99 protein-coding genes and 2 pseudogenes (1 of these 101 running past the window's edge) are annotated in these 113681 nt (G+C 71.4%); 58 read left to right on the top strand and 43 right to left on the bottom strand.

Annotation, left to right across the window (positions count from 1 at the left end; all coding sequences use genetic code 11):
• A partial coding sequence (locus ACWDAG_RS12570; RefSeq protein WP_450695582.1) for a cytochrome c oxidase subunit I occupies positions 1 to 723 on the top strand: 723 nt, incomplete at its 5' end.
• On the top strand, positions 720 to 1055 hold the full coding sequence (locus tag ACWDAG_RS12575) for a hypothetical protein (protein ID WP_450695583.1): 336 nt from the start codon (positions 720 to 722) through the stop codon (positions 1053 to 1055). The genes ACWDAG_RS12570 and ACWDAG_RS12575, both read left to right, overlap by 4 nt.
• A 7-nt stretch (positions 1056 to 1062) precedes the next feature.
• Here ACWDAG_RS12575 and ACWDAG_RS12580 read toward each other — a convergent pair whose 3' ends face one another.
• Positions 1063 to 3030 carry an RICIN domain-containing protein gene (locus tag ACWDAG_RS12580; RefSeq protein ID WP_450695584.1) on the bottom strand — a complete coding sequence of 656 codons (1968 nt, stop codon included), beginning with the start codon at positions 3028 to 3030 and terminating at the stop codon, positions 1063 to 1065.
• A gap of 185 nt (positions 3031 to 3215) precedes the next feature.
• On the opposite strand from ACWDAG_RS12580, the gene ACWDAG_RS12585 reads away from it, so the two are divergent.
• The 9 genes from ACWDAG_RS12585 to hypE all read left to right on the top strand — a co-directional run bounded on the left by ACWDAG_RS12585 (position 3216) and on the right by hypE (position 12879).
• Positions 3216 to 4445 carry a glycosyltransferase gene (locus ACWDAG_RS12585; RefSeq protein WP_450695967.1) on the top strand — a complete coding sequence of 410 codons (1230 nt, stop codon included), beginning with the start codon at positions 3216 to 3218 and terminating at the stop codon, positions 4443 to 4445.
• A 46-nt stretch (positions 4446 to 4491) separates the two neighbouring features.
• Positions 4492 to 4860, top strand: coding sequence for a low affinity iron permease family protein (locus ACWDAG_RS12590; protein WP_450695585.1), 369 nt, complete (start codon positions 4492 to 4494; stop codon positions 4858 to 4860).
• Positions 4861 to 4925: 65 nt separating this feature from the next.
• Positions 4926 to 6644: an enoyl-CoA hydratase-related protein gene (locus ACWDAG_RS12595; RefSeq protein ID WP_450695586.1), complete on the top strand. Its 1719-nt coding sequence runs from the start codon at positions 4926 to 4928 to the stop codon at positions 6642 to 6644.
• Positions 6641 to 7237 (top strand): hydrogenase maturation protease, encoded by a 597-nt coding sequence (locus tag ACWDAG_RS12600; RefSeq protein WP_450695587.1) that lies wholly within the window; start codon positions 6641 to 6643, stop codon positions 7235 to 7237. Before ACWDAG_RS12595 ends, ACWDAG_RS12600 begins: the two co-directional genes overlap by 4 nt.
• A gap of 45 nt (positions 7238 to 7282) precedes the next feature.
• Positions 7283 to 8032 (top strand): hydrogenase nickel incorporation protein HypB, encoded by a 750-nt coding sequence (gene hypB, locus ACWDAG_RS12605; RefSeq protein WP_450695588.1) that lies wholly within the window; start codon positions 7283 to 7285, stop codon positions 8030 to 8032.
• Complete coding sequence (gene hypF / locus ACWDAG_RS12610) at positions 8029 to 10368, top strand: carbamoyltransferase HypF (RefSeq protein ID WP_450695589.1); 2340 nt, start codon at positions 8029 to 8031, stop codon at positions 10366 to 10368. Before hypB ends, hypF begins: the two co-directional genes overlap by 4 nt.
• Before the next feature lie 3 nt (positions 10369 to 10371).
• Entirely contained in the window at positions 10372 to 10689 is a 318-nt protein-coding gene (locus ACWDAG_RS12615; RefSeq protein ID WP_450695590.1) for a HypC/HybG/HupF family hydrogenase formation chaperone, read from the top strand.
• The gene (gene hypD, locus ACWDAG_RS12620) at positions 10686 to 11819 is read left to right on the top strand and encodes a hydrogenase formation protein HypD (protein ID WP_450695591.1); all 1134 of its coding nucleotides are present in this window, start codon (positions 10686 to 10688) and stop codon (positions 11817 to 11819) included. Before ACWDAG_RS12615 ends, hypD begins: the two co-directional genes overlap by 4 nt.
• Positions 11812 to 12879: a hydrogenase expression/formation protein HypE gene (hypE, locus tag ACWDAG_RS12625; protein ID WP_450695592.1), complete on the top strand. Its 1068-nt coding sequence runs from the start codon at positions 11812 to 11814 to the stop codon at positions 12877 to 12879. Before hypD ends, hypE begins: the two co-directional genes overlap by 8 nt.
• A 55-nt stretch (positions 12880 to 12934) precedes the next feature.
• On the opposite strand, the gene hypA is transcribed toward hypE, so the two are convergent.
• The 9 genes from hypA to ACWDAG_RS12670 form a co-directional block, all read right to left on the bottom strand.
• Positions 12935 to 13273: a hydrogenase maturation nickel metallochaperone HypA gene (gene hypA / locus ACWDAG_RS12630; RefSeq protein WP_450695593.1), complete on the bottom strand. Its 339-nt coding sequence runs from the start codon at positions 13271 to 13273 to the stop codon at positions 12935 to 12937.
• Positions 13274 to 13280: 7 nt separating this feature from the next.
• Positions 13281 to 13466: a hypothetical protein gene (locus ACWDAG_RS12635; protein WP_450695594.1), complete on the bottom strand. Its 186-nt coding sequence runs from the start codon at positions 13464 to 13466 to the stop codon at positions 13281 to 13283.
• A 19-nt stretch (positions 13467 to 13485) separates the two neighbouring features.
• Complete coding sequence (locus ACWDAG_RS12640; RefSeq protein WP_344401374.1) at positions 13486 to 13692, bottom strand: hypothetical protein; 207 nt, start codon at positions 13690 to 13692, stop codon at positions 13486 to 13488.
• 41 nt (positions 13693 to 13733) lie between these two features.
• Complete coding sequence (locus ACWDAG_RS12645; protein ID WP_450695595.1) at positions 13734 to 14330, bottom strand: DUF5947 family protein; 597 nt, start codon at positions 14328 to 14330, stop codon at positions 13734 to 13736.
• The gene (locus ACWDAG_RS12650) at positions 14327 to 14881 is read right to left on the bottom strand and encodes a NifU family protein (RefSeq protein ID WP_450695596.1); all 555 of its coding nucleotides are present in this window, start codon (positions 14879 to 14881) and stop codon (positions 14327 to 14329) included. Before ACWDAG_RS12650 ends, ACWDAG_RS12645 begins: the two co-directional genes overlap by 4 nt.
• On the bottom strand, positions 14874 to 16667 hold the full coding sequence (locus ACWDAG_RS12655) for a nickel-dependent hydrogenase large subunit (protein WP_450695597.1): 1794 nt from the start codon (positions 16665 to 16667) through the stop codon (positions 14874 to 14876). The genes ACWDAG_RS12650 and ACWDAG_RS12655 overlap by 8 nt, the downstream gene beginning before the upstream one ends.
• 68 nt (positions 16668 to 16735) lie before the next feature.
• Entirely contained in the window at positions 16736 to 17824 is a 1089-nt protein-coding gene (locus tag ACWDAG_RS12660) for an NADH-quinone oxidoreductase subunit B family protein (protein ID WP_450695598.1), read from the bottom strand.
• Between the two features lies 1 nt (position 17825).
• Positions 17826 to 19322 carry a hypothetical protein gene (locus ACWDAG_RS12665; RefSeq protein ID WP_450695599.1) on the bottom strand — a complete coding sequence of 499 codons (1497 nt, stop codon included), beginning with the start codon at positions 19320 to 19322 and terminating at the stop codon, positions 17826 to 17828.
• Positions 19323 to 19533: 211 nt separating this feature from the next.
• Entirely contained in the window at positions 19534 to 20196 is a 663-nt protein-coding gene (locus ACWDAG_RS12670) for a TetR/AcrR family transcriptional regulator (RefSeq protein WP_450695968.1), read from the bottom strand.
• A gap of 214 nt (positions 20197 to 20410) precedes the next feature.
• Here ACWDAG_RS12670 and ACWDAG_RS12675 point away from each other — a divergent pair, with 214 nt between their 5' ends.
• Complete coding sequence (locus ACWDAG_RS12675) at positions 20411 to 21670, top strand: YncE family protein (protein ID WP_450695600.1); 1260 nt, start codon at positions 20411 to 20413, stop codon at positions 21668 to 21670.
• 334 nt (positions 21671 to 22004) lie between these two features.
• Here ACWDAG_RS12675 and ACWDAG_RS12680 read toward each other — a convergent pair whose 3' ends face one another.
• Both ACWDAG_RS12680 and ACWDAG_RS12685 read right to left on the bottom strand, forming a co-directional pair.
• Positions 22005 to 23861, bottom strand: a complete 1857-nt coding sequence (locus ACWDAG_RS12680) for a cellulase family glycosylhydrolase (protein WP_450695601.1) — start codon at positions 23859 to 23861, stop codon at positions 22005 to 22007.
• Positions 23862 to 23954: 93 nt separating this feature from the next.
• A complete protein-coding gene (locus ACWDAG_RS12685) occupies positions 23955 to 25976 on the bottom strand; it encodes a GTP-binding protein (protein WP_450695602.1) in 2022 nt (673 codons plus the stop codon).
• 226 nt (positions 25977 to 26202) lie between these two features.
• Between ACWDAG_RS12685 and ACWDAG_RS12690 the strand changes: the two genes are divergently transcribed.
• From ACWDAG_RS12690 to ACWDAG_RS12720, 7 genes are all read left to right on the top strand, one after another.
• Entirely contained in the window at positions 26203 to 26673 is a 471-nt protein-coding gene (locus ACWDAG_RS12690; protein ID WP_450695603.1) for a (2Fe-2S)-binding protein, read from the top strand.
• A complete protein-coding gene (locus ACWDAG_RS12695; protein WP_450695604.1) occupies positions 26670 to 29069 on the top strand; it encodes a xanthine dehydrogenase family protein molybdopterin-binding subunit in 2400 nt (799 codons plus the stop codon). The genes ACWDAG_RS12690 and ACWDAG_RS12695 overlap by 4 nt, the downstream gene beginning before the upstream one ends.
• Positions 29066 to 29920, top strand: coding sequence for an FAD binding domain-containing protein (locus ACWDAG_RS12700; RefSeq protein WP_450695605.1), 855 nt, complete (start codon positions 29066 to 29068; stop codon positions 29918 to 29920). Before ACWDAG_RS12695 ends, ACWDAG_RS12700 begins: the two co-directional genes overlap by 4 nt.
• Before the next feature lie 54 nt (positions 29921 to 29974).
• Entirely contained in the window at positions 29975 to 30832 is an 858-nt protein-coding gene (locus tag ACWDAG_RS12705; RefSeq protein WP_450695606.1) for an AAA family ATPase, read from the top strand.
• A gap of 164 nt (positions 30833 to 30996) precedes the next feature.
• Entirely contained in the window at positions 30997 to 32178 is a 1182-nt protein-coding gene (locus tag ACWDAG_RS12710) for a vWA domain-containing protein (RefSeq protein WP_450695607.1), read from the top strand.
• On the top strand, positions 32171 to 33271 hold the full coding sequence (locus tag ACWDAG_RS12715; RefSeq protein ID WP_450695608.1) for an XdhC family protein: 1101 nt from the start codon (positions 32171 to 32173) through the stop codon (positions 33269 to 33271). Before ACWDAG_RS12710 ends, ACWDAG_RS12715 begins: the two co-directional genes overlap by 8 nt.
• An 18-nt stretch (positions 33272 to 33289) precedes the next feature.
• Complete coding sequence (locus ACWDAG_RS12720) at positions 33290 to 33898, top strand: SRPBCC family protein (protein ID WP_450695609.1); 609 nt, start codon at positions 33290 to 33292, stop codon at positions 33896 to 33898.
• A gap of 6 nt (positions 33899 to 33904) precedes the next feature.
• Here ACWDAG_RS12720 and ACWDAG_RS12725 read toward each other — a convergent pair whose 3' ends face one another.
• Both ACWDAG_RS12725 and ACWDAG_RS12730 read right to left on the bottom strand, forming a co-directional pair.
• Positions 33905 to 34684, bottom strand: coding sequence for a phosphotransferase (locus ACWDAG_RS12725; protein WP_450695610.1), 780 nt, complete (start codon positions 34682 to 34684; stop codon positions 33905 to 33907).
• Between the two features lie 100 nt (positions 34685 to 34784).
• Positions 34785 to 35285, bottom strand: a complete 501-nt coding sequence (locus ACWDAG_RS12730; RefSeq protein WP_450695611.1) for a metallophosphoesterase family protein — start codon at positions 35283 to 35285, stop codon at positions 34785 to 34787.
• Positions 35286 to 35665: 380 nt separating this feature from the next.
• On the opposite strand from ACWDAG_RS12730, the gene ACWDAG_RS12735 reads away from it, so the two are divergent.
• From ACWDAG_RS12735 to ACWDAG_RS12750, 4 genes are all read left to right on the top strand, one after another.
• Entirely contained in the window at positions 35666 to 36127 is a 462-nt protein-coding gene (locus ACWDAG_RS12735) for a MarR family winged helix-turn-helix transcriptional regulator (protein WP_450695612.1), read from the top strand.
• Positions 36124 to 37533: an MFS transporter gene (locus tag ACWDAG_RS12740; protein ID WP_450695613.1), complete on the top strand. Its 1410-nt coding sequence runs from the start codon at positions 36124 to 36126 to the stop codon at positions 37531 to 37533. Before ACWDAG_RS12735 ends, ACWDAG_RS12740 begins: the two co-directional genes overlap by 4 nt.
• Positions 37534 to 37536: 3 nt before the next feature.
• A complete protein-coding gene (locus ACWDAG_RS12745; RefSeq protein WP_450695614.1) occupies positions 37537 to 38121 on the top strand; it encodes a hydrolase in 585 nt (194 codons plus the stop codon).
• A gap of 121 nt (positions 38122 to 38242) precedes the next feature.
• Positions 38243 to 40177 (top strand): glycosyltransferase family 2 protein, encoded by a 1935-nt coding sequence (locus ACWDAG_RS12750; protein WP_450695615.1) that lies wholly within the window; start codon positions 38243 to 38245, stop codon positions 40175 to 40177.
• Between the two features lie 268 nt (positions 40178 to 40445).
• On the opposite strand, the gene ACWDAG_RS12755 is transcribed toward ACWDAG_RS12750, so the two are convergent.
• The 5 genes and pseudogenes from ACWDAG_RS12755 to ACWDAG_RS12775 all read right to left on the bottom strand — a co-directional run bounded on the left by ACWDAG_RS12755 (position 40446) and on the right by ACWDAG_RS12775 (position 43551).
• Complete coding sequence (locus tag ACWDAG_RS12755) at positions 40446 to 41249, bottom strand: class I SAM-dependent methyltransferase (RefSeq protein WP_450695616.1); 804 nt, start codon at positions 41247 to 41249, stop codon at positions 40446 to 40448.
• The gene (locus ACWDAG_RS12760; protein ID WP_450695617.1) at positions 41246 to 41767 is read right to left on the bottom strand and encodes an SDR family oxidoreductase; all 522 of its coding nucleotides are present in this window, start codon (positions 41765 to 41767) and stop codon (positions 41246 to 41248) included. The genes ACWDAG_RS12755 and ACWDAG_RS12760 overlap by 4 nt, the downstream gene beginning before the upstream one ends.
• A gap of 212 nt (positions 41768 to 41979) precedes the next feature.
• Positions 41980 to 42210: pseudogene (locus ACWDAG_RS12765) on the bottom strand (glucose-1-phosphate thymidylyltransferase); the annotation flags it as partial.
• Between the two features lie 71 nt (positions 42211 to 42281).
• The gene (locus ACWDAG_RS12770; protein ID WP_450695618.1) at positions 42282 to 42449 is read right to left on the bottom strand and encodes a hypothetical protein; all 168 of its coding nucleotides are present in this window, start codon (positions 42447 to 42449) and stop codon (positions 42282 to 42284) included.
• Positions 42450 to 42582: 133 nt separating this feature from the next.
• Positions 42583 to 43551 (bottom strand): alpha/beta hydrolase, encoded by a 969-nt coding sequence (locus tag ACWDAG_RS12775; RefSeq protein ID WP_450695619.1) that lies wholly within the window; start codon positions 43549 to 43551, stop codon positions 42583 to 42585.
• 174 nt (positions 43552 to 43725) lie between these two features.
• On the opposite strand from ACWDAG_RS12775, the gene ACWDAG_RS12780 reads away from it, so the two are divergent.
• Positions 43726 to 44178: a MarR family winged helix-turn-helix transcriptional regulator gene (locus tag ACWDAG_RS12780; RefSeq protein ID WP_450695620.1), complete on the top strand. Its 453-nt coding sequence runs from the start codon at positions 43726 to 43728 to the stop codon at positions 44176 to 44178.
• Here the strand turns inward: ACWDAG_RS12780 and ACWDAG_RS12785 are convergent.
• On the bottom strand, positions 44168 to 46645 hold the full coding sequence (locus ACWDAG_RS12785; protein ID WP_450695621.1) for a SpoIIE family protein phosphatase: 2478 nt from the start codon (positions 46643 to 46645) through the stop codon (positions 44168 to 44170). The genes ACWDAG_RS12780 and ACWDAG_RS12785 overlap by 11 nt on opposite strands.
• Before the next feature lie 166 nt (positions 46646 to 46811).
• Between ACWDAG_RS12785 and lanKC the strand changes: the two genes are divergently transcribed.
• From lanKC to ACWDAG_RS12805, 4 genes are all read left to right on the top strand, one after another.
• Positions 46812 to 49379 carry a class III lanthionine synthetase LanKC gene (gene lanKC / locus ACWDAG_RS12790; RefSeq protein WP_450695622.1) on the top strand — a complete coding sequence of 856 codons (2568 nt, stop codon included), beginning with the start codon at positions 46812 to 46814 and terminating at the stop codon, positions 49377 to 49379.
• 74 nt (positions 49380 to 49453) lie between these two features.
• Positions 49454 to 49570, top strand: coding sequence for a SapB/AmfS family lanthipeptide (locus ACWDAG_RS12795; RefSeq protein ID WP_030937754.1), 117 nt, complete (start codon positions 49454 to 49456; stop codon positions 49568 to 49570).
• A gap of 100 nt (positions 49571 to 49670) precedes the next feature.
• Positions 49671 to 51374, top strand: coding sequence for an ABC transporter ATP-binding protein (locus ACWDAG_RS12800; RefSeq protein WP_450695623.1), 1704 nt, complete (start codon positions 49671 to 49673; stop codon positions 51372 to 51374).
• 235 nt (positions 51375 to 51609) lie between these two features.
• Complete coding sequence (locus tag ACWDAG_RS12805) at positions 51610 to 53829, top strand: ATP-binding cassette domain-containing protein (RefSeq protein WP_450695624.1); 2220 nt, start codon at positions 51610 to 51612, stop codon at positions 53827 to 53829.
• On the opposite strand, the pseudogene ACWDAG_RS12810 reads toward ACWDAG_RS12805, so the two are convergent.
• Positions 53752 to 54276: pseudogene (locus tag ACWDAG_RS12810) on the bottom strand (response regulator transcription factor); the annotation flags it as partial. The gene ACWDAG_RS12805 and the pseudogene ACWDAG_RS12810 sit on opposite strands and share 78 nt — an antisense overlap.
• Before the next feature lie 325 nt (positions 54277 to 54601).
• Between ACWDAG_RS12810 and ACWDAG_RS12815 the strand changes: the two are divergent.
• Positions 54602 to 56746: a PP2C family protein-serine/threonine phosphatase gene (locus ACWDAG_RS12815; RefSeq protein WP_450695625.1), complete on the top strand. Its 2145-nt coding sequence runs from the start codon at positions 54602 to 54604 to the stop codon at positions 56744 to 56746.
• Between the two features lie 156 nt (positions 56747 to 56902).
• Here the strand turns inward: ACWDAG_RS12815 and ACWDAG_RS12820 are convergent, their stop codons facing one another.
• A complete protein-coding gene (locus ACWDAG_RS12820) occupies positions 56903 to 58333 on the bottom strand; it encodes a S1 family peptidase (RefSeq protein WP_450695626.1) in 1431 nt (476 codons plus the stop codon).
• A 191-nt stretch (positions 58334 to 58524) separates the two neighbouring features.
• Between ACWDAG_RS12820 and ACWDAG_RS12825 the strand changes: the two genes are divergently transcribed.
• The 5 genes from ACWDAG_RS12825 (at position 58525) to ACWDAG_RS12845 (ending at position 65616) form a co-directional block, all read left to right on the top strand.
• Positions 58525 to 58938 (top strand): PaaI family thioesterase, encoded by a 414-nt coding sequence (locus tag ACWDAG_RS12825; RefSeq protein ID WP_450695627.1) that lies wholly within the window; start codon positions 58525 to 58527, stop codon positions 58936 to 58938.
• A 471-nt stretch (positions 58939 to 59409) separates the two neighbouring features.
• A complete protein-coding gene (locus ACWDAG_RS12830; protein WP_450695628.1) occupies positions 59410 to 59625 on the top strand; it encodes a type A2 lantipeptide in 216 nt (71 codons plus the stop codon).
• Positions 59626 to 59766: 141 nt separating this feature from the next.
• Positions 59767 to 60573 (top strand): HlyD family efflux transporter periplasmic adaptor subunit, encoded by an 807-nt coding sequence (locus ACWDAG_RS12835; RefSeq protein WP_450695629.1) that lies wholly within the window; start codon positions 59767 to 59769, stop codon positions 60571 to 60573.
• On the top strand, positions 60570 to 62792 hold the full coding sequence (locus tag ACWDAG_RS12840) for an NHLP family bacteriocin export ABC transporter peptidase/permease/ATPase subunit (RefSeq protein ID WP_450695630.1): 2223 nt from the start codon (positions 60570 to 60572) through the stop codon (positions 62790 to 62792). The genes ACWDAG_RS12835 and ACWDAG_RS12840 overlap by 4 nt, the downstream gene beginning before the upstream one ends.
• Before the next feature lies 1 nt (position 62793).
• The gene (locus tag ACWDAG_RS12845; RefSeq protein WP_450695631.1) at positions 62794 to 65616 is read left to right on the top strand and encodes an NHLP bacteriocin export ABC transporter permease/ATPase subunit; all 2823 of its coding nucleotides are present in this window, start codon (positions 62794 to 62796) and stop codon (positions 65614 to 65616) included.
• A 4-nt stretch (positions 65617 to 65620) separates the two neighbouring features.
• On the opposite strand, the gene ACWDAG_RS12850 is transcribed toward ACWDAG_RS12845, so the two are convergent.
• Together ACWDAG_RS12850 and ACWDAG_RS12855 are read right to left on the bottom strand one after the other, a co-directional pair.
• Positions 65621 to 66148, bottom strand: a complete 528-nt coding sequence (locus tag ACWDAG_RS12850) for an SRPBCC family protein (protein WP_450695632.1) — start codon at positions 66146 to 66148, stop codon at positions 65621 to 65623.
• A gap of 6 nt (positions 66149 to 66154) precedes the next feature.
• Positions 66155 to 66499 (bottom strand): ArsR/SmtB family transcription factor, encoded by a 345-nt coding sequence (locus ACWDAG_RS12855; protein WP_450695633.1) that lies wholly within the window; start codon positions 66497 to 66499, stop codon positions 66155 to 66157.
• 162 nt (positions 66500 to 66661) lie between these two features.
• Here ACWDAG_RS12855 and ACWDAG_RS12860 point away from each other — a divergent pair, with 162 nt between their 5' ends.
• The 4 genes from ACWDAG_RS12860 (at position 66662) to ACWDAG_RS12875 (ending at position 70331) form a co-directional block, all read left to right on the top strand.
• A complete protein-coding gene (locus ACWDAG_RS12860) occupies positions 66662 to 68164 on the top strand; it encodes an MFS transporter (RefSeq protein WP_450695634.1) in 1503 nt (500 codons plus the stop codon).
• Positions 68165 to 68248: 84 nt separating this feature from the next.
• Positions 68249 to 68743 (top strand): methyltransferase family protein, encoded by a 495-nt coding sequence (locus ACWDAG_RS12865; protein WP_450695635.1) that lies wholly within the window; start codon positions 68249 to 68251, stop codon positions 68741 to 68743.
• Between the two features lie 39 nt (positions 68744 to 68782).
• Positions 68783 to 69790 carry a Ppx/GppA phosphatase family protein gene (locus tag ACWDAG_RS12870; protein ID WP_450695636.1) on the top strand — a complete coding sequence of 336 codons (1008 nt, stop codon included), beginning with the start codon at positions 68783 to 68785 and terminating at the stop codon, positions 69788 to 69790.
• 163 nt (positions 69791 to 69953) lie between these two features.
• Entirely contained in the window at positions 69954 to 70331 is a 378-nt protein-coding gene (locus ACWDAG_RS12875; protein ID WP_450695637.1) for an STAS domain-containing protein, read from the top strand.
• Between the two features lie 139 nt (positions 70332 to 70470).
• Here ACWDAG_RS12875 and ACWDAG_RS12880 read toward each other — a convergent pair whose 3' ends face one another.
• Positions 70471 to 70905, bottom strand: coding sequence for a protease inhibitor (locus ACWDAG_RS12880; protein WP_450695638.1), 435 nt, complete (start codon positions 70903 to 70905; stop codon positions 70471 to 70473).
• Between the two features lie 324 nt (positions 70906 to 71229).
• Between ACWDAG_RS12880 and ACWDAG_RS12885 the strand changes: the two genes are divergently transcribed.
• From ACWDAG_RS12885 to ACWDAG_RS12900, 4 genes are all read left to right on the top strand, one after another.
• Positions 71230 to 71805: a hypothetical protein gene (locus ACWDAG_RS12885; RefSeq protein ID WP_450695639.1), complete on the top strand. Its 576-nt coding sequence runs from the start codon at positions 71230 to 71232 to the stop codon at positions 71803 to 71805.
• A 193-nt stretch (positions 71806 to 71998) separates the two neighbouring features.
• Positions 71999 to 73594 carry a purine-cytosine permease family protein gene (locus ACWDAG_RS12890; RefSeq protein ID WP_450695640.1) on the top strand — a complete coding sequence of 532 codons (1596 nt, stop codon included), beginning with the start codon at positions 71999 to 72001 and terminating at the stop codon, positions 73592 to 73594.
• A 104-nt stretch (positions 73595 to 73698) separates the two neighbouring features.
• Positions 73699 to 74868 (top strand): lactate 2-monooxygenase, encoded by a 1170-nt coding sequence (locus ACWDAG_RS12895; RefSeq protein WP_450695641.1) that lies wholly within the window; start codon positions 73699 to 73701, stop codon positions 74866 to 74868.
• Positions 74865 to 75842: a 2-hydroxyacid dehydrogenase gene (locus ACWDAG_RS12900; protein ID WP_450695642.1), complete on the top strand. Its 978-nt coding sequence runs from the start codon at positions 74865 to 74867 to the stop codon at positions 75840 to 75842. The genes ACWDAG_RS12895 and ACWDAG_RS12900 overlap by 4 nt, the downstream gene beginning before the upstream one ends.
• Before the next feature lie 111 nt (positions 75843 to 75953).
• On the opposite strand, the gene ACWDAG_RS12905 is transcribed toward ACWDAG_RS12900, so the two are convergent.
• The 3 genes from ACWDAG_RS12905 to ACWDAG_RS12915 form a co-directional block, all read right to left on the bottom strand.
• Positions 75954 to 77552: an RICIN domain-containing protein gene (locus ACWDAG_RS12905; protein WP_450695643.1), complete on the bottom strand. Its 1599-nt coding sequence runs from the start codon at positions 77550 to 77552 to the stop codon at positions 75954 to 75956.
• A gap of 444 nt (positions 77553 to 77996) precedes the next feature.
• Positions 77997 to 78374, bottom strand: coding sequence for a toxin Doc (locus ACWDAG_RS12910; protein ID WP_450695644.1), 378 nt, complete (start codon positions 78372 to 78374; stop codon positions 77997 to 77999).
• 3 nt (positions 78375 to 78377) lie between these two features.
• Positions 78378 to 78623, bottom strand: coding sequence for a hypothetical protein (locus tag ACWDAG_RS12915; protein WP_030937710.1), 246 nt, complete (start codon positions 78621 to 78623; stop codon positions 78378 to 78380).
• A 146-nt stretch (positions 78624 to 78769) separates the two neighbouring features.
• On the opposite strand from ACWDAG_RS12915, the gene ACWDAG_RS12920 reads away from it, so the two are divergent.
• Positions 78770 to 79261: a methylated-DNA--[protein]-cysteine S-methyltransferase gene (locus ACWDAG_RS12920; protein ID WP_450695645.1), complete on the top strand. Its 492-nt coding sequence runs from the start codon at positions 78770 to 78772 to the stop codon at positions 79259 to 79261.
• A 14-nt stretch (positions 79262 to 79275) separates the two neighbouring features.
• The gene (locus ACWDAG_RS12925; RefSeq protein WP_450695646.1) at positions 79276 to 79995 is read left to right on the top strand and encodes a 2OG-Fe(II) oxygenase; all 720 of its coding nucleotides are present in this window, start codon (positions 79276 to 79278) and stop codon (positions 79993 to 79995) included.
• A gap of 118 nt (positions 79996 to 80113) precedes the next feature.
• Here ACWDAG_RS12925 and ACWDAG_RS12930 read toward each other — a convergent pair whose 3' ends face one another.
• Together ACWDAG_RS12930 and ACWDAG_RS12935 are read right to left on the bottom strand one after the other, a co-directional pair.
• Positions 80114 to 80725 carry a hemerythrin domain-containing protein gene (locus ACWDAG_RS12930; RefSeq protein WP_450695647.1) on the bottom strand — a complete coding sequence of 204 codons (612 nt, stop codon included), beginning with the start codon at positions 80723 to 80725 and terminating at the stop codon, positions 80114 to 80116.
• Positions 80722 to 82335 carry a DHA2 family efflux MFS transporter permease subunit gene (locus ACWDAG_RS12935; protein WP_450695648.1) on the bottom strand — a complete coding sequence of 538 codons (1614 nt, stop codon included), beginning with the start codon at positions 82333 to 82335 and terminating at the stop codon, positions 80722 to 80724. Before ACWDAG_RS12935 ends, ACWDAG_RS12930 begins: the two co-directional genes overlap by 4 nt.
• A 180-nt stretch (positions 82336 to 82515) precedes the next feature.
• Here ACWDAG_RS12935 and sigJ point away from each other — a divergent pair, with 180 nt between their 5' ends.
• Together sigJ and qcrB are read left to right on the top strand one after the other, a co-directional pair.
• Positions 82516 to 83439: an RNA polymerase sigma factor SigJ gene (sigJ, locus tag ACWDAG_RS12940; protein ID WP_450695649.1), complete on the top strand. Its 924-nt coding sequence runs from the start codon at positions 82516 to 82518 to the stop codon at positions 83437 to 83439.
• Positions 83436 to 84935: a cytochrome bc1 complex cytochrome b subunit gene (qcrB, locus tag ACWDAG_RS12945; RefSeq protein WP_450695650.1), complete on the top strand. Its 1500-nt coding sequence runs from the start codon at positions 83436 to 83438 to the stop codon at positions 84933 to 84935. The genes sigJ and qcrB overlap by 4 nt, the downstream gene beginning before the upstream one ends.
• Positions 84936 to 84941: 6 nt before the next feature.
• Here the strand turns inward: qcrB and ACWDAG_RS12950 are convergent, their stop codons facing one another.
• Together ACWDAG_RS12950 and ACWDAG_RS12955 are read right to left on the bottom strand one after the other, a co-directional pair.
• On the bottom strand, positions 84942 to 87185 hold the full coding sequence (locus ACWDAG_RS12950) for a glycoside hydrolase family 9 protein (RefSeq protein ID WP_450695651.1): 2244 nt from the start codon (positions 87183 to 87185) through the stop codon (positions 84942 to 84944).
• A 155-nt stretch (positions 87186 to 87340) separates the two neighbouring features.
• Entirely contained in the window at positions 87341 to 90436 is a 3096-nt protein-coding gene (locus tag ACWDAG_RS12955) for a glycoside hydrolase family 2 TIM barrel-domain containing protein (RefSeq protein WP_450695652.1), read from the bottom strand.
• A 255-nt stretch (positions 90437 to 90691) separates the two neighbouring features.
• Between ACWDAG_RS12955 and ACWDAG_RS12960 the strand changes: the two genes are divergently transcribed.
• The gene (locus ACWDAG_RS12960; protein WP_450695653.1) at positions 90692 to 93064 is read left to right on the top strand and encodes a SpoIIE family protein phosphatase; all 2373 of its coding nucleotides are present in this window, start codon (positions 90692 to 90694) and stop codon (positions 93062 to 93064) included.
• Between the two features lie 105 nt (positions 93065 to 93169).
• Here the strand turns inward: ACWDAG_RS12960 and ACWDAG_RS12965 are convergent, their stop codons facing one another.
• Positions 93170 to 93739, bottom strand: a complete 570-nt coding sequence (locus tag ACWDAG_RS12965; protein ID WP_450695654.1) for an RNA polymerase sigma factor — start codon at positions 93737 to 93739, stop codon at positions 93170 to 93172.
• A 19-nt stretch (positions 93740 to 93758) separates the two neighbouring features.
• On the opposite strand from ACWDAG_RS12965, the gene ACWDAG_RS12970 reads away from it, so the two are divergent.
• The 3 genes from ACWDAG_RS12970 (at position 93759) to ACWDAG_RS12980 (ending at position 97274) form a co-directional block, all read left to right on the top strand.
• Positions 93759 to 95120: a serine/threonine-protein kinase gene (locus ACWDAG_RS12970; RefSeq protein ID WP_450695655.1), complete on the top strand. Its 1362-nt coding sequence runs from the start codon at positions 93759 to 93761 to the stop codon at positions 95118 to 95120.
• Between the two features lie 128 nt (positions 95121 to 95248).
• Positions 95249 to 95938: a DUF4232 domain-containing protein gene (locus ACWDAG_RS12975; RefSeq protein ID WP_450695656.1), complete on the top strand. Its 690-nt coding sequence runs from the start codon at positions 95249 to 95251 to the stop codon at positions 95936 to 95938.
• 82 nt (positions 95939 to 96020) lie between these two features.
• Complete coding sequence (locus ACWDAG_RS12980) at positions 96021 to 97274, top strand: SLC13 family permease (RefSeq protein ID WP_450695969.1); 1254 nt, start codon at positions 96021 to 96023, stop codon at positions 97272 to 97274.
• 9 nt (positions 97275 to 97283) lie between these two features.
• On the opposite strand, the gene ACWDAG_RS12985 is transcribed toward ACWDAG_RS12980, so the two are convergent.
• Complete coding sequence (locus ACWDAG_RS12985; protein ID WP_450695657.1) at positions 97284 to 99134, bottom strand: ricin-type beta-trefoil lectin domain protein; 1851 nt, start codon at positions 99132 to 99134, stop codon at positions 97284 to 97286.
• 372 nt (positions 99135 to 99506) lie between these two features.
• Positions 99507 to 100424: a helix-turn-helix domain-containing protein gene (locus tag ACWDAG_RS12990; RefSeq protein ID WP_450695658.1), complete on the bottom strand. Its 918-nt coding sequence runs from the start codon at positions 100422 to 100424 to the stop codon at positions 99507 to 99509.
• Positions 100425 to 100488: 64 nt separating this feature from the next.
• Between ACWDAG_RS12990 and ACWDAG_RS12995 the strand changes: the two genes are divergently transcribed.
• The gene (locus tag ACWDAG_RS12995) at positions 100489 to 101307 is read left to right on the top strand and encodes a phytanoyl-CoA dioxygenase family protein (RefSeq protein ID WP_450695659.1); all 819 of its coding nucleotides are present in this window, start codon (positions 100489 to 100491) and stop codon (positions 101305 to 101307) included.
• A 33-nt stretch (positions 101308 to 101340) separates the two neighbouring features.
• Here ACWDAG_RS12995 and ACWDAG_RS13000 read toward each other — a convergent pair whose 3' ends face one another.
• The gene (locus tag ACWDAG_RS13000; RefSeq protein ID WP_450695660.1) at positions 101341 to 102312 is read right to left on the bottom strand and encodes an aldo/keto reductase; all 972 of its coding nucleotides are present in this window, start codon (positions 102310 to 102312) and stop codon (positions 101341 to 101343) included.
• A gap of 212 nt (positions 102313 to 102524) precedes the next feature.
• On the opposite strand from ACWDAG_RS13000, the gene ACWDAG_RS13005 reads away from it, so the two are divergent.
• The gene (locus ACWDAG_RS13005; RefSeq protein WP_450695661.1) at positions 102525 to 103379 is read left to right on the top strand and encodes a hypothetical protein; all 855 of its coding nucleotides are present in this window, start codon (positions 102525 to 102527) and stop codon (positions 103377 to 103379) included.
• Positions 103380 to 103383: 4 nt separating this feature from the next.
• Here ACWDAG_RS13005 and ACWDAG_RS13010 read toward each other — a convergent pair whose 3' ends face one another.
• The gene (locus ACWDAG_RS13010) at positions 103384 to 103917 is read right to left on the bottom strand and encodes a flavoprotein (RefSeq protein ID WP_450695662.1); all 534 of its coding nucleotides are present in this window, start codon (positions 103915 to 103917) and stop codon (positions 103384 to 103386) included.
• Positions 103918 to 103942: 25 nt separating this feature from the next.
• Complete coding sequence (locus ACWDAG_RS13015) at positions 103943 to 104404, bottom strand: nuclear transport factor 2 family protein (protein WP_450695663.1); 462 nt, start codon at positions 104402 to 104404, stop codon at positions 103943 to 103945.
• Between the two features lie 140 nt (positions 104405 to 104544).
• Between ACWDAG_RS13015 and ACWDAG_RS13020 the strand changes: the two genes are divergently transcribed.
• A complete protein-coding gene (locus ACWDAG_RS13020) occupies positions 104545 to 105096 on the top strand; it encodes a TetR/AcrR family transcriptional regulator (protein WP_450695970.1) in 552 nt (183 codons plus the stop codon).
• Positions 105097 to 105107: 11 nt separating this feature from the next.
• Here the strand turns inward: ACWDAG_RS13020 and ACWDAG_RS13025 are convergent, their stop codons facing one another.
• Together ACWDAG_RS13025 and ACWDAG_RS13030 are read right to left on the bottom strand one after the other, a co-directional pair.
• The gene (locus ACWDAG_RS13025; protein WP_123969574.1) at positions 105108 to 105314 is read right to left on the bottom strand and encodes a ferredoxin; all 207 of its coding nucleotides are present in this window, start codon (positions 105312 to 105314) and stop codon (positions 105108 to 105110) included.
• A gap of 13 nt (positions 105315 to 105327) precedes the next feature.
• Positions 105328 to 106527 (bottom strand): cytochrome P450, encoded by a 1200-nt coding sequence (locus ACWDAG_RS13030; RefSeq protein ID WP_450695664.1) that lies wholly within the window; start codon positions 106525 to 106527, stop codon positions 105328 to 105330.
• Between the two features lie 330 nt (positions 106528 to 106857).
• On the opposite strand from ACWDAG_RS13030, the gene ACWDAG_RS13035 reads away from it, so the two are divergent.
• The gene (locus tag ACWDAG_RS13035; protein ID WP_450695665.1) at positions 106858 to 107310 is read left to right on the top strand and encodes a nitroreductase family deazaflavin-dependent oxidoreductase; all 453 of its coding nucleotides are present in this window, start codon (positions 106858 to 106860) and stop codon (positions 107308 to 107310) included.
• Positions 107311 to 107435: 125 nt separating this feature from the next.
• Here ACWDAG_RS13035 and ACWDAG_RS13040 read toward each other — a convergent pair whose 3' ends face one another.
• On the bottom strand, positions 107436 to 108431 hold the full coding sequence (locus ACWDAG_RS13040) for a cation diffusion facilitator family transporter (protein WP_450695666.1): 996 nt from the start codon (positions 108429 to 108431) through the stop codon (positions 107436 to 107438).
• 155 nt (positions 108432 to 108586) lie between these two features.
• On the opposite strand from ACWDAG_RS13040, the gene ACWDAG_RS13045 reads away from it, so the two are divergent.
• A complete protein-coding gene (locus tag ACWDAG_RS13045; protein WP_450695667.1) occupies positions 108587 to 109600 on the top strand; it encodes a glutathione S-transferase family protein in 1014 nt (337 codons plus the stop codon).
• 81 nt (positions 109601 to 109681) lie between these two features.
• Positions 109682 to 109927, top strand: coding sequence for a DUF4235 domain-containing protein (locus ACWDAG_RS13050; protein WP_450695971.1), 246 nt, complete (start codon positions 109682 to 109684; stop codon positions 109925 to 109927).
• Positions 109928 to 110084: 157 nt separating this feature from the next.
• Here the strand turns inward: ACWDAG_RS13050 and ACWDAG_RS13055 are convergent, their stop codons facing one another.
• A complete protein-coding gene (locus ACWDAG_RS13055; protein ID WP_450695668.1) occupies positions 110085 to 110477 on the bottom strand; it encodes a VOC family protein in 393 nt (130 codons plus the stop codon).
• Between the two features lie 79 nt (positions 110478 to 110556).
• On the bottom strand, positions 110557 to 111300 hold the full coding sequence (locus ACWDAG_RS13060) for a TetR/AcrR family transcriptional regulator (RefSeq protein WP_450695669.1): 744 nt from the start codon (positions 111298 to 111300) through the stop codon (positions 110557 to 110559).
• 127 nt (positions 111301 to 111427) lie between these two features.
• Between ACWDAG_RS13060 and ACWDAG_RS13065 the strand changes: the two genes are divergently transcribed.
• Positions 111428 to 112930, top strand: coding sequence for an APC family permease (locus tag ACWDAG_RS13065; protein WP_450695670.1), 1503 nt, complete (start codon positions 111428 to 111430; stop codon positions 112928 to 112930).
• 19 nt (positions 112931 to 112949) lie between these two features.
• On the top strand, positions 112950 to 113681 hold the 5' portion of the coding sequence (locus tag ACWDAG_RS13070; RefSeq protein WP_450695671.1) for an amidohydrolase. The gene runs 903 nt beyond the window's last position; only the first 732 of its 1635 coding nucleotides appear in the window; it begins with the start codon at positions 112950 to 112952; its stop codon lies off the right edge, out of view.

Consider the following 113681-nt stretch of genomic DNA (forward strand, 5'->3'; position numbering starts at 1 on the left):
GTACTGCTCCCGTTCTTCTCCTTCATGACGTTCCTCATCGCCGTACCGACCGGCGTGAAGTTCTTCAACTGGATCGGAACGATGTGGAAGGGGTCATTGAGTTTCGAGACCCCGATGCTCTGGGCGACCGGCTTCCTGGTCACGTTCGTCTTCGGAGGTCTGACCGGCGTGATGCTCGCCTCGCCACCGCTGGACTTCCCGACCTCCGACACCTACTTCGTCGTCGCCCATTTCCATTACGTCATCTTCGGCACCGTCGTGTTCGCGATGTTCTCCGGATTCCATTTCTGGTGGCCCAAGTTCACCGGCAAGATGCTCGACGAGCGCCTCGGCAAGATCACCTTCTGGACGCTGTTCATCGGCTTCCATGGCACCTTCCTGGTCCAGCACTGGCTGGGAGTGAACGGAATGCAGCGGCGGATTCCCGACTATCTGGCGGTGGAGGGCCTGACAACGCTCAACACGGTGTCGACGATCTTCTCGTTCCTTCTCGGAATGTCGTTCCTGCCGTTCTTCTACAACGTCTGGAGGACCGCGCAGTACGGCGAGAAGGTGGAGGTCGACGACCCGTGGGGCTACGGGCGTTCCTTGGAGTGGGCGACGTCCTGCCCGCCGCCGCGGCACAACTTCACGTCCCTCCCCCGGATCCGCAGCGAATCTCCGGCGTTCGACCTGCACCACCTTCAGGATCCGGCACCCCAGAGGGAGTTGACCGCACCATGAGCAGCAAGGAGGCGCAGGTGCTCCTCAACGAGATCGAGGGGCACCTGCTGATCGCCGCCGCCCGCGAGGAGGGCCGTACGGCCGCCGCACGTTTCAGCGCCCCCTTCGACTGGCTGACACAGGCTCAGCGGGAGGAGGTGGAGCGCCGGTTCGAGGCGGAGTACCTCACCATCGCCCGCACCTCGTGGCAGCACACCGCAGAACGTGCCCACGCACTGCGGGAGGAGTACGAGGACGCCTACCGCGACCTGCGGCGACGCCTGCTGGCCGGCTGGCTGCTGGTGTGCGCCGCGGTCGTGGCAGTCGGCGTCCTGCTGCTGCCGCTCGCCTAGTCCGGGCCTACGACAGGGTCCACTTCTGGTTGTCGCCCGTTCCACAGGACCACAGGACGATGGAGGTGCCGTTGGCGGTGCCGTTGCTGTAGGCATCGAGGCAGAGGCCGGCGTCGACGTTGGTGAGGGTGCCGTCGCTGTTGACGTTCCACTTCTGGTTGTTCTGGCCGTTGCAGTCCCAGATGACGACCTTGGTGCCGTTGGTCGTGCCCTGGTTGTAGGCGTCGAGGCACTTGTTGCCGTACACCACGAGTTCCTTGCGGGCGGTGTACGTCCAGGCCTGGTTCTGGCCGCCGTTGCAGTCCCACAGCTCGGCCTGGGTGCCGTTGGTGATCGTGTTGTTGTAGATGTCCAGGCAGCGTCCGGACTGCTTGCCGACGACCTGGGAGCCGCCCGCTCCCGGCAGGGGTCTGACGGTGATCGAGTCGAGGGTCGGGGCGCCGGAGAAGGTGAGCGAGTTGGCGGAGCCCTTGGACAGACCTACCTCCACCGAGATGGTGCCCGGGCTGGAGCCCGTCGGCGGGAAGGAGACCGTGGTCGCGCCCTGACCGTTGACCTTGAGGGTGCCGGTGCGGGCCGTGGACGTGTTGTTGGTGTACGACACGTCGACGACGTTGATGCCGGTGTTCCCGGCGGCCACGCCCGAGAAGGCGGAGGTACCGGTGTACGTGTTGCCGGCCATCTCCGTCCCGCCCGTGACCGTCAGCATCACCGAGCCGCCCGCCGGAACACTCGTGGAGTAACTGGTGCCGTACGTACCGACATCGGCTCGCGCCCACAGGTCACGCACGGTCGCGGACGCGTTCGTCAGCCCCAGGTCGGACCAGCGGACGGTGATGTTCTGGGCGGAGGAGGTGCGGTTGAGGAGGACGACGGCACGGTTGCCGGTGCCGGCGAGGACCTTGCCGTACACCTGCAGTCCGGTCGTGTCCTCGGCGACCTTCACGCCCTGGAGGCCGCGCGGGTCCTGGTCGACGCCGATGACCTCGGAGTTCTTGAGGATGCCTGCGGTCTCCGACGTCATCGTGGCGAGGTTGTTGCCGGCGAGGAGCGGCGCGCCGGAGATGGCCCACAGGTTCATATGGGTGCGGTTCTGGGCGGCGGTGAAGCCGTCCATGCCGACCATCAGCATGTCCGGGTCGTTGTAGTAGCCGGTGTGCTGGGCCGTCGGGTGCAGGGTCTGGTCGAAGTTGGACAGCAGGTTCGTCATCGACGGCGAGTTGCCGTAGTAGATGATGTCCGTGCTGGTACGCCACATGGGGGCCTGTCCCGGCGCCCAGTTCCAGGGGTTCTGCTTGCCCCAGTTGCAGATCGAGAGGGTGAGCGGGCGGCCGGTGGTGGCCGTCGCCCTGGCGACCGCGTCGCTGATCGACCGGTACGCCGTCGCCGCGTCGAGTCCCTCGACGTCTCCGCCGCACCAGTCGACCTTGACGAAGTCGAAGCCCCACTTCGAGAACTGGAGCATGTCCTGGTCGTAGTGGCCCTCGCTGCCTGTGTTCGGGGCAGCGGGGCGGCCCGTCGGGTAGTAGTAGCCGCAGCCGTTCCTGCCGGCGTCGGTGTAGATGCCGGCCTTGAGGCCCTTGCTGTGGATGTAGTCGGCGATGGCGCTCATGCCGCCGGGCCACTCACTGGTGTCGACGGTGATGTTGCCGTCGCTGTCGCGGGTGCCCTGCCACCAGCCCTCGTCGATGTTTATGTACTTGTAGCCTGCCGCCGGCAGTCCCGCCGCCACGAATGCGTCGACCTGCTGCCTGATGACGTTGTAGTCGATCTTGGCGGCGAAGCTGTTCCAGGAGGCCCAGCCCATGGGGGCGGTGGGCACGGCTGTCTGACGGGTCGTCGCCGCCTGGGCGGGGCCGGGTGCCGCGAACAGGAGGGCGGCGGCCGCGGTGACGGCGAGGGCGAGGAGGCGTACGGCGCCGGCTCTGCAGCGGCCTGCGAGACCTCTGCGGGTCGAGCGCGGAGGGGGGTACATGCGGCTCCGTTCATTCGGCATATCGAACGAGGATCGGTGATCCGAACGCGTTGCGCGCCGAAAGTAGAGCCACCGCGAGCGTCAAGTCAACGGAAGCGACAAGCGTGAAGTCGCCTGTCTCGACGGGGCGTTCTCGCTGAAAGGCGTACGGCGGCGCCATACTGGCCGTCGTGCGCATCGCGATCATGACGGCGGGATCCCGGGGCGACGTCGCCCCGTACACGGGACTCGGACACGGGCTCTCCCGGGCGGGGCACGAGGTCACTCTGGTGACGCATGCCCGTTTCGAGCCGCTCGTGGCCGGGTCGAAGGTCCGTTTTCATCCGCTGCCGGTGGACCCGCGGGCGGAACTGGAGTCCTCGCGGGGGCGCGGGCTGCATCGCAGCGCGACCGGTGTGGGGAAGCTGGTGCGGGTGGTCGCGATGGCGCGGGCGCTGGTCGGGCGGATGACGGACGGCCTGGTGGCGGCCGCCCGGTCGAGCGACCTGCTGCTGCTGTCCGCTTCGGTGGGGCCGTTGGGGCACACCATCGCGGAGGGTCTGTCCCTGCCCTGCCTCGACGTACCCCTCCAGCCCCTGGCTCCCACACGGGAGTTCGGGCCGCCGATGCTGGGGGTCCGCTCGCTGGGGGCCGTGGGCAACCGGATCGCCGGGCATGGGGTGAGCCTGGCCGTGGAGCAGGTCTTCGCCGGGGCGCTGCCCGCCGTACGGGAGCGGCTGGGGCTGCCTCCGGTGAGTGCCGCCGCCGCACGGCGGGCGAGGGAGCGGCAGGACCGGCCGGTGCTGCACGGATTCAGCCCGCTGGTGGTGCCGCGGCCGTACGACTGGCGGCCGGGCCTGTCGGTGACCGGATACTGGTGGCCGTACGACGCAGAGCCCCAACTCCCCTCTTCCGTGCGGGACTTCCTCGATGCGGGGGCGGCACCCGTGTTCGTGGGCCTGGGCAGCGCGACCGTGCCCGACCCCGAGCGGCTCAGCACTTGCATCGTGCGCGCCCTGCGCCGGGCCGGGCTGCGCGGAGTGATCCAGCGCGGCTGGGCCGGCCTCGAGGTCTCCGGCGACGACATGCTGACCGTCGGCGAGCTCCCGCACTCCGCGCTCTTTCCCCGTATGGCCGCGGTGGTCCACCACGCGGGCGCGGGCACGACGGCGGCGGGTCTGCGCGCCGGGGTGCCGGCCGTGCCGGTACCGATCCAGTTCGACGAGGGCTTCTGGTCCGCACGCCTGGTCGCCCTGGGCGTCGCCCCCCGCACCCTGCCGCTGCGCCGGCTCACCCCCGACACACTGGCCACGGCCTTGATGCGGGCGACCGGCGACCCGGCGTTCGCGCGGCGCGCCGAGACGCTCGGGGCACGCATCCGCGGCGAGGACGGGGTGGCTCCGGTGCTGGCGGCGGTGGACCGGTGGGGTGGCTAGGAGGCCAGGAGCGCCGTCCGCGCGGACGGCGGGGTAAGCCTCGCTCATGACCTTCAAGAGTCCCGTTCAGCGCGGGGGCCCGCGGCGCGGCCGCTTCGATCAATTCGCCGAATACGCCTCCAATTTCACCAGCTCCCCGGTCTTCTTCCTGGTCTGTCTGGTCCTCATCGCGTTCTTCGTGGCCTCCCACCTGGCGCACCAGAGAATCGAGCTGCTCCTGCTGGCGAGCGGGTCCATGACCGCGGTGACTTTGCTGCTTCTGGCGCTGCTGAAGAACGCCGAGATGCGTGCCGAACACGCGGTCCAGCGCAAACTCGACGCGATCGCCGCCGCCCTGCTCGAAGGGCACCGCGGCAACCACAGCGAGGCGTTCGAGGACCTGAGGAATGCAATCCGGATGGAGGAAGAGACCTGACGGCGGACCACGAAACGCCGCCGTGGTCCTTCTCGCCCTCCCCCATACCGACGATCATCCGCGTCATGGACATCTTGCTCGTCGCCAGCGCGTTCAACAGCCTGTCCCAGCGTGTGTACGCGGAACTGTCCGACGAAGGGCACCGGGTGGACGTCGTGCTCGCCGCGCACGGCGCCGAGGCGATCCGGACCGCCGTTCACGAAACCCGCCCGGAACTGATCATCGCGCCGATGCTCAAGACGGCTCTGCCGGAGGACATCTGGCAGGAGCACACCTGCCTCATCGTGCACCCGGGGCCGCCCGGCGACCGCGGCCCGTCCGCCCTGGACTGGGCGATCGCCGAGGGGGCCGCGCAGTGGGGGGTGACGGTGCTGCAGGCCGAGGCCGCCATGGACGCGGGCGCCGTGTGGGCGGCCGAGCCCTTCCCGGTGCCGCCGGTCGGCAAGAGCAACCTGTACCGGGGCGAGGCCTCCGACGCCGCCTCGGCCGCCGTCCGGCTGGCGGTGCGGCGCTACGCCGACGGATCGTTCAAGCCGCAGCCGCAGAGCGATCCCGCGATCCGGGTGGTGTGGCGCGACTTCTTCCGCCGGGAGCAGCGAACGATCGACTGGGAGAACGACACGACGGAGACGGTCCTGCGCAAGCTCCGCGGGGCCGACTCCCAGCCCGGGGTCCTGGACGAACTCTGCGGCCGGGAGGTGTTCCTGCACGGCGGTCATCCGGAGGACCGGCTGCACGGACACCCCGGCGAACTGCTCGCGACGCGCGCCGGGGCGGTCTGCCGCGCCACCCGGGACGGAGCGGTGTGGATTCCGGAGCTGCGGCCCCGCAAGGCCTCCGGTGACCCCGCGCCCTTCCGCCGCCCGGCGGCCTCCGTGCTCGCCTCCTTCGCGGCCCCCTCGCTGCCGGAGGTCACGGCACCGCTCGAGTTGTCACCCGGCAGGACCACCTGGAGCGACATCCGGTACCGGCAGCACGGCGACATCGGATTCCTGAGCTTCTCCTTCCCCGGCGGGGCCATGAGTACCGGCCACTGCCGCAGGCTGCTGGCCGCCTACCGGTACGCGCTCACCCGCCCCACCTCGCTGCTGGTGCTCGGCGGAGCCCGCGACTTCTTCTCCAACGGCATCCATCTCAACGTCATCGAGGCGGCCGCCGACCCCGCGGGCGAGTCCTGGTCCAACCTCAACGCGATGGACGACCTGGTCGAGGCGGTGCTGCGTACGACCGACCGGATGGTGGTGGCGGCGCTCGGCGGCAACGCCGCGGCCGGCGGCGTCATGCTCGCCCTCGCCGCCGACCAGGTGTGGTGTCGCGCGGGCACGGTCCTCAACCCGCACTACCGGCGGATGGGCCTGTACGGGTCGGAGTTCTGGACGTACACGCTGCCGCGCCGCGTGGGAGCCGAGACAGCCCAGCGTCTGACGACCGATGCCTTGCCGGTGAGCGCCGCGCATGCCGCACGGATCGGTCTGGTGGACCGTCTGGTGGAGGCTCCGCCGCAGGGGTTCACCGCGGAGATCGAGCGATGGGCGGCCGAACTGGCCGCCGACCCCGACCTGGCACAGCGGGTCGCCGCGAAGGCCACGGCACGCCACGCGGACGAGGCACGGCAGCCGCTCGCGGAGTACCGGCGGGAGGAACTCGCCCGTATGCGTGCCGTCTTCTTCGATCCGCAGGCCCCGTACCACGCTCTGCGTTCCGCCTTCGTCCGCAAGCTGCCGAACGGCGGGGCGCGGCCCCTGGCCCCGGTCGGCGACCAGGTCGACGAGGGTGCCCGGTGACGCGGTCCGGTACCCGCCTGCTCGTGGCGGGCGTCGGCAACATCTTCCTCGCGGACGACGCCTTCGGCCCCGAGGTGATCCAAGCCCTGGCCCGCCGGCCGCTGCCTGACGAGGTCCGTGTGCGCGACTTCGGCATCCGCGGCATGGACCTCGCGTACGAACTGCTGGACGGCTACGACACGGCCGTCCTGGTCGACGCGGCCGCGCGAGGACACCGGCCGGGCACCCTGTCGCTGATCGAGCCGGAACCGCCCGACGGCACCACGGGCGCCGCCCCGCCCGAGGCCCATGGCATGGATCCGGCCAAGGTGCTGGCGCTGGCCGCCCACCTGGGCGACGAGCCGCTGCCGCGAGTGCTCGTCCTCGCCTGCGAGCCCGAGGTACGGCCGCGCGGCGACGAGGACATCGCCCCGGGCATCAGCGCACCGGTCCGCGACGCTGTCGACAGAGCCGTCGCGGCCCTGCACACCCTGGTTCCGGCACTGCTCGCCGACCCCGCGGCCACGTCTGCGTTGAGCCGCCCGGACGAATCCACGGACCCGTCCGCGGCCGAGGTCCCGCTCCCGGTGGCCGACGGCGTCGAGGATCGGTGACGCACCGACACCCACTCCCTCGAACAACCGCGAGGAGCAGCGCCCATGTGCGAGTCGATGGACGACGTCACGCAGGCCGTCCTGGCGAAGAACGACGGCCTGGCCGCGAGCCTGCGCGACGAACTGGCCCGGCGCGCGGTCGCCGTCGTCAACCTGCTGTCCAGCCCGGGCAGCGGCAAGACGGAACTGCTCGGGCAGGTGCTGGCCCTGGCGGTCAAGCGGCGCATCCCGGTGGCCGCGCTCACCGCCGACCTGGCGACCGAGAACGACGCCCACCGGCTCGCCCGTTCGGGAGCGCCGGTCAAACAGCTGCTGACCGACGGGCTGTGCCATCTGGAGGCCCGGCAGCTCAGCGGCCATGTGCGCAGCTGGCTGCCCGAGGACACCGCGGTGCTGTTCGTGGAGAACGTCGGCAACCTCGTCTGCCCGGCGGCCTACGACCTCGGCGAGTGCCTGCGGATCGTCCTCATGGCGGTGACGGAGGGCGAGGACAAGCCGCTGAAGTACCCCACGGCCTTCGGCTCCGCCCATCTGGTGGTGCTCACCAAGACCGATCTGGCCGAGCCCGCCGGCTTCGACGAGGCCGCCTTCGTCGCCCATGTGCAGAGGGTGAACCCGGGGGTGGAGGTCGTCCGGTCCTGCGCTCGTGACGGCTCCGGTGTCGCCACCGTGCTGGACCGGGTCCTCGCCGCGCGGGACGGGGACCCGGTGCACCGCCCTCCCCTCGCGCCGCACCCCCACAGCCACGAGCACGCGCAGAAGACCCCGGGCCTCGCGGCCGGCCGCGTCTCGTGAGCGCTCCGGCCGCGCAGGCGGTACGCCGCCGTGTCGTGGTGCTCGGCACGGTGCAGGGCGTGGGTTTCCGCCCCTTCGTGCACCGCTTGGCCACCGATCTCGCGTTGGCCGGGTTCGTGAGCAACACGGCGAGCGGCGTCCTCATCGAGGTGGAGGGCCCGCCCGACGGTGTCGCCCGTTTCTGCGGCCTTCTGGCCACGGAACCGCCGCCGCTTGCCGCCGTCACGGGCGTCGGTGTCGAGGACCTGCCCGCCACGGGTGCGGACGACGTCTTCACCATCCGTGCCACCGCACGGTCCGCGGGCCGCACGCTGCTCCCGCCCGACACGGCGACCTGCGACGAGTGTCTGCGGGAGCTGGCCGATCCGGCCGACCGCCGCCACCGGCACCCGTTCGTCACCTGCACCCACTGCGGCCCCCGCTTCACCATCGCCACGGACATGCCGTACGACCGGGCGGTCACCACGATGACCGGCTTCCCGATGTGTGCCGCATGCGCCCGGGAGTACGGCGACCCCGCCGACCGGCGCTTTCACGCCCAGCCGGTCGCCTGCCCAAAGTGCGGTCCCCGGCTGCGGCTGGTGCCCGCGGCCGGCAGCGGACTCCGACCTGCGCGGGATGCCGACGCCCTGGTGGCGGGCCGGGCGCTGCTGGCAGCCGGCCGCATCCTCGCCGTCAAGGGTCTCGGCGGCTATCACCTGGCGTGCGACGCCACCGACGCACGGGCCGTCGACACACTGCGCACCCGGAAGGAGCGCGGTGGCAAGCCGTTCGCCGTGATGTGCGCGGATGTCGACACCGTGCAGCGGATCGCCCTGGTCTCCCCGGCCGAGCGCGCCGCGCTGACCAGCCCCCGCCGTCCCATCGTCCTGCTGCGTCCGCGGACGTCGGCCGAACGCGTCCGCCTCGCTTCCGGCGTCTGCCCGGGCAGCCCGCAGCTCGGGGTGATGCTGCCCTACACCCCCGTACACACCCTGCTGTTGGGGCTGCCCGGCGATCCGCAGGGTCCTCGCGTGCTGGTCATGACCAGCGGCAACCGGTCGGGGGAGCCGATCGTCACGGACGACGAGGAGGCGCTGACCCGGCTGGCGGGGCTGGCCGACGCCTGGCTCACCCATGACCGGGCGATCGCCTCACCGTGCGACGACTCCCTGCTGCGGGTGCGCGCCGACGGCACCGAGCAGGTGCTGCGCCGGTCCCGGGGATACGTCCCGCGCCCGCTGCGGCTGCCGGTCGCGGTGCGGCCGGCGCTCGCGGTGGGCGGCGACCTCAAGAACGCGCTGTGCGTGGGCGAGGGGGACCACTCCTGGCTCGGCCCGCACATCGGCGACATGGGCGATCTCACCACGCTGGAGGCCGCCGAGCGGGCGGAGGGGCACATCCGGCGGCTGAGCGGCGTCACCCCCGAACTCGTCGCGGCGGACCGGCACCCCGGCTACCACTCGGCCCGCTGGGCCCGCCGCCGCGCGGCCGAACTCCCCAGGAACACACCGGTGTTCGTCCAGCACCACCACGCGCACATCGCCTCGGCGATGGCCGAGCACGGCCTCGACGGCACCACGCCCGTGATCGGCGTCGCCTTCGACGGCACCGGCTACGGCGACGACGGCACCGTCTGGGGCGGCGAGATCCTGCTCGCCGACTACAGGGGCTACCGGCGCTTCGCCCACCTCTCCCCCGCTCCACTGCCCGGCGGAGACGCGGGGGTCGCCAACCCGTCCCGTCTGGCTCTGGCCCGGCTGTGGGCCGCGGGCGTGCCCTGGGACGCGGACCTGCCTTGCGTCGCCGCCTGCTCGGCCACCGAACTCACCCTCCTGGAACAGCAGTTGACGCGTGGGGTGGCCTGCGTGGCGACCTCCAGCATGGGCCGGCTCTTCGACGCGGTGTCCTCCCTGCTGGGTGTGTGCCACCGCGCGGGGTACGAGGCCCAGGCCGCCCTGGAGCTGGAGGCCGCGGCCGCTTCGGCCCGGGACGCGGACGGCTCGGCGTACGCCTTCGGTATCGGCTCCGGCGTGTGCGACCCGGCGCCCGTGCTCCGCGCGCTGGTCGCCGATCTGCGGTGCGGCACCCCGGTTCCCGTGCTCGCCGCGCGCTTCCACCGCGGCGTCGCCCGGGCCGTCCTGGAGATCTGCCGGCGGGCACGCCGCGACACCGGCCTGGCCACGGTCGCCCTCAGCGGCGGGGTCTTCGCCAACGCGCTGCTGGAGGAGGAGTGCACACGGCTGCTGGCCGAGGACGGCTTCGCGGTGCTGCTCCACGGCGAAGTCCCCCCGAACGACGGCGGTTTGGCCCTTGGACAACTCGTGGTCGCGGCGCACGAACGACAAGAGGAGTGACCCATGTGTTTGGCAGTGCCCGGCAAGGTCGTGGCCATCGACGACAGTGCCGACCCGCTCACCGGGCTGATCGACTTCGGCGGTGTGCAGAAACAGGCGTGTCTGGAGTACGTGTCGGACGTGCGGGTGGGTGAGTACGTCATCGTGCACGTCGGTTTCGCGCTCCAGCGCCTGGACGAGGAGTCGGCCCTGGCCTCCCTGCGGCTCTTCGAGGAACTGGGGCTGCTGGAGGAGGAGTTCGGCGACGCCTGGGAGCAGGCGTCGCGGGACGCGGGAGTCGCCGCCGTGAGCGAGGAACCACGAGAGAGCGAGGCCCGGTGAAGTACATCGACGAGTTCAACGACCCCGATCTGGCCCGGCGGCTGCTGGACGAGATCCGTGCCACGGCCACCCGGCCGTGGGCCCTTATGGAGGTGTGCGGCGGGCAGACCCACTCCATCATCCGGCACGGCATCGACCAACTGCTGCCGGAGCAGGTCGAGTTGATCCACGGCCCCGGCTGCCCCGTGTGTGTCACCCCGCTGGAGGTCATCGACAAGGCACTGGAGATCGCGGCGCGCCCCGGGGTGATCTTCTGCTCCTTCGGCGACATGCTCCGGGTGCCGGGCACGGACCGGGACCTGTTCCGGGTCAAAGGCGAGGGCGGCGACGTACGCGTGGTGTACTCGCCGCTCGACGCCCTGGAGCTGGCCCGCCGCAACCCGGACCGGGAGGTGGTCTTCTTCGCCATCGGCTTCGAGACCACGGCCCCCGCCAACGCGATGGCCGTCCACCAGGCGCGCCGCCTCGGCCTGACCAACTTCAGCCTCCTGGTGTCCCATGTACGGGTTCCCCCGGCGATCGAGGCCATCATGACGGCCCCCGCCTGCCGGGTGCAGGGCTTCCTGGCCGCCGGGCATGTGTGCAGCGTGATGGGCACGGCCGAGTACCCCGAGCTCGCCGAGCGGTTCCGGGTGCCGCTCGTGGTGACCGGTTTCGAGCCTCTGGACATCCTCGAGGGCATCCGCCGGGCGGTGCGTCAGCTGGAGCGCGGTGAGCACCGGGTGGAGAACGCCTACCCGCGGGCCGTGCGCGAGGACGGCAACCCGGCCGCCGTACGCATGATCGAGGAGGTCTTCGAGGTCACCGACCGCAACTGGCGCGGCATCGGACCCATCCCCCTCAGTGGCTGGCGGCTGACCGAGGCGTTTCGCGCCTTCGACGCCGAGCACCGCTTCGACGTCACCGGGATCCGCACCGAGGAGCCCGCCGAATGCCGCGCCGGCGAGGTGCTCCAGGGGCTGATCAAGCCGACCGAGTGCGCCGCGTTCGGCACCAGCTGCACCCCGCGCACCCCGCTCGGAGCCACGATGGTCTCCAGCGAGGGCGCCTGCGCGGCCTACTACCTGTACCGCCGGATGAACACCGCGACGCCGAAGGCCGCGCGGGAGGAGATGAACCCCGTTGCCTGAACTCGCCGAAACCGTCGATCCGGCCGACTGGACCTGCCCCGCGCCTCTTCGCGACCAGCCCGTGGTGGTCATGGGGCACGGCGGAGGCGGTGCCCTGTCCGCGGAGCTGATGGAGCAGATCTTCGCCCCCGCCTACGGCAATGCCACCCTCGCCGCGCTCGCCGACTCCGCGGTCCTCGAACTGAGCGGCGCGCGGCTGGCGTTCTCCACCGACTCCTATGTGGTCAGGCCGCTGTTCTTTCCCGGCGGCTGCCTGGGCGACCTCGCGGTCAACGGCACCGTCAACGACCTCGCGATGAGCGGCGCCAGGCCCGCCTACCTGTCCGCCGCCTTCGTACTGGAAGAGGGCGTGGAACTGACCGTGGTCGAGCGGATCGCGCGCGCCATGGGCGCGGCGGCCGAGGCGGCCGGGGTCGTCGTGGCCACGGGTGACACCAAGGTGGTGGAGTCGGGGCACGGCGACGGCGTGTACGTCACCACCGCCGGGGTGGGGCTCGTCCCCGACGGGGTGGACATCCGTCCCCAGCGCGCGCGGCCCGGTGACGCCGTCATCGTCAGCGGTCCGATCGGCCTGCACGGGGTGGCGATCATGAGCATGCGTGACGGGCTGGAGTTCGGAGTCGAGCTCGCCAGCGACACCGCGCCGCTCGCGGACCTGGTGGCGGCCATGCTGACGGTCACGCCCGACCTCCACGTTCTGCGCGATCCCACGCGTGGCGGTCTGGGCGCGTCGCTCAACGAGATCGCCCGCGCCTCCGGGACCGGTGTCCGCCTCCAGGAGCGGGCCATTCCGGTGCCCGACGCCGTCGCCAACGCCTGCGGCTTTCTGGGCCTCGACCCGCTCTACGTCGCCAACGAGGGCCGACTCGTAGCGTTCGTGCCGCCGACCGCGGCGGAGGAGGTCCTGGCGGCGATGCGCGCCCACCCGCAGGGCGCCGGGGCCACGCTGATCGGCGAGTGTGTGGCCGAGCATCCCGGCATGGTCGTGGTGTCGACCGGTCTCGGGGGCACCCGCGTGGTGGACCTGCCGCTCGGCGAGCAGCTTCCGCGGATCTGCTGAGCCCGGCACACGGGGCCCCGTCGGAGCGTGCAGCTCCGGCGGGGCCCCGTCCGTGTCACTCGATGCCGGTGATCTCCAGTTCCCGGCCGCTGCGCAGGTCGGTGGAGGGCCGGTCGCAGTGCGGGCACCAGAAGAACGGGGGCATGCCCACCGTGAACTCCTGCGCGCACGCACCGCAGTAGGCCTGTGCGGGGACCGACTCGACCACGAGCCGGGCCGCGGCGAGGGCGGTGCCGTCGCGGGCCACCTCGAAGGCGAAACTCAGCGCGTCGGGTACGACCCCGGCCAGCTCGCCGACCCGCACGGTCACCGCCGAGACGGCGTCCGTCCCGTCCGCCCGGGCGAGCTCGTCGGCCCGCTCGATGATCGCGGTCGCGATCGACAACTCGTGCACGGTGGGCTCACGGATAGCGGCGGCCTGCGCGCAAGCCGCCGGCCATCCGGTAGATCCGCCACTCGCGCCTGATGCTCGGCAACTCATGGACGAACAGTGCCAGGGCGACGGCACCGGCCAGGGCGGCCTCCGCCAGCAGCAGCTGCCGTCCCGTGGAGGCGCTCTGCGCGCCGTCTGCTCGTTGGACCTTCATTCCGGCTCCCTGTCTTTCCTCATCCCGGCGGGATGTTCGGCATGACGTCGAGGAGGGCATCGTGCCGTTTCCAATGGATCCCGGTGGAGCGGCGCGCGTCGGCGGTGCCGTCCTCGTGGTGTCCGGTCTGGTGGCCGTAGGGCCCCGTGTTGCCCTGATGCATGCCGGGCACATGCCCGGTGGAGTCGGGCTTGGCCTGGGGTCGGCCGACTCTGATGTTGCCCATGGGGTGTTCTCCTTTCTCGCCTCCGCGCCGCGGAGTCGTGGTCATGGCCGCTCGGTGAGGTCGTCGAAGAACCGCTCGACGGCGGGCCAGATGCGGCCGCCGCCGGACAGGCCGCGCCATTCCCTGCGTACGACGGCGATCATCCGGTAGCAGTCGTCGACCGGCACGATCCAGTGGTGGTCGAGGCCGTGGACGGTGTTCACGAGCAGTGCCTCCACGTCGGGTTCCACGGACGCGAGCTGCGGACAGACCGTGGTCAGCCGCTGCCAGGCCGCGGCGTCGACCTCCCACCGCATGGCCCCGGCCGGGCTCGGGCCCTCGGCGGTGACCGTGCCGTCGGTCCGGGGCACGAAGAACACCAGGCCGACGGGCACGCCCAGAATCTCAGTGTCCACCCGGGGGAGCCGGATCCGCCTGCGGGGAACGAGCCGGTAGTGCCCGTCGCCCGCGCCGCCGTCGGCGAACAGCACCGAGCAGGGGCCGCAGGCGCAGCGCACCTCCTCGTCCGCGTTGTCGTACAGGTGGCGGTGCTCGTCGGGCACCGGGGCGGCGCACAGGTCGCACCGCTCCGTTTCCGCCTCCGCCCGGGGCTCGGCGGAGGAGCGGATGAGGCGGGCGAGCGCTCCCTCCGTGGTCACGGTGTGCCTCGGTGGGTGAGCGTGGCCAGCGGGACGAAGGCGGGGGCCGCGGTCTGCACCGGCTCCACCTCCGTCAGTTCCGGGGCTACGGCGAGCACCGCCTCCCGGACCGCGGCGGTGACGTCGGCCGTCCCGCCGCCGCAGCCGGAGCCGCAACCGCCGCCCGCCGTGAGCCGCACGCGGCCCGTCCCACCCTCCACACCGGCCCACTCCACGTCGCCGCCGCGTTCCTGTACGGCGGGCCGCAGCCGCTCGACCGCGCGGGCCGCACGGCGCTCGACGGGCTCCGGGTGGATGGCGTGCAGCACCAGCAGATGCCCCAACAGTTCGTCGTCGGCGAGGCGTTCGGCCAGTTGCGCGTCCGCGTGGTCCATGACCCGGGCGAGTGCCTCGCCGTAGACCTCGGTCAGCAGCCGTACCGTCTCGACCGCGGGGCGGGTCGCGGGTCCGGGCGTGGACTCCAGCGCTTCCAGCAGCTGGTCGAGCCGGGTCAGGCGGGCCTCGACGGCCGGGTCCGCGAGCCGCTCGGGCAGGGGCCCGGCCTCAGCCATGGTTCGCGCCGTACGTCGGCGAGTGCAGGGTGGTCAGGGTCTTGCCCTTGCCGACGTACATGTGCACTCCGCACGGCAGACAGGGGTCGAAGCTGCGGACGGTGCGCATGATGTCGACGCCCTTGAAGTCGTCCGGGCCGTTCTCCTCGAAGATCGGCTGCCCCTGGACCGCGTCCTCGTACGGGCCTGGCGTGCCGAACTTGTCGCGGGGACTGGCGTTCCACGGAGTGGGCGGATAGGGGTGGTAGTTGGCGATCTTCTTGTCCTTGATCACCAGGTGGTGGGAGAGGACACCGCGCACCGCCTCGTGGAAGCCGCAGCCGATGGCCTCGTCCGGCACCTCGAAGTTCTCGAAGACCTTGGTGTCGCCGTCCCGGACCAGGCCCATGGCCTCTTCCAGGAACTGCAGGGCCATGGCAGCGGCGTAGGCGACGAAGTACGGTCGGGCGCGGTCCCGTTCGATGGTGTTGCTCCACTTCGGGATGCGCCACTCCAGGGTCGTCTCGGGCAGCGACTCGCCCTTGGGCAGCGAGATACGCACGCTGTGTCCGGTGGACTTGATGTACGGGGTGTCGACCAGTCCGCTCAGCGCGGTCGACCACAGCCGGGCGAGCGGGCCGCCGCCGGTGTCCAGGGCGAGGTGGTCCCCGCTGCGCGCGTCGTACCAGCGCGGGCTCATCACCCAGCTGTACTTGTCGTCGAAGTCGCGCTTCTGCGGGACCGGCACGGTGGTCTGGTTCCACGGGTGGCGCATGTCGACCGGGTTGCCGAGGGGGTCGTGGGTGACGAAGGGCTGCTCGCCCACCCAGTCCTCGTAGTAGGAGCTGCCGAGCATGATCCGCAGGCCGAGGTTGATGTCGACGAGGTTGTTGGTGACCAGTTCGCCGTCGACGACGATGCCGGGGGTGACGTACATCGCCTTGCCCCAGGTGTTCATGTTCTCGTAGCGGTAGTCGACGACGTCGGGGTTCTGCCAGGCGCCCCAGCAGCCCAGCAGGATGCGGCGGTTGCCGACCTGCTCGTAGCCGGGCAGCGCCTCGTAGAAGAAGTCGAAGACGTCGTCGTTCATGGCGACGGCCTTCTTGACGAAGTCGATGACCCGCATGAGCCGGCTGAGGTAGTCGGTGAAGACGGTCGGCTGCGGCAGCGTGCCCACACCGCCGGGATACAGGGTGGACGGGTGGACGTGCCGCCCTTCCATGAGGCAGAACATCTCGCGGGTGACCCGGCTGACCTTCAGGGCCTCCTTGTAGACCTCGCCCTCGAAGGGGTTGAAGGCCTTCATGATCTCGCCGATCGTCCGGTAGCCGTGGATGTCACCGCGCGGGGCGTCGGTGCGTTCGGCGCGGGCCAGCACACCGGGGTTGGTGGCCTTGACCATGGCTTCGCAGAAGTCCACGAACACCAGGTTGTCCTGGAAGATCGTGTGGTCGAACATGTACTCGGCGGCTTCGCCGAGGTTGACGATGTGCTCGGCGAGCCGCGGCGGTTTGACCCCGTAGGCCATCTGCTGGGCGTAGTCGGAGCAGGTGGTGTGGTTGTCGCCGCAGATGCCGCAGATGCGGGAGGTGATGAAACCCGCGTCCCTGGGGTCCTTGCCCTTCATGAACACCGAGTAGCCGCGGAAGAGCGACGACGTGCTGTGGCACTCCACGACTTCCCGGTTGGCGAAGTCGATCTTCGTGTAGATGCCCAGGTTGCCGATGATGCGGGTGATCGGGTCCCAGGACATGTCCACGAGCTGCGGCGGCTTGCGTCCCGTGGGCCGGGCCTCGGTTGTGGTCATCGCTGTTACTGCCCCTCGCTGTCGCTGTTGCGTAGGTCGGTCCGTGGTGGGGTGTGTGGCAGGCGGTGTCAGGGACGCCAGTGCGGGTCGTAACCGCTGGTCAGCTTCTGCTTGTTGTGGCGCCACCTGGGTTCGTGGTTGACCAGCTCGTTCGTGAAGCCGCGCAGCCGGCGGATGACGGCCCCGTACGGCTTGACGATCATCGAGGAGAGCGTTCCGCCGGGCGGCTCGTCCATGAACGGCATGAACGCGTCGGGGAAGCCGGGCATCGTGCAGCCGATGCAGATGCCGCCGACGTTCGGGCAGCCGCCGATGCCCGCCATCCAGCCACGCTTGGGCACGTTGCAGTTGACGACCGGCCCCCAACAGCCCGTCTTCACCAGGCACTTGGGCGAGTTGTAGTCCTTGCCGAAGTTGCCCTGCTCGTAGTACGAGCCCCGGTCGCAGCCCTCGTGGACCGTCTTGCCGAACAGCCACTGCGGACGCAGCATGTGGTCCAGCGGGGGCGGCGGAGCGGATCCGGCGGCGTGGTAGAGGACCCAGATCAGGGTCTCCATGAAGTTCTCGGGCTGGATCGGACAGCCGGGGACGTTCACCACGGGCAGGCCGCCCTGGGACCTGAAGTCCCAGCCCAGGTAGTCCGCGAGGCCCATGCAGCCGGTCGGATTGCCGGCCATGGCGTGGATGCCGCCGAAGGTGGCGCAGGTGCCCGCGGCCACCACCGCCCAGGCCTTGGGGGCGAGTTGGTCGATCCACCAGTTGAGGGTCTGCGGTTGGCCGGTCTCCGGGTCGTTGCCGAAGGACGTCCAGTAGCCCTCGCCCTCGATGATGTTCTGGTTGGGGATCGAGCCCTCGATGACGAGGATGAACGGGGCCAGCTCGCCGCGTACCGCCGCCCGGTAGGGAGCGAGGAAGTCCTCGCCGCCCAGGCTCGGGGAGAGCACCTTGTTGACCAGGTTCACCTTCGGCAGGCCCGGGATCAGGCCGAGCACCAGGTCCTCGATGGAGGGCTGGTCGGCGGCCGTCAGGGAGACGGTGTCGCCGTCGCAGCTCATGCCCTCGGAGATCCAGAGGATGTGGATCTCGTCGAAGCCCTGCCGTTCCTCACCGCGGCCGGGTTCGGCGCTGACCTCGGTGGTGCTGCTGTGTGTCGTCATGTCAACGGCCTCCGGTGCGGGGGGTGTCGGAGTCGGTGGGCTGGATTGGTTCGAGTTCGTCGGGCCGGAAGTAGTGGAAACGGCCGTACCAGCTGTGCAGTTCGGCCGCGGGGTCGTCGTCGAGGGTGACGGCGAGGTGCACGCTGCCGTCCACGTCGTGGAGGACGGCGGCGACCTCGGCGGTCCGTCCGGCCAGGAACATGTCCTGGGCGTCGGCGCCCCGGCTCCGTGGCCGAAGCCTCACGCGGCTGCCGCCGCCCAGGGGCACTCCGTCGACGAGCACGGTGTCGGTGGACGGGGAGAGTCCGTCGTCGGCGCCCTCCTGCCACCAGGTGGGGCGTTCGGTGGGCGGGGGCGGCGGGCCGGCCGGGGCAAGGGAGCGGACGGCGCCGTGCAGTCGCGCGAAGACCTCGGGGGGCATGGTGTCGACCCGGTCGAGGATCGCGGCGGCCCGCGGGTCGGTGGCGCGCGCCTCGCGCTTCTCCTCGTCCGTCAGCAGCATGGTGCGCAGCGTGAGGATCTCGTCGATCTCCGCGGCGTCGTGCAGATCCCCGGGGCTCTCGGGAGCCACCTGCGGATGGTCGGGAAGGATGATCGGCGAGGAGAGCAGGACCTGGCCCGTGGTGCCCGCGCGGGAAGTGAGGGGCGGTTCCCCGCCGAGGACGGGGAAGGTGAATTCGTTCCGGCACGTACCTGCATGTGGACGGAGGTCCTCGGGCGGATCGATCAGTGAGACGAACTCGACGCCGTCACCGCCGACGAGGGTGTGGGCGGCGATGAGCGCGCCACGCAGCGCTTCCTCGCGCGTGGCCCGCGGATCCGGTTCAGGTCCCGTGTTGCTGGTGCGTACCCGCAGACGGCAGAGGTTCTGCCCCAACCGCTCGGCGCCGAGGGTGACTTCGGCCCGTACCTCCTCGCGACGACGCACCACCCTCCCGGCGCCCGAGGGCAGTGCCTCGATGGCCCTTCCGGCCGCCGCTCCCGCCGGAACAGTGCGTTCCTCCTGGAGGAGGTCGTCCAGCGGGACCATGATGTCCACCTCGCACGGCACGGCCTCGTCGAAGGTCAGATGCACCGTGCCGTCGTCGGTGCGCAGCGACTCGACCTCTCGGAGCCGGCCGGGGTAGCCGGTTTCCTCCACCTGTTTGCGCTGCAGCTGGAGGAACCGGAGCCGCACCCGCAGGGTCGCGCCGGGCTGTCGGACCACCAGCAGGCACTCGGTCTGCTGGTACCAGGAGTCGGCGGAGCCGGACACGCCCGGGACGACCGGACCGTCCTGCTCCACCCAGCCCCGCGGGAAGAGCACGCCGAACTGCCAGCGGACGCGGTTCTTGGCGGACGAGCGACGGTACGGATAGAGGAGGTAGCCCTCATACAGGACGGCGTCGGCCACGGCGCTCAACTGCTCGAAGCCGTCCCGGGGCCGGTCGGCCGGCAGATCCGGGGCATCCCTGGTGGCAGCGGACGCCATGCCGCCCTCGACCGAACCCTCCGACATCGTGCCTCCTCGTCACCGCGTGCACGCCCATGCCTTCCACCACGGTCACATCGCCCACGCACCCTCGCCTCCTCCGGCGCATCATCACTGAGCCGTTCGAGGGGTCACTCGGGGTGGTCAGGCGGTCGGCGGCGCGGGACATGGGAGGGTCGTCGGCCGATCGGCGCGAGAAGTCGTCACAGGTCCGGCCGGGCGAGGCGCGCCGCGCCGGTCAGTCGGCCGGCGTCGCCCACCCCGGCGGACGCAGGATCGCCAGCAGTTGCCGGACCAGTTCGTCCACCACTTCGTCGAGCGTCGCGTTCACCCAGCCGGCGCTCCAGTCGTGCAGCAGCCCGTTGACGCTGCCGATGAAGGCCGTCGCGGCGATGCGGTAGTCGCGGGGCGCGGCCTCTCCTTGGGCGGCGGCCGTGTCCGCCTCGGCGCAGATGAGGTCGACCCAGCGGGAGCGCCGGGCCAGGCGCTGTTCCTCCAGGCGGGCGCTGACGCCGATGATCTCGACGAAGGTGATCCTGATCCGGCGTGGATCGCCGGTGACGTTCCCGGCGTAGGCCCGGAAGATGGCGGTGACGCGCTCGGCGAGCGGCAGCCCCTGCGCCTCGGCGAACGCGGTCAGGACAGCCTCCTCGGCCCATTCGTTGACCTGGAGGTGCAGCGCGGCCAGAACGTCCTCCAGGGTGCGGAACTCCTCGTAGAACTGGCGGGTGGACAGGCCCGCGGCCTCGCTCAGTGCCGCGACGGTGGTCGCGCGGTAGCCGGGGTCGCCGCCGAAGAGTTCGAGCGCCGCGTCCAGGAATCTGCTGCGCCGCTCGGCCTGCCGTTCCGCGGCGGTCTTGCCGCCGTACCGTCCGGTCGGCGCCTTGAGCCTTCCCGCCACTGAACCTCCCATGTCGCCCGCCTCGCCAATTTTGTCGTGTACGCAGTCTTGTGGAGAAGGGCACCTCTTCCTTACTTTCCAGTAAGTAGGAATCTGAACGAGCTTGTTTTCAGAATCGACCGAGCCGCTTCTACTTGGCATGCCCTCGTCACGCATTGCCCTTCAACCCCTGCTTCCGGCACCGGATGCCCCGCACCCAGAGGAGAGAGCGCTCATGCCTGCCTTCAGAACCAGGCACCTTTGCTCCGTAGCCGCCGCCCTCGTCCTGACCGTCAGCGCTCCCGCGACCGCCGTCTCGGCCGCCACGGACTCCTCCACCGCAGCCGCCCTGCGCGAGGTGATGTTCGTCGGCAACAACTGGGACGGCACCGCCGACGTCATCAAGTCCACCGGCGACTTCGCGAAGGTCGGCCGTATCAATGTCATCCCGGACAAGGCTCAGCGGATGGCGGAGATCAACGCCAACCCGATCAAGTGGGCCTACTTCATGGCGATCCGCAACAGCGTCGGCGAGGGCCACGACCAGTTCGTCGACGACATGTACTCCACACCGGACGGCAGGTCCGTCGTCGTCTCCCGCCCGAGCTTCGCCGACGTCGTCTCCATCGACCTCGCCACCGGAGCCGTCAACTGGCGCTTCCCCGTGGCGGGTTACCGTGCCGACCACATGGCGGTCTCCCCCGACGGCACCCGGGTGGCCGTGTCCGCCTCCACCGCGAACACGGTGCATGTGCTGGACATCAACACGGGCAAGCAGCTCGGGTCGTTCGCCACGGGTGACAAGCCGCACGAGAACATCTTCACCAAGGACGGCAAGTACATCTGGAACATGGCCATCGGGGACGTCAACACCTCCCTCGACGACCCTGCCTGGGACTGGACGAAGGGCGACCGGCACATCACCGTCGTGGACGCCACGACATACAAGCAGGTCAAGATCATCGACATGCGGAACCGGCTGGACGCCATCGGGCTGAAGGACTTCTCGGACGCCGTCCGCCCTGCCGTCTTCTCGCCCGACGAGTCCAAGCTCTACTTCCAGGTGTCCTTCTTCAACGGCTTCCTGGAGTACGACGTCGCCGCCGACAGGATCACCCGGGTGAAGACGCTGCCGAAGAACCCGGCGACCAGCGAGGACCGCACCACCTGGGTCAACGACTCGCGCCACCACGGCATTTCGATGAACCCGGACGGCACCAAGCTGTGCGTCGCGGGCACGATGGACGACTACGCGACGGTCGTCGACCGCGCCACCCTCCAGGAAGGTCCGCTGGTCACCGCCTCCAAGCCCTACTGGGCGACGGTCAGCGGCGACGGCAAGGACTGCATCATCTCCGAGAGCGGCGCCGACCAGGTCACGGCGATCGACTTCGCGACCGGGCAGAAGGTCACGTCCGTGCCGGTCGGGGACCATCCACAGCGGGTGCGGCTCGCTCATGTGCAGGCCGACTGGACGGGTCCGTCCACCGGCTGAGCCCTCCGTCGACGGCGCCGGACCACATGGTCCGGCGCCGTTGCCGTGCGGTCCTGACCTCCTCGGCCCAGCCCCCTGCTGGTCGCGGTGCGGTACTGATCGGCTCGCCTGGGCGGGTTCCTCGTACGGCCGTGGGCGCGACGCGGGGCGCGCGGCCGTCCCGGGCCTCGGGCGGGCGCGACGGAGAAGATCCCCGGCTGGAGTCTGACCTGCAGATCAGGCGGGCTGCAAGGAACTGCGGCTTGTGGCCGCCCCGAGTTCTGGGCGCGCGTGCCAGGGCCCGCGACGCGGAAACGATCCGCCGGACAGGCCCTGAACCCGCGCGAACCCCGGGTCAGAAGTGCGCCGCCGCCCAGGTCGTCAGCTCGGTCTTCGCCGCGCTGAGCAGGCTCGCCGACGGTGACGTCGTCCCGTTGGTCACCAGCGCGTAGTGCAGGACGCCGGAGTCCGAGTCGGTGAGCAGGAGACGGCGGCTGCCCGTGCCGCCCGGTTCGGGAGCCGTCGCGACCGGTGTCGAGGTCGTGTACGCCGGCGGGCCGTACACCGTGCCGACGTCGGAGACGACCGTGGTCGTCGCGGTCGGGAACGAGGCGGGCAGGTGCAGTTCGGTGGGCGCCGTGCCGCTGCCCGACTTCCACACGAGCAGCCCGTACTGGCCGGAGCCGACCAGCTGGGACACGTTCGGCAGTGAACTCGGCACCGGGTTCCAGGTCAGGGTCGTGGAACCGTCGCGTGAGCGGTCCTCGTAGGTGAAGGCGAGCGTCGTACCGGCCGTCGCACTGGGGTAGACGCGGTCGAGGAGCCGGGTGTCCTGACGGAGTGTCACCGCGCCCGAGTCGTCGAGCTTTGCGGCGGACAGGTCCTCGTCGTTCCAGGCGTCACCCGACGTCTTGACCTTGTCGGGGTTGTCGTTCATCAGCTCGTGGTGGCGGCCGTTGTAGATGTCCCATTGCCACTGGTTGCCGGAGAGGACCGGGCCGGAAGAGGCCGGGTCGGACCACCAACTCGAGCCCGGCAGACGGGAGTCGAGGGCCTGGTACATCGCCTTGTCGACCGTGGGCGCCTTGCCCGCGACCGATCCGGACAGCGGATGGCCGAACTCGCTGACCACGGCGGCGGTCCCGGCCGCGGACGCCCGGTCGCGGATGGTGCCGAAGTCCTTCGCGTACTGCCCGTCGGACGCGTTGCCCCACATGAAGATGCCGGAGATGGCCTTCTGGTCGTAGAAGTGGGTGTTGAAGACGTAGCGCGGGCCGAGCGTGCCGGCGTCCAGCAGCCCGCCCTCCTGCTTCTGGGAGTCGATGTTGGCGTTCCAGAAGAGGTTCGGTTCGACGAAGGCGGGCTTGGCCTGCCAGCCTGCCGCGTCCATCCGGGCCCGGAACTTCTGGTAGAAGGGCCACAGCAGGTTCTGCTCCCAACTGCGGCTGGTCTGGCCCGAGTCGTAGCTGCCGGCGTGAGGCTCGTTGTAGGGGTCGAAGCCGACGATGCCTGCGAACTCGGCGTCGCTCAGGTGCTGTTCGACGTACGCCATGGTCTTCTGGGCGGTGTCGAGGAAGGCGTCCTGCAGGCCGTGGTTGTTGTGCCAGAAGTCGTACTGCGCCTTCGTCACGGCCTGGTTCTGGGTGATGTTCTGGCCCCAGAAGAGGCAGATCCCGCACGACTCCTGCGGGTAACCGCCCAGTACCACGGCCCACTTGGGGGCACCGTCGCCGGTGTACCAGCTGCCGGAGTTGAAGAGGTAGCGGGAGTAGAGGTCCTGGTGGAAGTCGGGGTACACGCGGATGCCGGCGTCGAGGAAGGCCTGCATCTGCGCGGTGACGGCGGCCAGGTAAGCCGTGTCGACCGTGCCTCGGGTGGGTTCGGCGTGCGCCCAGGACAGCAGGAAGCGGACCGAGTTGCCGCCACCGAGGGCGCGCAGCGCGGTCGCAGACTTCTTCGCGTCGGCGACCGAGGCGAAGGGCAGGCCGCTGTTCTCCTCCAGCTTGGTCTCGCCGGAGACGTTGTAGCCGCGCAGCACGACCTCGCGGCCGTTGCCGTCGACGAATCTGCCGTTCTGCACGGTCAGGGGCGATGCGTCGAACCAGAGGGAGTCGGGAAGGGTCGCGGCGGTGGCGGACGGCACGCCCGCCACCGTCAGTGATCCGAAGAGGACAACCAGCACAAGGAGCAGACGTGTCCGGATATTCGGCATGTCCACTACAGTCCGGTGATTTCCGTACACCGTCAATACTTCTGACTCTTGAGTAAGTTTCAGGATTTTCGGGCGTGTACTTTCTCAGCCACCTCAACTCCCCACGCGACGCGTCACGTTCAACAGGTACTCCTTGCGGTTGAGGGGGTTGTGGTCGGTGCGCGGACGTTCCGGAACCGTTCCGTAAGTGATCGGTGCGTAGTGGTCGAAGGCGCTCTCCAACTCCCCCTCGCCCCGCGTGAGTCCGGGCAGCCGCTGCTCCAGTTCGTGGACCCGGCCGGCCGGAACCGCCCCCTCCAGGACGCAGGCGGCGCCCTGCGTCTCGGTCGTCTGCGGCACGGCACGCAGGGCGGCCAGCACCGGCAGCAGGGCGCCGAGGGTGTCGGCCGGGGCTTCGAGACGGAAGCGGTGCATCGGCTCGTACACGCGGGTGCCCGCCCGGCGCAGCGCCTCGACGAGGACCAGCGGGGTCAGGCCGCGGAAGTCGTAGCCGGTGCTGGACATGCTCTTGTCGAAGCCCTGGTGGGCGTGGCTCTGCCGGGGCGAGTAGCCGGAGTGGGTCATGGTGACCGTGCAGTCGGTGACCTGCCAGCCGTGCAGGCCCTGGCCGAGGGTTTCGCGGACGGTGTCCTCGACGGCCTTGAAGAAGGCATACGGCATGGCGCCGAGCTCCACCTCCAGCCGGAACCGCACGCCCGACCCGACCGGTGCCGGGTCGACGCGCAGGCCGACGGTGGCCAGGAAGGGGTTCGGGTCCTTCTTGTTGAACTCGACTGCCGCTCCCGGCCCGGACGGCCGCTCGATGCAGATGACCGTGGTCTCCCGGAAGGTGACGTCGAGCCCGAACTCCTCGGCGAGGGTGGCCTGGACGACCTCCTTCTGGACCTCGCCGTAGAGGGACACGGAGGTCTCCTGGCGCACCTCGTCGTGGCGCAGGTCGATCAGCGGGTCCTGTTCGGCGAGCTGCGTGAGCGCGAGATGGAGCTTCCGGGTGTCCACGCCCGGCCCCGGCACGACCACCGTCTCCAGCGTGGGCGGGGCGAAGAAGTGCCCGTACGCCTTGCGCGGCTCGCCGAGCGCGTCGCCGATCCTGATGTCGGTCAAGCCCCACAGCCTGGCGATCCGTCCGGCGGGAACGGCGTCCGCCCGGATGTCCGTGCCCTGGTCGAAGACGCTGATCGCGGTGACTCTTCCCTCCGTGCGGGTCTCACCGAAGGGGATCCGGTCGCGGGTGCGCAGGGTGCCGGAGAACATGCGCGCGTACGCCACCTTCTCCCCGGCCGGGCCTCGCTCGACCTTGAAGACGGTGCCCGAGACCGGTCCCTCGGGGTCGCCGCCGGCCGGAGGCAGGAGCTCCTTGACGCCGGTGACCAGGGCGGTCACGCCTGCGCCGGTGATGGCCGAGCCGAAGTGGACGGGGTGCACGAGGGCCTGGCGGGTCTGGGCGGTGAGGGCGGCGCGGAGGGTGTCGGGTGACATACCACCGTGAGTGGCATGTGACATGGCACCTGAGGGCGTATGTGACATGTCACCGCCTTCCACATAGGCGGCGAGCAGCTCGTCGTCATGGTCCGTCAGGACATCGAGCGCCGTCGCAGCAAGCCCCGGTACGAAACGGGCATCGGGCGTGCCGAGTCCGCCGACCGTCCCCATGGGCACGATCGCCGGCGTGAGGCGCTCGGAGATCTCCCGCAGTACGCCGTCGTACCGCGCCCCACGGCGGTCGATCTTGTTGACGAAGAGGAGGGTCGGGATGCGCAGCCGCTGCAGCGTCCGCATCAGGACGCGGGTCTGCGCCTGGACGCCCTCGACGGCCGAGACGACGAGCACGGCGCCGTCGAGCACCCCGAGCACCCGCTCCACCTCGGCGATGAAGTCCGGGTGGCCGGGGGTGTCGATGAGGTTGACCGTCACGTCGTCGATCGCGAACGAGACGACGGCGGACTTGATGGTGATGCCGCGCTGCCGCTCCAGCGCGAGGGTGTCGGTACGGGTGTTCCCGTCGTCGACACGGCCGGGCTCGTCGATCACGCCGACCGAGTGCAGCAGCCGCTCGGTCAGGCTGGTCTTACCTGCGTCGATGTGCGCGAGGATGCCAAGGTTGAGCAAGTGCACGAAGCGTCATGTCCTTCGAAGAGTGGGTCATTCCTTCCTGGGCGGACATGAACGGTGCGCGCATTGCTTCTCCTGGACGGTGCGGTGACACGACACACGAAGTGCAGCAGTGCCGGCGCCACGACGGCAACGGATTAACGCTCAACCAATGGCTCCGCTGCCCTCGCCGCCTCCGAGAACCGGTCATAGAGTGACGTACATCACGCCCGTGATCCTGGGAGGGCTCATGACCCACATCTCGGTGAAGGTGGACGGCACGGCGTACGAGGACGACGTGGAACCCCGTCTCCTCCTGGTCCACTACCTGCGCGACCGCCTCGGTCTGACCGGCACCCCCATCGGCTGCGACACCTCGAACTGCGGAGCCTGCACGGTCGAGCTGGACGGCGTCAGCGTCAAGAGCTGCTCCGTGCTCGCCGTCCAGGCGGACGGAGGTGAGGTGACGACGGTCGAGGGGCTGGCCCAGGACGGGGAGCTGTCCGCCCTTCAGCGCGCCTTCCACGAGAAGCACGCCCTGCAGTGCGGGTACTGCACCCCCGGCATGCTGATGGCCGCACGCGATCTGCTGCGCGAACACCCGCACCCCACCTCGGACGAGATCCGGCACGCCCTCGAGGGCAACCTGTGCCGCTGCACCGGCTACCAGAACATCGTGCGGGCCGTACAGGCCGCCTCCGAAGAGGAGGTCCCGGCATGACCGACCAGGCCGTGGAAGGCGAGGTCGGGCGCGCCCGGCCCCGCAAGGAGGACGCCCGCCTGATCACCGGGCAGACCAACTGGACCGACAACATCAGCGTGAACGGCCAGCTGCACATGGCGATCCTGCGCAGCCCCATGGCCCACGCCCGCATCACCCGCGTCGACGTCTCCCCGGCTCGCCAACGCCCCGGCGTCATCGCCGCGTTCAGGGGCTCCGACCTCGCCGAGGGCCTGGGCTCGCTGCCCTGCGCCTGGCCGGTCACCGAGGACATCGTGCTGCCCGACCATCCGCCGATCGCCGTCGACGAGGTGCGCTACGTCGGCGACCCGGTGGCCATCGTGGTGGCCCGTGACCGGTACGCGGCCGCCGACGCGCTGGAGGCGATCGAGGTCGACTACGAGCCGCTGCCCCCGGTCCTGGACCTGGAGGCCGCGCTCACCGACGACTCCCCGCTGGTCCACTCCGACAAGGGCACCAACCGCAGCTACGTCTGGCCGCTGAAGACCGGCGAGGACTTCGACTCCGTACGCCGACGCGCCGAGGTGACCGTGAAGCGCCGCTACGTCCACCAGCGGCTGATCCCCAACGCGATGGAGCCGCGCGCGGTCGTCGTCACCCCGCTCGCCGCCTCCGGCGAGTACACCCTGTACTCGGCCACGCAGATCCCGCACATCCTGCGGGTCATGATGGCCGTGGTCACCGGCATCCCCGAGCACAAGATCCGCGTGGTCGCCCCCGACGTCGGCGGCGGCTTCGGCTCCAAGCTGCAGGTGTACGGCGAGGAGGCCCTGGCTCTCGCGGTCGCCCGCCGTCTCGGCCGACCGGTGAAGTGGACCGAGTCACGCTCCGAGGGCTACCTGGCCACCCACCACGGCCGCGGCATGATCCAGGACATCGAGATCGCCGCGAACCGGGACGGCAAGGTCCTCGGCCTCAAGGTCGACCTGCTGACCGACATGGGCGCCTACCTGATGCTGGTCACCCCAGGCATCCCGATCCTGGGCGCGTTCATGTACCCGGCGATCTACAAGATGGACTCCTACGACTTCACCTGCACCGGCGTCTTCACGACCAGGACACCCACGGACGCCTACCGCGGCGCCGGTCGCCCGGAGGCCACGTTCGCCATCGAACGGATCATGGACGAGCTGGCCGCCGAACTCGGCCTGGATCCGGTGGAGTTGCGGCGCCGCAACTGGATCAAGCACGAGGAGTTCCCGTACACCTCGATCGCGGGCCTGACCTACGACAGCGGAAACTACGAGGCGGCGACGGCGAAGGCGCTCGAGCTGTTCGACTACGACAAGCTCCGCGCGGAGCAGGCGGACCGCATCGACCACGGGGACACCGTACGGCTCGGCATCGGCGTGTCGACGTACACGGAGATGTGCGGGCTCGCACCCAGCCGGGTGCTGCGTGACCTCAGGTATGCGGCCGGCGGCTGGGAGGCGGCCACCATCCGGATGCTGCCGACCGGCAAGGTCGAGGTGGTCACCGGCACCAGTCCGCACGGACAAGGCCATGTGACCAGCTGGAGCCAGATCGCCGCCGATGTGCTGGGCGTGCCGTTCGAGGACGTCGAAGTCGTGCACGGCGACACCAAGGCAGCACCGCAGGGCATGGACACCTACGGCTCGCGCTCGCTCGTCGTGGGCGGGACGGCCGTGCACCACGCGGCGGTGAAGGTGGTCGAGAAGGCCCGGAAGATCGCGGCGCACCTGCTGGAGGCCAGCGAGCAGGACCTGGACTTCACGGGCGGGGTGTTCTCCGTGAAGGGCTCCCCGGAGGCCCGCAAGACCATCCAGGAGGTCGCCTTCGAGACGTTCACCTCGCACGACCTGCCGGACGGCCTGGAGCCCAGCATCAACGCCGAGCATCTGGTCGACCCGGACAACTTCTCCTACCCGCACGGCACCCACCTGTGCGCGGTGGAGGTCGACACCGAGACCGGCCAGGCGCGGATCCGCTCCTACGTCTGCGTCGACGACGTCGGCAAGGTCGTCAACCCGACGATCGTCGAGGGTCAGGTGCACGGTGGACTCGCGCAGGGCATCGCGCAGGCGATGTTCGAGGAGGCCGTGTACGACGACGAGGGCAACCTGGTCTCCGGCACGATGGCCGACTACCTCGTGCCCGCCGCACCCGACCTGCCCGACTTCACGACCGAGCGGACCGAGACGCCGGCCACCTCCAACCCCTTGGGGGTCAAGGGAGTCGGTGAGGCGGGCACGATCGCGTCCACGCCCGCCGTGGTCAACGCGATCGTGGACGCGCTGCGGCCGCTGGGGGTGCGAGACGTGCGGATGCCCTGTTCGCCCGAGCGGATCTGGCAGGCGATCCAGGCCGGTCGGTCGACTCAGTCCGGTCAGTCCGGGAAGGAGGCCTCGGCATGATTCCTCCGGCATTCGACTACGCCCGGCCGGCCGACGTCGACGAGGCGGTACGCACCCTCGCCGACGCCGGCGAGGACGCGAAGGTGCTGGCCGGCGGGCAGAGCCTGCTGCCGCTGCTGAGGCTGCGGCTGGCCTTCCCCGAGCTGGTCGTGGACGTCGGTCGCATCCCCGAACTGCGCGGGGTGCGCGAGGACGGCGACACACTGGTCATCGGCGCGATGACCACGCACCACGACGTCATCCACGATCCGCTGGTGCGCTGGCACGCGGGCCTTCTGGCGTCCGCCACGGCGACGGTCGCCGATCCGGCCGTACGCCATCGGGGCACCCTGGGCGGTTCGCTCGCGCACGGCGATCCGGCCGCTGACCTGCCCGCCGTGGTGCTGGCGATGAACGGCGAGCTGGTGGCGCAGGGACCGGGCGGACGGCGCACGATCGCGGCCCGTGACTTCTTCGTCGACTACCTGCAGTCCGCGCTCGCGCCCGACGAGCTCCTGGTGGAGGTCCGCGTACCCAAGACGGACGGCTGGGGCTTCCACTACGAGAAGTTCCACCGTTCCGCGCAGTCGTACGCGATCGTCGGCGTGGCGGCGCTGGTGCGGCGCGACGACGGGCACATCGCCGAGGCGCGGGTCGGCCTGACCAACATGGGCTCCACCCCGCTGCGGGCTTCGGCGGCCGAGGACGCCCTGACCGGCGCCGGGGACGCGGAGGCCGTCGCGCGGGCCGTGGAGTCGGCGGCCGAGGGCACCCGGCCGTCGCAGGACATGTCGGCCTCGCCGGAGTACCGCGCGCATCTGGCACGGGTGCTGACCCGGCGGGCGGTCCTGGCGGCGGCCGGAATGGGGTGAGAGACGATCACGCACGAGCACGCCCCGAGCGCGGACCTCAACGGCCCGGAGCAGGTGCGGGCCCGCCTGGAGGAGACGGGGTACCTCGTCGACGACGGGCTGGCGACCGCCTGCTTCCTGGCCCTGCGGCTGCACCGGCCGATCTTCTGCGAGGGCGACGCGGGCGTCGGCAAGACGGCGCTCGCGTCCGCGCTGGCCGAGGCGCTGGACGCGCCGCTGATCCGGTTGCAGTGCCACGAGGGCATCGATGCCTCGCAGGCGCTGTACGACTGGGACTTCCCGCGTCAGCTGCTGCATCTGCGGGCCGCCGAGGCGGCCGGTGTCAGGGACGCAGACCGCCTGGAGGGCGAGCTGTACGCCCGTCGCTTCCTGGTCGCCCGGCCGCTGCTCAAGGCGCTGGAGACGCAGCCGTCGGTGCTGCTGGTGGACGAGATCGACCGTGCCGACGACGAGTTCGAGGCGTTCCTGCTGGAGCTGCTGTCGGAGTTCTCGGTGACGATCCCGGAGCTGGGCACGCTGCGGGCGGAGGTGCCGCCCGTGGTGGTGCTGACCTCCAACCGCACCCGCGAGGTGCACGACGCGCTGAAGCGGCGCTGCCTGTACCACTGGTTCGACCACCCGGGCTTCGCCCGCGAACTGGCCATCGTACGGCGGCGGTTGCCCGGTGTCTCGGCTCGGCTGGCGGAGCAGGTGACCGCACTGGTGCAGGCACTGCGGTCGCAGGACCTGCTGAAGCCGCCGGGCGTCGCCGAGACGATCGACTGGGCCCAGGCCCTGGACGCCCTGGGGGCCAGCGAGGTGGACGCCGAGCTGGCCGTGGCGACCCTGGGCTCGGTCCTGAAGTACCGGGAGGACACGGAACGGGCACGCGGACTCGATCTGGCGGCGGTCCTCGCGGCTCGGGGGGCGTGAGCGCAGTGGGCAGCGGTGTGGGGTGGGCGGAGAGCGGGGGACGGGGACAGACCGACGGACACCGGCCACGGGATCAGCACGCAGGGAGGCGCACCCGCGGCGCTGAGGTGCGGGGCCCACACGCGGATACGCCGGGGCGGGAAGGCGGAAGTGCCCACGGGGGCGTGTCGCCCGGCGGCCCGGTTGATCCACTGGCATGGCCCGCCGCGGGCGCCCGTGCCGACGCCGCCCTCCTCGGCTTCGCCCGCGCCCTGCGCGCGGCCGGGGTCGACGCCAGTGCCGAGCGAGTGCACGCCTTTTTGCAGGCGGTGGACGAGCTGCAAGCCGGGATACGGGCGGACGTGTACTGGGCGGGGCGGCTGACGCTGTGCGGCGGGCGGGACGACCTGGAGCGCTACGAGCGCGTGTTCGCCGCCTACTTCGGCGGCGCCGCGCCCGCCGGGCGGACGGTGACCGTGCCTCCCCCGCCCCGGCTGCGGCTGGTCGCACAGGAGGCTCCGGTGCCCCGTACGGCCACTCGCCGCGAGGAGCAGCCGTCGCCGCCCGCAGCGGCGCTCGCCAGTTCCTCGGAGGTCCTGCGGCACCGCGACGTCGCCGGGCTGGACTCCGCCGAGCGTGAGCAACTGCGCCGGTTGCTGGCCGCGTTCGCGCTGCCCGGTGAGGTGCGGCGGACCGCGCGGCGGCGGCCGGCGCGGCGCGGTGAGGTCGATCCGCACCGGACGGTGCGGGAGTTGCTGCGGCGCGGCGGGGAACCGGCCCGGCTGCGGCGGCACACCCGGGCGGACCGGCCGCGGCGGGTGGTCCTGCTCGTGGACGTCAGCGGTTCGATGGCGCCGTACGCCGACGCGCTGCTGCGGTTCGCGCATGCGGCCGCCCGTGGGAGCCGGACGGAGGTGTTCACCATCGGCACCCGGCTGACCCGGGTCACCCGCGAACTGTCGCACCGCGACCCGGACCTGGCGATGGCCGCGCTCGCGGCGGCGGTGCCCGACTGGCGCGGCGGCACCCGGCTCGGGGAGTTGCTGCGCGAGTTCCTGGACCGCTGGGGGCAGCGGGGCATGGCGCGCGGGGCGGTCGTGGTGGTGCTGTCCGACGGGTGGGAGCGGGGCGATCCGGAGCTGCTCGGCGCCCAGATGCGCCGACTGCAGCGGCTGGCGCACCGGGTGATCTGGGCCAATCCGCGCAAGGCACGACCCGGCTACGCACCTCTGGCCGCGGGCATGGCGGCGGCGCTGCCGAGCGTGGACGCGTTCGTCGAGGGGCACAGCCTGGCCGCGCTGGAGCGCCTGGCGGCGGTGGTGCGCGGAGCCGAGGCGGCGCCCGTGGAAGGAGCGGATCGTGCGTGAGATTCTCCCGACGCTGAGCGAGTGGTACGCGGCCCGGGCCCCGTTCGGACTTGCGACCGTGGTCGCCGTGAGCCGCAGCGCACCCCGTGATCCCGGTGCGGCCATGGCGGTGGGGCCCGGCGACGAAGTCGTGGGAAGCGTGTCCGGGGGCTGCGTCGAGGGCGCCGTGTTCGAGCTCGCCCAGGAGGTCGTCGAGAACGGAGAGGCGCGCCTGGAGACCTTCGGCTACAGCGACGAGGACGCGTTCGCGGTCGGGCTCACCTGCGGCGGCGAGATCACGCTGCTGGTGCGGCCCGTCACGCAGGACACCGACCCGGGGTTCGCCGCGGTTGCGCAGTCCGTGGCCGAGGGACGCCCGGTGACCCTGGCGACGGTGACGGACGGGCCGGCGACGATCGGGGCCACCCTCGCCGTCTGGCCGGACGAGGTGTCCGGCACGCTGGGTGCGACCGGCCTGGACGTCGCCGTCACCGCCGACGCGCGCGGCGAACTCGCCCTGGGCGCCACCGGGTTGCGGCACTACGGCCCGCACGGCGAGCGCCGCGAGGACGCGGTGACCGTCTTCCTGCACTCCTTCGCCCCGCCGCCGCGCATGCTGGTCTTCGGCGCCATCGACTACGCGGCCGCCGTCGCCCGCATCGGCAGCTTCCTCGGCTACCGGGTGACCGTGTGCGACGCCCGCCCGGTCTTCGCCACGGCCAAGCGGTTCCCGGACGCCGTCGAGGTGATCGTCGACTGGCCGCACCGCTACCTGCGGGGCACCGACACCGACGAACGCACGGTGATCTGCGTCCTCACCCACGACCCGAAGTTCGACGTGCCGCTCCTGGAGGAGGCGCTGCGCCGGCCGGCCGCCTACATCGGGGCGATGGGCAGCCGCCGCACCCACGACGACCGCATGAAACGCCTGCTCGACGCCGGGCTCACCCAGAGCGAACTGTCCCGGCTGCGCTCCCCCGTCGGCCTCGACCTCGGCGCCCGCACGCCGGAGGAGGTCGCCGTGTCCGTCGCCGCCGAGATCGTCGCACTGCGCTGGCGCGGCAGCGGCGCCCCGCTGACGGCCACCGGAGGGGCCATCCATCCGTCGCCGTAACGCCCGTTGGAGGAAGTCATGGAGCTGCACCACGAGTTCACCGTGCCGGTCCCGGTCGACGACGCCTGGCAGACGCTCCTCGACATCGAACGGGTCGCCCCGTGCATGCCCGGGGCGACGGTCGAGGAGTACGACGGGAAGACCGTCACCGGCTCGGTGAAGGTCAGGGTGGGCCCGATCACCGTGACGTACAAGGGAACGGCCGTCTTCGAGGAGCAGGACGAGACGGCGCACCGCATGGTGCTGATCGCCGGCGGCCGGGAGACCCGCGGCCAGGGCACCGCCCGCGCCACGGTGACCGGCACTCTGACCGAGCGCGAGGGCGGTACGGCGGTGTCGGTGCGGACCGATCTGACGGTGACCGGGCGTCCGGCGCAGTTCGGGCGCGGTGTGATGGCGGAGGTGGGCGACCGGCTCGTCGGCCAGTTCGCCCAGTGCCTGTCGGAGCGGATCGTCGAGCCTGTCGCCGCGGTGGAGGAGGCGGAGGAACTGCCTGCGGAGACCGAGCCTCTTGACCTGCTCCGCACGGCCGGGGTGCCGGTGGCCAAACGCGCGGCGGTGGCGGTGGCGGCGGCCGTCCTGGTGGCGGTGGCGGCCGCGCGGTGGCGGCGCAGGCGTCGGGGCTGATCCGCCTCAGGCTCCGTTGCTCCGGTAGTCCGCGAGGATCGCCTCCTGGTGCTTCAGCGCTGCCGTGATCCGGGCCGGATGGTCCCGGAAGAAGGGGTCGTCGGGGACCGGGAGCGATCCCGCGAGGGCCCAGCCGCGCCCCCGCGCCCAGGTCGCGCCGTCGGCTCCGACCGCCTCGCGGACGACGTCCCGGGCCCGTGCGGGCAGGAACTTCCAGGCGGGCACCAGGTCCACGGCGGGGTCCGCCACGGCCGGCGTGCCGAAGTCGATGACGGCGCTCAGCCGCCCGCTTCGGGCCAGGAGGTTGCCCGTGTCCAGGTCGCCGTGGATCCACATCGGCGGCTTTTCCCAGGCCGGGGCTGCGAGAGCCGCCTCCCACACCTGCGTCACCGCGTCGACGTCGACGAGGCCCGCCTTCTTCAGCGCCTCGAGCTTGGGCCGGACGCGGGCCTCTGCGGCGATGGAGTCACGTGCGTCGCTCAGCGGTACACCGCGGAAGGCGTTGCTCTGCTCGGGACCGGGACCGCCGGTGGGGTCCACGGCCTGCAGGGCGGTGATGAATTCGGCGAGGTCGAGGGCGGCTCCGACCGGGTCGGCCAGGGCCTCGGCGGTCGCCGTCTCGCCGACCAGCCACCGGTGGACGGACCACGGCCAGGGGTAGCCCTCGCGGGCTCGCGTTTCGCCGGCGGCTCGGAGACGGCGAGCGGTAGGTACGGGGCCAGGCAGGGCAGCCAGCGGTGCTCGCGCTCCACCTGGCCGACCCAGTGGGCGTAGCGCGGCAGACACACGGACAGCTCACAGGAGGGGCTGACAACGCTGCCGTTGCCGGATGCGCAGGTGCGGCCGCCGCTGGCGGGTGCCCCGCCCACTGCCGCGAAACCGGTGGCTACCTCGGAGGCAGGCGGTGCAGCAGTACGTCCGTGAGGAGGCCGTCGGTCACGGAGGCGGTCATGTAGGTGCAGTGGGGCTGGCGGCGCCGGTCGGTCGGGGAGCCGGGGTTGAGCAGGCGCAGGCCGCCGGGGGCGGTCGTGTCCCAGGGGATGTGGCTGTGCCCGAAGACCAGCACGTCGAGGTCGGGGAACCGGGCGGCACAGCGCGCCTCCCGGCCCTGCGCCGGGCCCGTCTCGTGCACGACTGCGAAGCGCAGCCCGCCGATCTCGGCATACGCCACCTCGGGCAGCCGGGCACGCAGCGCCGGCCCGTCGTTGTTGCCGTACACGCCGACGAGCCTGCGGCAGCGGGCCTCCAGCAGGTCGAGGGTGGCCGTGTCGACCCAGTCCCCGGCATGGAACACGACGTCGGCGCGCGGGAGTTCGGCCAGGAGCGGCTCCGGCAGCTCCTTGGCGCGTTTGGGGAGGTGGGTGTCGGTCGTCAGCAGAAGGCGCACGCGGTCAGCGTAGACAGGGACGCCGGTGCCGCGCGGTGAGCGGTCCACCGCTCAGGGTTTGCGGCCGCCGCCGCACCACATGGGCAGGCCTGTGCCGGGCCGTCCCCCGGGCCGGGTGCCAGTCGGGGATTTCGACGACGCCCGGTGCGGGGTGTCGCGCCGGCGCCGTCGGCGGCCCGTTCGTTGTACACGCGCATCGACGCGGCGACCGCCCCGGCGCCGACGAGCAGCGCCCGGGCATGTGCCAGCACGGACCGGGTCCTTGTCGACGTACCACGCGAGCACCGAGGTCGAGGCGCTGGGCCGCCTCACACCGATCCACAGACAAAACTGTTCAGTTAAAACTGGACAGTTTCACCTTACGGTTTTATGGTCGGGGCATGGATGCACAGACCACCGGCCCTTCCGAGGGCATCGGCGACTCCGCCGCCCGTGCGGCGCGCGATCTGCGGGTGGTGTTCAGCCGGCTGCGGCGGCGTATCAGGGAGGTCGCGGAGGACGACGAGCTCACGCCGCCGCAGGTCTCCGCGCTCACTCTGGTGGCCAAGCACGGGGCCGCCACGGCCAGCGCCCTGGCCGTGGCGGAGGGTGTGCGGCCGCAGTCGATGGCGACCACGCTCGCCGCGCTGGACCGACAGGGGCTGATCCGGCGCAGTCCCGACCCCGACGACGGCCGCCGCCAGCTCGTCACCCTGACCGACGCGGGCCGTCTGCGGGTCGAGGGTGACCGGCAGGCGCGTGAGGAATGGCTGGCCCGAGCGCTGCAGGACCGTTACACCGAGGAGGAACGGCGGACGGTTCTCAAGGGGCTGGCGCTGCTGGAACGGCTCACGCAGCCGTGATACCCCGGCTGTCCGGCATCGGGGGCGGCGCGCGGACCGCCCGCCCGTCCCCCACCGAGTTCGACCGACGGCTGATCGCGCCGATGCTGTTCGGTTCGGTGCTCAACCCGATCAACTCCTCGATGATCGCGGTGGCGTTGGTGCCGATCGGCGTCGCCTTCGGTGCACCGCCGGCCGAGACGGTGTGGCTGGTCTCTGCGCTGTATCTGGCCACCGCGGTGGGGCAGCCGGTCGTCGGGCGGCTCGTGGACATGTACGGGCCGCGTCGCGTGTATCTGATCGGTACGGGTGTGGTGGGTATCGCCGGGCTCCTCGGCGCGCTCGCTCCGTCGCTCGGTGCGCTGATCGGCGCGCGTGTGCTGCTCGGTTTCGGGACGTCGGCGGCGTATCCGGCGGCCATGCAGCTGACGCGGAGCGAGGCCGAGCGCACGGGCCGGGACAGCCCTGCGGGCGTGCTGGCCGCGCTCGCCATGGCCAACCAGGTCGTGGCCGTGATCGGTCCCGCCCTCGGCGGACTGCTGATCGGTTTCGGCGGCTGGCGGGCCGTCTTCACCGTCAACGTGCCGCTGTCCGTGGTCTGTCTGCTCCTGGGAATGCGCCGTCTGCCGAGGACGGCCGCGCGGCCCACGGGCCGGGCAGGAGGCGTCGACCTGCCCGGCATGGCGTTGTTCGCGGTCATGCTGGTCTCGCTGATGGTCTTCCTGACGGGCCTGCGGCTCGACCGGTGGTATCTGCCGGCCCTGTCCGCCGTGGCCGCTGCGGGTTTCGCGGTGCGGGAGCTGCGGGTGCCCAACCCGTTCGTCGACCTGCGCGTCCTCGGCGGCAACGCCCCGCTGATCGTCACGTATGTACGCCAGTTGCTCGGCTACACGACCTCGTACGCCTTCATGTACGGCTTCACCCAGTGGCTGGAGGAGGGGCGCGGACTGCACGCCGCGACCGCGGGACTCGTGCTGCTGTCGCTGTCGGCCACCGCGCTCGCTGTCTCCGCCGTCACCGGTCGCCGCGAGGCCGTACGGACCAAGCTCGTCGTCGGCAGCCTCCTGCAGCTGGCCGGCTGCGCCACGCTGCTGCTGGTCGGCCCCGGCACCCCGATGTGGGCGCTGCTCCTCGTCGGAGCGGTGATGGGCGTGCCTCAGGGCCTCCTCGGACTCGCCATCCAGAACGCCCTGTACCGCCAGGCCGAGCCGGCGCGCACCGCCTCGGCAGCCGGGCTGCTGCGCACCTTCGGCTATCTCGGCGCGCTCGCCGCGTCCGCCGCCGACGCGGCGTTCTTCCCGCACCGCGCCGACACCTCCGGAATGCACGAGCTGGCCCTGTTCATGCTCGCCGGGTCGACTCTGCTCCTGACGTCCACGCTCCCCGACCGTTCACTCGACACCCTCGTACCACGACGAAAGGCCTGATCCATGACCCTCACCGCCCTCGACCCGCGCACCGCCCTGGTGGTGATCGACCTCCAGGCCGGCATCGTCGCCGCGCCCGTCCAGCCGCACACCGGCGCGGACGTCGTCACCCGTACGGTAGAACTCGCCGACGCCTTCCGCGCTCGCGGTCTGCCCGTGGTCCTGGTCCGGGTCTCCTTCGCAGCCGACGGGGCGGACACGGTTCCCGGCCGCACCGAGGCCTCCCGGCCGGGCGGCGCCTTCCCGGAGGGCTGGGACGTCGTGGTCGCCGAACTGGCCGGTCATCCCGGCGACATCACCGTCACCAAGCGCAACTGGGGTGCCTTCCACGGCACCGGTCTCGATGTCCAGCTGCGCCGCCGCGGTGTCACGCAGGTCGTACTGACGGGCATCGCCACCAGCATCGGCGTGGAGTCCACCGCCCGCGCGGCGTACGAGCACGGCTACCACGTCACCCTCGTCACCGACGCCATGAGCGACCTGGACCCCGAGGCCCACCGGGGCAGCGTCGAGCGGATCTTCCCGCGGCTGGGCGAGACGGGCACCACGGCCGACGTCCTGGAGCTGCTGACGAAGACGCACGGCTGATCCGGCCCGCGGAAACGATCTCAGGGCAGGCGCGGAGTGGGGCGCCGCTCCCGTCGGCGATAGCATCTGGCCACCCGTACCCACACTTTCGGCGAGCGACCCGAGGGGGCTCGGAAGCCCGATGCCGGTCAAGGTCAGCGTCATCGTCCCCGTCTACAACCCGGGACCCTACATCGAGGACTGCATCACCTCGTTGTTGAAGCAGTCACTGCCACCCGACGAGTACGAAGTGATCTTCGTCGACGACGGCTCCACCGACCAGACCCCGGCCCGGCTCGATGCGCTCGCCGCCGAGGAGCCCCGGGTCCGGGTGATCCACCAGGAGAACTCCGGCTGGTCGGGCAAGCCCCGAAACGTCGGCATCGCCGCCTCCCGGGGCGAGTACGTCATGTTCGTCGACAACGACGACCACCTCGGCGACGAGGCCCTGGAGCGGATGTACGGCTACGGCGTGGCCAACGGCGCCGACGTCGTCGTCGGCAAGATGGCCGGTCAGGGCCGCGGGGTGCCGGTGGAGCTGTTCCGCCGCAACCGGCCGCGGGCCAGTGTGCGGGATGCCCCGCTCATCGACAGCCTCACCCCGCACAAGATGTTCCGCCGGGCCTTCCTCGACGAGATCGGCCTGCGCTTCCCCGAGGGCAGACGGCGCCTGGAGGACCACGTCTTCGTGACGGAGGCGTATCTGCGCGCGGCCAATGTGTCGGTCATCGGCGACTACGTCTGCTACTACCACGTCCGGCGCGACGACTCCTCCAACGCGGGCTTCCAACAGTTCGACCCGGTCGGGTACTTCAAGAACCTGCGGGAGGCGCTGGACGTCGTCGAGCAGTACACCGAGCCGGGTGAGGTGCGCGACAGCCTGCACCGCCGCTGGCTGCGGGTGGAGATGGTGGAGCGGCTGCGCGGCAGGCGTTTCCTCACCCAGCCGGACGACTACCGGCGCAAGCAGTTCGAGGAGATCCGCCAGGTCGTCGCCGAGCGCTTCGGCCCCGGGGTCGCCGCCGGGATGCAGCCGACGCAGCAGGTCGTGGCCGCGCTCGTCGCCGCCGACCGGTACGACGACGTGGTGGCGTTCGCCGAGTGGGAGCGGGGGCTCGGCCTCGCTGCCCGGCCCGGGACCGTCGAGTGGCAGGGCGGCAGGCTGCGCTTCGACGTCATCGCCGAGCTCACGGCGGGCGGTACGCCGCTGACGTTCCCCGGCGGCGGGGTCCGCACCCCGCTGGACGGTCCGCCGAAGGACCTCGACGAGGCGGTCGCCTGGGTGGGTACCGACACCGTCGCGCGGTTCGGGCGGGCCACCGTGGACCTGCTGGTGCGCGAGCGCTCCAGCGCCGCCCAGTACTTCCAGCCGGTCGAGGTCACCCGGGAGATCGTGCCGGTCGAGGACAGCGGGCAGGTGCGACTGGTGCTGCGGGCGGCGGCCACCGTCGATCCGGCCGGCGCGGTGGACGGCGCGCCGCTGCGCGCGGGGCTGTGGGACACGTACGCCCGCGTCAGGCTGGGCGGCTGGAGCCAGACGTCCCGGGTGGGCCCGGGCCCGCGCAAGGCCCGTGCCGCCACGTCCGCTGCGGTCGTGGGCGGGCGGGTGGTCCTGCCGTACTGGACGGACCAGCACGGCAATTTCTCCCTGGACGTCGACCGTGCCAACCAGCGCCTCGGCCTCGGCCGGCTCGACCTCGACGCCGTGAGCGTCTCCGGGAACCGGTTGCGCGTGCCCCTGCCGCTGCACGTCCCGGCCGAGACGGCGGTACTGCTGCGGCTGACCTCACCCGAGAGGTCGGTGGACGTGCCCGGCACGCTGTCCCCGGCCGGGGACGGGGCCGTGCTGGAGGCCGCCCCGACCGTCGCCGACCTCAGCGGCGCGACCTGGCGGACCGCCCTGTGCGCGGCCCCCGACGCCGCCGAGCCGCGCTTCCTCCCGCTGCCGCTCGCCCTGCGCGCGGACCCGAACTCGATCACGGTGGTCCGGACTCCCAGGCCCTCGGCCGTGCGGCGGCTCGCCCGCAGGGCACGGCGTGCGCTCGCCGCGGTCCTCAGACGGCGCACGGCGGCATAGCGGGCGCTGAGGCGCTGGGCCGAAGATCTTCCCCGCCGAGCAGGGCAGCTTCCACGTACATCACCTGCTTACGTGGCGCGGTGGGCGGCGCGCCGCGGCAAGGACACCCGGACCCGGATCCGGGCATCGTCCGGCCCGAGGGCATCCCTTCGGTGCCGTCGCCGCAGGACGCGCAGGCGCCGTCGTCGTCGGAGGCCCGGCGGACCGGGGCTCCTGCCGTCGTACGACGCCTGCGCCACCCGTTACGAAACGTTGCACGGCCGCCCGTTCAGCGGCTGACCGCCAGGCTCTCCAGGGCCGAGCGCAGCGGTTCCCAGCCGCGGGAGCGGCTGAGACCGCGGTTGCGTGCGCGGGCCAGGGGGCGCCAGAAGTCGGCCTCCAGCAGGGTCTCGGGCGTGACCGCCTTCACCCGCTCCAGGACCGACTCGGGCACCTTCTGCGGGTCGGGCACCTGGAACTCGGCGATGATCTCGTCGTACTTGTCCTTCAGCACGGTGTTCTTGTGGTCGGCACCGAAGACGATCAGCTGGCCGGTGGGCTGGGTGTCGACGAGGACGGTCACGAGATCGGGCCGGTAGCGGTTCAGAATCTCGATGATCTTGTAGACGTCGCCGGTCCAGGCGTCGGTGTGCCGGTCGCGGGCCGCCTCGTCGATGCTGCGCGGCAGCATGTCGTCGAGGACGATCACGCTCGACCAGTCCGAGTGCTTCTCGACGTTGATGAAGTCCCGCAGCGCGTACTCGAACAGGTGCATGCCGTCAATGAACGAGAGGTCGAGCGTGGTGCGCCGCCAGTAGCCGATCGGGCTGCGGCCCCGGCGCAGGTTGCGCACGGGGTGGCGCCCGCCCTTGAGGTGACCGAGGGGGTTTTCGCGGGCGAAGAAGTCGTCACTGGTGGCCTTCACCAGGTGGACGTCGCACCGGATCTCCGTGACCACCTTGAACGCGGGGTCGACCGCGATGCTGGGGACGCGGGACAGCGTGAGACTGCGGCCGTCGTTGACTCCGATCTCCAGGTAGTTGCGGTTCGCGGTGGCCTTGTGCAGACCCCGCAGGAATTCATGGCGTTTCACGAAGAAGACTCCTTGCGGATCAGGGGAAATGCTTCGTGCAGGGCGGATCGCCGGTCGCGCAGCGACGGCAGACCCAGCTCCTGCCAACGACCGTGGGCGAGGGCACCGTACGCGGAGCGGGGCGCGGGACGCGGGAAGGCCCCGCAGCCCACGGGCCGCACTCGGTCGGGGTCCGCGCCGAGGCCGGCGAAGACCTCTCGGGCCGATTCACACCAGGAGGCCTCGCCGCAGCCGGCGGCATGGAAGACACCGCTCGCACCCCGGACCGGATGCGGGCCGAGGTCGACGAGGCGTGCGGCGACGTCCGCGCTCCACGTGGGCTGCCCGCGCTGGTCGTCGACGACGCCGAGGGTGTCATGGCGGGACTCCAGGTCGATCATCGTGCGGACGAAACTACGCCCGTAAACGCCGTGGAGCCAAGCGGTTCGCACGATTGCGCTCGATGTGGGAAGCTCCTCGGCCGCCGCACACCCCCGGCGACTTCGGTGCGGCCGTAGGCGGTGCGCGGACGCTGGCATGATCCTCGGGATGTGGGGTAGGAGCGTCGCCCGCGAAGACGCAGTCGGTGGACATGCGGATCAGACGGGCGCCGTTCCTCGCCGGTCTCGGCCTCGTCGACGGCTGTGCACGCGTCACAGTTGACGACCAGGGCGGGGCGCTGGTGTGCCGACTCCCCCTCGACGGCGGCCTGTCGGAGTTCGGCGTCACGAAATGCTGGGGGCCGGAGTCAGTCGCGCAGCACGATCGAGAACTCCAGCTTCGCTGTCGGCGATCCGGCAGTTCTCCGCGACGGAGGTGAAGGGACGCACCAAGGAGTCCTCGACGACGGGGCCGGCGCCGATCACGACGGGGCCGACGATGCGCGAGTTCACGACGCGCGCACCCCCTCCACGACCACGCGCCCGATCATCTCGGAGCCCTCGTCCGCCTCACCGTCGATGCGGCGGTCGAGGACCTCCACTGCTTCACCATGGTCGCGATCCCCCGGGAGGGGATCGCGACGATGAGCCGGTGCGGGTGGACGGCCGGTGGTCAGTCCTCGCCTCGCACGATGTTGCCCTCCGGGCCGGGTTCGTCCGTTCGGGTGGTGCCCTGTTCGAGCACCGCCGGAATGCAGGTGCGTACGACGCCCTTGCCCCGCAGCCGCCGGGCCCTCGCCCAACCGGTCTCCGGTCGACGGATCGCAAGCTTGTCAGTCATGTGCGGCGTCACGACGGTTCATCTTCCTTCTGCTTCAGTGCCCGCCGATCGGGTCCCCTTCAGCGGCCCGGTCAAACGCCGTACCCGGCCTGCGGGCGCCGGAACGCGCCGCGCGCCGCCCCCAGTTCGAGGCTCAGGCGGTGCCCAGCGCCGCGCGAAGGGTGCTGATCGCCTGGCTGATGGCGGCCCGAGCGGCGTGCGTCTCGCGCAGGGCGTCGAGCATCACGAAGTCGTGGATGATGCCCTGGTACCGGACCGCGGTGACCGCGACGCCCGCCTCGCGCAGCTTGTTCGCGTAGGCCTCGCCCTCGTCGCGCAGGACGTCGGCCTCACCGGTGATGACGAGGGCGGGCGGCAGCCCGGTGAGCTGTTCGGTGGAGGCCCGCAGCGGGGACGCGGTGATCTGGGCGCGCTCCGCCTCGTCCGTCGTGTACTGGTCCCAGAACCACTGCATGGCGTCCCGGCGCAGGAAGTACCCCTCGGCGAACTGGTGGTAGGACGGCGTGTCGAAGCTCGCGTCGGTCACGGGGTAGAACAGCACCTGGGCCGCCAGCGGAACGTCGCCGCGCTGCTTGGCCATCAGGGTGAGGGCAGCGGTCATGTTGCCGCCGACGGAGTCGCCGGCCACCGCGACGCGGGTGCCGTCCAGGCCCTTGGCGGCGCCCTGCTCGACGACCCATTTCGCCACCGCGTAGTTCTGCTCGACGGCGACCGGATAGCGGGCCTCGGGCGAGAGGTCGTACTCGGGGAAGACGACCGCGGCGCCGGTGCCGACGGCGAGTTCGCGCACCAGCCGGTCGTGGGTGTGGGCGTTGCCGAAGACCCAGCCCGCGCCGTGGATGTAGACGATCACCGGGAGGGCGCCGGTGACCCCGGCGGGGCGGACGATGCGGGCGCGGACCTGTCCGGTGGGGCCACCGGGCACGGCGATCCACTCCTCGTCGACCGCGGGCTTCTCGATGTCGCCGGACTGCACCTCGTCGACGGCCTTGCGGCCCTCGGCCGGGCCGAGGTCGAACAGGTAGGGCGGGTTGGCGGTGGCCTCGGCGAAGGTCTGGGCGGCGGGTTCGAGGACGGGGCGGGGTGCGGTGGTGCCGGTCATGGCGGCCTCCTCGGATCGGGTGCCGCGGAGTGCGGCACACCCATGGAGAGTAGCGCGCGATTAAGTCGTGCACAATCAATATGTGCAGTATTTATTTGTGATCGATGCAATCGAACGGACCCGAACGATAGGCTGGTGACGGTCGTGAACAGGACAGCAACCGGGAGCCACACCGTGAGCCCAGCCGCAGCGGAACCCAGCGAGGGGTCGCTACTCCTCGACGACCAGCTCTGCTTCGCCCTGTACGCCGCCTCCCGCGCCGTCACCGCGCGCTACCGCCCGCTGCTGGACGAACTCGGCCTGACCTACCCGCAGTACCTGGTCATGCTGGTGCTCTGGGAGCAGGATTCGATCTCCGTACGTGACCTGGGGGCCGCGCTCCAACTGGAGTCCAGCACGCTGTCCCCGCTGCTCAAGCGGCTGGAGGCGAACGGCCTGCTGCGCCGGGAACGCCGCGTCGAGGACGAGCGGTCGGTCGCCCTTCGCCTCACCGAGGCCGGCGTCCGGCTCCGGGAAAGGGCGGCCCGGGTGCCCCTCGCCATCGGCGACGCCATGGGCCTGACCCCCGAGCAGGACGCCCTGGCCAAACAGCTCCTCCGCCTGATCACGGCCAACGTCACGGACTGAGCACGAGCTCCGCCCACACCTGCTTGCCGCCGCTGACCGGCACGGTCCCCCAGGCCTCCGACATGGCCTCCACCAGGAGGATGCCGCGCCCGCCGGTGGCCTCCCAGCCGATACTGGTCGGCTTCACGGGGGTGCGCGGCGAGGCGTCGGCGACCGAGACACGCAGCCGGTCGTCGAGCAGGGTGAGGTCGAGGCGGACCTGGCCGTCGGTGTGCACCAGGGCGTTGGTGACGAGTTCGGAGACGATCAGGAGTACGGCATCCATGTCGTCGCGGGTCACGCCCCAGGCCCGGAGGGTGCGACGGGTGAAGCGACGGGTGTGGCCGACGGCCTCGGGCACGCGCCAGACCGTCCAGCTCTCGCGCAGCGGACGCAGCGCCATGCCGTCGTAGCGCAGCAGGAGCAGGGCGACGTCGTCGCTGCGCCGGGCGTTGCCGAGGAGGGCGTCGGCGACCAGGTCGAGGTGGCCGGGGTCGGTGCCGGACAGTTCCCGGGCCAGCCGCTCCATGCCGTCGTCGATGTCGGCCTCGGCGGACTCGACGAGGCCGTCCGTGGTGAGCGCGAGGACCGTGCCGGGTTGCAGCCGCAGCGCGCTCATGGGGAAGTCGGCCTGGGCGACGACGCCGAGCGGTGGCCCGCCGTCGGACTCGGGCACCTCGGTGCTGCCGTCCGGGTGGCGCAGCACCGGCGGCAGATGGCCCGCGCGGACGTACCAGGCGGAGCCCTCCTCCATGTCCACGTCGACGTAGCAGCAGGTCGCGAAGAGGTCGGTCTCCATGTCCGTCAGGAGCCGGTTGGCGTGGGAGACGACGACGTCCGGCGGGTGGCCCTCCACGGCGTAGGCGCGCAGCGCGGTGCGCATCTGGCCCATGAGGGTGGCGGCGCTCGCGTTGTGGCCCTGGACGTCGCCGATGACGAGGGCGACATGGTTGTCGGGCAGCGGGATCACGTCGTACCAGTCGCCGCCGACCTCCAGGCCCGCCGTGGTGGGCAGGTAGCGGGCGACGGCGACCGCGCCGGGCAGCTTGGGCAGGCGGCGCGGCAGCAGCTGGCGCTGGAGCATGCCGACGAGTTCGTGTTCGGCGTCGAAGGCATGGGCGCGCATCAGGGCCTGGCCCGCGAGGCCCGCGGAGGCGGTGAGCAGGGCGCGTTCGTCGGGGCCGAAGTCGTGCGGGGCGTCCCAGCCGATCAGACAGGCGCCGGCCATGCGGCCCGCGGCGGGCAGGGGCAGGACGGCGAGTCCGCCGGGGCCGACGTCGGCGAGGGCGGGTTCCAGGGCGGTGCCGGCGGGCCAGATGCGGGCGCGGCCCTCGCGCAGGGCGGCGGCGAGGGTGGGCATGGCGCGCACGGGCGCGTCGGGCCACTCGGTGCGCCACTCCCGGCGCCACAGCTCGGGCCAGGATTCCGGATCGGCCGGGTCGAGGACCGTGACGACGAGCCGGTCGCCCTCCAGCTCGGCGAGCGCGATCCGGTCGGCCTGCAGCGGCTTGCGCAGGGCGGAGACGACGGCCTGACTGACGTCGCGGACGGTACCGGCAGTGGCGAGCATGGCCGCCAGGCGCTGGACGCGGGCCACGTCGGTGACCTCGGAGCGCAACTTGGAGGCGTCGGCGACCGTGCCGACGAGGGTGGCGGGCCGGCCCTCGCCGCCGGGCAGGAGACGCCCGCGCAGCCGCAGCCACCTGGGCGGGCCGGAGGGCTGCAGCACGCGGAACTCCAACTCGCGGTCGCCGACGGACATGTGGTCGGCCTCGACCACGGACATCAGCGAGGGCAGGTCCTCCGGCACGGTCAGGCCCAGCAGGGTCTCGACCTTGCCGTCGAACGCGGCGCGGGTGACGGCGAACAGCCCCAGGATGTCGTCGCCGACCTCGACCCGGCCGCTGTCCAGGGCGAGGCTGAACGCGTTGGTCGGCAGCTCGCCGCCCTCGGCGGCGCGGGCGGGGGCCGGACAGCCCACGGCGTCGGCGATCAGCTCCAGGCACTTGCGGTCCTCGGTGTCGAAGCCGTCCGGCCGCTCGCTGACGGCCAGCAGACAGCCGCCGTCTCCGTTCCCGCGCGCGGGCAGCACCGCCAGGTGGAAGTCCCGCGGCGGCGTCCGCAGCGCCTCGGCGTTCTCCGCGAGTTCCTCGGGCCCGAGCCACACCGGGCTCCCGGAGCGGTGGCTGTCGGCCACCGGGGAGCTGCCGGAGCGCGGGTAGCTGTCGCGCAGCCCGAACAGCGTCCTCGGCACGCCCGCCGACTCGACCAGGCACAGCAGGTCGCCGTCCTCCTCCGGTGTGTACACACCGGCGAACGCCGCCCCGGCGAAGACCAGCGCCTGCTCCAGGACCCGACGCACCCGCTCGGGTGAGGACGGACCGGACGTGAGCGCTTTCAGGGCACCTTCGGCGCGCGGAGTTCTCGTTCTGCGTGCCTCGGCTCCCTCACTGACCACGTCCGCAATTACAGCGCGTACGGGACGCATGCGCAGCCCCTGTGAGCATTCCGTGGAGCTCATCGGGCGTGCGGACTCGAAACGCGCCGAACATGTCTTAACGCATGCGTATCGCACGGTGTTCTCGTGACAGGCGTGACTGTCCCGGGCCCTTTGACGGCTGGAAGTGTCGGTGCCGGGCCACGGAGGGGGATCCATGGACAAGCGGTACGAGGTGTACGCACTCGCCGACAGACACTTCTACGAGACGCCGGACCGGCTCGCAGCGTCCGGTCAGCAGGCGGCACCGCTCTTCGAGACCGCCCGTCGTGAGGTGCCGGAGGGCTGGGACGCGGCGCGGATCGGCGACTGGCTGACGCTGACGCCGCTCGGCGCGGACGGCAGCGCGCTGCCGGGCCCGGCGCAGGGCTGGAAGATCCATGCCTCGGCCACCCGGGCGAACGCGGAGCGGATCGCGGCGATCGTGTGGGACTACTGCGTGCCGCGCCGGATCCCGTTCAAGTTCGTGCCGGGACCGCATCTGCTGCACCTGCGCAACACCAAGTACGCGGCCCGCGACACCAGCGGCAAGTTCGTCACCGTCTACCCGGCCGACGAGGAGCAGCTCCACCAGGTGCTGCGCGAACTGGGCCGGTTGCTGGAGGGATTCGAGGGGCCGTACATCCTCACCGATCTGCGCTGGCACGACGGGCCGCTCTATGTCCGCTACGGCGCGTTCGCGCGCACCTTCGTGGTCGACGAGCGGGGCTCGCTCGTGCCGGCGGTGCGGGACGGCGCGGGGACGCTGGTGCCGGACCGGAGGGCGCCGTCCTTCCAGGTGCCCGAGTGGGTGACGCTGCCGGCGTTCCTGGAGCCGCATCTGGCGGCCCGCAACACCACGACGGTGGGCGAGTTGCCGTACCGCATCGAGAAGGCGCTGCACTTCTCCAACGGCGGCGGGGTGTACTCGGGCACCGACACGCGAGACGGGCGCAAGGTGGTCCTCAAGGAGGGGCGGCCGCACGCGGGGCTGGCCTCCGACGGCGCGGACGCGATCACCCGGCTGGAGCGCGAGAAGCAGGCGCTGGAGCAGGTGGCGGGCACCGGTGTCGTGCCCGAGGTGCGGGACTGGTTCACACTGGGCGACCACCGGTTCCTGGTGATGGACTTCCTGGAGGGCCGCCCGCTCAACTCCTTCTTCGCCGAACGGCATCCGCTGCTCACCGCGGACCCGGATCCGGAGGCCGTCGCGCGCTACACGGCGTGGGCGGTGCGCATCCACGGGGCGGTGGAGCGTGCGGTGGAGGCGGTGCACGCGCGCGGGATCGTCTTCAACGACCTGCATGTCTTCAACATCATGGTCGCGCCGGACGAGGAGTCGGTGTCCCTGCTCGACTTCGAGGCGGCGGCGCCGGTGACGGAGAACGGCCGCCAAGTCGTCGCCCACCCGGGCTTCTTCGCCCCGCCCGACCGGACGGGCGTCGACGTGGACCGCTATGCGCTGGCCTGCTTGCGGCTCGCCCTGTTCCTGCCCGTGACCACCCTGTTCGTGGTCGACCGGGGCAAGGCGGCGCACCTGGCCAAGGTGATAGCGGAGCAATTCCCGGACGTGCCACGGGAGTTCCTGGACGAAGCGGTTGCGGAGATCACGCGGGACGCCGGCGTGGGCGCCCCGGCGCTGGTACGGCCCGGCGACTGGCCGCACAGCCGTGACTCGATGGTCAAGGCGATCCTCGCCTCGGCCACCCCGGAGCGCGACGACCGGCTCTTCCCGGGCGACATCGCCCAGTTCTCCGACGGCGGCGGACTCGGGCTCGCCCACGGCGCGGCCGGGGTGCTGTACGCACTGGCCGAGACCGGCGCCGAGCGCTACGAGGAGGGCGAACGCTGGCTCCTCGACCGTACGGCCCCGCCACCGCCCGGCACACCGCTCGGCCTGTACGACGGACTCGCGGGCGTCGCGCACGTCCTGGACCGGCTCGGCCACCGGCAGCGGGCCCTCGATCTGGTCGAGGGCATCCTCGCCGAGAAGTGGCAGAACCTCTCCTCCACCCTGCACGGCGGCCTGGCCGGCCTCGGCCTCGTTCTCGGCCAACTGGCAAGCGCCACGGGCGAGTCGGAGCTGCGCGAGCGGGCCGCCGAGGCCGCGGAGATCGTCGTACGACGCCTTGCCGAGCCGCGCCCCGACAAGCCCCGGCAGCGGGCCGGGCTGTTGCGCGGGGCGAGCGGACCGGCGCTGTTCCTGCTACGGCAGTACGAGTGGACCGGTGACGCGGGGCTGCTGGAAGCGGCCGGAGTGGCGCTTCGCCGGGACCTGGACTGCTGTGTCGTCCAGAAGAGCGGCGGTGGCCTGGAGGTCGACGAGGGCTGGCGGACCCTGCCCTACCTCGGTGACGGCAGCGCGGGCCTCGGCATGGTCCTGGACGACTATCTCGCGCACGCCACCGACGCGGAGTTCGACAAGGCGCGCTCGGGCATCCTGACCGCCGCCACCTCCCGCTTCTACGCACAGCCCGGCCTCTTCCAGGGCCGCGCCGGGATGATCCTGCACCTCGGCCGCACCACTCAGCCTGGCGCGACGGACCGTCACCTGGCCGAGCAGATCGCCGCGCTCGGCTGGTACGCGATGGCGTACGAGGGCCAACTCGCCTTCCCCGGACACCAGATGATGCGGCTTTCCATGGACCTCGCCACCGGAACGGCAGGGTGTCTGCTCGCGCTCGCGGCGGCCACCGGTGACAGCGCCCACCTGCCGTTCCTCCCGCCGCTGCGGCGGCCCCTATGACGCGGCTCCGCGACCTGACGGAGTCGTGACCCAACCCCGTCCCCACGGGTGACACACAGATGGAAGGACACGAAATGGCACTGCTCGACCTGCAGACGATGGAATCCGACGAGCACACCGGCGGTGGCGGCGCCAGCACGGCGAGCCTGCTCTCCTGCATCAGCGCGGCGAGCGTTCTGCTCTGTCTCTGACAGCACGGTGCACCCACGGCTCCGGGCGGTCCGCTCCCGCGAGGGAGGGGCCGCCCGGGGTCCTGCGCTCCTTCGACCCCGGATGCGAGGCCGCAGCCGTATGACGACTCGTGCCGACGCCGCACCTCCCGCCACGTTGCTGAACTCCGCCACCCGGCACAGCGGCGCGCGCTGCATCGTCCTCTGCCTGATGAGCACGGCATCCACCGGCGCCGGACTCCTGCTGCCGGCCGCGCTCGGCCGCACCCTCGATCTCCTCCTCGCGCACTCCCCGGCAACCCGCTGGGTGCTGTGCTGCGCGGGGATCGTGCTGCTCCTGGCCCTGCTCGACGCCGGCGAGACCGTGCTGGGCGGCACCGTCGACGCCCGGACCACGGCGTGGCTGCGGCGGCGGCTGACGGGGCATGTACTGGCCGTCGGCCCGCGCGCCGCCCACCGCTTCGGACCCGGCGACCTGATCGCCCGCCTCGTCGGCAACGCGGCCCAGGCGGGGACGGCTCCGGCCGCCCGCGCCGCGCTGCTCGCCGCGCTGGCCGGTCCCGCCGGAGGCATGGTGGCGCTCGGCCTGATCGACCCGTGGCTGGCGGCCGTGTTCCTGGCCGGAGGGCCGCTCCTGATGCTCCTGCTGCGCGCCGTCGCCCGTGACACGACCCGCTGTGTGGCGGACTACCAGCAGGTGCAGGGGCGGATCGCGGGCGCGCTGGCGGAGGCGGTGGCCGGTCATCGCACCATCGTGGCGGCGGGTACGGCGGACAAGGAGGCGGCGCGGATCCTGCGGCCCCTGCCCGAACTGTCCCGCGCGGGCCACCGCATGTGGCGGGTGCAGGGGCGGGCCGCGGCGCAGGCGAGTGCCGTGGCGCCGCTGCTGCAGCTGGGCGTCGTCGCCGTGGCCGGACTTCTCCTCACCCGGCACCGGCTGTCGGTCGGCGAGGTGCTCGCAGCCTCCCGGTACGCGGTCCTGGCGACCGGCGTCGGCGTGCTGGTCGGCCAGTTCGCCAGTCTGGCCCGGGCCAGAGCGGCAGCTGGGCGCCTCGACGAGGTACTGGCGGAGCCGACCATGACCTATGGCCACCGTCAATTGCCGCCCGGTCCCGGCCACTTGGAGCTGCGGGGTGTGACGGCGCGGCGCGGCGACCGCACCGTCCTCGACGGCGTCGACCTCGTCGTCCCCGGCGGCACGACACTCGCCCTGGTCGGCCGTTCCGGCACGGGCAAGTCGCTGCTCGCCGCACTCGCGGGCCGCCTGGCCGAGCCGGACGCGGGAGAGGTACTGCTCGACGGTGTCCCCCTGCGCGAGCTGACCCACGACGCCCTGCGCCGATCCGTGGGCTACGCCTTCGAACGCCCCGCCCTCCTGGGCACCACCATCGAGGACGCGCTGGCACTCGGCCCGCGGCCCCCCTCCCCCGCACGCATCCGCGAGGCGGCCCGCCTGGCATGTGCCGACGACTTCGTCCACCGCCTGCCGAAGGGCTACGCCACTGCCTGCGCCGACGCACCCCGTTCCGGCGGCGAGTCCCAACGCCTGGGCCTGGCCCGGGCCTTCGCCCACGACGGCCGCCTGCTCATCCTCGACGACGCCCTCTCCAGCCTCGACACGGTGACGGAGGCACAGATCGCCGAGTCCCTGACCCGGGGCGCGACCGGGACCCGCCTCCTCATCGCCCATCGGGCGGCCACGGCGGCTCGGGCGGATGCGGTGGCGTGGCTGGACGGGGGACGGGTGCGGGCGCAGGGGACGCATGCGGAGCTGTGGCGGCTGGCCGGGTATCGGGCGGTGTTCGCGGACGGGGGGCAGGCGTGAACGGCGGGGGCCGCCGGCCTTGGCGGGGGCCTCGGCGGGGCAACGGGCCAGTGGTGGGGCCTCGGCGGAGCGCCGGATGCTCGGAAGGGCTCGGTGAGGAGGCGCGTCCCCGGCGCGACGGGATCGGGTGGCGCGGTCCGCGTTTGCTGCAGGGCGAAGCCCGAGCTGCGAGGGCTCACCTTGGGTACAGGCAGGGCGTCGACTTCCCGATGGTCGCCGGAGACGGAGCGCCATCATGAACGGCCGTGGCGGCACGTGGCGTGGCGCTGTCGTGGACGGCGGGATCCTTGCGCGTGGGCTTCGTTTCCTCAGGGACCGGTGGCGGGTCGTGGTGCGGCTCGGCGGGTGGTCCGTGCTGGAGACGGGGCAGACGTTTGTCACCGGGTACGCCCCGGCGCGGGCACTCGACGCGGGGTTCCTGGCCGGAAAGGCCGGGGTCGGGCTGGCCTGGCTCGGTGTGGCCGGACTCGGGGTGCTCGTGGGGGCGTACGGGACCGGACGGGTCTACACGGCCGTCGCCGCGCTGGTCGAGCCCCTGCGGGACCGGCTCGTCGAGGGGGTGGTCGGGCGCGGGGTGCGGGAGGCCGACGGCGGGGCGCTGTCGGGGCTCACCCAGCAGGTGGAGATCGCGCGGGACACCTTCGCCGGGCTCGTGATGGTGTCGCGCTCGTTCGTGTTCACGGCGGTGGGGGCGTTCGTCGGGCTGTTCTCGCTCGCCCCGCTGCTCCTGCTGGTCGTGGGGCCGCCGCTGGTGGCCGGAGTGGCCCTGTTCGCGGCGTCGCTGCGGCCGTTGGCCCGACGGCAGGAGGCGTTCCTCGTCGCCGACGAGGCCCTGGCCGACCGCCTGGGTGCCGTCTGCCCGGGGCTGCGGGACATCACGGCCACCGGAGCCGAGGAGCGGATCGCCACCGACACGGGGGAACTCGTCGACGCCGAACTGCGGGCCGCCCGCTCCCTCGCCCGCTGGGGTGTCCTGCGCATCGCGTCACTCACCGTCGGCGGCCAGCTCCCGATCGTGCTGCTGCTCGCCGCCACCCCGTGGCTCCTGTCCCGCGGCGTCACCACGGGCGCCCTGGTCGGCGCCCTCGCCTACGTCACCCAGTCCCTCCTCCCGGCCCTCCGCAACCTGGTCCACGGCCTCGGCACCAGCGGCTCCCGCCTGACGGTCGTCCTTCGCCGCCTGGCCCCGGCCCACGGGCTCGGCACGAACGGACCACAACCGGAACGCACCGCAGCACACAGCCGCGACGACCAACCCGCATCGCCCCTGCCCCGGCCGACACCCACCGACCGGCCCCACCCCTCAACGCCCCCCGAGGAGCAGCCCTCCAAGACGCTCCCAGCGGTCGACCGGCAAGTCGAACCACCGGTCCCTGCCCCACACCAAACGGCCCCCGCCCACCCGCCCGCAGCCGCAGCAGCCCCCGACAGCCAACCCCGCAGGACGCCGGCCCCACCCGGCGGGCAAGACGGGCGTCCCACCCCCGACGACCAGCCGCACCGCCCCCCAGCCGAACCGGCCCATCCGGGCAAGCACCTCACACAGCCCCCATGGCATCCGGCCCCCACCGACGCGCCGGCCACCCCCGCCCTCTCCCTCACCTCCGTCACCTTCGCCTACGGCCCCACCGCCATCCCGGTGATCGAAAACCTTGACCTCGTCCTTCCTCCCGGCTCCCATCTGGCCGTCGTCGGCCCCAGCGGGATCGGGAAGTCCACGCTCACCGCTCTGGTCGCGGGGCTGCTGGAGCCGCGTCGCGGGGCGATCCGGGTGGGTGGGGAGCCGGTGCCCTCGGCGGGTGCCGCTCGGGGGCGGGTGCTCATTCCACAGGAGGCGTACGTCTTCACCGGGACCGTCGCCGACAACCTCGGCCACTTCCGGCAGGACCCCGTGCCCGAGGCGGAGCTGCTCGCGGCAACCGACGCCGTCGGGCTCGGTCCGCTGGTCGACGCGCTCGGCGGACCCGGTGGCCAGGTCGACCCCGCGGCGCTCTCCGCGGGCGAACGACAGCTGATCGCGCTGGCCCGGGCCTATCTCTCGGACGCCCGGCTCGCCCTGCTCGACGAGGCGACCTGTCACCTGGATCCGCAGGCGGAGGAGCGCGCCGAGCGTGCGTTCGCCCAGCGGCCGGGCGGCACCCTCGTGGTGGTCGCCCACCGCATCAGCTCGGCGCGGCGGGCGGATCGTGTGCTGGTCATGGACGGACGGGGCACCGCGTGCGGAACCCACCACGAGCTGCTGGAGACCTCGCCGCTGTACCGGGAGCTCGTCGGCCGCTGGAACCCGGTGCCGTCACAGCCAGCCCTCCCCCTGCGAGATGCGGATCGCGTCGATGCGGTTGCGGGCCCCGGTCTTGCGGGTGATGGCCGCCATGTAGTTGCGCACGGTCCCGTGGGACAGGTGGAGGCTCCCGGCGATCTCCGCGACGGACGCACCTTCGGCGGCCAGGGATAACACGCTCAGCTCCCGCCGCGTCAGCGGCATCTCGGCGGCCTTGAGGAACCCGAAGCCCAACGAGTCGCTGATGAAACGTTCCCCCTGGGCGACCCGCCGGATCCCGTGCACAAGGTGTTCCGGCGAGGCCTCCTTGTCGACGTAGCCGAGCGCCCCCGCCTCGATCGCCCGTTTCAGCAGGCCGGGTCTGTTCGCACCGGCAAGCACGAGAAGCCTGGGCGGTGCCGCGCCCGGACCTCGGGAGCGCAGCTCGCCCAGCGGCGGGATGCCGTACGCGTCCGCGCACTCCAGATCCGCCGCACAGACATCGGGCCGCAGGGACCTCACCCGGCCGGGTGCGCTGCGCCACGCCGTGTCCTCCACTCCGAGGTCGGGTTCCCGGCGCAGCCAGTCCGCCAGCACCGATCGCACCAGACACTCGTCATGCACCAGAAGTACCCGGATCACTGCCGCCCCTCAGTTTTCCGTCTGCGGTCGCGTTGGTGTTGAACGCGTGCCCATTGTTCGCTCCCGCGACCGCTCGTGGGCGCGAAGAACCGGCCAACAGGGTGCGCGGGGGCGCACACACGGCGCCCGCACGCCGTCCCGCGCATCAACTGCGGGGGCATACACCCGGGGTAAGGGGGTACGCGGGGTTTCTTCAACGAGGCGCGGGCCGTCGTGTGCCCGTACACGGGCCGGGCGGCGCCGTCCCGGCCACCGCTCGCCGTGCGCGACCGGCCGCCAGGGGGCAGATTGATCCCTGGGACCCGTCGCCCGGCCGTGCGAGGAGGTGGTCGGCGTGTCCGACGGGCAGACGTCCGCACAGGCGCCGGCGGCCACAAGGACGCGGGTGGGCCGGCCGCTGCTCTCCCTGGCGCTGGCGTCGATGATGGACGAGGTCAACGCCCACTCCGGCGCGGTGTATCTGTTGTCGCCGGCCGAACCCGTGCTGGAGATGGCCGTGATGGCAGGCCTTCCCCGGGCCTTCGCCGCGCCCTGGGAGCGGGTGGGACTGAGCGCGCCGATCCCGGTCGCCGAGGCGGTGCGGGAGCGGCGGCTGGTGTGGGTGGGCGGCGAGGAGGAGATGGCGGCCCGTTATCCGCGCATCGCCGTGGTGCTGCCCTATCCCTTCGCGCTGGCCGCGGTACCGGTGGCCACCGGCTCTACGGCGTACGGCGCGGTCTTCGTGACCTGGCCCGGCTCGCATCCGCCCGACCTGTCCGACCGGGAGCGGGACCATCTGACGGCGGCCTGCGACCGGCTAGCGAAGCGGTTGGAGCGTGCCATCGAGGAGAGCCGGCAGCTGCTGCCCGAGCCCGATCTTCTCGGCGGAGCGCCGGTGGGCGGCGCGGCCGGCACCCTCGGCACGGTGGAGGCGGCGCGGATGGTGGCACGGCTGCCGTACGGGCTGTGCTCGCTGGATCTGCACGGCCGGGTCGCGTTCGCCAACGCGGCGGCGGCCGAACTGATCGGGCTCCCGGTCAGCAGTCTGCTGGGCACGCAGCTGTGGGCGTCGGTGCCCTGGCTCAACGACCCCGTGTACGAGGACCGCTACCGGGCCGCGCTGCTGAGCCAGCAGACCACCTCGTTCGTGGCGCTGCGCCCGCCCGGGGACTGGATGTCCTTCCGGATGTACCCCAGTACGACCGGGCTCAGTGTCCGCGTCACCCGGGCCCGGGCGGTGGCGGAGATGAACCGGGCGGGACCGCAGCCCGGTGACAGCCCTTCCCGGCTGGTCACCATCTCCCAGGTGCTGACGCTGGCCGGTGCGCTGACCGAGGCGGTGGGGGTGCAGGACGTGGTGCAGCTGGTCGCGGACGAGATCGCGCCGGCGGTCGGCAGCCAGGCGCTGGTGGTCCTCGGTTCCCGGGCGGGGCGGCTGCATGTGCTGGGGCACCGCGGATATCCCGACCCGCACCTCGTGGAGCGGTTCGACGGGCTGCCGCTGGCCGAGCCCACGCCGGGCACACACGCACTGAACACCGGCATGCCGGCGTTCTTCGACTCCCGGGAGGAGCTGGAGCGCCTGTATCCGTCGCGGCACGCCACCCCGGACGGCTTCGCGGCCTGGGCCTATCTGCCGTTGATCGCCTCGGGACGCCCGGTGGGCACCTGTGTGCTCGCCTACGCCGAACCGCATCCGTTCCCCGCGGACGAGCGGGCGGTGCTGACGAGCCTGGGCGGCCTGATCGCGCAGGCCCTGGAGCGGGCCCTGCTCTACGACGCCAAGCACCAGCTGGCCCACGGCCTGCAGGCGGCCCTGCTGCCGCACTCCCTGCCGCCACTGGCCGGCATCGACTCGGCCTCCCGCTATCTGCCCGCCACACACGGCATGGAGATCGGCGGCGACTTCTACGACCTGGTGCCGACACGGGGCGGGGCGGCCGCGGTGATCGGGGACGTGCAGGGGCACAACGTGACGGCGGCCGGGCTGATGGGGCAGATCCGCACCGCCGTGCGCGCCTACACGACCGTCGGGCAGGCACCCGAGGAGGTCATGGGCAGCACCAACCGGCTGCTGATCGACCTCGGCGCCGATCTGTTCGCCAGCTGTCTGTATCTACGGCTCGATCCCGCGCGCGGGCGGGCCGTGATGGCCCGGGCGGGGCATCCGCCGCCGCTGCTGCGCCGCCCCGACGGGCGGGTACGGGTGCTCGACCTCGCCGGCGGCCCGCTGCTGGGCATCGACGGTTCCGCCGGCTATCCGACGACGGAGGTCGACCTCGCTCCCGGCTCCGTACTCGCTCTCTATACGGACGGCTTGATCGAATCCCCCGGCGTCGACATCGAGGACGCCCTCGCCGGCCTCGGGGAGCGCCTCACCGAAGCGGGCGAACTGCCCCTGGACGAGCTCGCCGACCATCTCGTACGACACAGCACGGCCGCGCGCGAACGGCTCGACGACGTGGCGCTGTTGCTGCTGCGGGCCCGTTGAAGAGGTATGAACGGGCGCTGACACGACGCGGTCCGGCCCTCCCGCCGGAGGGCCGGACCGTCCACCGTCGACCGGAACCGCGCTGGAGGCCGATCAGTGGGTCTCCATCAGTGGGTCCGCGCTCGATGAGTGCGCTCGATCAGTGAGCGGACCCGATCACTGGGACCCGGTGAGGGACGACGAACCGTCGCCCACGCCGCTGCCGTCACCGACACCGGCCCCGGACTGGTCACCCGCGCCGACGCCGGACTGGTCGCCGACGCCGTTCCCGGACTGGTCGCCGACCCCGGCCCCGTCACTGGCCGTCGCGGACGGGTCGGCGGTGCCCGCCTGGTCGCCGCCGCCGACCGCGTCGCCGCCGCCGGCCTGGTCGCCTGCCGAGGCGGACGGGTCGGCGGTGCCTGCCTGGTCACCCGCGCCCGCGCCCGCGCCTGCGCCGGCGTCGCCCAGCGTCGCTCCCGTGGCCTGCAGGGCCGCGGTCACCGGCTGGAAGAAGGTCTCGCCGCCGCTGGTGCAGTCGCCACTGCCGCCGGACGTCATGCCGACCGCGCTGCCGTCCTGCGTGAACAGCGAGCCACCGCTGTCGCCGGCCTCGGCGCAGACGTTGGTCTGGATCAGACCGGTGACGGTGTCGACGCCGTTCGGGTCGGTCTCGCTCTGGAAGTTGACCGTGGCGTCGAGACCGGTGACCTGGCCGTCGTGCAGGCCGGTGGTGCTGCCCATCCGGAAGACCGTCTCGCCGACGGTGGCGTCCGCGGCCTGGGTGATCTGGACGGTCTTCCCGTCGCCGGTGTTGACCTCGCTGGCCGCCTGGGTGTTCGGGTCGTCGTACTTGACCAGGGAGAAGTCACCGTTGCCGGGGAAGGTGGCCTGGTCGACGGTGGCGATGGGCTGCCCGGTCTCGGAGTCGGACCACTGCTTGGCCGCCACACCGCAGTGCCCGGCGGTCAGGAAGGCCGGAGAGCCGTCACTGGCCTTGACGTTGAAGCCGAGGGAGCAGCGCACGGTGCCGCCCTCAGCCTGCGCGAAGATGGCGTCACCGCCCGACACCTTCGTCTTGAAGGTGCCGGAGGACTTCTTCACGGTGGCCATGTCGGCGCCGAGGCTCTTGACCGTCGACGTCAGTCTGTCCCACTTGGCGCCGGTGACCGTGGAGTCCGCCGTGACGGCGAGCTGGTTGGTCTTCGGGTCGATCGCCCAGGCCGTGCCCGGGATGGTCGCTTTGGCCTTGAGGGTCTGCGCGCCCGCCTTCAGCGCGGCCAGACTGTTCTTGACCTCGCGGACCTTCGCACCCGCCTTCTGCGCCTGGACGACCACGTTGTTCTTTTCGCCGGATATGACGTTGACGACGAGTTGCTGTGTGCCGGAGTCGTAGTACGAACCGGCGAAGGCGTCACCGAGCAGGTTCTGGAGCTGCGAGGCGAGATTCGAGGCGTCGGTCGCCCTCAGGGTCTTGGGGGCGGCAGTCGTCGACGAGCCGTCCTGCGACGCGTTGGCGTTCGGCAGCAGGATGGCGGCCGCGCCGAGCGCCGCGACGCCGCCTGCCGCGATAGCGGCCTTGCGCTTCGGAATTCGCTTGTGACTCAAACTTCTCGACCTCCTGGGGGGACCGGAGTCTGTGCCGCCGTACGGCAGCTGTTCTGTTCGGGCGCCTGGATGGCTGTTGGTACGCACGGGTCGCACGGTGCGTTCAATTCCGTTTGCCAACTCGCTTTGGGCAATGGCGAATCGGCCATGCCTCGCGTCTGACGAACCGGCACGGGGGAACAATCGCCCATATGACGATGACCACCGCCGAAGCCGACAAGATCCTCTCCGCCAACTTCGCCCCTTGGGTCCTGGAGCTGGGCCTGACGGTCGAGTCCCTGGCCGACGACCGGGCGACGCTACGACTTCCCTGGTCGGACCGGCTGGCCCGGGAGGGCGGCGGGCTGTCCGGGCAGGCGCTGATGGCCGCCGCCGACACGGCCACCGTGATCGCCGTGTCCGCGGCGCGCGGGGCCTTCGGACCGATGACGACGGTTCAGCAGTCGACGTCGTTCCAGCGCGCGGTGACGGGTTCGGATGTCCTGATCGAAGCGGTGCTCACCAAACTGGGACGCCGTATGGCATTCGCGGACATCACGATGACCGCCGAGACATCGGGTGAACTCGCGGCGCGCGCGAGCACGGTCTATGCACTGCTCGGCTGAGCACTTCCGGGCCGACACGGTCCGCAGTCGATCGACAACGGTCTGTTGAGAACGTTGATCGGAAAACAAGCTTCAGCGAATCTGCACACGCAATACCCAACCAAGTCACCGTGTGCAGGTGATCTGCACACGCCGGAAACACTCGCCACGCCATTGGGACGGGAGTGTCGGATTCGTCGCGGGGTCGGCAAGGCCCCGGGCGAACCGATGCCGTGACGCATGTGAAGAACTCGCCATCGAGCGGTGCGCAAGCCTGCACGGATGGGTGCCCCAGGGGCTCAAGTTGCCTGGTGAGGCCATTGGTTGATTGGAAGCGCATGCCCGCTGCGTGCTTTGATCCATCGCACCGCAGGGGCCGCGAAGGGTCACCGGAAACGGAAGCCCGGCGCCTGCGGTCGCGGCCGTCGCTCTGTCCCCCAGAGGGGTGCCGCTCCCCCCTTGTGAAATATCCATACGAAGGGAAGTTCCATCATGAACTCCACCCCCCGTGTTGAGACCGTTGAGATCTCGGACGCCGAGCTCGACGCTGTTTCCGGCGGCCTGTCGATCAACGCTGTCAACTCCGTCACCGGTGCGCTGGACGGCGTTGCTCCCGTTTCCAGCACGGTCGACACGGCCGTCAGCCTCGTCGAGGGTGTGACCGGCCTGAACACCGCTCCGGTCACCAGCCTGGTCGCCGGTCTCTGATCGCGCCTTTTGTGATCGTCGAGTCCCGGAGTCGCAACGCGACTCCGGGGCCTTCGGTTGCCGTAAAAGCCTCACTGAGGCTCTTGAACCAGCCGGCTCCCGCGAGCCGGTCCTCTCTCGTTTTCAGGTGAGGGAAATTCCGTGCAGTTCCGCCAGCAGGCCCTCGCCAAGCTCCAGTCGCCGGAGGAGCTCGATCTTCCGGTGCGTTTCGCCCGCCCTCAGGGCTGGCTCGTCCTGTCGGTGACGGTGGTCGCGATGGCGGCCGCCTCCGTGTGGGCGGTGACCGGCACGGTCACGTCCACGGTCGGCGCGCCCGCCATCCTCACGCACGGTGAGGGCAGCTACATCCTGCAGAGCCCGGTCGCGGGCCAGGTCACGGCGGTGCTCGCCAAGCAGGGCGAGCGGCTGCCGGCCGACTCCCCCGTCCTGAAGGTCCGTACGGCCCAGGGCGACAGCGTCGTCCGCACCGTCGCCGCGGGCCGGATCACCGGGCTCGCCGCGACCATCGGCCAGATCATCCAGACCGGCGCGAACGTCGCCGCCGTGGAGAAGGTCGCGCACGCCGCCGATCCGCTGTACGCCACGGTGTACGTGCCCGCCGAGAACGCGGCCTCCATTCCCGCGCACGCCGCGGTGGACCTGACCGTCTCGTCGGTGCCGACCCAGACGTACGGCGTGCTGCGCGGTCATGTGAAGTCGGTGGACCGCTCGGCGCAGTCGGCCCAGGAGATCTCCGCGTTCCTAGGGGACAGCCAGCTGGGCGAGCAGTTCACGAAGAAGGGCCGCCCGGTCGCCGTACTGGTCAGGCTCGACAAGTCGTCGGGCACCAAGAGCGGCTACAAGTGGTCGTCCGCGGACGGCCCGCCCTTCGCCCTCACCTCCATGACCCTGGCCTCGGCCTCGATCCGGCTGGCCGATCAGCGTCCCGTCGATTGGCTGCTGCCGTGAGCACCGCAGAACAGACGCGGAGCAGGCGCCGTGCCGCTCCGCCCAAGCGCCCCGTTCCCAAGGGCAGGGCGAAGACCGTCCGCACGCCGACGGTCCTGCAGATGGAGGCCGTGGAGTGCGGCGCCGCCTCCCTCGCGATGGTGCTCGGCCACTACGGCAAGCACGTCCCGCTGGAGGAGCTGCGCATCGCCTGCGGTGTCTCCCGCGATGGCTCGCGCGCCAGCAATCTGCTCAAGGCGGCCCGCAGCTACGGTCTGACGGCCAAGGGCATGCAGATGGACACGGCCGCCCTCGCCGAGGTGAAGACGCCGGCCGTGCTGTTCTGGGAGTTCAACCACTACGTCGTCTACGACGGCATGGGGCGCCGCTTCGGCCGCCGCGGGGTGTACATCAACGACCCCGGCAAGGGCCGCCGTTTCGTGCCGATGGAGGACTTCGACGGCAGCTTCACGGGCGTCGTCCTGGTCATGGAGCCCGGCGAGGGCTTCAGCAAGGGCGGCCGCAAGCCGGGCATCCTGGGCGCGATGCCGGCCCGGCTGCGCGGCACCGCGGGCACCATGCCCGCCGCGGTGCTGGCGAGCCTGCTGCTGGTCGCGGTCGGCGCGGCGGTGCCCGCGCTCAGCCGGACGTACATCGACGAGTTCCTGATCGGCCAGAAGACCTCGCTGCTGGGCGTGCTGTTCGCCTCGATGGGCGCGTCCGTGCTGCTCACGGTGGTGTTGACGTGGCTGCAGCAGGCGAATCTGCTGCGCGGCCGCATCATCTCCTCCACCCTCTCCAGCGCCCGCTTCCTCAGGCATCTGCTGCGGCTGCCGGTGACGTTCTTCGCGCAGCGCAGCCCGGCCGACCTGGTGCAGCGGCTGCAGTCCAACGACCAGGTGGCCGAGACCCTGGCCCGCGACCTCGCGGCGGCGGGCGTGGACGCGGTGGTCGTGGTGGTCTACGCCGTCCTGCTCTACACCTACGACCCGCAGCTGACGTTTCTCGGCATCGGTGTGGCCCTGCTGAACATCGTCGCCATGCGGATCGTGATCCGGCTGCGCGCCACCCGGACGGCGAAGCTGCGGGCCGACAGCGCCCGGCTCACCAACACCGCCTACACCGGGCTGCAGCTGATCGAGACGATGAAGGCGACCGGCGGTGAGGACGGCTACTTCCGCAAGTGGGCAGGGCAGCACGCCACCACCCTGGAGGAGCAGCAGCGTCTCGGGGTGCCGAGCGCCTGGCTCGGGGTGGTCGCGCCGACGCTGGCCTCCCTGAACAGCGCGCTGATCCTGTGGATCGGCGGCATGCGCGCGGTCGAGGGCGGTATCTCGGTCGGACTGCTGGTCGCCTTCCAGGCCCTGGTCACCCGCTTCACCGCGCCGATCACCCGGCTGAACGGCGTCGCGGGCCGCATCCAGGACTTCGCCGCCGACGTGGCCCGCCTCAAGGACGTCGAGAACTTCCAGGCCGACCCGCTCTACGGCCGCCCCGGCGCCGGCGACTCCACGCGCCGTCTGCACGGCCACGTCGAGCTGCAGAACATCACCTTCGGCTACAACCCGCTCGACAAGCCCCTGCTCACCGGCTTCGACCTGACCGTCGGCCCCGGCCAGCAGGTGGCGCTGGTCGGCGGCTCGGGAAGCGGCAAGTCCACGGTCTCCCGTCTGATCTCGGGCCTGTACACCCCCTGGGAGGGCGTGATCCGCATCGACGGACAGCGCCTGGACGACATCCCGCGCGGCGCGCTCGCCGCCTCGGTCTCCTTCGTCGACCAGGAGGTCTTCCTCTTCGAGGGCACGGTCCGCGACAACGTGGCGCTGTGGGACCCGTCGATTCCGGACGACGCGGTCGTCGACGCGCTGCGCGACGCGGCGCTCTACGACGTCGTGACGCGCCGCCCCGGCGGCATCCACAGCAAGGTCGAGCAGGACGGCCGCAACTTCTCCGGCGGGCAGCGGCAGCGCCTGGAGATCGCCCGGGCGCTGGTGCGCCGCCCCAGCATTCTGGTCCTCGACGAGGTCACCAGCGCCCTGGACGCGGAGACCGAGCAGGTGGTGATGGACAACCTGCGCAGGCGCGGCTGCGCCTGCGTGGTGATCGCGCACCGGCTCAGCACCGTGCGTGACAGCGACGAGATCGTCGTACTGCAGCACGGCACGATCGTGGAACGCGGACGGCACGAGGACCTGGTGACGCGCGGCGGCGCGTACGCGGCGCTGGTCAGGGAGCGATGAGATGACGACCGCACACCACCAGGGCGACCTGGTTCTCGGTGCCCTCGGCTCCATGGGCAGCTACGTCGACTGCTCGGGGCTGACCCGGCTCGACCTGGAGGGTCCGCAGGTGCTGTGGCTGGTCGCGGCCGGCAGCCTCGACCTCTTCGCGGTGGACGCCGTGCAGCAGGGCCACTGGCACCACCTCGGCCGGCTGGAGGCGGGCTCGCTGATCCTGGGCCCGGTCCCCGGCCCCCAGCACACCCTGGTCGCCCGCCCCCTGCGCGACTGCGTGGTGCACCGCATCGGGCTGCGCGAGCTGTACCAGACGGCCGAGACCCAGACCTGGTCCTACGACGAGTACGGCAACGCCCAGTACGTGCCACCGACGACCAGCCCGCTCGAATACGCCCTCGCCCTCGGCGTCGGCCGCAGCCTGTCCGTCCTCTTTCAGGCGCCGATGGCGACCGAGGGTTCGGCCGCCGAGGTGACCGACGACGACGTGTTCTGGATGCAGGTGCCGCCCGGCAGCGTCCAGTACGGCTCGCTGTACGGCGCCGAGGCCGCCGCCGACCTGCTGATGGACCCCGCTGTCTGGCAGAGCATGGTCGACCAGCAGTACCGCCTGCTGACCACGCTGGACCGCTGGATCGAGCAGCTGGAGCGCACCCACGAGACGCGTACGGCGGCCGGTATCAAGGCGGGCGAGGCGGTCCGCGCCCAGGCCGACCGCACCCTGCTGGCCTCCATCGGCAAGACGTCCGGCAAGCGCACCACGGCCGCCGACGCGGACGCCTCGTACGCGGCCTGCAAGCTGGTCGCCGAGGCGGCCGGGATCACGCTTGCCGAACCCGCGCAGAGCGGCACCGAGAGCGAGCGCCTGGATCCGGTGGAGCTGGTCGCGATCGCGTCCCGCGTGCGCACCCGGGCCGTCCGCCTGGACGGCCGCTGGTGGCGGGACAACATCGGCCCGCTGGTGGGTCACCGGGCCCTGTCGGGTGCGCCGGTCGCGCTGCTGTGGCGGCGCGGCGGCTACGTGGCCGTACATCCGTCTACCGGGCGTGAGACGCCGATCGAGAAGGACAACGCGGAGGAGTTCGAGCCGCGCGCGGTGATGTTCTACCGGCCGCTGCCCGAACGGACGCTGAGCCCCCTGCGGCTGCTGCGGTTCAGCATGCGCGGCACCGGCGGCGACCTGACCAATCTGCTGCTGAGCGGTCTGGTGACGGTGGTGATCGGCGCACTGGTGCCCGTCGCGACGGGCAAGGTGCTGGGCGAGTTCGTCCCGAAGGCGCAGACGGGGCTGATCGCGCAGGTGTGTCTTGCCGTGATGCTCACCAGCATCGTGGCGGCGGCCTTCATGCTGCTGGAGAACCTCACCATCCTCCGTCTGGAGGGCCGGATCGAGGCCACGCTCCAGCCGGCCGTGTGGGACCGGCTGCTCAGGCTCCCGACGAAGTTCTTCAGCGAGCGCTCGACCGGCGAGCTGGCGAGCGCCGCCATGGGCATCAGCTCGATCCGCCGCATGATGGCCGGGCTCGGGCCCGTCATCGCCCAGTCGGTGACCGTCGGCGGGATGAACCTGGGGCTGCTGTTCTGGTACAGCCCGTCCATGGCGCTGGCGGCGATCGGCATGCTCGTCGTCATCGCGGCCGTGTTCCTCGGCCTCGGTCTGTGGCAGGTGCGCTGGCAGCGCAAGCTGGTCGTGCTCAGCAACAAGCTGAACAACCAGGCCTTCCAGACCCTGCGCGGTCTGCCGAAGCTGCGGGTGGCGGCGGCCGAGAACTACGCCTACGCGGCCTGGGCCTCGGAGTTCGCGCACAGCCGTGAACTGCAGCAGAAGGTCGGCCGGATCAAGAACCTCACCACGGTGATGGGCGCGGTCTATCTGCCGCTGTGCACCCTGCTGATGTTCATGCTGCTGGCAGGCCCGGCGCGCGGGGTGATGTCGGCGGCCGCGTTCCTGACCTTCAACACCTCGGTGACGATGGTGCTGACCTCCGTCACCCAGCTGACCAGTGCTTTCGTCTCGACCGTGGCCGCGCTGCCGCTGTTCGAGGAGATCAAGCCGGTCCTGGAGGCGACACCGGAGGTGCGCACGGCGAGCACCCGGCCGGGCCCGCTGTCCGGCGCGATCGAGGCCCGGCGCCTGTCCTTCCGCTACACGGACGACGGTCCGCTGGTCCTGGACGACGTGTCGTTCGAGATACGCCCGGGTGAGTTCGTGGCGATCGTCGGCCCCAGCGGCTGCGGAAAGTCGACCCTGCTCAGGCTGCTGATCGGCTTCGACAAGCCGGTTTCCGGCAGTGTCCTGTACGACGGCCAGGACCTGGGTGCGCTCGACCAGTCGGCGGTGCGCCGGCAGTGCGGTGTGGTCCTGCAGCATGCGCAGCCGTTCACCGGTTCCATCCTGGACGTCATCTGTGGCACCGAGCCGTACACGCCGGAGGAGGCGATGGCGGCGGCCGAGATGGCGGGGCTCGCCGAGGACATCAAGCGGATGCCGATGGGACTGCACACGATCGTCCAGGGCAGCGGTGCCGTATCCGGCGGTCAGCGCCAACGTCTCATGATCGCGCAGGCGTTGATCCGCCGTCCGCGGATCCTCTTCTTCGACGAGGCGACCAGCGCCCTCGACAACGAGACGCAGCGCACGGTGATCGAGTCGACCAAGGCCCTCAACGCCACCCGCGTCGTCATCGCGCACCGACTGTCCACGGTCCTGGACGCGGACCGTGTGATCGTGATGGAGGACGGCAAGGTCGCCCAGCAGGGCCCGCCCGCGCAGCTGCTCGCGGACACGGGCGGGCGGCTGCACGAGCTGGTGCGGCGGCAGATGGCGTGAGAGGTCAGTCGAGGCCGGGCACCGGAGCCCCGGAGGGCACACCGGCCTCGATGTACCGCTCGTAGAAATCCTTCCAGGGGGCGCCCGGCCCGGCGGGCGGACCCTCGAACGGCTCCCCCTGCGCCTTCGCGTCCAGTGCCGCCAGGCACACCTCCCAGCCGGCGCCGTTGCGGGCGGCGGCGTCGGCGGACTGCAGGACGTTGGTGAGGGTGAAGCGGGTGCGCTTGTCCTCCAGCGCCTCCAGGTCGAAGTGCAGCTCGTCGCCGCCCCACTCGAAGGACAGGTGACGCGGCTCGTCGAGGGCGAGCACCCGGCCTGTGGACTCGGGCATGTTCGGATCGCCGCTGAAGGTGATCGTGCCACCGGGTCGCGGGTCGATCTCGGCGCGCGAGGGGAACCAGTGGGCGAGTTCCTCGGCGTCGGTCACGAACTGCCAGACACGCTCGACGGGATGGTCGTAGGTGCGGCTGAAGCGGACGGCCGGGCGGCCGTCGTCCAGGGTCAGATAGGTGCCGGTGAGATCAGCGGCCATGGTGGATCAGTCCTTCGGGGCGGGTTCCTCGGGATCGTCCGGTGCCGTCTCGTCGAGGCGGCGGCCCAGCTCGTCCAGGCTGCGGTTCCACAGTCTGCGATACGGGGCGAGCCAGGCGTCGAGTTCGGCGATCGGCGCCGGGTCGAGGGCGTAGACGCGACGCTGCGCGTCCTGCCGTACCCGCACCAGGCCCGCCTCGCGCAGCACCTTCAGGTGCTTGGAGGTGCTCGGCTGACTCAGACCGCACGCCTCCACGATCTCGCCCACGGGCCGCGGCCGCTCCAGGAGCAGCGCGACGATGGCCCGCCGGTGCGGATCGCCGAGGGCGGACCACAGAGCGGCATCGGACATGCGATCCAATATGCCTCTGCAGTTATATATCCGTCAACGCATATGAGACGCAGACCACACCTAGCGAAACGTTGCCGTTTCGCTAGAGGCAGGTCTAGTCTGTCGGTGTACGAAACCGTTTCGTTCCAGACCTTTGAGCGACTTCCCTGGAGTGGTTCTCCCATGTCTCAGAAGACCCTGACCGACGGCGCCCCCGGAGAGGCGGTGGAGGTCGCACCCGCCGCCTCGGCGAAGCGATGGTGGATCCTCGCGGTCGTCGCCGTCGCACAGCTGATGGTGGTGCTGGACGCCACCATCGTGAACATCGCCCTCCCCTCGGCGCAGGCCGACCTCGGCTTCTCCGACGGCAACCGGCAGTGGATCGTCACCGCGTACGCCCTGGCGTTCGCCTCCCTGCTGCTGCTCGGAGGCCGTATCGCCGACCTCTTCGGCCGCAAGACGGCCTTCCTGACAGGTGTCGTCGGCTTCGCGGCCGTGTCCGCGCTCGGCGGTGCCGCGAACGGCTTCGGCATGCTGGTCACCGCGCGTGCCCTGCAGGGCGCCTTCGGCGCACTGCTCGCGCCGGCCGCGCTCTCCCTCCTCAACACGACCTTCACCGACGCCCGGGAACGCGCCAGGGCGTTCAGCGTCTACGGCGCCATCGCCGGTGCCGGCGGTGCGGTGGGCCTGCTGCTCGGCGGTGTCCTGACCGACGCGTTCGACTGGCGCTCGACGCTGTATGTGAACGTCGCGATCGCCGTCGTCGCCTTCGTGGGCGGCTGGCTGCTGCTGACCAACCACCGGGACGCGGAGAACTCCAAGCTGGACGTGCCGGGCACCGTGATGGTCGCCGCCGGTCTGTTCTCCCTTGTCTACGGCTTCTCCAACGCCGAGACACACGACTGGGGTTCAGGCCTGACCTGGGGCTTCCTGATCGCGGGCGGTGTGCTGCTTGCGGCCTTCGCCTGGTGGCAGACCAAGGCCGCACACCCGCTGCTGCCGCTGCGCATCCTGCTGGACCGCAACCGGGCCGCCTCGTTCCTCGCGGTGCTGATCTCCGGCGGCGGCATGTTCGGTGTGTTTCTCTTCCTCACCTACTACCTGCAGCTGAATCTGGGCTTCAGCCCGACCAAGACCGGCGTGGCGTTCCTGCCGATGGTCGGTGCACTGATGGTGACGGCACAGCTCGGCACCACGCTCCTGGTGCCGCGGATCGGGCCGAAGGTCGTCGTCCCGCTGGGCTTCGCGATCGCCGCGGTCGGCATGGCCTGGCTGACCGGGATCGGCGTCGGTTCGAGCTACGTCAGCGGGGTGCTGCCGCAGCTGATCGTGACCGGCGCAGGCCTCGGTCTGGTGATGCCGGCGGCCATGCAGCTGGCCACCGGCGGGGTGGCCGCCGAGGACGCGGGCGTCGCCTCCGCCACGGTCAACGCCATGCAGCAGGTGGGCGGTTCGATCGGTACGGCCCTGCTGAACACCCTGGCCGCGAGCGCCGCGACCGACTACCTGGCCGGCAAGGACGCGACCAGCAAGCTGGTGCAGGCCCAGGCGACGATCGAGAGCTACACCACCGCCTTCTGGTGGTCGGCGGTCCTGTTCGCCGCCGGCGCCGTGATCGCCTTCGTGTTCTTCCGCCGCGGGGTGCCGGGGCAGGACGCGAACGCCGCGCCGGTCGTCCACATGTGATCGACCCAGCCCGAGCCGCAACGGGTCCGAGGGGCTGCCGTCCGCAGGGAGACGGTGGCCCCTCTTCGCTGCCATCGTGGCCGTATGCGCAAAACGGCGGCGGCACTCGGAAGCGTGCTCTTCCTGTTCCTCGCGCCCGGCACCGTGGTCGTCCTGCTGCCCTGGTGGCTGACCGGCTGGCGGGCGGGCCACTGGTGGCCGCCTGTGCGGGTCCTCGGCGTGCTCCCGCTCGCCGCGGGGGCGGTTGTCCTGCTGTCGGCCTACGTCCGCTTCGTGGTCGAGGGGTTGGGTACGCCGGCGCCGGTCGCGCCGCCCGAGCATCTGGTCGTGGGCGGGCTGTACCGGTACCTGCGCAATCCGATGTACGTCGCGGTGATCGCGGCGATCGGCGGTCAGGGCCTGCTGCTCGCCCGGCCGGTGCTGTTCGGGTACGGCGCCTGCGCCGGAGTGGCGATGTGGGCGTTCGCGACCTGGTACGAGCAGCCCGCGCTGACCCGTCGGTTCGGCACCGACTACACCCGCTACCAGCAGGCGGTGCCGGGCTGGTGGCCGCGGCCGACGCCCTGGCGCGGCGAGTGACGGGCGTTGAACCGACCGTAATTGGGTACCCCCTGGCCCATGCGAATCAGCGTGGTGGATGTGGGGTCGAACGCGGTCCGGCTGGTGGTGGCGGATGCGGAGGGCGGGGTGCCGTTGCCGGTGCACACCGCCAAGTGGCGCCTGAGGCTGTCCGAACACGTGAATCCGGGGAGCTGCATTCCCGAGGAGCACATCGACCGGATCGTCGGGGCGGTCGCCGACGCGAGCCGGACCGCGGCCCGGTGGGGTGCCGCCCCACCGTTGGCGTTCGCGACCGCGGTGGTGCGTGCCGCTCCGAACCGCCGGGAGGTGCTGCACGCCGTCCGGACCCGGACCGGGGTCGCTCTGTGCACGCTGCCCGGCGAGGTCGAGGCCGAGCTGACGTTCCTCGGGGCGCGGCGCTGGATGGGCTGGCGGTCGGGGCCCCTCGCACTGCTGGACATCGGGGGTGGTTCGCTGGAAGTGGCCTTCGGGCGCGGTCGGCTGCCCGACTTCGTGGCCTCCCTGCCCTTGGGCGCGGGACGGCTGACCCATGAGTTCTTCCCTGGGCAGGATCCGCCGCCGCAGGAGCAGGTGCGGGCGCTGCGCCGGAAGGTCCGGCACCAACTGCGGGACGTCGCCGCGCGGATCCGGTGGGAGGGGCCGCGCACAGCGGTGGCCACCTCGCGCACGTTTCAGCAGCTGGGGCGGTTGTGCGGGGCGCCGCCCGGGCGCCACGGCCCGTTCGTGGAACGGCAGTTGGAGCGATCGGATTTACGTGTCGCCATCAGCCGCCTGGCCGGGCTGCCGGCCGCCGAACGCGCCCGGCTCCCCGGCATCTCCGCGCCGCGCGCCGAACAGAGCCTGGCCGGCGCGGTGATCGCCCACACCTCGATGAAGCTGACCGGACTCAGAGCGGTCACGATCTGCCCCTGGGCGATCCGTGAAGGCATCCTGCTGCGCCAGATCGAGGACGACAGGTCCTGGTGGGCGGAGATCAACAGCCTTGAGGAGGGGCCCCCTTCCCCGGATCCGATGCCCCTGCGCATCGCGACCCCGACACACTGAAGCAAGACCCTCCAGTGGTCACGAACGCAAAACGTCAAGCATCTCCACCACAATTCACCGGGTCGAGTGAACCAGATCTTGCGCTCGGCGTGTCGGGGATGTTCCCCCGTCCCCCGGGGTAACTACCGGGATCGGACGCGCCCTTCGCCGAGGTGGAGCGGACATGACGCCGCATGCGCACGATCGCACTTCCGAACCGCCCACGGCGAACCCTCATGCCCGCACTCGGGCCGACGGCCGGTTCACGGTGGTCATGGTCGCGGGTGAGATCGATCTGGCGACCGCGGAGTTCCTCCAGGAGCACCTGGACGCGGCGACCGCGCGGCCGGTCCCGGATGTGCTGGTCGATCTGCGGCAGGTCGAGTTCTTCGACTGCTCGGGCCTGCGTGTGCTGTGCCGGGCCGAGTCACGGGCCCGGGAGCGCGGCGGCCGGCTGCGCATCGTCTCGGACGCACCCGGCGTCCGCCGGTTGCTGAGCGGTGCGGGACTGCTGGGACGCTTTCCGCCCCTCCCCGCGATCCCCGGGGAGGGGCGGAACTGATGCCAGGAGTCGGCGGGCGGCCCCACTCCGCCCGGCCGACCCCTGGTGCGAGATCAACGGGTACCCCGCGACAAGGGACTCGCACTCCCCACAAGCGCGCCTCTTCAAATGTGCACGAGGACTCCGCGATCCCGGTCTCTCAGAACGCGAAGACGCTGGTCCCGTAGGAGTTCTTCACGCACTCGTTGCCGAAGGTCCGTTCGTAGGAGACGCGCTTGCCCTGCCAGACGCCGTCGACCGTGACGACGACCGGGTCGTACTGCTTGGTGCACATCGCGTCGCCTCTCGCCGTCAGGGCGTCGAAGTCACCGGCGGCCCCGCGCAGTTCGGCGCAGGCGAGGGCCGGGGCCGGGTGGGTACCGGAGGCCGTCGGGGCACAGCTCAGGGTGACCGCCCGCAGCGGGGTCGCGACGCCGGCGCTGTCGCCGTGGCCGATGGTGAGCACCAGGGCCGAGGGGGCGTAGAGCGAGGCGGGGGCGGCGGCCGGGGCGGCGATCGCGGCCCCGGTCAGGGGGGCGCAGACGGCGGTGGCCGTGAGGGCGAGGGTGGCTGCCCAGCGCGCGGTGTTCCGCATTGTGTGCATCCTTCCGCAGGATTCGAGGGTGTGCCGGCCCGTTCTGGGTTGGTGCCGGACCAGCGAGCGCGAGTCTGCCGAGTCCGCCGCGGAAACACACCTCGACCCCATGCGTTTCAGTAACCTTGTGTGTTGAATCAGTGGCGTGAAGTCACGGAATTTGACCGACCGAACCCCGGAACTGAGCGGCTCTTGATCGCCCGAAGCAGCCAAATGGCTGATTTCCTACGCTTCGTTAATAGGCCTGAAACATTCCGGTTGAGCTGTCGGCGGACTCCCCCGCGTCCTCTTGCGTTCATGGGTGCGTCGAGTAATCGTCATTACATGATTACGAAAGAGCAACGAGAGAAGCTGCGCGGCTGGTTCGCCGGCCGTCTTCCCGAGGACCTCTTCGAGGAGCTGGCCGAACTCACGGTCGATCGCGAGGAGATCACCGTGATCGGCCGCATCCCCGCGCCTCGGCTCGCCGAGGGCACCTCGGACGCCGAACGGGAGGCCGCCGTCCAGGGCAGGATCCAGGAGTTCCGGGAGCGCACCCGGGAGGCGCGCATCGAGGTGGCCCGCGAGGCCGAGCACCGCTTCCGCCGGAAGGTCTCCTGGGGCGTCGAGTGCGGCGGCGAGCGCGCCCTGTTCACCCATGTCGCCGCGCCCGTGATGACCCGGCTGCGCCAGCCGGAGCGCCAGGTCCTCGACACCCTGATCGCCGGCGGGGTCGCCCGCAGCCGCAGCGACGCCCTCGCCTGGTGTGTGCGCCTGGTCCAGCGGCACACCGACGACTGGCTCGCCGAGCTGCGTGAGTCCCTCGAACACGTGGAGCGGGTGCGGGCACAGGGCCCGGACACGGAACCGCAGCACGCCGCCACGGACCTTTCGACGGACACACCGGCTGACAACGGCTGATGGAGGATTCGCACACTCCTGACGTGAAGAATGGATGAACCGTCCTCTGGTGCGGGGCCCGCACGCCGCCTTACGGTCGGCAGACCGCCGAGAGGACGGCCGCCATGCCCGCCGCACACCCCGCGGCGGCGACCGGCCGTCCGCCCCGCCGCGCCACAACGCGCTCCACCGCCCCGCCCCCGCTGGAGCCACCTTGTCCTCGCAGTCGTCCGACTCGCCCGGCACGCCGCCGTCCCTCACCGAGGTCGAAGCCCACGGCGTCGAGCGCATCCCGGACGCGGACCGCACCGCGACCCCGCTCGACCTGTTCCGGCTCGCGTTCGGCGGCGCCAACACCTTCTCCACCTGTGTCCTGGGCGCCTTCCCGATCCTCTTCGGCCTCTCCTTCTGGCAGGGTCTCGCGGCCACCCTCCTCGGCGTCCTCGCGGGCGCCCTGATCCTGTGTCCGATGGCGGTGTTCGGCCCGGTCAACGGCACCAACAACGCCGTCTCGTCCTCCGCGCACCTGGGCGTGCACGGCCGCGTGGTCGGCTCGTTCCTGTCGCTGCTGACCGCGATCGCGTTCTTCTCGATCTCGGTGTGGAGCTCCGGGGACGCCCTCGTCGGCGGTGCGCACCGGCTCTTCGGCCTGCAGCGCGGCAACCTCTCGTACGTCGTCGCGTACGCGCTGTTCTCCGGGCTGGTCCTCGCCGTGTGCGTGTACGGCTTCCGGTTCATGCTGTTCGTCAACAAGGTCGCGGTGGCCTCGGCGACCGTGCTGTTCCTGCTCGGCGCGATCGCCTTCGCCGGCGACTTCGACCCGTCGTACGCGGGTGTCTTCACCGCCTCGGCGGAGGCGGCGACCAGGTCCCTGTTCTGGCCGTCCTTCATCGGCGCGGCCCTGATCGTGCTGTCCAACCCGGTGTCGTTCGGGGCGTTTCTCGGCGACTGGTCGCGTTACATCCCGGCGAGCACCCCGCGCCGCCGGGTCGTCGGTGCCGCGTTCCTGTCGCAGATCGCGACGCTGCTGCCGTTCGTCTTCGGTCTGGCGACCGCGAGCATCATCGCCGCCAAGGCCCCGAAGTACGTCGACCCGGCCGCCCCCGACTTCGTGGGCGGGCTGCTCGCCATCTCACCGACCTGGTACTTCCTGCCGGTGTGTCTGCTCGCCCTGATCGGCGGCATGTCGACGGGGACGACTTCGCTCTACGGCACCGGGCTCGACTTCTCCTCCGTGTTCCCGCGGCTGTCGCGGGTGCAGGCGACGGTGCTCGTCGGCGTGCTGTCGATCGCGTTCATCTTCATCGGCCGGTTCGGACTCGACCTCGTCCAGTCCATCTCCACCTTCGCCACGATGATCATCACATGCACCACTCCGTGGATGGTCGTCATGATGCTGGGCTTCTACACCCGGCGCGGCTGGTACGACCCGGAGGCCCTCCAGGTCTTCAACCGCCGTCAGCGCGGCGGCCGTTACTGGTTCGCGCACGGCTGGAACTGGCGGGGCATGACCGCGTGGTGGGTCTCCGCGCTCATCGGGGTGCTCTTCACCGACATCCCGGGCCAGTTCGTCGGCCCGCTGGGCGCCCTCGCGAACGGCATCGACATCAGCCTGCCGCTGTCACTCGTCGTGGCCGCCGTGCTGTACCTGGCACTGCTGCGGATCTTCCCCGAGCCGCGCGCCGGGTACGGCCCCGAGGGGGCGCGGCTGGCCCGCACCGTCGAGGTTCCGGTACCGCCGATCACTGGGCCCGGAGCGGGAGTTGAGGAGGGCGCGACGTCGGGCCCCGCCACCACGCTGCGGACGTGACTCACTTCGTACCACCGGTCCACCCCGGTGGACGGACCTGCACTTACTCGCCAGTATCGTCGGGGGTGCAACGCGTTCTCAGCGACGAGAGGCGGGACGTACCCATGGCCAAGCACTGGGCGGACTTCCAGTACGAGATCTATCTGGGCGGGATGTCGGGCGCCGTACCGAGGCTGCCCACCGATCTGACCCGGCTGGAGGAGCTGACCGAGCAGCGGCTCGGCCCCGGGCCCGTCGGCTATGTCGCGGGCAGTGCGGGCGACGGCAGCACGGCGCGCGCGAACCGGGCGGCGCTGGAGCGGCGCCGGATCGTGCCGCGGATGCTGCGGGACGTGCACGAGCGGGATCTGTCCGTCGAGGTGCTGGGCCGCGCGCTGCCCGCCCCGCTGGCCCTGGCGCCGGTCGGCGTGCTGTCGATCATGCACCCGGACGCCGAGTGCGCGGCCGCCCGGGCCGCCGCCGCGCAGGGCGTGCCGTACATCCTGTCCTCGGCGTCCAGCACACCGATGGAGCAGGTCGCGGAGGCGATGGGCGACGCGGAGCGCTGGTTCCAGCTGTACTGGGCCAAGGACCGTGAGGTGACGCGCAGTTTCCTGAACCGGGCGAAGGCGGCCGGGTTCACGGCGCTGATCGTCACCCTCGACACCCCGCTGCTGGCCTGGCGGCCCCGCGACCTCGACCAGGCCTATCTGCCCTTCCTGCACGGCGTCGGCACCGCGAACTACTTCTCCGACCCGGCCTTCCAGGCGGGCCTGGCCAAACCGGTGCACGAGGATCCGAACGCGGCCGTGCTGCACTTCGTCGGCATGTTCGCGGACCCCGCCAAGACCTGGCCGGACCTGGCCTTCCTGCGGGAGAACTGGGACGGCCCGATCGTCCTCAAGGGCATCCTGCACCCGGACGACGCCCGGCTGGCCGCCGACGCCGGGATGGACGGCGTGGTCGTCTCCAACCACGGCGGCCGCCAGGTGGCCGGCTCCGTGGCCGCCGCCGACGCCCTCCCCCGGGTCGCGCAGGCGGTCGGCGACCGGCTGACGGTCCTGTTCGACAGCGGTGTCCGCACCGGAGATGACGTCTTCAAGGCACTCGCGCTCGGCGCGCAGGCGGTGCTCCTGGGCCGGCCGTACGTGTACGGGCTCGGCCTCGACGGGCAGTCGGGTGTCGAGCATGTGATCCGCTGTCTGCTCGCCGAGTTCGACCTCACGCTCGCCCTGTCCGGACACGCCACGCCCGCCACGATCGGCTCGGCCGACCTCATCGAGGAGTCCGTATGACACCCCCGAAGAACATTCTCGCCGTCGTCGCCCCGCACGTCGGGGGCCGCGCCGCCGGTGCCGGGCTCGCCACGCTCTTTCCCGGCGCGGCGAACGTCACCGTCGTCGAGGCGGCCGACGAGGACCCGGCCGCCCTCCACACGGCTCACGTGATCATCACGGCGCTCTCCCCCGTGACCGCCGAACACCTCGCCGCCGCACCGGACCTGGAGCTGGTGCAGTGCGCGAGCCACGGCTTCGAGTACGTCGACGTGGCCGCGGCGCGCACCCGGGACGTACCCGTGTGCAACATCGGCTCCAGCGGCGCCGAGTCGCAGAACGTCGCCGAGCAGACCTTCGCCCTCATGCTCGCCCTGGCCAAGCAGCTGATCCCCGCGCACACCGCGCTCGTCGAGGCGGACTGGGCGCTGCCCCGTCTCCAGCGCTCCCTCACCGAACTGTGCGGCAAGACGCTCGGCATCGTCGGGCTCGGCGGCATCGGGCAGGAAGTCGCCCGCCGCGCGGTCGCGTTCGACATGAACATCGTCTACGCCGGCCGCCGCAGGCTGTCCGAGGAGACGGAGGCCCGGCTCGGCGGGGCCCGCCATGTCCCGCTCGACGAGCTGCTGCGCACGGCCGACTACGTCTCCCTGCACGCGCCGCTCACCGGCGAGACCCGGCATCTGCTCGACGCCGAGCGGCTCGCCCTCCTCAAGCCGACGGCTTTCGTGATCAACACGGCGCGAGGCGCCCTCATCGACCAGGACGCCCTCGCGGACGCGCTGGAGAAGGGCGCCCTGGCCGGGGCGGGCATCGACGTCTTCGACCCCGAACCGCCCACCCCGGCCCTGCGCCTGCTGAAGTCGCCGAATGTGGTGCTCTCGCCGCACGTCGGCGGAGTGACCCGCGAAACGCTGATCCGCATCGCCCTGGCAGCCGTGCAGAACGTCGCCGGTTTCCTGGCGGGAGGGCAGCCGCGGGACGTCGTGAACTAGGAGTCACCCTTCCCTCAAGGGCGCGGGGCTGTGTCGACATGCGGCTCCGCCGCAGAGGCGCGACAAGCCACGACGCACCCGCAGCCGCGAGATCTCCCGACCACCGAGCTATCAGGCGCTCAACTCCGCGGGCCGAGCCGCAGGCGCCCCCGTCCCCGTGATCGACAGCGAGCCCGGGGTCGTCGTCGCCGTCGGATCGGCCAGCCAGCGTTGGGCCGGGGAGCCGTCGCGGGTCTTGACGACGATGTCCGCGCCCGGCGCCTCGGGGGTTGCGGCGAGGGCGAGCTGCTCGTCCCAGCGGGGCAGCAACTCGCCCTGCGCGGTGAGGGCGTAGCGCACGTCCTCGCCCCGCTTGTCCTTCTCGGCGGCGCACCGGCCGAGGACCGCCACCCCGGCGTCCAGATGCGAGTCCAGGCACAGCGCGGGGTCGGCCCCGCTGCGCAGCAGACCGTCCTTCTCGAACGACCACTGCTGGGTGTCGGCGTCGGAGCAGGCCGCCAGTTCGATCCCGGCGCCGGCCTTGACCTTGCCCGCGATGTCGAGGCAGAGGTCGGCGCCCGCGTTGCGCAGTCTCGACTTCCCCGGAACCGTGGGGAGGTGGGCCGACCCGGGTGACGACTGGGAGCCTACGCCCGGTGCCGTGCCGCCGCCCGCACTGGTGGAGGCGGCCGGGTCGACGCCGTCGTCGTGCGACCACAGGCCGGCCGCGAACAGACTGGCGAGCAGCCCGGCGGAGACGACGCCCACCCCGGTCAGCACCGCCCGCGAGTTCCGGGGCCCGCCCGGCGGACGGCGTCCGGGCAGCGGGATACGGGGCAGGATGCGCGGACGGCCACCGCCGTGCCGCGCGGGGCCGCTCGTACGCGTCGCCTGCCGCGCACGCCCGGGACGGGAGTCGAGGTAGCGGCGGGCACCCCAGCCGAGCACCGCCTCGGCGAGGAGCACCCCCAACCCGCCCTCGAAATGGCTCAGTTGCTCGGCGGCGGAACGGCAGTAACGGCACTCCGCCAGATGCTGCTGGACATCCGGCAGCAGGGCCCCGCCCCGGCGAATCGGAACATCGAGGAGACGGTTGTAGAACCGGCAATCCTTGCTCGGCGCGAGTTCCCGATGAGCATGTACACAACCTTCGCGGAATTTTTCACGCGCCTGTTCGAGTGCCACCGACGCGGTGTCGGTATCCATGCCGAGCAGAGCGGCGGGAACGGTTATGGACTCCGCTTCGACCTCGGTGTGCCAGAGGAGACACCGGGAGAGTCCGGGAAGGGCCTGGAATGACCGCTCGGCGAGCCTGCGGTTTTCGGGCGTCATGGACTTCGCCGTACGTATACCGCGGCCGCCGGAGGGTTTCTGCAGCTCCGGCAGAACACTGGATATCCGGTCCTCGGCGGACCACAGGCGGACCGTCTCGCGTACGGCCACCAGCATCCGGGGGCGCAGGGCGAGCGCGGCCTCGCCCAGCACCAGCCGGTCGAGGACCTGGTGGAAGGCGGACGCCGTCACCATGGAGGCGAGGTCGGCCGGGGAGGCCAGGCAGATGGCCGCGTAGTCGCGGGCGGGCTGCCAGTGCCGCGCCATCAGCAGCGCGACGGATTGGGCGACCTCGCCGTCGGGACGGTTCCTGAGCCGGGTGGCGAGGAGCTCGTCGGATTCTCCGGGAACGCCGCCGGGCGGCGGGTAAGGGGGACGAGGGGGGTGGGGGGTGGGCACTGAGCGGATTCCTTCCCACGCGCATGGAACACACAGGAGGGCGTGAATTCAGGTATGTCCGGCCGACCGGGTTTTCTGATTGGCCGATCGACACCCGGCCATTACACCCCCCGCACGAGTAGTTCACCCTTGCACAACACACTCATGGCCAACAAGGCACTTGAGCAACATGCGCTTCTTTGAAGGTCGGTCAGAAACGGCGACAACTCGCCTCACCCGCATGAGCTTTCGTCATTCCATGCGCCCCGTGTGAAACAGGCGCACGCGCCGGAGCACCGCGCACGCTCCCGGCGTGCGCCACCCCGTAGTGCACTGGGTAGCGGCCCTTCTCGGAGGCCCTGCGCAGGACGGCGGCTCTCCTGCGCCGCACGGGCCGCCGACCTTGTTCCTCCCGCCCTCGGTCGGCGGCCCCGGGGGCGGGTCGTCCGACTGCGTCGGCAGCCCTCAGATCTGCCAGGAGCGCAGCCGGTCCGCCGCGCCGTAGACATCGGCCTTGCCGGAGATCAGATCGCGGGCGAGATCGACGAGGGCGCCGTAGGGCGGGTCGATGCCGACGCCGCTGACGAACATGTACGCCACGGCTGTCGCGCAGGCGAAGCGGGCGTTGGCCGAGGGCAGGGGCTTGAGCAGCGCGAGGGTGTGCAGCAGGGCGGCGGCCCGCCAGGCCGGGTCGGAGTCCACGCCGAGGCGGGGCGGGTCCACGCGGTGGCGGGCGACGGCGGCGACCAGCGCGGAGAAGTCATTGATGGTGGGCTGGTCCGGCAGGACCTCTTCGTGGCGCTGAAGCAGCCAGGGCACGTCGATGTGGATGACGGGTGCCATCGGTCAGGCGACCCGCCCCTCACCGGCATGGGCGGGTTCGTCGTCGGGGAACGCGGCGGCGAACTCGTCGGCATGGGAGGCGAAGAACCGGCGGAACGCCTCCGCGCCCTCCTGCAGCGCGCGGTGCCGGGCTATGTCCGCCGCGGCCGCCTCGCGCACAAGGGCCTTCATCGACGTACCGCGCTCCTTGGCGATCTGCCGCAGGTCCTCTAGTTCGCGGTCGCTGAACTCGACATTCAGGGCTGGCATGCCTTCACGGTACCGCCGGGGTACTTACTCGTAAATAGTCGCTGGTCACAGCACCTTTCTGACGGTACCTCCCGGCCTCGAACCCGGCTGAGGACCATGTCCGTTTCCCGCCGGTCCTGGGCGGTGTCGCGCAGCAGACTGGAGCCATGAAGACGTACACGAAGATCGACAGTCCGGTGGGTGAGCTGCTGCTGGTCGGCGAGGGCACGGCCCTCACCTCGCTGTCCCTGCCGGGGCAGCGCGGCGCGCCCGTCGTCCGTGCCGACCGGCGGCGCGACGACGAAGCGTTCGGGGAGGCCGCCCGGCAGCTCTCCGCCTACTTCGCGGGCCGACTCTCGCACTTCGAGCTGAGCCTCGCCCCCGAGGGGACGGAGTTCCAGCAACGGGTGTGGCGGGCGCTCGACGAGATCCCGTACGGCACCACGACGACGTACGGGGAACTCGCCGCCCGGCTCGACGTGCCGCGCGCCGAGATCCGCGCCGTGGGTGCCGCGATCGGCGCCAACCCCCTGCTGGTCGTCCGCCCCTGCCACCGCGTGATCGGCGCCGACGGTTCGATGCGCGGGTACGCGGGCGGCGTCGAGCGCAAGGTCCGGCTGCTCACCCACGAGGGTGCGCTGCAGCCGATGCTGGGGTGACGGGAGGCAATGGCGTGACTCTCACCGATGCTCAGGCCCGCAGGCGGGTCGCCGACACCGAATGGGCGGCCCTCACCGCCGAGTTGGACGTCCACGGCAGCGCGCCGACGGGACCGCTGCTGACGCCCGCCGAGTGCCGTGACCTGGCCGCGCTGTACGAGAAGCCGGAGCTGTTCCGGACCACCGTCGACATGGCACGGCACCGTTTCGGTTCCGGCGAGTACCGGTACTTCACGCATGATCTGCCGGCCCCGGTGGCCGCCCTGCGTGCGGCCCTCTATCCGCGGCTGCTGCCGATCGCGCGGGACTGGGCGGCCCGGCTGGGCCGTCCGGCGCCGTGGCCGGACTCCCTTCAGGAGTGGCTGGAGGCCTGTCACGCGGCCGGACAGGACCGCTCCGCGCAGATCCTGCTGCGCTACGCCGAGGGCGACTGGAACGCCCTGCACCGTGACGTGTTCGGCGACATGCTCTTCCCGCTCCAGGTGGTCGTCGGCCTCGACGAGTACGGCAGCGACTACACCGGCGGCGAGTTCCTGATGGTCGAACAGCGGCCGCGGGCCCAGTCCCGGGGCACCGCGACCGCGCTCCGGCAGGGCCACGGGCTGGTCTTCACGACCCGGGACCGGCCGGTGCGTACCCGGCGGGGCTGGGCGGCCGGGGCGATGCGGCACGGTGTGAGCACCGTGCGCTCCGGCCGCCGGCATGCGCTGGGCATCGTCTTCCACGACGCGTGAACACTCCGCTGGGGTGCGCCGCCATGTGCCGCCTTTCGCCTGCGGCGCCGTCGTGGCTGGTCGCGCCCACGCGGCGGAGCCGCAAATCGATACAGCCCCGCGCCCCTTTCGGGGCGCTTCAGACGCCGACCCACAGCCCCCTGCGGCGGTAACTCCCCTGCCAAAACAGCCGGTTGAGGACTCGTACAGGCGGCGGCATGGCGCCGAGGAAGCGGTCACGGTCCGCGGGTTCGGCGCCGTCGACGATCCACGGTACGAACACCGAGGCACCGCGCAGGCCCTGCGTCTCGCGGATGCGGCCGGTGAAGGCGGCCCAGTCCGCGGCCGTCAGGACGTCCTGCATCAGCGGCAGGGCGCTCTCCTCCTCGTGCCCCAGGTGGTCGTCGAGGGTGGCCTTCAACGCCCGTACGAGATCAGGCAGTTCGGGTGCCTGGTCGTCCAGTGCGGTGTCGACCGCGTCGAGCAGCGGGTCGATGCGGGAGTGTTCCGCCTCCATGTCGTCCAGCAGGGCGAGTTCCCGCGGACGCCCCGCGACGCGTTCCCGCACACGCGGCCACAGATCGCTGTCCTCGGCGGTGTGGTGGATGTGCAGCTGGTGGGTGAAGTTCTCCCAGCCGGCGCGCACGCCCGGGGTGTGCGCGCGGCCCTCGGCCACGGCCTGCGCAAGGCGTTCCAGGTCGCGTCGGAAGGCGTCGTGGGAGGCGTACATGGCGGTGAAGTCGATGCTCATCGGGCGGCTTCCTCCAGTTCGGTCTCGGTGATCGGCAGGGCATGGGGGTTGGCGGACGGGCCGTGGTGGCGTCGTACGGCGAGACAGGCGAGCGCTCCGGCCAGCAGCACGGCGGCGGACACGTACATGGCGGGGCCCATCGCGTCGACGAAGCCGTGGCCGAAGACCTGTCCGCCGAGGGCGCGCATCCGCTCGGCGACGTCCTGCGGCACCCCGTGCGGCGCGCCGCCCTGCTGCCGGGCGCCCACGTCGGACTGGGCCTTGGAGAAGGCGGCGACGAAGGAGTCCCGGTATGCCGCGGGCAGCCGTGCGGCGCTCTCGTGCGCCCGGTCGGTGAGCGCGGAGGCGAGCTGGTTCTGCAGCACGGCGCCGACGACGGCGCCCGCGAGCACCGAGCCGACCTGCCTGAGCGCGTTGGTGACGCCGGAGGCCGCTCCGGCCAGCCGGGCGGGGACGCCCCGCATGACCTCGGTGGCGAACGGGGCGAAGGTGCAGCCGACCCCGAGGCCGGTGAGGAAGAGCGGCAGCGCGATGCTCAGCCATCCCGAGCCGACGTCGGCGACGGTCACCACCCAGGTCAGACCGCCCGCCCAGGCGAGCAGCCCGCTCATCAGGATGTACTTGCCGCCGACCTTGTCGGACAGCGCTCCGGCGGGCCCCGCCGTCACGAACGAGCCGAGCGCCACGGGCAGCAGTACCAGACCGGACTTGAGGGCGCTGAAGCCCAGGACGGACTGGAGGTAGATCGTCAGCGGCAGGAACATGCCGACGATGCCGAAGGCCACCGTGACGCCGACGAGGTTGACCAGGCTGAAGTTGCGGTCCCGGAAGAGCGCGAACGGAACGAGGGGTTCGTTCGCCTGCTGGCCGCGCTCGTGCAGCAGGAAGCCGGCGAACAGGACGGCGGCCAGGGTGAACAGGCTCCAGATCCAGCGGTTCCAGTCGTAGCGCTGGCCCTCGGTGAGCCCGAAGGCCAGGCAGAACAGGGCAGCCGAGGCGAGCAGGACACCGAGGGTGTCGAAGCGGTGCCGGACAGTGCGCTTCGCGCCGGGGATGATCGCGAAGGTCATCAGCAGTACGACCGCCCCGATCGGCAGGTTGACGTAGAAGATCCACCGCCAGCTCAGGTGGGTGATCAGCGCCCCGCCGAGGATCGGGCCGAGCGCGCCGGACGCGCCCGCGACCGTGCCCCAGATGCCCATCGCCGCTCCGCGCCGGTCGGCCGGGAACACCTCGGCGATGATCGACAGGGTCTGCGGCATCAGCAGCGCCGCGCCCAGCCCCTGCACCACCCGGAACGCGATGAGCTGGGCGGGGTCCTGTGCGAGGCCGCAGGCGAGGCTCGCGAGGGTGAACAGGACGACCCCGGCGGCGAACAGGTTGCGTTTGCCGCGCAGGTCGCCGAGGCGCCCACCGGTGATCAGCAGGACGGCCAGCGCCAGGGTGTAGGCGTTGACGACCCAGAGGATCTCGTCGAGGGACGCGTTCAGATCCTCGCCCAGCTGCGGGATCGCGATGTTCACGATCGTCAGGTCGAGCAGCGTCATGAAGAACCCGAGGGAGAGGGTGAGGAGGATCGCCCACGGGTTTCCGTGCCATTTCTTGAACACGATGTCGGTCTCCTTGCGGTCGGACTCATGTCGGACTCGCGTTCAAGAGGGCGGGGCGGCGGGCGGTTGTGACATCGCGCGAATTCGCTGAGACGTAGGTCACATTTCGCCCGCTCCATGTCACATTCGGCCCCCTCCCGGCCCTCGAAGTAGTGAGCGCGGCAGCGGGGAGGCCCACACATGACGCACAGCACCGGAAGTCCGGTCACCGACGAGGCGACCGATGTCTTCATGAACCATCGGGAGCTGTTGTTCAGCCTCGTCTACAACATGCTGGGCAGCGTCGCCGACACCGAGGACGTACTGCAGGAGACCTGGCTGGCGTGGTCGGGCCGGGGCGCCGAGGGGATCTCCAACCCGCGCGCCTATCTGGTCCGGATCGCCGTCAACCAGGCGTTGCAGCGGCAGGCCGTGATCACCCGTCGCCGCGAGACCTATGTCGGCCCGTGGCTGCCCGAGCCGCTCGTCGCCGACGACGCGAGCGCCGACGACCCGGTGCTGAGGGACGAGTCCGTGTCCCTGGCGATGCTGGTGGTCCTGGAGTCGCTGACCCCGCTGGAACGCGCCGTGTTCGTGCTCCACGAGGTGTTCGGGTACGCCCACACCGAGATCGCGGAGATCATCGACCGCACCCCGGCGGCCGTACGGCAGCTGGCCCATCGCGCCCGGGACCATGTGCTCGCCCGCCGACCGCGCTACCGGGCCCACCCGCGCGTCCGGCAGGAGGCCACCGAGCGGTTCGTGCGGGCCGCGCTCGGCGGGGACATCGCCGAACTGATGGAGATCCTGGCGCCGGACGTCACGGTGTGGACGGACGGCGGCGGCAACCGCAGGCCGGCGGGGCTGCGCCCGGTGCACGGCCGGGACAAGGCGGTCCGCCTCATCACCTCGTACGCGGCGCGGCGCGGCCCGCAGCAGCTCGACCTGCGCTACCGCCGGGTCAACGGCGACGACGCCGCGGTGCTGTTCCAGGGCGAGGCCCCGTACGCCGTGATGGTCATGGACCTCACGCCCGAGGGCGACCGGGTGAACGGCGTCTACATCGTCACCAACCCCGACAAGCTCACGCATGTGCACAAGGACGACGACGAGGAGGACGAGTGACCGCCACGCAGACAGCGGGCCGGGGCGAACGCGTCGCCGACTGGCTCGACGGACGCCTCGGCATCCACTCCCTGGGCAGGAAGTACCTGCGCAAGGTGTTCCCGGACCACTGGTCGTTCCTGCTCGGCGAGATCTGTCTGTACAGCTTCGTCGTGCTGGTCCTGACCGGCGTGTACCTCACCCTCTTCTTCCATCCGTCGATGAACGAGGTGACGTACCACGGCAGTTATGTCCCGCTCAACGGCGTGCGGATGTCCGAGGCGTACGCCTCCACGCTGCACATCAGCTTCGACGTGCGCGGCGGGCTGCTGATCCGGCAGCTGCACCACTGGGCGGCGCTGGTCTTCGTAGCCGGGATGCTGACGCACATGATGCGGCACTTCTTCACGGGTTCGTTCCGCAAGCCTCGTGAGATCAACTGGCTGTTCGGCTGGCTGCTGCTGTTCCTCGGCCTGTTCGAGGGCCTGTTCGGCTACTCACTGCCGGACGACCTGCTGTCGGGCACGGGCCTGCGCTTCGTCAACGGCGCCCTGCTGTCGGTGCCGGTCGTCGGGACGTATCTGTCGATGTTCCTGTTCGGCGGCGAGTTCCCCGGCCACGACATCGTGGCCCGCTTCTACTCGCTGCACATCCTGTTGATCCCCGGCATCATGGCGGCGCTCGTCGTGGCGCACCTCATCCTGGTCGTCCACCACAAGCACACGCAGTTCGCGGGTCCCGGACGCACCGAACGCAACGTCGTCGGAACGCCGTTCATGCCGGTGTACCTGGCGAAGGCGGGCGGATTCTTCTTCCTGGTGTTCGGCGCGCTGACGATGGTCGCGGCGGTGGCGACGATCAACCCGGTCTGGGTGTACGGCCCCTTCCGCCCCGACCAGGTCTCCACGGGCGCGCAGCCCGACTGGTACCTGGGCTTCGCAGAGGGCCTGGTCCGGGTGATGCCGGGCTGGGAGATCACCCTGTGGGGCCACACGCTCGTCCTCGGCGTGCTGATACCGATCGTGGTCTTCCCGCTGCTCCTCGTCTTCATCGGGATCTACCCGTTCCTGGAGGCGCGGGTGACCGGCGACAAACGCGAGCACCACCTCCTGGACCGCCCGCGCAACCGCCCGGTCCGCACCGCGATCGGCGCGGCCTGGATCAGCCTCTACCTGATCCTGCTGGCGGGCGGCGGCAACGACATCGTGGCCACCCGCCTGCACCTGTCGATCAACACGGTCACCTGGACGGTGCGCGTCGCGGTGTTCCTCCTCCCGGCGGTCGTCTTCGTCGTCACCCGGCGTATCTGTCTGGGCCTGCAACTCCGGGACGCGGAGCTGGTGTTGCACGGCCGGGAGACCGGTCTGATCAAGCGGCTGCCGCACGGCGAGTACGTCGAGGTGCACCAGCCGCTCGATCAGGCCGAGCTGCACACCCTCACCGCCCACAAGCGGCCGGGGGAACTCGTGGAACACGAGCCGCGACCCGAGCTCGTGGAGCGCGAGCCGCAATCCTGATCGGTCTCAGCCCTGGTCCGCCACGAACGACGCCATGCGCGCCAGGGCCGCGTTCCAGTTGATGGCTGTCTCGTTCGTGGACCAGGACTGGATGTCGTCGATGTAGCAGAACTGACCGACGCAGCCCTGGAGTTTGCTCTGTGCGTAGGGGTCCTGGATGGAGGAGTTGGGGCCGCCCGCGAGGGTTCCGTGCGGCGGGTTCGGGAGCTTCGGGTCGAGCTCGTGGGCGTACCAACGACTGTGCTGGTTGTGGGAGTTGACCTCGCCGTAGCCGGTGACGTACGAGATGTTCAGCGCGTTGCGGCCGAGGATGTAGTCCATGCTCTGGACCGCGCCGTCCCGGTACTTGGCGGCACCCGAGATGTCGTACGCCGTCCCCAGGACGACCGCGTTGTTGAGGATCTGGTGGCTGGAGCCCCAGTCGTAGACGTTGTCGTCGGGCGCGTAGGGCATGCCGTACGGCTGTGCCTTCAGGGTGGCCAGGTAGCGCTCGGCGCCCTTGACGACGGACTGGCGAATCCTGTCCCGGCCGGGCAGCTTGCTGGGCACGGTCGCGAGGTCGAGGCGGCCCGCCGCCGCCGTCCTTCCCCAGTCGAAGCCGAGCGGGCCGAAGATGTCGGCCGTGTTCACCGGGGAGTGGAGGACGTAGTCGGCGAACTCCTTCTCGCCCGTGGTGAGATACAGCTCCGCCGCCGCCCAGTAGAACTCGTCCGTCGCGTTCGTGTCGTCATAGGCGCCGCCTCCGGTGGCGTCACTGGCGGAGGCGTACATGGCGGGGTGGGCGAGCGCCGCGGTCCAGGCCTTGCGGGCCGCGGTGAGGGCCTTCGCCGCGAAGGCGCGGTCGTAGGGGCGGTAGAGGCGAGCCGCCTGGGCGGCCGTCGCCGCCAGGTTGAGGGTCGCCTGGGTGGACGGCGGGTGCAGTTCCCGCTTCTGCGGGTCGTCGCTGGGCAGCAGGGGCAGGCCGGTCCACTGCGCGTCGTGGATCTTGTGATGGGCCATGCCGGCCAGCGGCTGTCCGGCGGGCACCTGCATCTTCAGCAGGAACTCCAGCTCCCAGCGGGCCTCGTCGAGGATGTCGGGCACCTTGTTCGCGCTCTCCGGGATGGCGAGGGTGCCGTCCCGCAGCTTCTCCGACTCCCCCGTGCGGGCCAGCAGTTCGCGTTCGTACGTGCTCAGCAGCTCCCAGGTGGCGATGCCGCCGTTGACGACGTACTTGCCGTGGTCCCCGGCGTCGTACCAGCCGCCGGTGACGTCGAGGGTGTAGTCGCACACGCCCGGCTGGCAGGGGACCTTGCCATCGCCCTGGTTGGGCGCCACGTCGAGATGGCCCGCCGCCCTGCCGTACCCCGGACGCAGGTCGTCGCGGATCGCGATGCCGCTGCGCTGCGTGTAGTAGTACTTCACCGAGTCGAGGCGCAGTTGCTCGTAGGCGCCGGTGCCGATGTCGAACGGGCGGCTGGTCTCCCCGTCGGCGACCAGCGTGAAGCCCTTGCCCGGTCTGCGGTAGTCACCGAAGTCGATCGAGTGGACGTTCTGCCCGGAGGAGACGTCGACCCCGCGCGGCACGGTCCAGCCGTGGTCGACCGTCGCACCGCCGGCGTCCTTGAGCTGCCAGGGCAGTTTCGCCGTGGCGTCGGTGACGAGGGTGGCGTTCTTGGGGCCGGAGGGCAGATAGGCGACCTGGTTGACGCGCACCCGCGGCCCGGTGTCCGGCTGGTACACCTCGGGCGGGACACCGCCGAGCAGCGATATGTCGTCCATGCAGAACCGCCAGGCGTCCGCGCTGCCACCGGTCTGGAAAGCGACCTGGGCCTGGGTGGTGTCGGCGGGTGCGGTGAAGGTGTACGAGTAGGTGTCGCCGGAGACGCTCAGCTGCGGGCTGACCTCGAAGTAGGTGTCGTACGGCGCCACTTGGAGCCCCACGACCGCCCGCACCACATGTCCCTGGGGCGAACCGGTCGCTTTGAAGCTGAACTTGTACGACTCTCCCTTCTTCAGCGTGACGTCGTTCTGCCCGACGGCAGCGTCCCAGCGGTTGGTGGTGCCGCCCGGCACATCGGCGCAGAGCTGTCCGCCGGACAGGCCCGCAGTGACGTTGCTGGTCGTCCACCAGGGGTCGATGGTGGTGTCGAAGGTGCCGTTCTTGAGCTGCTCGACCGGGTCAGCGGCGGCCGGAGAGGCCGGCACCCCGGTCAACGCCGTCCCCAACAGGGCCGTCAGGGTCAGCAGAATGGTTCTGCGTCGTTTCACGTCTGGGCTCCTCTGGCGGAGGTACGGGTGACGCTCGCCGACCCAACGGGGTGGGAGCGCTCCCAGATGCGGACGCAGCTCATGCTTGTTCGCGCCATGACACTCCGTCAACGGTCCGGACGGGACTGGTTTCCCGCCCGGACCGCTACGACTCCTCAGCCGCCCGGCGCCACCAACTTGCTGATCCGCACGGCCCCGAGGACTTCGCCCGGGTGCGCGCTGGTCAGCGTGAGCCGCAGGCGGGAGCCGCGCACGGCGTCGAAACCGAGGACGGTGGGCGCGTCCGAGGCGGTGGCCCAGTCGACCGCCGCTCCGGTGACGGGCACGTACCGGTGCCCGTCCCACACGGCCGCCTCCACCGACGCGGGCAGGCTGTGCGTCGCGTCAACGGTGAAGGAGATCTCCACCCGGTCGAAGGTCCGGGCCCGCCCGTAGTCCACCGAGACCCAGTCCTGCTTCCGCGCGCCGTTGAAGGCGGGCAGCAGGGCCGTGGCCGACTTGGCGAAGGCATTGGACCAGCCGGTCGCCGGGTTCCCGTCGAGCATCGCGGCGGGCAGGGTGTCCGGGCGGCCGGAGTAACTGGCGTCCGCATACGGGTAGTTCGGGGGCGCCGGGTGCTCCGGTCCGAAGGCGGCCGCCGGGGTGGTCGCGGCCGACCGGGCGGGCGTGGTGCGCGCGGTGGCCGTTCCCGCCCGCAGTCCCTCCGCGCGTGCGGTCACCTTCAGGGCGCCGGCCTTGGTGCCGACACGCACGATGGCAAGGGCCTTGCCGTGGAAGGCGGTGCGCGTGGTGGCCTGATAGCGCTCGGCGCTCTCCTCCCGGCCGTTGTCGAGCCCTGCGAGGGATCCGCCGGTCACCTCGAAGGTGATCAGGTTCTCGGCGTCCGGCACCACCACCCCGCGGGCGTCGACGACGTCCGCGGTCACGAAGGCCAGTGAACGTCCGTCCGCGGCAAGGGACTTGCGGTCCACGGTCAGCCGTACGGCATGCGGATCGCCCGCCGTGCGCAGCACATCGGTGGCGACGACCTTCCCGTCCCTGCGGGCCAACGCCTTCAACTCACCCGGCTGGAAAGGCACTTTCCAGGTCAGGTGCAGCTTGCCTGCGCTGCCGTTCGGGCTGGTGTAACTGCCGGGGTAGGGGCCGGTGGTGAAGGTCTTGTCGTCGCCGGTGGCCTCCGTGGTCTCCAGATACGTACGGCCGTCCGTGGTCCTCTTCGTGTCGAAGGTGCGCGTGCCCAGGGACTTGCCGTTGAGGTACAGCTCGACGGTGTCGACGTTGGAGTACGCCCACACCTCGACCGTCTCGCCCTGTTCGTGGTTCCAGCTCATCGGCAGCAGATGGACCATGGGCTCGCTGGTCCACTGGCTCTGGAACAGGTAGTACATGTCCTTGGGGAAGCCGGCCGTGTCGACCGCGCCGAAGAAGGACGCCTTGACCGGGAACACGTCGTACGGGGTCGGCTCGCCGATGTAGTCGATGCCGGACCACAGGAACTGCCCGGCGAACCACTTGCGGTCCCGGTCCTTCTTGTGGCCGTACTCGCCGCTCATGGTCCAGGAAGCGAGGTTGTTGTCGTAGGAGGAGACCTCGCGTCTGCCGGGCGTGTGGTTCTCACCGGTGTTGAGGTGCTCGGGCTCCTGGTACGAGCCGCGGGTCGAGGTCTCCGAGGAGGACTCCGACTCGAAGAGGAAGAGCTTGGGATACTTGGCGTGCAGGGCGTCCACCGACCTGGCGGTGTTGTAGTTGAGGCCGAGGCCGTCCAGCTTGGCGAGCATGAGGTCGGCCGCGGAGCCGGTGGCGGGCACGCCGTGGTACTTGTTCGAGCCGATGACGGCCGGCCGGGTGTCGTCCGCCGCCTTGACGGCGGCGATGATCCGGTCCGCCATGGCCAGCCCGGCGGTGGAGGTGGAGTCGGGTATCTCGTTGCCGATGGACCACATGACGACGGCGGGCGAGTTGCGCGCCGCGAGGACCATCTCGGTGGCGTCCTTCTCGCACCACTCGTCGAAGAAGCGGCCGTAGTCGTACGTCGTCTTGCCGGTCCGCCAGCAGTCGAAGGCCTCCACCATCATCACGATGCCCAGTTCCTCGCAGACCTGGATCATCTGCGGTGAGGGCGGGTTGTGGGAGGTGCGGAAGGCGTTGACGCCCATCGACTTCATGATGGTCATCTGCCGGCGCACGGCGTCGATGCTGATCGCGGCGCCGAGGGCACCCTGGTCGTGGTGCAGGTCGACGCCCTTGATCTTGGTGTGGATGCCGTTGAGCGAGAAGCCCTCGTCGGGGTCGAAGCGGTAGGTGCGGATACCGAAGGCGGTGCGGTAGGTGTCGACGGTCTTGCCGCCGACGCGCAGTTCGGTCTCCAGGGTGTAGCGGTGTGGGGTCGCGAAGTCCCACAACTTGGGCTGGGGGACGGTGAGTTCATGGGTTTCGGCCGTGCTGTCGGTGACCGTGAGCGTGGTGGCGGCGCGGGCCACCGTACGGCCGTCGGGGTCCTTGGCCGTCGAACGGATCTCGACCTGGCTCGCGGCGCCGGACTCGTTCACCACCGAGGTCCGTACGCGCACGACGGCCCGCTCGTCGGTGATGTCCGGCGTGGTGACGCAGGTGCCCCAGCGCTCGACGTGCACCGGCTCGGTGACGACCAGGCGGGCCTCGCGGTAGATGCCGCTGCCCGAGTACCAGCGGCTGCTGGGGAGCTGGTTCTGCACCTTGACGGCGATCACGTTCTCGGTGGTGCCGTCGGTGTGCAGCAGGTCGGTGAGGTCGAAGGCGAAGCCGGTGTAGCCGTAGGGGTGACGGCCGGCCTGGGTGCCGTTGCAGTAGACGTAGGAGTCCATGTAGACGCCGTCGAACTCCACCGAGATCCGCTTGCCGGCGAAGGCGGGCGGCAGGGTGAAGGCGAGGCGGTACCAGCCGAGGCCGCCGGGGAAGAAGCCGGTGCCGCTGGTGGTGCCGTGCTCGCTGGTGGGGGTCTGCTCGATGCTCCAGTCATGGGGCACCGCCACCTCTCGCCAGCCCGAGTCGTCGTAACTCGGGTCGGCGGCCTGTGCGTAGGCGCCGGTCGGATCGGTGATCCCGTCCGGGTTGACCAGCGCGAAACGCCAGCCGTCGCGCAGGGCGACGGTGCGGCGGCCGGATCCGCCCGCGGCGGCCTCGGCGGCCCGGGCCACCGGGGTGGCAAGAAGCGCTCCGGCCGCAGGAGCGGCGGCGGAGGCGAGCAGAACCGATCTCCGAGTCACTGTCATGGCGGCTCCCCCTCGTCAGGGCCCAGAAGTACTCACAACTGATCGCGAACAAACAGATTCTGACGGGACGCCACACAGAGCCGTCAAGGGTGCGGGAGCGTCCTTCTGCCTCACTGGTCACAACGGCCGGAATGGCCCCTTGACCGGGCACCGCGTGGCCGAGCGGGTTCCCGTCCGGGCGGTTCGCCGACGGACTAGGCTGGAACTCAAGTGACCCGGCGGTTCACTGTGAGTGTTCGCGATGGAGTGGCGACGATGAGCCCGGAGTATCCGTTCGACGATGCCGAGACGGCGCGGGCTGTCATCGATGAATCCGGCACGCTTCTGGAGTGGAACGCGGGTGCGGAGCGGCTGCTTGGCTGGCCCGTCGCCGAGGTGGTGGGCCGTCCCGGCCGGAACCTGCTGGTCGACAGGGATGTCCTCGCGCCCTCGGCGGCCCGCTGGGACGGCACCGTCGCACTGCACCACCGCGACGGCCACGAGGTGTCCGTCTGGCTGCTCGCCCACCACCGTCCGTCGCAGAACGACGCCCCCGGCCGGTGGCTCCTGTTCAGCCCGCTGGACGGCGACGCCCCGCACTCCCCCGACGACCCCCTGGCCCAGGCCGCGCTCACCCAGTCGCCCTGCGCGGTCGCCGTGTACGACGAACGGCTGCGGCTGAGAAGGGTCAACGACGCCATGGCCGGCGTGATCGGCCTGCCCGAGGATCGCATGCGCGGGCTTCGCCTGGCCGAGATCGGCGGCAAGCCGCAGAGCGAGGAGCTCGAGGCACACATGGTGCACGTGCTCACCACCGGGCGCCCGCTGGACATCCAGACGTACATGCGCACCGGCGGCGAGGACCGCGCGCACGCCTGGCTGGCCCGGATGGCGCCGGTCACCGACCCCGAGGGGCGGGTGCGGGGCGTGTGCCTGGCCGCGCACGACTTCACCGACAACTACCTCGCCCGGGAGCGCCTGCAACTGGTCAACGAGGCGAGTGTGCGCATCGGATCCACGCTCGACGTCACCCGTACGACGCAGGAGCTCGCGGACGTTTTCGTCCCCGCCCTCGCCGACCTGGTCAGCGTCGACCTGCTGGACCTCCAGGAGCACGGCGGGGAGCCCCCGCTCAGGCTGACCGCCCCGATCGGCCTGCGCCGCGCCGCGCACCTCTCGGTCAATCCCGGCACGCCCGAGGCCGTCCTCAAGCCCGGGCAGCTGGAGCAGTACCCCGCCGGCTCGCCCCAGGCCGACTCGCTGATCGCGGGCCGCACGATCGTCGCGTCGATCGCCTCGGGCGCGCTCGACCAGTGGCTCAGCTGGAACAAGGCGCGCGCCGAGCGGGTGAAGGAGTACGGCATCCACTCCACGATGTCCGTGCCGATCCAGGCCCGCGGCCTGACTCTCGGGGTCGCGGTCCTCACCCGGTTCCGGCGGCCGGACCCCTTCTCCGCGGACGACGTCCTGCTGGCCGAGGAGATCACCACGCGGGCCGCCGTCTGCATCGACAACGCCCGCCGCTTCTCCCGCGAACGGGAGACCGCCCTCGCCCTGCAGCGCAGCCTGCTGCCCCGCTCGCTGCCGCGCACGGCCGCGGTGGATGCCGCCTCGCGCTATCTGCCCGCGGCCCGCGCGGGTGTCGGCGGTGACTGGTTCGACGTGATCCCGCTGTCGGGGATGCGGGTCGCCATGGTCGTCGGGGACGTCGTCGGACACGGCATCCAGGCCTCGGCCACCATGGGCCGGCTGCGCACCGCCGTGCGCACGCTCGCCGACATAGACCTCGCCCCCGACGAGCTGCTGACCCACCTGGACGATCTGGTCGTCCGGCTGTCCGCGGAGGCCGGCAACGACGGGAGCCCCGGCGAGGTCGGCGCCACCTGCCTGTACGCGGTGTACGACCCGGTGTCGCGGCGCTGCACACTGGCCCGGGCCGGGCATCCGCCGCCGGTCGTGGTACCGCCGGGCGGTGCACCGCGGCAGGTCGACCTGCCGGCCGGGCCGCCGCTGGGCCTGGGCGGGCTGCCGTTCGAGTCGGCCGAGCTGGAGCTGCGCGAGGGCAGCGTGCTGTCGTTCTACACGGACGGGCTGATCGAGACCCGGGAGCGGGACGTCGACGCCAGCCACCGGATGCTGTGCGAGGCGCTGGAGACGTACTCCGACTCGCTGGACGAGACCTGCGACCGGGTACTGCACGCCCTGCTGCCGTCGGGCGGCGCCCTGGACGACGTGGCCCTGCTGCTGGCCCGCACCCGCGGGCTGCCGGCCTCACAGGTGGCGACCTGGCACATCCCCGCCGACCCGGCACTGGTCGCGCCGATCCGCAAGCAGGTCGTCGAGCAACTGGACACCTGGGAGCTGCAGGAGGCGGCGTTCACCGCCGAACTGGTGGTGAGCGAGCTCGTCACGAACGCCATCCGGTACGGCTCGCACCCCATCCGGCTGCGGCTGATCCACGACGAGGCGACGCTGATCTGCGAGGTGTCGGACACCAGCCACACGGCTCCGCATCTACGCCGGGCGAAGACGTGGGACGAGGGCGGGCGGGGGCTGCTGCTGGTTGCTCAGCTCACGCAGCGGTGGGGGAGCCGGCACACGGCGGACGGCAAGACGATCTGGGCGGAGATCGGTCTGCTCGACGAGTGACGCTCCGCGGGCTGCCCGGTGGGGGTTGTCTTGCGTCTGCGGCTGCGTCGTGGCTGGTCGCGCAGTTCCCCGCGCCCCTTTGGGGCGCACTTCGTCCGCCCCAGCTCAGGGCGCCTCCGCCAGCCAGGGCCTGACATGTTTGCGGGCCTCGTGGAGGCGGGACTTGAAGGTGCCGAGGGGGATGCCTGCGCGGTCGGCTGCTTCTGCGTAGTCGAGCTGGCAGATGTCGCGGTAGACCAGGGGCTCGACGAGTTGGGGGTGCTCGCGCTCCAGGCGGTCCAGTGCCTCCAGCAGGTCGAGGCGGGAGCCGGCGATGACGCTGGTCGTGCGGGGGTCGGTGAGGCGGCCCGCGTCGATCGGGGCCGGCTGTTCGGCCGAGCGGCGCTTGAGTTCGCGGTACTTCTGGCGGCAGCAGTTGGCGACGACCGTGTAGAGCCAGGTGCTGAAGCGGCTGCGGCCCTGGAAGGTGGAGATCTTCCGGGCGACCTGGAGCAGGACGTCCTGCGCGGCCTCCTCCGCGTCCTCGCGGCAGGGCAGGAACCGGCCGCAGCGCCGGACGACCTCGGGCCCGATCGCCCGGAGCAGTCCCTCCACCGCCGCCGGGTCGCCCGCCGCGGCGCTGCGGGCCAGGTCCTCGGTCGGCGCGACCTGGGGCTCTCCTCGGGAACGATCCACGTCCAGGCATGATAGTCGTATGCATTCCGTCGAGCGGATCGGGCGCTACCGCCTCGAACGGCGCCTGGGCTCGGGCGCGTTCGGCACGGTCTGGCTGGCCCATGACGACGAGCTCGACGCGCCGGTGGCGGTCAAGGTCCTCGCCGACAACTGGTCCCACCGGCTCGATGTGCGGGAGCGGTTCCTGGCCGAGGCGCGGATGCTGCGGCGGGCTGGTTCGGACCGGGTGGTGCAGGTCTACGACATCGGTGAACTCCCCGACGGCAGGCCGTACTTCGTGATGGAGTACGCCGACGGCGGCACCCTCGCGGACCTGCCGGCCGGGGGTGCGCTGCCGGTGCCGGAGGCGCTGCGGCTGACGGCGCTGGCCGCCCGTGGCGCGGCGGCGCTGCATGCGGCTGGGATCGTGCACCGGGACATCAAGCCGAGCAACGTGCTGCTGTGCTCCTCCCCGGAGGGGGTGTCGCGGGTACTGCTCGCCGACCTCGGTCTTGCCAAGAGTCTGGCGCAGGCGTCCGGGCTGACGCAGGCCGCCGGTTCGGCGGGATACCGGCCGCCCGAGCAGGCCGAACCCGGCGCGGGCATCGACGCCCGGGCCGATGTGTACAGCCTGGGCGCGGTCGCCTACCACCTGGTCACCGGCACGGTTCCGGGTGAGCCCGGCAGGGTCGTACGGCCGGACCGGCTGCGACCGGATCTGGCTCCTGCCGTCCGGCGGGCCCTGATGCGGGCGCTGGCGCCGGACCGCAGACGCCGCTGGCCCGATGCCGAGGCCTTCGCTGAGGAGCTGGAACGGCTCGCCTCTTCTGCCCACCGGCCCCGAAGACACCGGGCGGCCCTCGCCCTGACGGGCGCCGTGACCCTGGTCGCGGCCGTCGGAGTGACCCTGGCGGTGGTGAACCGGCAGGCCCCGGCCACGGATGTGCGGGTGGCGGACAAGACCGGCCGGGTCGTCGCCGAGGTCCCCCGCGGCTGGGACCGGCAGATACGCGACTCCGGCTGGGATCCGCGGGCGCTCGGCCTGCCCTCCGGTCACGAGCCGGGGTTCGCCGTCGCGGACCGTCTGACCGCGTGGCAGGACCTGAGGGCCGAGGTGAACGGCGTGCTGGTGGGCCTGAGCACGCACGGCGACCTCACGGCCGCGGTGAACGCCCTCAGCCACCCCGGCTGCCACTACGACGGCGCCCGCACCTACACCGGCACCGTCTTGCACGGCGGGGTCCGCACCTGGGACGGCTGCCCGGGCGGCGGGTCGGTCACGGAGGCCGCACTCGCCCCGGCGGACGGCAGCGCGCAGACTCGGGTGTACGTGCAGATCCGCCAAAGTGGCCGGGCATCGGCGACCGACCGCGTCCTCGCCTCCGTGCGCATCGGAAGCTGACGCGGATCACTCGGGCCGCGCGCGAACTTTTTCGTCCCGGCATGCATCGGACCTGTGTGACGGGGCACAGAGGCGCCGTACGTACACATCAGAACGTGTGCGAGGAATCACCGGGAGTGTTGAGGCACATGGCGAAGAAGTCCCCCTCCGTCCACCGGGCGGCCCTGCTGGCGAGTGCGGCCGCGGTGCTGGGTCTGCTGACGGCCTGCGGCAGCAGCGGCGGCAGCGGCACGACGAGCACCCAGACACTGCCCGGTACGGCCGCGCCCGCCACCGGGGGCCACAGCACCGACTCGGCGAGCGCGTCCGCATCCGCCTCCGCCTCCGTGTCGGGCTCCGCTCCCGGCAAGGCCACCGTGACCGCGCCCCCGGCGAAGTCCGCGCCCGCCGGCACCACCGGGGGCCGTTGTCACACCTCGGAGCTGCGGGCGACCGTCGGGCGGAACGACCCCGGTGCCGGGCAGGAGAACTTCCCGGTCGTCCTGACCAACGCGTCCTCCCGCACCTGCACGGTGCGTGGCTATCCGGGCGCCGCGTTCGTGGACGCGTCGGGCCGGCAGCTGGGCCCCGACCCTAAGCGCTCCTCGGGCACTCCTGCGACCGTGACGCTGGCGCCGGGCAAGAGCGCCTGGGCGGGACTGACGTTCTCCAATCCGGATGTCAGCGGTGCCCACACGGCCACCCCCGCCTCGCTGCTGGTGACGCCGCCCGACGAGCGGGACCATCTCACCGTGACATGGAACGGTGGTCAGGTCCCCGTGTCCGGCAACGCGTCCTCGGTGTTCCTGACGGTGTTCAGCCCGGGCACCGGCCCCTGAGCAGGCAGGGCTCCGGCGGATCTCTTACCGCGACCTGTTTTCATTGAGGTTCCCGTGCTGATCCGCCCTGAAGGACCCTGCCCTGAACACCGCGCTTGCCGAAATACTGTCCGTCGCCCTGCTCGTCGCGGTCCTCGCCTGGGCGGTACTGCGCCCGAAGGGCATGCCGGAGGCCGTGCTGGCGGTCCCGGCCGCGGGGATCGTGATCGCCACCGGCGCGATCTCCCTGGACCATGCCCGGGAGGAGGTCTCCAGGCTCGGGCCCGTCGTCGGCTTCCTGGCCGCCGTGCTGGTGCTGGCCCACTTCTGTGATGTGGAGGGGCTCTTCCAGGCGTGCGGTGCGTGGATGGCCCGGCGGGCGGCGGGCTCGCCCGGCCGGCTTCTGGCGGCGGTCTTCGTGCTGGCGTCGGCGATCACGGCCGTGCTCAGCCTGGACGCCACGGTGGTGCTGCTGACGCCGGTGGTGCTCGCCACGGCGGCCCGGGCCGGAGTGCGGGCCAGGCCGCATCTCTACGCGTGCGCCCACCTGTCGAACACGGCCTCGCTGCTGCTGCCCGTCTCCAATCTGACCAACCTGCTGGCGTTCGAGGCGAGCGGGCTGAGCTTCACCCGTTTCGCCGCGCTGATGGTCCTGCCGTGGCTGGTCGCGATCGGCGCCGAGTACCTGGTCTTCCGGCGGTTCTTCGACGACGACCTGGCCGCGTCCGTCCACTCCCCCGAACCCGGCGAGACGCCCGCGCTGCCGCTGTTCGCGCTGGTCACCGTGGGGTGCACACTGGCTGGATTCGTCGTGGCCTCCGCGGTGGGCATCGACCCGGCATGGGTGGCCGCGGCGGGCGCGCTGGTGCTGGCCGGCCGGGCGCTCATGCGGCGCAGGGCCACCCCGCTGTCAGTGGTGCGGGCCTCGTCCCCGGCGTTCTTGGCGTTCGTCCTCGCGCTCGGCATCGTGGTGCGGGCGGTCGTCGACAACGGGCTCGCCGATGCGCTGGGCCATGTGCTGCCCGGCGGCACGGGGCTGCTCGCGCTGCTGGGCATCGCCGCGCTGGCCGCCGTACTGGCGAACCTGATCAACAACCTGCCCGCGGTGCTGGTCCTGCTGCCGCTGACCGCCGCCGCCGGGCCCGGTGCGGTGCTGGCGGTGCTGCTCGGGGTGAACATCGGCCCGAACCTGACGTACGCGGGCTCGCTGGCGACGCTGCTGTGGCGGCGCATCGTGCAGCGGCACGGCCAGGAGACGCAGCTCGGGGAGTTCACCCGGCTCGGCCTGCTCGCCACCCCGGCCGCTCTCGTCGCGGCCGTGGCGGCGCTGTGGCTGTCGCTCCAGGTGGCGGGCTGAGCCTGGCGGTCAGCGGGGGCCGCCACCGCCGTGTCCGTACCCGTTGCCGTATCCGGAACCCGGGCCGTAGCCGCCCCATCCGCAGTAGGCCGGGTTGTAGTAGCAGTACGGGTTCGTGGGGTACGGGCTCGTCGGCGTCGGCTGCGCCGTCGACGGAGCAGCGGACGGCGTGGGGGTGGGGCTCGGTGTCCTCGCGGCCTTGGGGGTGGCCTTCGGCGTGGGCGAGGGGCTGTTGTCGGCGTCCCAGTTGACCACCTGCATCTGCAGGTCGGCCTTGGACGTGTCGAACGACCAGCGCTGGGCGGTACCGTCGTCGCGGGTCTTGACGACCAGCGCGCCCGAGCCGTCGGTGGCCGCGGGGGTCAGGGCCAGGTCCTGGTCCCAGCGCGGCACCAGGGTGCCCTGCAGGGTGAAGTCGTAGCGGATGTTCTTGGCACCCGGCTCGGACTCGCCCGTGCACGGGGCGAGCTGCACCGAGTAGCCGAGGTGGGAGTCCAGGCACAGGCCGGGGACCGTGACGCTGCGCAGGCGGCCGTCGGTCTCGTACGTCCACTGCTGGACGGATGCCGAGGAGCAGTCGGCGAGTTCGGTCTCGGCTCCCTTGACGACCTTCTTGCCGACGACGGCGACGCACAGCCCGGAGTCGGCGTTGTGCAGTTTGCCGCGCATGGTGCCCTGGGAGCCCGTGCTGGTGCCGACCCAGGAGGGGGCCGCGGACGGGGTGCCCGTGCCGCTGCCGGGGGTCTCGGAGGGGTGGTCGCCGTCGGCCGTGGTGGTGCCGTCGCCGGAGCCGAGGACGGACCACAGGACCAGCGGGAGGACGACCAGTCCGCTCACCGTCAGGACGGCCGCGGCGAGATTGCGGCGGCGGGCGGCGGCATGCCGGGCGGCCTTCTGCGCGGCACGACGGGCGGCGGAGCGGCCACCGGGGCGCGGGGTCGTGCCGGGCGCGGGGTGGGAGGGGCCGAAGGGCTCGCCCGGGATCGGCTGGGCCGGGATCTCCGGGGGCAGGGCGCCGGACTCCTCGGTCAGCGAGGCCACCCGGGACTCCACGTAGGCGCGCGCGCCCCAGCCGAGTACCGCCTCGGCCAGGGCGAGGCCGAGGCGCCCCTCGTTGAACTGTGCCAGTTGGTCGGCGGTGTGGCTGCAGTGCCTGCAGCAGGCGAGGTGGGTGTTCAGGTCGGGATCGATCTCGACTCCGCCGCGCCGGTAGGTCACGTCCAGCATCCGCAGATAGCGCCGGCACTCCTGCTCGGGGGCGAGTTCGCGGTGGACCTGGAGGCACTCCTCACGCAGCCGTTCACGGGCGCGCTCCAGTTCGACGGCGGCGTCCTGCTCCTCGATGCCCAGCAGGCCGGCGGGTATCCCTAGCGCTTCCGCCTCGACCTCCACATGCCACAGCAGGCAGCGGGCCGACTGGGGCAGCCGCTGGAAGGCCCCGGACAGCAGGCGGCGGTCGGACGGCGGAAGCAGGCGGGCCGCGACGCGGTCCCCGCCCTCGGAGGACAGCTCGGGGTGGAGGTGTTCCCGTCTGTGGTCGTTGTCCCACTCCGCGGCGATCCGGCGGACGGTGACGAGGAGTTGAGGCCGCCACGCGGAGGTCGGCCCGTTCTGCCGCAGGGTTTCACCGAAGAGCCTCGTGAATGCGGCGGTCGTGAGCATTCCCGCCGAAGCGGCGCCGTCGGTGCACAGCCGGGCATAGGCGAACGCCGCTTCCCAGTGCCGGTCGAGAAGTTCACCGACGGGCTGCAGCGCGGGAGTCGTCCCCGTCCACTTCTTCAGTTCTGCGCTCAGCTGTTCGTCCGTCACGAAGAACCGGCGGTCGGGCGTGGGGGAATTCGACAGGCCCGCGTCTTTCACGGCTGCATTCCTCTCGGGGCATGCGTCATAAAGTCCATACCAAGTGGTATGAGTACAGGATTCGGCAGCTCCAACGCCCACCTGGGGAAGCCCTTTTGGAGCGTAGGTCGAACGGGAACGGCCTCGTGCACACAGCCGGAAAATTTGTTGTCCGTGCGCCGACAGGCACACCTTTGCACAGGTCAGGCAGCCCTAACAAGAGATCCAGCGGTTTTGTGCCCGCCGGGCCCGTCGACGGGATTTGACGAATGGTCAAGCCTGTCGGTGCGGCAATCGGAAAGGGATTCAGTCGGTCGGCGCACCCGGCCCGGTCCACAACCATTGAGCGGCCGTTTCACCGCACATCCGACGGGTCGAACGGAGCGCTACGGCTCATGTCCCAACCATTGAGCCGCCTCGCCGGTAGGCGCCGGGCGGCACTCCGTAGCGTGCGCGGAAGACCCGGTTGAAGTGGAACGGACTGGCGAATCCCGAAGCCGCGGCCACCCGATCCACGGACAGGTCGGTGCTCTCCAGGAGCCGGGCGGCATGCCGCAGCCGGGCCTCGCGCAAGGCCCGCATCGGCGACTGGCCGAGCTGCCGGGTGAACAGGTGGGCGAACCGGGAGGGCGACAGGGAGACACTTTCGGCGAGCGAGCGCACGGTGTGCGGGGCGCCCGGGTCGGCGGCGATCAGCGCCTCGGCACGGCGCACCCGGCCGTCGACGCCGGGCGGCGAGGCCGGGGTGCGCGCGGTGGCGGCGGTGAGCAGGACGATCTCCTCCAGGGAGGACAGGGCGAGTTCGCGGGCCGCTGTGCCGTGCGCCACGGCGACCCGGTCGTCCGGCGCGGCGGCGGGCGGTGACTCGGTGCCGGTCCAGCGGGCGTCGGCGAGCATCCGTCGGAAGGCCGCGTCGACCCGGTCGTGCAGGGCGGCCGGGGTCGGGGTGACGACGAACAGTCCGTCGCCGGTGTCGTACGGCCGCAGCCACGGCGCCCAGGACGGGCGTGCCTGGCAGTGCACCCACCAGAACCGCCAGCTGTGGGCGGCAGGGTCGACCGCGTACTCGTGCCCGACGCCCGGGGCCAGCACCACCAGGTCGCCCGCGCCGGCCCGGGCCTCGGCCCCACCCTGGCGCAGCCGGCCCCGCCCGCCGGTGGTCCAGGTGAACAGCCAGCTGTCCGCGCCGCGCGGCCGGTTGACGCCGTAGCCCTCCGGCTGGTCGTAGCGGCCGACGACGACGAGGCCCGGCGGCGGGGCGGGATCGCCGGACGCAGCAGTCTCGGGCAATCCGTCAGCGTTCACGGGCATCCTCCTGAAGCGCGCGGCGACCTAGCGTGATGAGCCGAGGACACCCGACGGAAGGAGCGGACGTATGACAGCCATGGATATGGGCGCCGTCGGCGCTTCCATCCTGACCCAGGACGGGCTGAGGCAGTTCCAGGAGGACGGGTTCACCGTCGTACGCGGACTCTTCGGACCCGACGAGATCGACCGGCTCTGTGCGGAGTTCGCGGCGCTGCACGCGGCCGGGCCGGTGCCCGGTCACTTCGAGCCGCGCGCGTCCGCGGATCCGCTGGCCGCGTACCCGCGGGTGATGCACCCGCACGAGATCAGCGAAACGGCGCTGCGCGTCCTGCTCGACGCCCGGTTGCGCGGGGCGCTGGAGGAGTTGCTCGACGAAGAGGTGCTGGCCGCCCAGAGCATGTTCTACTTCAAGCCGCCCGGCGCGCGGGGGCAGGCGCTGCACCAGGACAACTTCTATCTGCGGGTGGAGCCGGGCACGTGTGTGGCGGCGTGGCTGGCCTGTGACGTGATCGGCCGGGACAACGGCGGTCTGGAGGTCGTCCCCGGTACGCACCGCATGGACCTGTTCTGTCCGGAGGAGGCGGACCCCGAGGTGTCGTTCGCGCGGGAGTACGTTCCCCCGCCGCCGGGCCTTGCGGCCGTGCCGGTCGACATGGAGCCGGGGGACGTCCTCTTCTTCAACGGCAGCCTGGTGCACGGCTCGCAGCCCAACGGGACCACCGACCGGTTCCGCCGGTCGTTCATCGGCCACTACGTGGGACGGTCGGCGGAGCGCATCGGGCACTACTACCGCACGCTGTCGATGGACGGCGAGCGCGTGGTCCTGGCGGAGAGCGAGGGCGCGGGGCCGTGCGGCACCGAGTTCGCACCGCACGGGCCCCACTGAGTCACCACCCTGGACTGCGCCCGACCTGTGCGGTCAGCTGTGGCCGACGATGGGGTGCGGGGAGTAAGGGGCCTCCAGCTCCTCGATCTCCTTGTCGCTGAGATCGAGTTCGACGGCGGCCACGGCGTCCTCGATGTGGTGCGGCTTGGCGGCGCCGACGATCGGGGCGGCCACCGTGTCCTGGTGCAGCAGCCAGGCGAGGGCGACCTGGGCGCGCGGGACGGCGCGGTCGTTCGCGATGCGGGTGACGGCCTCGACGATGGTGCGATCGCCCTCCGGGTAGAGGCGGCTGCCGAAGTTGTCGCCCGCGCTGCGCTCCGTCACCGTGCCCCAGTCCCGGGTGAGGCGGCCCCGGGCGAGCGGGCTCCAGGGCAGGACGCCGACGCCCTGGTCGGCGCAGAGCGGCAGCATCTCGCGCTCCTCCTCGCGGTAGAGGAGGTTGTAGTGGTTCTGCATGGACACGAACTTGGTCCAGCCGTGCCGCTCGGCCGTGTACTGCATCTTGGAGAACTGCCAGGCGAACATCGAACTCGCCCCGATGTAGCGCACCTTGCCCGCCTTCACCAGGTCGTGCAGGGCCTCCATCGTCTCCTCGACCGGGGTGTGCGGGTCGAAGCGGTGGATCTGGTACAGGTCGACGTAGTCGGTGCCGAGGCGGCTGAGGCTGTGGTCGATCTCCGTCATGATCGCCTTGCGGGACAGTCCCGCGCCGTTGGCCCCGGGCCGCATCCGGCCGTGTACCTTCGTCGCCAGCACGATCTCGTCGCGGTTCGCGAAGTCGCGCAGCGCCTTGCCGACGATCTCCTCGCTGGTGCCGTCGGAGTAGACGTTCGCCGTGTCGAAGAAGTTGATCCCGGCCTCCAGCGCCTGCCGGATCAGCGGACGCGAGGCCTCCTCGTCGAGCGTCCACTCGTGCACGCCGCGGTCGGGCAGGCCGTAGGTCATACAGCCGAGACAGACCCGCGACACGTCCAGGCCCGTCGAACCGAGCTTCACGTACTGCATCGTTGCTGCTCCTGCCTTCGGGATGGGTACGAAGGGGAGCGTACGGCTTCGCCCACACTCCGAGTACCACGCCCCTGGACGGCCGGGGCAGCGGCCGTTGCTGCCCGCAGGTGACCGCCCGGCGTGGGAGCCGCCGCTCGGTCGGCGCGCTCGCGCATCCTCGGCGCAGGTGACCGGCGTCCGGCCGGTCGTGGCCCTGCGGGAGGAACCCGGTGCCGACACGTCCGACGAAGACGAAGCTCCTGATCGGAGCGGCCGTACTGCCCCTGACCCTGCCCCTCATGCCGGTCTCGTCCGCGTGGAGCAGTCCGAGTCCGCCGCCGGAACCGTCCACGCTGTGCGTACCCGCGGGAGTCCTGCGGAGCGCGGACGGGCAGCGTGCCTCGGTGAGCCTGTGCGCGGGAAGCGGCACGCCGACGATGGCGGTGTCGGCCCCGGCGTCCTGCAGCGGTCCGGAGTCGGACGGCGGTGTCGCCTGTCTCACCTCGGGCACCTGGACCGCGCGGAAGGGCGGGGTGACGGCGGCCTCCGGGAGGCTTCCCGGTTCCGGCGAGTATCCCGGTCCCGGGACGTACGACGTCACCGCCGATGTGCGCGTGAAGTCGTCGCCCGCCGGAGTGGACCTGCACGGCACCGTCCGCGCCACGCTGACCCTGACCGCGCCGAAGCCGCCGGCCACGCACCGCATCGAGGTCGACCACACCACGCTGCAGCGCGGCACGGCGACCACGCTGACGTACCGGATCCACCGCGACAGCGAGCAGGGGGACGGCAGCGCGCGGTTCGGGCTGATCGGAGAGGAGAGCTCGGGGGTGCGGCTGTCCACGTCGGACGCCCGCTGCGTCAATCCGCTGACCGGCCGCTATCCCGCGACGACGAGGAACGCGTACGCCCTCGACTGCGCCCTGACCGACCTGCAGCCGGGTCACCCGGCCACGGTCGTGGTCCGCGCCTCGGTCGGGTCCGCCTGCTCGACGGTCGTCTCCAAGCTGGGCTACTGGATGCCGCAGGGGCAGACGCTGTACACGGGGGGCATGCTGGCGGGTCCGACGGTCCGCTGCGCCTGACTCGTCACCGCCGCTCGATCAGGTCGAGCGCCCGCGCCCAGCCGAACTCCGGTCGCGAGCCGTCCTCTTCCGGCTCGCCGGAGTACGGATCGCCGAACCGGACGCCCATCCCGCGCAGTCGTACGAGGCTGTCCTGATAGGCGGGATGGGCGGCCAGGGCGTCGGCCACGCACGGGAGTACGGCGACGGGGACGCCCAGGCCGTAGGCCTCGCAGAGGGTGGCCACCGCGAGGGTGTCGGCGAGCCCGGCCGCCCACTTGTTGACGGTGTTGAAGGTGGCGGGCGCGACCACCACGGCGTCCGGCGGCGGGAAGGGGCGCGGGTCGCCGGGAGTTCGCCAGGCGGAGCGTATGGGGCGACCGGTCTGCGCCTCGACGGCGGCGGTGTCGAAGAAGCCGTTCATGGCGACCGGAGTGGCGATGACGCCGACCTCCCAGTCCCGCTCCTGTGCGGCGGTGATCAGCTTGCTGACGTCCGCGGCGATCCCGGCGGCGCAGACGACGACGTAGAGGAAGGGCTGCTCGGCCTGTTCGGTCATCCGCGCACCCTACTCACCGGGAACGCTATCGGAGCGGGAAGGACCGTCCCCGCTCGGCCTCGGGCCGCGGGCCGTGGATGCGGCGCTGCTTCTCCTCGATGGGCACGTCGTTGATGCTTGCCTCGCGCCGGGTCATCAGGCCGTGCTCGTCGAACTCCCACAGTTCGTTGCCGTAGGAGCGCCACCACTGGCCGTCGGCGTCCCGGGACTCGTACTGGAAGTGGACGGCGATGCGGTTGCCGTCGAAGGCCCAGAGGTCCTTGCGCAGCGCGTAGTCCAGCTCGCGCTCCCACTTCGAGGTCAGGAGTTCGACGATCTCGGCCCGTCCGGTGACGAAGGTGTCGCGGTTGCGCCACACCGAGTCCTCCGAGTAGGCCGGCGCCACCTTGTGGGGGTCGCGGGTGTTCCAGGCGTCCTCGGCGGCCTGGACCTTCTGCGCGGCCGTTTCGCGGGTGAACGGGGGCAGGGGCGGACGGTCGGTGGCCATGGATTCCTCCTCGACGGACGGACAACAGAGGAGAACGAGCGTTCTCCGCAGGGCTGCTACCGTAGGAGAACGCTCGTTCTCGCGTCAAGAGAGCACGTGGAAGAGCACGTCAAGGGGAGGTGGTACACCGCATGGCCGTCATCGACAGTGCAGTCGCCCGGGAGCAGGCGCTGGACGCCGCGGAGGAGCTGTTCTACGGGCGGGGCATCCAGTCCGTCGGCATGGACGACATCCGCGGTGCGTCGGGCGTCTCGCTCAAGCGGCTCTACCAGCTGTTCCCGGCGAAGGAGCAGCTGGTGGAGGCATATCTGGAGCGGCGCGATGTGCGCTGGCGCGGCCGGCTCGCCGAGTTCGTCCAGCGGCGACAGGGGCCCGAGGAGCGGATCCTGGCGGTCTTCGACTGGCTGGAGCTGTGGTTCGGCGAGGACGGTTTCCGGGGGTGCGCGTGGATCAATTCCTACGGTGAGCTGGGCGCCTCGTCGGAGCGGGTGGCGGCCCAGGTACGGGCGCACAAGAAGGCGTTCCGGGAGTACCTCGCCGGGCTCGTGGCGGACGCGGGGCTGCCCGGCGCCCTGGCCGGGCAGCTGTTCCTGCTGGCCGAGGGCGCCATGGTCACCGCCGGGATCACCCGCAGCACGGAGCCCGCGCGGGAGGCGCGCGAGGCGGCACGGCTGCTGCTGCGGGCGGGCTGAGACTCGGGCGCTCAGCCCTCGGACACGGTGATCGCGCCGACCGGGCAGGCCCGGGCCGCTTCCCGCACCATCGGATCGCCGCCGCCGTCCTCCCGGCCCGGCAGCAGCGTGCTGAATCCGTCGTCGTCCTGGGTGAAGACGCCCGGGGCGGCCAGGGCGCACTGGCCCGCGCCGATGCAGACGTCCTTGTCGATCTCGATGTGCGTGTCGGTGTGCATGGCCTTGAGCCTCTTACCAGGTCACGGGGAGTTCCAGCATCCCCTGGATCGTGTCGCCGGGTTTGAAGGGAATCTCCTCGGCAGGGGCGGCCAGGCGGAGCGTGGGCAGCCGGTCGAAGAGGGTGTGCAGGGCGATCTCCAGCTCGGCGCGGGCCAGGTTCTGGCCCAGGCACTGGTGGATGCCGAAGCCGAACGCGACGTGGTGGCGGGCGGAGCGGTGCCAGTCGAGGGTGTCGGGGGCGGGGTAGACGTCCTCGTCACGGTTGATGACCGAGGTGGCGAAGACCACGCCGTCGCCCGCCCGGATGGTGGTGCCGCCGGCCTCGATGTCCTCGGTGGCGCGGCGCAGCAGGCCGTCCGCGATCGACAGCATGCGCATCAGCTCCTCGACGGCGCCGGGCACGAGCTCCGCGTTGTCGCGCAACTCGGCCAGGTGCTCGGGATGCTGGAGGAGGGTGAAGGTGCCCAGGGAGATCATGTTGGCGGTCGTCTCATGGCCGGCGACCAGCAGGATGGTCGCGAACGAGATGACCTCCTGGCGGTCCAGCACTCCCTCGCGCAGCTGCTGGTGGACGAGTTCGTCCAGCACGCCCTCGCCGGGCTCCGGTTGTTTCAGCTTGCTGTCGATCAACTCCTCGAAGTACGCGTCCAGTTGGTTGCGCGCGTCCTGCACGTCGTCGACCGTGGGGCCGCGCAGCAGCCGGCGTGACTGGCCCTCGAAGAACTCGTGGTCGGCATACGGGACGCCGAGCAGCGCGCAGATCACCATCGACGGCACGGGCAGCGCGAAGGCGTTGACCAGCTCGGCGGGCGGCCCCTGCGCGATCATCGAGTCGAGCCGCTCGTCCACGATCCGCTGGATCTGCGGCCGCAACTCGACGGCGCGGCGGAGGGTGAAGCTGGGCACCATCATCCGCCGCTGCGTGCGATGTTTCGGGTCGTCGACGCCGAGCAGCGCCACCCTCCGGTTCTTCACCGCGGCGAACCGCTCGGTGGGCGCCGGGAAGTCGGGATGAGTGCGGTCGGTCGACAGGCGCTGGTCGGAGAGCAGCTCGCGGGCGAGGGCGTGCCCGGTGACGAGCCAGGCCGGACGGCCGTCGTAGAGCGTGATCCGGCTCAGCGGGCGGGTGGCGCGCAGGGAGTCGTAGGCGGTGGGCGGGTGGTAGGGGCAGGTCCGGTCCTGGGGGAACGCGACGGGTTCCGTTTCCGTCATGGAAGACCTCGCAGACGAAGAGTGCGTCGTGCAGATCTTCATTAGATGCCCGGGGCATCTATGGGACGACGTGAAGTTCGGCCAGATCGGTGGCGCGGGCATTCTGGCCGGGGATGCTCGCTCGTGCATCTGAATCGGGCCGAAGCAGCAGTGGGCGCCTCCACAATCCGGCCATGTCTGCGCCCGTTGCGGGATCGGTCGGTGACGGATCCGCTCTCGAGTGGCGTGATCACGACGCCGTCGGGCAGTGCGGTATGGATGAATCCTGCATGCACCGGTGTTGTAGGACGGTGCCAGTCAGCTGCAGAACTCGACGATGGGACGGATGACATGCCTCTTGAGGGCGAGTACGAACCCAGCCCGGCACAGTGGGTACGCGAGCAGGTGGAGCTGTACGAGAGCTCCGGCGGCACCAAGGGGACGACGCTGATGGACACCGGCCTGCCCGTCGTCCTGGTCACGACCCGGGGTGCGAAGAGCGGCAAGATCCGTAAGACGCCTCTGATGCGCGTCGAGCACGAGGGACGGTACGCCCTGGTCGCCTCTCAGGGCGGCGCGCCCAAGCACCCGGTCTGGTACCACAACGTCAAGAGCGATCCCCGTGTGGAGCTCCAGGACGGGCCGAAGAAGCAGGACATGACGGCCCGTGAGGTCACCGGCGCGGAGAAGGCCGAGTGGTGGGAGCGTGCCGTGGCGGCGTATCCGCCCTATGCCGACTACCAGAAGAAGACGGACCGGGAGATCCCGGTGTTCGTACTGGAACCGGTTGACGGAGGGCACTGATCCGGGCCCTGGTGGGCGGCCCCTGAACCGGGACCCGCGTCGGCTGCCGGACCGGCCCCTGCACCGGGCCGGAAAAAATCTTCGTTCAAGGACGCATGAACCGGATGCCGCCGGGCACGCGTGCGTCAGGCCCCGCCGCGTTCCCCCGTCGCGGCGGGGCTTTCTCGTGCCTCATGGGCCGGCCGGTCGGTGATGTCGAGGAAGATCTCGTCGGCCTCGGGCACGGTCCTCGCGAGGGAGCGCTTGATCCGCACCGCGACCTCCTCGACCTCTTCGCTGTCCAGGCCGGGCATCAGGTCGACGCGGGCGGCCACCAGGGCCGTGTCGAGGCCCGTCTTCATGGTGAACAGCGCCTCCACGCTGTCGATCTCGGGCTCCGCCTCCAGCAGCTCCTGGATCCGGGCCGCCGTGCGAGGGTCGGTGGACTCCCCGATCAGCTGGTCGCGGGCCTCGCGGCCCAGGTGGTAGGCGACGAAGACGAGCAGCACGCCGATCGCCAGCGAGGCGGACGCCTCCCACACCACCTGCCCGGTGAGCATGTGCAGCGCCATGCCCACGGCGGCCAGTGTCACGCCGAGTACCGCCGTGCCGTCCTCGGCCACCACCGTGCGCAGCGCCGGATCACGCATGCGCTGCCTGCCGCCCTGGCGCCGCACCTGGTGCAGGGCCCGCAGCAGGGAGATGCCCTCGGCGACAAAGGCGACGCCCAGCACGATCAGGCCCGCGACATAACCGCTCAGTTTTTCCTCGGCACCGTTCTTGAGGGCCTCGACGCCTTGGAAGAAGGAGAAGCAGCCACCCATGACGAAGATCCCGACGGCTGCCAGGAGCGACCAGAAGAACCGTTCCTTGCCGTAGCCGAAGGGATGCCGTTTGTCTGCCGGGCGGCGACTGCGGCGCAGCGCCGCCAGCAGGAAGACCTCGTTGAAACTGTCGGCCACCGAGTGCGCCGCCTCCGACAGCAGAGCCGGTGATCCGGCCACCAGCCCGCCGACGGCCTTGGCCACCGCGATCAGCAGGTTGGCGGCGAGCGCCACCAGCACGGTGACGTGTGTCCTGCGGTCCGTCTTGTCGTCCGAGGAATTCGAGGATGTCGAGGTTGTCGAGGAAGTCCCGCTCACCTTCGCCGACTGCCCCTCTGGTGACGGCTCACACCGGGCGGGCGGATTTCGGGGGAATCGAAGGAATGTGGGGAACCCGGTCAGGAATGAGGGGAACCCGGTCATCGAACAGGGGGAACCGGTCATCGGGGAGACACGCGACGCAGGGAGGAATCATGGGCGGCGGGGGCAACAGCAGCTACGGGCAGACGACGTTCAAACGGTCCAAGAGCCACTTCACGGACCGGATCACGGCGGACGGCCGGGACGGGTGGCCGGTGGAGGCGGGCCGTTACCGGCTGGTGGCCAGCCGTGCCTGTCCGTGGGCCAGCCGGGCGCTGGTCTCGCGTCGGCTGCTCGGCCTTGAGGACGTCCTGTCCCTGGGCGTCGCCGACCCGATCCAGGACGACCGAAGCTGGCGCTTCACCCTGGACCCCGACGGCCGCGACCCGGTCCTCGGCATCCGCTTCCTCAGCGAGGCCTACGACCGCCGGGAGACCGACTACCCGGGCGGCGTGAGCGTGCCCGCGATCGTCGACGTACCCAGCGGGAAGCTGGTCACCAACGACTACCAGCAGCTGACCCTGGACCTCGCCACCGAGTGGCGGGCCCTGCACCGCGACGGGGCTCCCGACCTGTACCCGTACGCCCTGCGGGACGAGATCGACTCCGTGATGGAGGACGTCTACGAGGACGTCAACAACGGTGTGTACCGAGCGGGTTTCGCCACGGACCAGGAGGAGTACGAGGCCGCCTGCGCCGGTGTCTTCCGGCGCCTGGAGCTGCTGACAGGGCGGCTGGCCCGGCAACGCTATCTCGTCGGCGACACGATCACCGAGGCGGACATCCGGCTGTTCACCACCCTGGTCCGTTTCGACGCGGTCTACCACGGCCACTTCAAGTGCAACCGCTTCAAGCTCGCGGAGAACCCGGTCCTGTGGGCGTACGCTCGCGACCTCTACCAGACGCCCGGCTTCGGTGACACCGTCGACTTCGACCACATCAAACGGCACTACTACCAGGTGCACACCGGGATCAACCCGACCCGGATCGTGCCCCTCGGGCCGGACCTGTCCGGCTGGCTGACCCCTCATCACCGCGAGGAACTGGGCGGCCGGCCGTTCGGCGACGGGACGCCGCCGGGGCCCGCCCCGGCGGACGAGGAGATCGCCGCGCCGGGCCGGCCCTGACCGACGAAGGAGACAGACGTGGCGAAGACGAAGAAGAGGAAACTGAAGCTGCCCCTCGCCTACAAGCCCCTGGGCTTCGCCATGGGCTGGGCCAGCGGCGCGATCGCCTCGCTCGCCTTCCGTAAGACATGGATGGCGCTGCGGCACGAGGAGAACGCGCCCGACGCCCTGGACCGCGACCGCGGCTGGGGAGAGATCCTGCTCGCCGCTGCGGTCCAGGGCGCCCTGTTCGCCGTGGTCCGCAGCGCGATCGACCGCACGGGAGCGAAGGCCATCGAGCGCTCGACCGGCGTCTGGCCGGCCACCGACCAGGGCGGCCGGGACTAGGCGCTCCGCGGGCTGTGCGGTGATGTCCGTCGATCGTCTGCGGCGCCGTGGTGGCTGGTCGCGCCCCGCGGCGGAGCCGCACATCGACACAGCCCCGCGCCCTTCAGGGCGCTACAGCACCGAAGCGGACATAGTTGCCCGACCTGCTGAGCCCGGGTCAGCCCTGCTTGGGCGCCGTAGGTGTGACGCGGCGCAGGGTGAAGGAGTGGCCCGCCGGGTCGGCGTAGCCGCGTTCCTCGAAGGGGCCGGACGCGTCCTTCGTGTCCAGGGGGCGTCCGCCGAGTTCGATCACCTTGCGCTCCACCGCGTCCAGGTCCTCCACCATGAAGTCCAGATGGACCTGGAGGGAGTTCTCGGGGCGCGGCCAGCTCGGCGGCGTCGCGTTGACATCGCGGCGGAAGGCCAGCCGGGTGCCGTCGGCGCCCCTGATCTCCACGCGGTTGGCGGTCGCGTCCGTCTCCTCGGCCGCCAGCAGCTCCTTGTAGAACACGGCGAGCTTCTCGGGCTCGAGGCAGTCGAGCACCAGATAGCCCGCTTCCACCAGTGGCATGTCTCCTCCGAACGGTCCGGGGCGCGGGACTTCGTGCCCCGCGGCCCTCTACCTCAACGGATATCCCCGTCCGGCGGATTCAGTCGGCCGCCGGCCGCTCCCCCGCCCCGCGCGGGCGTGCCCGGATCTCCGCCAGCCGCGCGGTCGCCGCGCCCAGGAACAGGTCCAGGGCGGTCGGATAGGAGCTGCGAGGCATCTCGGTCATGAGGTGGCGGGTCGTCGCGGCGATGTGCGGATGTGTGCCGGCGGGCAGCCGTGCGTAGATGGCCCGCCACACGGACGACTCCGCATCCTGGGCGGCCTTCGGCAGCGCCGCGCTCGCCGAGTCGAGAGCGCCGAAGGCGAGGGCCTGATCGACGAAGGCGTGATAGATCCGCACCGCCTCGCCGTCGGGGAAGCCGGCATCGCGCAGCACGCCGATGATGGTCTCGACGGCCTGGATCTCGTGCGCCCGCCCGGTCACCCGGTACGAGCTCAGGACGGCCGCCCGCGGGTGGGCCAGGGCACCCGCGTGCATGCGCAGGCCGAGGTCGCGCAGGTCGGCGCGCCAGTCGCCGGTGGGCCGCCAACTGCGCAGGGTACGGCCGATGAGCTCGTCGGCGATGGCGAGCATCAGGTCGTCGGTGTGCCGGAAGTAGCGGTACAGCGAGCTCGGGTCGGCGCCGAGGGCACGGCCGAGGCGGCGGACGGACAGAGCCTCCGCACCGTGTTCCTCGATCAGCCTGAGGGCCGTGGCGACGATCAGTTCCTCGGAGAGGACGACACCCTGCTTGGTGGGCCGTCTGCGCTGCCGCGCGGTGGGCGGGACGACGCGCTCGCTCATGGACTGCCTCCCTGGAGCCGGTGCACCGCACCTTATGACAACATCGTTGACCTGTTAAGGCCCCGGACAGTTTCATGTGCGTTCACCGGGGCCGACCAGGCCCCCCGGTGCGAGCGGAGACCCAGTCATGTCCGACCTCCCCTTCGGTGCAGACCCACCTGCGCGGCCCGCGTTGCGCAAGTCCCTCGGCGTGCTCGACGGCATCGCCATCGCGGCGTCCAGCACGGCCGCCACCACCAGCATCGGCATCGGCCTGGGCGTCACGGCCGGCGTGGTGGGCCTGCATCTCCCGGCGATCATGCTGCTGGCGTTCCTGCCGGTCCTCGGCATCGCGGGTGCCTTCTCCCGGCTGAACCGGGTGGAGCCGAACGCGGGCAACGGCTATGTCTGGGTGGGCCGTTCGCTCAGCCCGTGGCTGGGCTTCATGGTCGGCTGGGTGAACATCGTGGCGACGCTGGCGTTCCTCGCGTACACCACCGCGGTGACCGGATCGGCGCTGATCCAGCTCGCCGGGGTGGCCGGGCTGCACCGGCTTGCCGGGCTCCCCCTGGACCCGGGTTCGACGGTGCAGACGACCGCGGTCGGCATCGTGGTCCTGGTCGCGGTCACCCTCACCGCCGTCACCGGCATCCGTACCGCGGCGCGGCTGCAGACCGGGCTGCTGGTCTTCGAGTACGTCGTCCTGCTCGGGTTCTGCGGATACGGCATCGTCCACGGGCCGCACGCCTTCAGCCTGAGCTGGTTCGACCCGTTCGCCATCCCGTCGGCGTCGGCGCTCGCCCAGGGACTGCTGCTGTCGGTGTTCTGCTACTGGGGCTTCGAGGCCGCGTTCAGCGTCAACGAGGAGGTGCGCGACCCGCGCGACGCCTCCCGTGCCGGGATCATCACCCTGGTCACCATGCTGACACTCTTCCTGATCGGCTCGGTCGCCTTCCAACGGGTGCTGTCCGAGCCCGAGTTGGCCGGACATGGCGCCCAGGGGCTGGCGTTCTTCGGGGACCGGCTGGCCTCCCAGCCGCTGGCCGCGCTGCCCTTGGTGGCGCTGATGTTCTCGGCGGTCGCCTCGCTGCAGGCCGGTGTGATTCCGACGGCCCGGGCGATGTTCGCGATGAGCAGGGACCATACCCTCGGGCCGGTGTGGTCCAAGGTCAGCTCCCGGTACGGGACTCCGGCCTCCGGGACGCTCCTGATCGGCGCGCTGGCGACGGCGATCGCGGCCCTCGCGCTGGTCATTCCGCGGCTCTCGGACATGATCATGGCGACGGTGAGCGCCGTGGGCATCGTGGTCGCCCTGTCGTACGCGCTCACGGCCCTCGCCGCGGCCGCACGCTTCCGCTCGCTGCTGCGCGAGGACTGGCGCCAGGGCGTACGGGCGGTCGTGCTACCCGCGCTGAGCGCCGTGGCACTGCTCGGACTCGGCGGCTATCTCGGCTGGTCCTTCTACTCCTCCACGGACCATCTCGAACTCCGCGCGGACAACGGCTGGTTCCTGCTCCTCACTCCCCTGGCGATGATCACCTCGGGCTTCGTGGCCGCCGCGTGGGCCAAGTGGGTGCGCCGGTCGCCGTACTTCCGCACGGGAGCCGGCACGGACGCCGACGCGCCGCAGCTGCTCGCCACCTCCAACTGACCCCCACCAGGAACGGAACATGCACGCAGATCTCCTCTTCACCGGCGGCCCGGTCCTCACCCCCGAGGGCCGCACCGCCACCGCCGTGGCCGTCACCGGCGACCGCATCACCGCCGTCGGGAACGACGAGGTCCACGACCTCGCCGGGCCGCGGACCGAGGTGGTCGACCTGGCCGGGCGGTTGCTGCTGCCGGGCTTCCAGGACGCGCACATCCATCCGATCCCGGCGGGGCTGGAACTGAGCCAGTGCGATCTGACCGGGGCACGGACGGCGCACGAGACGCTCGCCGCGGTCCGCGCGTACGCCGACGCACACCCCGAGCGGGAGTGGATCCTCGGCGGCGGCTGGTCCATGGAGGCCTTCGAGGGCGGTACGCCGACGAAGGAGCTCCTGGATGCCCTCGTCCCCGACCGGCCCGTCTACCTGCCCAACCGTGACCATCACGGCGCCTGGGTCAACAGCCGTGCCCTCCAACTGGCGGGCATCGGCCGCGACACTCCGGACCCGGCCGACGGGCGGATCGAGCGGGACGCGGCGGGCGAGCCGAGCGGCACCCTGCAGGAGGGGGCGATGCAGCTCGTGGGGCGGCTCACTCCCCCGGCCACCGCGGCCGACCGGCTGGCGGCGCTGCTGCACGCGCAGCGCCATCTGCATGCGCTCGGCATCACGGCCTGGCAGGACGCGCTGGTCGGGAACTTCCTCGGCATGGAAGACCCCTCGGGGGCGTATGTGGCGGCGGCGCGGGACGGT

This window comes from Streptomyces sp. NPDC001157 (genome assembly GCF_053598255.1).

Excerpts from the sequence above, each read along its gene's own strand:
- ACWDAG_RS12575 (WP_450695583.1), top strand. The coding sequence starts at position 720 with ATGAGCAGCAAGGAGGCGCAGGTGCTCCTCAACGAGATCGAGGGGCAC.
- ACWDAG_RS12580 (WP_450695584.1), bottom strand. The coding sequence starts at position 3,030 with ATGTACCCCCCTCCGCGCTCGACCCGCAGAGGTCTCGCAGGCCGCTGC.
- ACWDAG_RS12585 (WP_450695967.1), top strand. The coding sequence starts at position 3,216 with ATGACGGCGGGATCCCGGGGCGACGTCGCCCCGTACACGGGACTCGGA.
- ACWDAG_RS12590 (WP_450695585.1), top strand. The coding sequence starts at position 4,492 with ATGACCTTCAAGAGTCCCGTTCAGCGCGGGGGCCCGCGGCGCGGCCGC.
- ACWDAG_RS12595 (WP_450695586.1), top strand. The coding sequence starts at position 4,926 with ATGGACATCTTGCTCGTCGCCAGCGCGTTCAACAGCCTGTCCCAGCGT.
- hypB (WP_450695588.1), top strand. The coding sequence starts at position 7,283 with ATGTGCGAGTCGATGGACGACGTCACGCAGGCCGTCCTGGCGAAGAAC.
- ACWDAG_RS12615 (WP_450695590.1), top strand. The coding sequence starts at position 10,372 with ATGTGTTTGGCAGTGCCCGGCAAGGTCGTGGCCATCGACGACAGTGCC.
- ACWDAG_RS12635 (WP_450695594.1), bottom strand. The coding sequence starts at position 13,466 with ATGAAGGTCCAACGAGCAGACGGCGCGCAGAGCGCCTCCACGGGACGG.
- ACWDAG_RS12640 (WP_344401374.1), bottom strand. The coding sequence starts at position 13,692 with ATGGGCAACATCAGAGTCGGCCGACCCCAGGCCAAGCCCGACTCCACC.
- ACWDAG_RS12650 (WP_450695596.1), bottom strand. The coding sequence starts at position 14,881 with ATGGCTGAGGCCGGGCCCCTGCCCGAGCGGCTCGCGGACCCGGCCGTC.
- ACWDAG_RS12655 (WP_450695597.1), bottom strand. The coding sequence starts at position 16,667 with ATGACCACAACCGAGGCCCGGCCCACGGGACGCAAGCCGCCGCAGCTC.
- ACWDAG_RS12660 (WP_450695598.1), bottom strand. The coding sequence starts at position 17,824 with ATGACGACACACAGCAGCACCACCGAGGTCAGCGCCGAACCCGGCCGC.
- ACWDAG_RS12665 (WP_450695599.1), bottom strand. The coding sequence starts at position 19,322 with ATGTCGGAGGGTTCGGTCGAGGGCGGCATGGCGTCCGCTGCCACCAGG.
- ACWDAG_RS12675 (WP_450695600.1), top strand. The coding sequence starts at position 20,411 with ATGCCTGCCTTCAGAACCAGGCACCTTTGCTCCGTAGCCGCCGCCCTC.
- ACWDAG_RS12680 (WP_450695601.1), bottom strand. The coding sequence starts at position 23,861 with ATGCCGAATATCCGGACACGTCTGCTCCTTGTGCTGGTTGTCCTCTTC.
- ACWDAG_RS12690 (WP_450695603.1), top strand. The coding sequence starts at position 26,203 with ATGACCCACATCTCGGTGAAGGTGGACGGCACGGCGTACGAGGACGAC.
- ACWDAG_RS12695 (WP_450695604.1), top strand. The coding sequence starts at position 26,670 with ATGACCGACCAGGCCGTGGAAGGCGAGGTCGGGCGCGCCCGGCCCCGC.
- ACWDAG_RS12700 (WP_450695605.1), top strand. The coding sequence starts at position 29,066 with ATGATTCCTCCGGCATTCGACTACGCCCGGCCGGCCGACGTCGACGAG.
- ACWDAG_RS12720 (WP_450695609.1), top strand. The coding sequence starts at position 33,290 with ATGGAGCTGCACCACGAGTTCACCGTGCCGGTCCCGGTCGACGACGCC.
- ACWDAG_RS12735 (WP_450695612.1), top strand. The coding sequence starts at position 35,666 with ATGGATGCACAGACCACCGGCCCTTCCGAGGGCATCGGCGACTCCGCC.
- ACWDAG_RS12745 (WP_450695614.1), top strand. The coding sequence starts at position 37,537 with ATGACCCTCACCGCCCTCGACCCGCGCACCGCCCTGGTGGTGATCGAC.
- ACWDAG_RS12750 (WP_450695615.1), top strand. The coding sequence starts at position 38,243 with ATGCCGGTCAAGGTCAGCGTCATCGTCCCCGTCTACAACCCGGGACCC.
- ACWDAG_RS12760 (WP_450695617.1), bottom strand. The coding sequence starts at position 41,767 with ATGCCAGCGTCCGCGCACCGCCTACGGCCGCACCGAAGTCGCCGGGGG.
- ACWDAG_RS12770 (WP_450695618.1), bottom strand. The coding sequence starts at position 42,449 with ATGACTGACAAGCTTGCGATCCGTCGACCGGAGACCGGTTGGGCGAGG.
- ACWDAG_RS12775 (WP_450695619.1), bottom strand. The coding sequence starts at position 43,551 with ATGACCGGCACCACCGCACCCCGCCCCGTCCTCGAACCCGCCGCCCAG.
- ACWDAG_RS12785 (WP_450695621.1), bottom strand. The coding sequence starts at position 46,645 with ATGCGTCCCGTACGCGCTGTAATTGCGGACGTGGTCAGTGAGGGAGCC.
- lanKC (WP_450695622.1), top strand. The coding sequence starts at position 46,812 with ATGGACAAGCGGTACGAGGTGTACGCACTCGCCGACAGACACTTCTAC.
- ACWDAG_RS12795 (WP_030937754.1), top strand. The coding sequence starts at position 49,454 with ATGGCACTGCTCGACCTGCAGACGATGGAATCCGACGAGCACACCGGC.
- ACWDAG_RS12800 (WP_450695623.1), top strand. The coding sequence starts at position 49,671 with ATGACGACTCGTGCCGACGCCGCACCTCCCGCCACGTTGCTGAACTCC.
- ACWDAG_RS12805 (WP_450695624.1), top strand. The coding sequence starts at position 51,610 with ATGAACGGCCGTGGCGGCACGTGGCGTGGCGCTGTCGTGGACGGCGGG.
- ACWDAG_RS12825 (WP_450695627.1), top strand. The coding sequence starts at position 58,525 with ATGACGATGACCACCGCCGAAGCCGACAAGATCCTCTCCGCCAACTTC.
- ACWDAG_RS12830 (WP_450695628.1), top strand. The coding sequence starts at position 59,410 with ATGAACTCCACCCCCCGTGTTGAGACCGTTGAGATCTCGGACGCCGAG.
- ACWDAG_RS12845 (WP_450695631.1), top strand. The coding sequence starts at position 62,794 with ATGACGACCGCACACCACCAGGGCGACCTGGTTCTCGGTGCCCTCGGC.
- ACWDAG_RS12850 (WP_450695632.1), bottom strand. The coding sequence starts at position 66,148 with ATGGCCGCTGATCTCACCGGCACCTATCTGACCCTGGACGACGGCCGC.
- ACWDAG_RS12855 (WP_450695633.1), bottom strand. The coding sequence starts at position 66,499 with ATGTCCGATGCCGCTCTGTGGTCCGCCCTCGGCGATCCGCACCGGCGG.
- ACWDAG_RS12860 (WP_450695634.1), top strand. The coding sequence starts at position 66,662 with ATGTCTCAGAAGACCCTGACCGACGGCGCCCCCGGAGAGGCGGTGGAG.
- ACWDAG_RS12865 (WP_450695635.1), top strand. The coding sequence starts at position 68,249 with ATGCGCAAAACGGCGGCGGCACTCGGAAGCGTGCTCTTCCTGTTCCTC.
- ACWDAG_RS12870 (WP_450695636.1), top strand. The coding sequence starts at position 68,783 with ATGCGAATCAGCGTGGTGGATGTGGGGTCGAACGCGGTCCGGCTGGTG.
- ACWDAG_RS12875 (WP_450695637.1), top strand. The coding sequence starts at position 69,954 with ATGACGCCGCATGCGCACGATCGCACTTCCGAACCGCCCACGGCGAAC.
- ACWDAG_RS12880 (WP_450695638.1), bottom strand. The coding sequence starts at position 70,905 with ATGCGGAACACCGCGCGCTGGGCAGCCACCCTCGCCCTCACGGCCACC.
- ACWDAG_RS12885 (WP_450695639.1), top strand. The coding sequence starts at position 71,230 with ATGATTACGAAAGAGCAACGAGAGAAGCTGCGCGGCTGGTTCGCCGGC.
- ACWDAG_RS12895 (WP_450695641.1), top strand. The coding sequence starts at position 73,699 with ATGGCCAAGCACTGGGCGGACTTCCAGTACGAGATCTATCTGGGCGGG.
- ACWDAG_RS12900 (WP_450695642.1), top strand. The coding sequence starts at position 74,865 with ATGACACCCCCGAAGAACATTCTCGCCGTCGTCGCCCCGCACGTCGGG.
- ACWDAG_RS12910 (WP_450695644.1), bottom strand. The coding sequence starts at position 78,374 with ATGGCACCCGTCATCCACATCGACGTGCCCTGGCTGCTTCAGCGCCAC.
- ACWDAG_RS12915 (WP_030937710.1), bottom strand. The coding sequence starts at position 78,623 with ATGCCAGCCCTGAATGTCGAGTTCAGCGACCGCGAACTAGAGGACCTG.
- ACWDAG_RS12920 (WP_450695645.1), top strand. The coding sequence starts at position 78,770 with ATGAAGACGTACACGAAGATCGACAGTCCGGTGGGTGAGCTGCTGCTG.
- ACWDAG_RS12930 (WP_450695647.1), bottom strand. The coding sequence starts at position 80,725 with ATGAGCATCGACTTCACCGCCATGTACGCCTCCCACGACGCCTTCCGA.
- sigJ (WP_450695649.1), top strand. The coding sequence starts at position 82,516 with ATGACGCACAGCACCGGAAGTCCGGTCACCGACGAGGCGACCGATGTC.
- ACWDAG_RS12955 (WP_450695652.1), bottom strand. The coding sequence starts at position 90,436 with ATGACAGTGACTCGGAGATCGGTTCTGCTCGCCTCCGCCGCCGCTCCT.
- ACWDAG_RS12960 (WP_450695653.1), top strand. The coding sequence starts at position 90,692 with ATGAGCCCGGAGTATCCGTTCGACGATGCCGAGACGGCGCGGGCTGTC.
- ACWDAG_RS12970 (WP_450695655.1), top strand. The coding sequence starts at position 93,759 with ATGCATTCCGTCGAGCGGATCGGGCGCTACCGCCTCGAACGGCGCCTG.
- ACWDAG_RS12975 (WP_450695656.1), top strand. The coding sequence starts at position 95,249 with ATGGCGAAGAAGTCCCCCTCCGTCCACCGGGCGGCCCTGCTGGCGAGT.
- ACWDAG_RS12990 (WP_450695658.1), bottom strand. The coding sequence starts at position 100,424 with ATGCCCGTGAACGCTGACGGATTGCCCGAGACTGCTGCGTCCGGCGAT.
- ACWDAG_RS12995 (WP_450695659.1), top strand. The coding sequence starts at position 100,489 with ATGACAGCCATGGATATGGGCGCCGTCGGCGCTTCCATCCTGACCCAG.
- ACWDAG_RS13000 (WP_450695660.1), bottom strand. The coding sequence starts at position 102,312 with ATGCAGTACGTGAAGCTCGGTTCGACGGGCCTGGACGTGTCGCGGGTC.
- ACWDAG_RS13010 (WP_450695662.1), bottom strand. The coding sequence starts at position 103,917 with ATGACCGAACAGGCCGAGCAGCCCTTCCTCTACGTCGTCGTCTGCGCC.
- ACWDAG_RS13015 (WP_450695663.1), bottom strand. The coding sequence starts at position 104,404 with ATGGCCACCGACCGTCCGCCCCTGCCCCCGTTCACCCGCGAAACGGCC.
- ACWDAG_RS13025 (WP_123969574.1), bottom strand. The coding sequence starts at position 105,314 with ATGCACACCGACACGCACATCGAGATCGACAAGGACGTCTGCATCGGC.
- ACWDAG_RS13030 (WP_450695664.1), bottom strand. The coding sequence starts at position 106,527 with ATGACGGAAACGGAACCCGTCGCGTTCCCCCAGGACCGGACCTGCCCC.
- ACWDAG_RS13035 (WP_450695665.1), top strand. The coding sequence starts at position 106,858 with ATGCCTCTTGAGGGCGAGTACGAACCCAGCCCGGCACAGTGGGTACGC.
- ACWDAG_RS13045 (WP_450695667.1), top strand. The coding sequence starts at position 108,587 with ATGGGCGGCGGGGGCAACAGCAGCTACGGGCAGACGACGTTCAAACGG.
- ACWDAG_RS13050 (WP_450695971.1), top strand. The coding sequence starts at position 109,682 with ATGGGCTGGGCCAGCGGCGCGATCGCCTCGCTCGCCTTCCGTAAGACA.
- ACWDAG_RS13055 (WP_450695668.1), bottom strand. The coding sequence starts at position 110,477 with ATGCCACTGGTGGAAGCGGGCTATCTGGTGCTCGACTGCCTCGAGCCC.
- ACWDAG_RS13060 (WP_450695669.1), bottom strand. The coding sequence starts at position 111,300 with ATGAGCGAGCGCGTCGTCCCGCCCACCGCGCGGCAGCGCAGACGGCCC.
- ACWDAG_RS13065 (WP_450695670.1), top strand. The coding sequence starts at position 111,428 with ATGTCCGACCTCCCCTTCGGTGCAGACCCACCTGCGCGGCCCGCGTTG.